This is a genomic window from Agrococcus citreus (assembly GCF_039527715.1).
GTDB lineage: Bacteria > Actinomycetota > Actinomycetes > Actinomycetales > Microbacteriaceae > Agrococcus > Agrococcus citreus.
In genome coordinates this window covers 407075-517604 of the sequence record NZ_BAAAKK010000005.1, presented here as the reverse complement: position 1 = coordinate 517604, position 110530 = coordinate 407075, and the positions used below count along the sequence as shown (strand labels likewise).

Sequence of the window (110530 nt, the reverse complement as noted above, 5' to 3'; positions counted from 1 at the left end):
CGACCGTGATGAGCGGCGCGGTGAAGGTGGGCTCGGCGATCTGCACCGGAAGCTCGCGAGCGACCTGGGTCGCGGCGTCGCGCATCGCGCGTCGCGTCGTGTAGAGCTGCGCCGAGCCCTCGACGACGGTCACGCGCTCAGCCGCGCGCGCCTCGCTCGCGGTGAGCGCGATGGCCTCGGCGGCCCGCTCCTGCTGCCGTGCCGCGCGACGGGTGACCGTCTGCGACTGCAGGGGACGCGCATCGCCCTCCGGTGACGAGCGAAGTGCTCGTCGGGTGGGGTGCGTCACGCTGGAAGCCGTCCTGGGGGTCGAGGTCTCGGGGAGCGCGCAGTGCTCGGGGAGCCTTGCGGCTGCGCCGGGGTCGATGCTCGCACGAACCGGCGCCTCCGGGCAACGGCACGCGGTGGGCACGCCTGCTGCTCGGTACGATCTACAAATATAACGGATTGGTAACAGCGAGGCAAGGGGTCAGACATCTTGGGGCCGCAGGGGCGCCAGCAGCGCGGTCAGCTCGTCGGCGAGCGTCGGGTGCGCGGCGAGCAGGAAGGCCGAGCTCGCGGGCTCGCCCTCCCAGCCTCGGAGCGCGCCGCCCGCCTCCTCGACGAGCAGCGCTCCCGCGGCCATGTCCCATGGCTGCAGCCCTCGCTCGAAGTAGCCGTTCAGGCGCCCGCACGCGACCGAGGCGAGGTCGAGGGCGGCGGATCCGATGCGACGGATGTCGCGCACCGAGCCGATGAGCCCCTGCACCACCGCGGCCTGCCGCTCGCGGCGGCCGGCGTCGTACCCGAAGCCCGTGCCGACGAGCGCCATCGACGCAGGCACCGCATCCGCCACCCGGATCTCATGGCCGTCGAGCCGGGCACCGCCGCCGCGCAGGGCCTCGAACCGCTCCCCCGTCGCGCCGTTGACCACCACGCCCGAGAGGGCCCGCCACGTCGTCGGCTCGGGCTCGCCCTCGACGAGCGCGATCGAGACGGCATACGCCGGGATGTCGTAGAAGTAGTTGACCGTGCCGTCGATGGGGTCGATCACCCAGGTCAGGCCGGAGGTGCCAGCGACGCTCGCGCCCTCCTCGCCGAGGATGCCGTCGTCGGGCCGGGCGGCCAGGAGCCGCTCGACGACGAACCGCTCGACCTCGCGGTCGGCCTCGGTGACGATGTCGACGAGGCTCGACTTGCTCGCGGCGACGTCGACGCCCTCGTGGCGGCGGATGCGCGCGAGCTCTGCGGCTTCCACGGCGATGCCGACGACCAGGTCATGGAGCTCGCGCATGCCTCGAACCTATCGCGGGGCGGTGAGGCGCGGCGCGGGTGCGGGGGCACGCTGTGGGCCATGTATCCTTGACGACGGCCTGCGAAGGCCTCGGCGAGTTACCCAAGCGGCCAAAGGGATCTGACTGTAAATCAGACTGCTCAGCATTCGGGGGTTCGAATCCCTCACTCGCCACCGATCGGAGCCCCGTCCACGGACGGGGCTCTTCGCGTCTCCCGGCGCCCCGGGCTCGCTGCCCGCTCGGCCCCGCAGACCCGAGTTCGGCAGCCGGATCCGAGATCGCGGGTCCGCGTGGCGAACTGGGGTCCGCTTCGCGTGCGGATGGGGTCGGATGCTCCGAGCACCGGTGATCTAGGCTTGCGGCATGGCAGATTCCTCGTTCGATGTGGTCAGCAAGGTCGACAAGATGGAGGCCGAGAACGCGGTCAACCAGGCCCGCAAGGAGGTCGAGCAGCGCTACGACTTCAAGGGGGTCGGCGCCGACGTCTCGTGGAGCGGCGATGCCCTGCTGCTCAAGGCCTCCAGCGAGGAGCGCGTGAAGGCAGTGCTCGACGTCGTCCAGTCGAAGTTCGTGAAGCGCGGCATCGACCTCAAGATGCTCGACGCCGGCAAGCCCTACGCCTCCGGCAAGGAGTTCCGGATCGAGATCAGCCTGAAGGACGGCATCTCGAGCGAGGACGCCAAGAAGGTGACGAAGCTCGTGCGCGAGCAGGGGCCGAAGACCGTCAAGACGCAGATCCAGGGCGATGAGGTGCGCGTCACCTCGAAGAGCCGCGACGACCTGCAGGCCACGATCCAGCTGCTCAAGGGCGCAGACCTCGACATCGACCTCCAGTTCATCAACTTCCGCTGACGCCCCTCTTGTGGAGGTGACGCTGCCCCAGGCGATGGGCGCGCTCTGGATCGCCCTCGACGTCGCGCTGCGCCTGCTCGCCCTGGCCGTCATCCCCTACAACCGTCGGCCCGCGACGGCGATCGCGTGGCTGCTCATCGTCATGATCCAGCCGATCGCCGGATGGATCGTCTTCCTGCTGCTCGGCAACAACCGCGTCTCGCGCGGCCGCCACGCGAAGATGTCGGCGATCCAGGAGCTGATCGGCGAGAGCACCGTCACCATCGACGACGCCCCAGCGCCGACGGAGCGACCGGCCTGGTTGCCGGGCGTCCTCGAGCTCAACCGCTCGCTCGCGTCGATGCCGCACGTCGGTCCGGCGTCGGGCGTCGTCTGGGGCGAGTTCGACGCGCAGCTCGAGGCGATGGCGCGGCGCATCGACGAGGCCGAGCACTGGGTGCACGTCGAGTTCTACCTCATCGTCGCCTCCGAGCGCACCGAGCCGTTCTTCGCGGCGCTCGAGCGCGCGACCGCGCGCGGCGTCACGGTGCGCGTGCTCGTGGACCACCTCACGAGCGTGCGGTATCCGCGCCGCAAGCAGACGCTCGCGCGGCTGGACGCGATGGGCGCGGAGGTGTGCGACATGCTGCCGCTGCGCCCGTGGGCGGGCAAGTGGCAGCGGCCAGACCTCCGCAACCACCGCAAGCTCGTCGTGATCGACGGGCGCGTCGGCTTCACCGGGTCGCTCAACCTCGTCGACCCCTCGTACCTGCTGCGCAGCAACCTGCGGCGCGGGCTGCAGTGGCGCGACACCTGGGTCGAGCTCGTCGGCCCGCCGGTGCGCGCGCTCGACGTGCTCTTCTGGTCGGACTGGTGGGCCGAGACGAACGAGCTCGTCGAGCTCGCGACGACGGCGTCCGAGACCGAGGGCGACCTGCTGATGTCGGCGATCCCCTCCGGACCGGGCTTCGAGGGCGAGATCAACCTGCGGGTCTTCGTCGAGCTCGTGCACGCCGCCGAGGAGCGCATCACGATCGTGAGCCCGTACTTCGTGCCGGACGACGCGATGCGGTACGCGATCACGTCCGCGGCGATGCGCGGGGTCGAGGTGGAGCTGTTCGCGAGCGAGGTCGGCGACCAGTTCTGGACCTACCACGCGCAGCGCTCGTACTACGAGGAGCTGCTGCGGGCCGGCGTGCGGATCACGCTCTTCGCCAAGCCGACCGTGCTGCACTCGAAGTTCATGATCTTCGACGACCGGGTCTCGGTGATCGGCTCGTCGAACATCGACCTGCGCTCGTTCGGGCTCAACTACGAGGTGTCGATGCTCGTCGAGGGGACGTCGATGGTCGCGCAGCTCCACGGGATCGCGGAGGGGTACCGGCGGCAGTCGATCGAGCTCACCCTCGACGACTGGATGGGTCGGCACCGGGTCGCGCAGCTGTTCGACAGCATCGCTCGGCTCACCTCGGCGCTGCAGTAGCCGGCCGCCGACGCGGGCGCCCGCGGCCCTCCGCGGCTCAGCCGAGACTCAGGCGAGCAGCATCGAGAGCCCGACGACGAGCGCGAAGGCGATCACCACGATGCGCAGCAGCCACGACGGCACCCGCCGCGAGAGCCAGCCGCCCGCGAGGCCACCGAGGAGCGAGCCGCCGAGCATGACGGCGACGACGCCCCAGTGGACGAGGGGCGAGAACGCGAGGATGACCGCGCCCGTGCCGTTGATGACGGCCGCGACGACGTTCTTGAGCGCGTTGTGGTGCTGCAGCGAGTCGTGGATGAGCAGGCCGAGCATCGCGAGCATCATCACGCCGATACCGGCACCGAAGTAGCAGCCGTACACGCCGATGCCGACGAACGCGAGCCTCGCGGGCCATCCGCCCGTCGACTCGAGGTCGAAGGCGTCGTCGGCGCTCCGGCCGAGCATCCTCGCGATGAGCGGCTGCGCGGCGAACAGCGCCGCGGCGGCGAGCACGAGCCACGGCACGATCGCGGTGAAGGAGTCGGACGGGGTCAGCAGCAGCAGCACGGCGCCGATCGCGCCGCCGACCGCGGCGAACGGCGCGTTCGCGACGAAGCGGCGGCGCTGGCGACGCAGCTCCGCCCGGTAGCTCCACGCGCCGCCGATCGTGCCGAGCAGCAGCCCGATCGACGACGTCATGTTCGCCGCGAGCGGGCTCATGCCCGCCGCGAGCATCGCCGGGAAGGTGATGAGGGTGCCGCCCCCGGCGGCGGCGTTGATGGCCCCGGCAGCCACCGAGGCGAGCGCGATCAGCAGGTAGCCGGGCAGCTCCACGTCAGCGCTCGTCGCGCGAGACGCCGATCATCTCCTCGCGGTCGACCACCTTCACGCGCGCGCGGCCGTGCGGCGCGCCGAGCGCGATCTCGTGCTGGTCGAGCCGCACCCAGCCTTCGATGTCGGTCCACGCGACACCGCGCTCCGCGAGCAGGGAGGGCACCGCATCCGCGTCGTACGACTCGGGCGCCCACCACGAGTGTTCGTCGCCGAGCAGCTGCTCGATCGTCTCCTTCGCGTCGGACTTCGTGTGCCCGATGAGCCCGACCGGCCCGCGCTTGATCCACCCCGTCGCGTACATGCCCGGCATGGGCCGCGAGCCGTCCTGCACGCGACCGGCGATGTTGGGGATGACGCCGCGACGGTCGTCGAACGGCACATCGGCGAGCGGCGACGAGAAGTAGCCGACCGCGCGGTAGACCGCCTGCACGGGGATCTCGCGGTACTCCCCCGTGCCCTCGAGGCCCTCGGGCGTCGGGCGGGTGCGCTCGATGCGGAGCGCCTCGACGCGGCCCTCGCCGACGACCGCATCCGGGCGCGACCAGAAGTGCAGGTGCAGGCGGCGCGACGCCTGCCCGACCTCGCGCTGCCGCCACTGGTCGAGCACGCGCGAGATGACGAGGATCTGCTTGTTCTGCTTGAGCGTCTCCTCGTCGGGGTCGACGCCGAAGTCGTCGTCGTGGAGGATCATGTCGACGTCGCGCAGCTCGCCGAGCTCGCGCAGCTCGAGCGGCGTGAACTTCACGTGCAGCGGACCGCGACGGCCGAACACGTGCACGTCGGTGACCGGGGATGCCTCGAGGCCCGCGACGACGTTGTCGGGCACCTCGGTCGGCATGAGGTCGGCAGGGTGCTTCACGAGCATGCGGGCGACGTCGAGCGCGACGTTGCCGTTGCCGATCACCGCGATCTCCTTGGCCTCGAGCGGCCACTCGCGCGGCACGTCGGGGTGGCCGTCGTACCAGGAGACGAAGTCGGCGGCGCCGTAGGAGCCGTCGAGATCGACGCCGGGGATCTCGAGCGGCGCGTCCTTGGTGGCACCGGTCGCGAAGATGACGCCGTGGTAGAGCCGCTCGAGGTCGGCGATGGTGATGTCCTCGCCGAAGCGCACGTTGCCGAACAGCCGCACGACGCCCGACTCGAGCACCTCTCGGAGCGCCTGGATGATGCCCTTGATGCGCGGGTGGTCGGGAGCGACGCCGTAGCGGACGAGTCCGTAGGGTGCGGGCAGCTGCTCGAACAGGTCGATGAGCACGTCGCGCCCGGACTCGGCAGCCGACTTCTTCAAGATGTCGGCGGCGTAGATGCCGGCGGGTCCTGCGCCGACGACGGCGATGCGGAGCGGTGCGCTCACGGTTCTCCTCGGTTGCGGGGCGGCCTGGCCGCCGGGGCTTCGCTGACGGGTCAGCAGCGTTCGTCAGTGGTTCAACGGGTGCGCGAGACGACGTGCTCGGCGAACGTCTCGAGCCCGCGCAGGACGGTGCCGCGCGGCAGCGGGGCGAGCGCCTCGAGCGCGCGCTGCTGCCAGCGCTCCGCCTCGGCGATCGTCTCGTCGACGACCGGATGCGCGGCGAGCTCGGCGACGGCGGCCGACAGGTCGGCGTCGTCGCTCGGCGACGTGAGCCGAGCGCGCAGCCGGTTCGAGGCCTCGTCGTCGCGCTTCGCGAGCAGCAGCACAGGCAGCGTCGCCACGCCCGCGCGCACGTCGGTGCCCTGGTCCTTGCCCGTCTCCGGATCGGCCGAGAGGTCGATGACGTCGTCGACGATCTGGAAGGCCACCCCGATGCGCTCGCCGAAGAGCCGCAGCGGCTCGCGGTACGCGGCGTCGGCGCCGCTCACGACCGCCCCGAGCTCGGCCGCGGCCGCGATGAGCGAGCCGGTCTTGTCGGAGAGCACCTGCAGGTAGTGGGCGACGGGGTCGGTCTCGCCCGGACCGAGCGTCTCGTGCAGCTGGCCGAGGCACAGCCGCTCGAAGGTGCGCGCCTGGAGCATCGCGACCTCGCTGCCGAGCGGCGCCGCGATCTGGCCCGCGCGGGCGAAGAGCAGGTCGCCGGCGAGGATCGCGACGGAGTTGCCCCACACGGTGTGCGTCGACGGCACCCCGCGACGGGTCTCCGCCTCGTCCATCACGTCGTCGTGGTACAGGCTCGCGAGGTGCGTGATCTCCACCACCTCGGCGGCCGAGAGCACGTCGTCGTCGATGCCCGAGCCGAGGTGCGCGGTGAGCAGCAGCAGGAGCGGCCGCGCGCGCTTGCCGCCCGCCTCGAGCAGGTATCGCGTCACCGCATCCGCCACCGGGTCGGTCACGCGCAAGTGCTCGTCGAGGCGCAGCTCGAGCGCGTCGAGACCGTGGTCGACGCTGTCGACGACACGCAGGTCTGCGGGCGCCGCGAGGCGCGGCCCCCTGAGCCCGAAGGCCTCAGCGATCGACGCCATCGAGGCCCTGCTCCTCGGCGAGCGCGTGTCGAGCGATGCGCATCGCGCCTGTCTGGTCGGTGGGCTTGCGGCCGCGGTGCAGCGCGACGACGCCCATCGTGAGGTTGCGGTGCGCGACGCGCGTGAACCCGGCGGTGCGGATCCACTGCGACAGCGCCTGCTGGTCGGGCCACGAGCGGATCGACTCGACGAGGTAGCGGTAGGCCTCGGGGTTGGAGCTCGCGGCCTTCGCGACGCCCGGCAGCATCGTGCCGAGGTAGAGCTCGTAGCCCTTGCGCACGACGTTGACCGGCGGGTGCGAGAACTCGCACACGACGAGCCGGCCGCCGGGCTTGAGCACGCGCAGGAACTCGCTGAGCGCCGCGCGCGGGTGCTGCACGTTGCGCAGCCCGAACGAGATGGTCACCGCGTCGAACGAGTCGCCGTCGAACGGCAGCTCCTCGGCCGAGCCGTGCACGAACTCGACGTCGGCGTGCCGCTTGCGGCCCTCCTCGATCATGCCGTGGCTGATGTCGAGGGCTGTGACGAGCGCGCCCGCCTTCGCCATCGGCGCGGAGGATGCTCCGGTGCCGGCTGCGACGTCGAGGATCCGCTCACCAGGCTGCGGGCGCACGGCCCGCTGCATGTGGATGCGCCACAGTCGGTCGTTGCCGCCCGAGAGCAACGAGTTGAGGAGGTCGTAGCGCTTGGCCGTCGCGTCGAACATGCCCGCGACCTCGTCAGGGTCCTTCTGCATGTCTGCTCGGCTCACGTCCTCCATCCTAGGCGTCCCGGCGCGCGGCCCACCCGGCCGCCGTCCAGCCTGCCGCGGCGCCCCCAGCGCGGCGGCGTAGGCTGGCTCCCATGCCGGCCCTGCGGGCGCGCACCGAGCGCGCGGAGCTCGGACGCCTGCTGGAGCACGCCGACCCGCGCGCCCCGCTCGCCGTCCGACGCGGCGCCGACGGCATCGTCGGGCGGGGCGAGGCGCTCAGGCTCGAGTTCCACGGCCGCTCGCGGCTCAGGGATGCGGCGGATGCGTGGCGCGAGGTCGCGCGCGCCGCGCACGTCGAGGACGCAGTCGGGGTGCCGGGCACGGGACTGCTGGCGTTCGGCGCCTTCGCGTTCGACGACGAGTCGGCGTCCACGAGCGTGCTCATCGTGCCGCAGGTCGTCGTCGGCCGACGCGGCGACGACGAGTGGATCACCTGGATCGGCGACACCGGCCGCCTCCACCCCACGGCGATCGACGAGGTGCGGGTCGACCTCACCGACGGCGAGATCGGCGCCGACCGCTACCGCGCCATCATCGCCGCGGCGACCGACCGCATCCGCGCCGGCGACGCCGAGAAGGTCGTCGTCGCGCGCGACCGCGTGGGGCAGCTGCCGCCGGAGGGCGACATCCGCTCGGTCGTGGTCGGGCTGGGCCGCCGATACCCGGATGCGGTGGCCTACGCCGTCGACGGCGTGGTCGGCGCGAGCCCCGAGACGCTCATCGCGGCGCACCGTGGCCACTACTTCTCGCGCGTGCTCGCCGGCACCGCGGCTCGCGGCGCGACCCCGACGCTCGACGCCGAGATCGCCGAGGCGCTCGCGAGCGGCGACAAGGACGTGCGCGAGCACCGCTTCGCCGCCGACTCCGCGATCGAGGTGCTGCGCGAGCTCGCGCCCGACACCCGCGCCTCGGAGCCCTTCCCCCTGCGGCTGCCCAACCTTTGGCACCTCGCGACCGACATCACCGGCACGCTCGGCGACAGCTCGACCCTCGACGTGCTGGCCCTGCTGCACCCGACCGCGGCCGTCGCGGGCACGCCGCGCGCCGAGGCGCTCGCGATCATCCGCGAGCTCGAGGGCGTCGACCGGGGCCGCTACGCCGGACCGGTGGGCTGGATCGACGGCGAGGGCGGGGGCGAGTGGGTCATCGCGCTCCGCGGCGCCGAGATCGACTCGACGGGCCGCATCCGCGCGTTCGCCGGGGCAGGCGTCGTCGCGGGCTCCGACCCGCAGGCCGAGCTCGTCGAGACGGGCGTGAAGCTGCGCCCCATCTCCGACGCGCTCGCCGATCCGCTGCCGTAGCGCTGCTCGTCGGGCTTGCGTCAAGTGCACTTGACATGTAAAACTTCCTTGACAGAGCGGCAGTCGCCGCCACGACGAGAGGGATGAGCATGGCGCAGCACGAGGGATCGACGACCGGCACGACGGATGCGCGACCCAAGTGGGGCCGCTCGCGCTTCGGCGGCTCGGCGCTGCTCATCGCGGTGCCGCTCGGGCTCGTGCTCGCCGCCGCGGCCGGCGCGCTCGCCGGCTGGGCCGCCGGTGCCGCGGGGGCGGAGGTGCTGCTCGTGGCGGCGGTGTTCGCGCTCGCGACCGCGCTCCCGATGATCTCGGCGGTGTGGCTCGCTGTCGTCGACCGCTCGACGCTGCGAGGCGCGCTCGACCGCCCCGAGGAGTCGGTCGAGTCCTCCTGGTTCGACCGCGCATCCCAGGGCGCCTTCACCGACACGCTCACGCTCGCCGGGCTGGGCACCGCGGCGCTGTTCGTCTCCCGTGCGGAGGTGCCGGGCTCGTACACGCTGCTCGCGGTCGTCGTCGTCATGATGGCGAGCTTCGGCATCCGCTACCTCGTCGCCCGCAGGGGCTGAGCCGTGCAGAGCACGCTCGCCGAGCTGCGGCGGGAGCGCGGCTGGTCGCAGCAGCGCCTCGCCGACGAGCTGGGCGTCTCGCGGCAGACGGTGATCTCGATCGAGAAGGGCCGCTTCGACCCGAGCCTGCCGCTCGCCTTCCGCATCGCCGCGGCCTTCGACTGCCGCATCGAGGACGTCTTCACCCCCGACCCGGCCTGACCGGCGTCCCCAGCCGAGGCGATCCGGGCCGCCCGGCACAGGGCGAGGTGATCCGAGGCCGCTCGCCGCGGATCGCCTCGCCCTCCGACGCGACGACCGCTTCCCGGTCTACTTCCCGGTCTTCTTGCCCTTCCTAGCCTTCTTCCGGGCCTTCTTGGCAGCCTTCTTCCCGGCCTTCTTGCCCTTGCCGACCTTCTTCCCGGCCTTCTTGCCGGCCTTCTCCCCCGCCGGCTCGTCCAGCCCCTCGCCCTCCGAGCCACTCACCGCATCCGCCTCGACGACCGCGACATCGCCCGTCGCGATGAGCCGCTCCCGCTCCGTCGCGACGTCGAAGTCGGCGACGGGCCACTGCGGGTCGATGCCCTCGAGCGCTTCGATGAGCAGCTCGTGCACCGCGAGCCGCGCGAACCACTTGCGGTCGGCGGGCACGACGTGCCACGGCGCCGAGGCGCTCGCGGTGCGCTCGATCGCGATCTCGTACGCCTCCATGTAGGCGTCCCACTGCTCGCGCTCGTCGACGTCGCCGCCGCTGTACTTCCAGTGCTTCTCGGGCCGGTCGAGCCGCTCGAGGAGCCGCGCGCCCTGCTCGGCGCGCGAGATGTGCAGCATCACCTTGACGAGCGCGATGCCGCGCTCGGCGACCTGCTGCTCGAACTCGACGATGCGGCCGTAGCGCTCCTCGATGACCTCGGGCTTCGAGAGGCCGCGCACGCGGTGGATCAGCACGTCCTCGTAGTGCGAGCGGTCGAAGACGCCGATCATGCCGGGCTGCGGCAGCGCGCGCTCGATGCGCCAGAGGAAGTCGTGGCGGCGCTCCGCCGGCGTGGGCGCCTTGAACGCCGTGATCCGCACGCCCTGCGGGTCGACCTGCCCGACGACGTGGCGCATGATGCCGCCCTTGCCGGAGGTGTCCATGCCCTGCACCATCAGCAGCACCGAGCGGTCGCCGCCCGCGCGGCTCGCGGCGTAGAGCCGCTCCTGCATCTCGGCGAGCCGGTCGGCGCCGGCCGCGAGCGCCGCGGCTCCCGCGACCTTGTCGCCGACGAAGCCGGGGGTGGATGCGGGATCCACGTCGGCGAGGCGGACGGAGCGGGTGATGCGGAGCGCGTCGGTGATCGCTGTCATGCGCCGAGCGTAGCCCGGTGCCGCGGCGGCCGCCCAGGAGGCCGGTATCCCTCCGCTCAGGTCGCGCCCTGCACCCCGGATGTGCCGTGCACCCCGGGCGAGACGGCCCTGCCGAGCCTGCCGTGGCGCGGCGGCTCGAGCTTGTTCGACATGAGCGCGCTCGCCCACGCGAGCCGCGGGTCGGGGTCGACGATGAGTGTCTTCACGGCGAGCGTCGCGGGCAGCGCGAGGAGCGCGCCGACCGGCCCGAGCGCGAACGCCCACACGAGCAGCGACAGGAACGAGGTCGCGGGTGTGACACCGACCGCGTCGCCCGCGACCTTCGGCTGCACGAGCGACTGCATCACGAAGTTGATGACGCTGAAGAGGATCGCCGTCAGCAGCGCGTTGATGGGGCCGTTCGCGAGCAGGGCCATGAGCGTCGGCGGGATGACGCCGACGACGAAGCCGACGTTGGGGATGTAGTTGGTGACGAAGGCGAACACCGCCCAGACGAGCGCGAGCGGCACGCCGAGCGCCGTGAGCGCGACGAGGTCGAGCGCCGAGACGATGAGGCCGAAGAGCGTCGTGACGACCCAGTAGCGCTGCACGCCCGCCGCGAAGCGGTCGACGCCCCGCACGATCCCCGGGTGCGTGAGCGCGATGCGCTCGACCCGCTCGGGCAGGTGCATCGAGTCCCACGCGAGGAAGAAGACGACGACGGTGAGGGTCGCGAGGAACGCGAGCACCGTGCCGGCGTTCGACAGCACGCTCGTGAGGCCGCTCGCGATCGCGCTGGGGCTGAACGCGCTCTGCAGCTGGTGGAGCGCCTCGTCCTGCGAGATGCCGAACCCCTCGAGCCACGCCATCACGTTGCGGTACAGCGCGTTGAACTCCGGACCGTAGCCCGGCAGCTCCTGCACGAGCGACTGCACCGACCAGTAGATCGACCAGAAGAGCGCTGCGAGGAAGACGTAGACGGTGAGCAGCGCGGCGAGCGCGGCCACGATCTTCGGCGCGCCGAGCCGCAGCAGCCACTGCTGCAGCGGCATGACCGCGATCACGAGGTTGACGCCGAGGAAGATGGGCGCGACGAACGTCGCGACCTGGCTGAGCAGGATGAGCACGCCGATCGTGCCGATGATCGACAGCAGGATGATGAGCGTACGCGGCAGCATCCAGCGACGCTCGACCACCTCGGTCACCGACGGCACGGGAGGCAGCTCGCGCCGCCGCCACGGCCATCGCATCAGGCGTGCCTCGCCCGAGACTGCCGCTCGTCCGCCGCCTCGCGCCCCGTGAACCCGTCCATACCCTCGTTGACACCCAGCGCATCCGCGATCCGGTCGGCGAGCGCGGGCGGGAGCACCTTGATCGCCGGTACGAAGCGCACGAGCGGCGGCAGCGCGAGCAGCGAGCGCCGCGACTCGATGGCGGCGAGGATGCGCGTGGCCACGGTCGCCGACGAGAGGATCGGCAGCAGCGCCGGCACCTTCGTCGTGACGCCCGCGAACATGCCGGTGTCGATGTAGAACGGCGCGACGGTGAGCGTCGAGATGGGTGAGCCCTCCTTGCGCAGCTCGGCGCGCAGCGACTCCATGAACCCGACGGCGGCGAACTTCGAGGCGGCGTAGTCGGTCTGGCCGGCGACGCCGATGAACCCGGCGGCGCTCGCGACCGTGACGATGCGGCCCTTGCCCGCGTCGCGCATCGCGGGCAGCAGCGCGCGGGTGACGAGGATGGGTGCGATCGCGTTGACGCGCATGGTGCGCTCGATCTGCTGCGGCGAGAGCTCGGTGAGCGGCCGGCCGGAGACGACACCGGCGTTGTTCACGAGCACGTCGACGGTGCCGAGCATGAGCGTCTCGGCGGCGGCGAGCTCGATCGCGTCGCTGTCGGCGAGGTCGACGACGACCGCGGTGCCCCGCCCGCCGAGCGCGGTCGCCTCGTGCGCGACGCCGCGCGCCGCGTCGCCGTCTCGATCCCACAGCACGACGTGCGCGCCCTTGCGGGCGGCGCCGAGCGCGACCAGCCGGCCGATGCCGCTGCCGCCCCCGGTGATGACGATCGTCGTCCCCGGCGTGATCGACGCCATGCCGAGCGCGCCACGACGGGCCTCAGAGCGATTGCGCATGCGTCTCCCCTTCCAGCACTGCCTCGATGATGCCGGGTGTCGACTGCGAGAGCGCCCTCCGAAGGCCCGCGCGGTCGACGACCCGCTCGTAGGCCCAACCGTAGGCGGCGGCGAGCTGCTCGAGGTCGACGTCGTGCGGGGTTCGCTGCACGCGGGCGAAGTCGGCGGGATCGGCGCTGCCCGCGACCTCGAGCAGCTCGAAGAGCGAGCCGCCTCGGTCGTTGCCGACGATGATCTGCAGCTGCGGCCGCGGCTCCCCCGGCGGCACGTTCAGCCCGCCGGCGTCGTGCAGCAGGGCGAGGTCGCCGATGAGCAGCCGCGTGATCCCGCCGGCACCCTCGCGCTCGTGCACGATCGCGACTCCGGATGCGGTGCTGACGGTGCCGTCGATGCCCGCGAGACCGCGGTTGGCGCGCGCCGTGACGGCCTTGGGTCCGGCGAAGGCGTCGAGCTCGCGGATGAGCCGGGAGGCGGCGACGACCAGGCGGTCGTGCGGCCAGGTGCGGTCCCAGACGGCCGTGACGAGGTCGCGGCGGGAGATGCGGATGCGCCCCTCGGCGAGCTCGGCCCTCGCGTAGTCGGCGCGCGGCAGCCGCGAGTCGGGCCCGACCTCACGGTCGCGCTCGACCGCGAGCGCCCGGCCGGCCGCGATCCAGCGGTCGACCCATCCGCGGTCGGGCTCGTCGGCCTCGACCACGGCGATCCTGCCCGCGAGCACCGCTCCGGCTCCGGTGCCGCGCACGTTGTCCTGCTCGGCGCGGCCGATCGTCACGACCTCGACGTCGGGGCGACGGATGAGCCCCGTCACCGAACGCGCGAGCGTCGGGTGCCCGACGACGACGACGCGTCGCACCTCGTCGCCGAGCTGCGGGATGACGTCGCGGCCGTGCGGCACGAGCATCGGGCCGAAGCGCGCGCCCGAGGTGGGCTCGGCGATGAGCGGCGCGCCGATCGCCTCGGCGAGGTCGACGGCGGCCGGTCCGGCGTCGGCTCCGGCGATCACGACGGTGCGAGGCGCCGGCTCGAGCGTCGCCGTCGGCATCGGCGGCCGATCGACGCGCGCGACGGCGGGGCCGACCGCGGCGTCGCCGCCCGAGAGCGGCTCGCGGAAGGCGATGTTGAGCTGCACCGGGCCCGGCTCGGTGTGCGCTGCCATCGCCTCGCCCCCGGGCTCGCCCCGCCACCCGAGCGCCGCGCGCACGGCGGCGACCGCGTCGCCCTCGGGGTCGTGGAGCGCATCCGCCGACAGGTCGAGCACGACGCGCGCCGCATCGCCGAAGATGCCGGGCTGGTTGGCCGTCTGGTTCGCGCGGATCCCCTGCAGCTCGCTCGGCCGGTCCGCCGAGATGGCGATGAGCGGCACGTCGCTGTGGTGCGCCTCGAGCATGGCGGGGTGGAGGTTGGCGACGGCCGTGCCGCTCGTGACGACGATCGCGGCGGGCGCGCCGCTCTCGCGCGCCAGCCCGAGCGCGAGGAACGCGGCCGAGCGCTCGTCGATGCGCACGTGCAGCGCGACCGCGCCGTCGCGCGCGAGGCGAGCGGCGGCGAGCGCGATCGCCTGCGAGCGGGAGCCCGGCGAGACGACGATGTCGGCCACTCCGGCTGCCGCGAGCGCGGCGACCAGGCGGTCGGCGTACGGTGCGGCCTGGAGGGCCTCAGGCACGCGCGGCGTCGCCGTCGTCAGGCGCCCGGTGGCCCTGCCCGTCGGTGTCGTCGGCTGGGGGCTCGGGGGCAGAGTCGGGCTCGGGGTCGGGCTCCGGCTGGGTCCCGGGCTTCGTCGGTCGCACGATGTCGACCTCCTCGTCGAGCGCGGCGAGCTGCGCCTCGATCTCGGCGATGCGTCGGTCGGCCTCGTCGTCGCTCACGTCGGGCGAGCGCTTGAACGACGGGTCGTCGTCCGGCGCCATGGGCCTGCCACTCGACACGGGGCCCTTGCCCCAGGCGAGCCAGCCGATCGCGCCGAAGATCGGCACGACGACGATGAGCACGACCCAGAGCACCCGGTTGAGGCGACGGATGCGCCGGTCGTCCGTGACGGTGAGGTCGACGAGCGCGTACACCGTGACCACGAGGGCCAGGACTCCGCCTATGATCAACCACCGCATGCCCCTACCCTACGGGCCTTGGCTATGGGTCGCTCATAGACTTGGTACATGGCTCCCTCGATGCGCTACCTCGTGGTGCGCGCCCTGCTGTTCCTCGTGCCGTTCGCGGTCCTGATGATCGCGCAGGTGCCGTGGCTGCTGTCGCTGCTCGTCTCCATCGCGTTCGCCTTCGCGGCGAGCATCGTCTTCTTCGGCAAGCTCCGCCAGGAGGCGGCCGCCGATCTGCAGCGGATGCGCGAGGGCCGCAAGCGCGACGGCGCGGGCCCCGACGACGGCGACATCGAGGATGCGGCGCTCGACACGGCGGAGCCCTTCGATGGGCGCGAGCCGGCTGGGACCGTCGACGCTCCCGACGCCGCGCTGCCCGCCGACACCCGCGAGCCGGTCGCCGCCGACGGACCCGGTGTTGCGCACGACGCATCGCAGCCCGTCGATGCGCACGAGCCGGACGCGCGCCCCGACCGGGCCGAGCGGTCGGACGGCAGCACGCCCGACGAGCCGCACGCATCCCGCCCCTAGCCCTCACGCAGGGTGGTCACGACACGCCGCCTGTGCGCCGCGGGGTGGTCACGACACGCCGCCTGAGCACGCTCGACGACGGCGTGTCGTGACCACCCCGCGCAGGCGACGGACGCGCTCGCCGGCCCGGAGCCTTCGCCGGCCCGGAGCCTCCGCCGCCCGCCGTCCCGGCGCTCGACTCAGGCGCAGGGCTCCCAGGCGCGCTCGGCCGGCGGCTCGCTGCCGCGCGGGATGGGTGCGCTGCACTGCCAGTCGATGCCCGCCCAGGCAGTGGCGCGCGCACGCACGCCGACCTCGAGCTGCGTCGGCTCGCCCGTGCCGTCTCGCAGCACGCGCAGCGGCACGACGAACTCGACCGCGCTGTCTGGCCCGAGGTCGACCGTCGCCTGATCGCCGAGGCCGAGCAGCGCCCCCGATGGCACCGCGCACGCGCCCGTCGCCTGGCACGCCGTGGCGTGCGAGAGGGCGAGCGCCCTGGCTTCGTCGAGCACGCCGCCAGGCACGCGCCAGCGCGGAGGCTCTCGGGGCTGCGCCGTGCCCGGGTCGCCATCGACCACGACCGTCGCCGCCTCGACGGTCACGATGCCGTGCTCGAACGACTCGGTGCGGTACACGCCGGGGTAGAGCAGCGTGCCCTCCACGAGGTCGACCGATGCGCCGAGCTGCTCGGGCAGGGCACCGAGTCCAGCGCTGTCGAGCACCACGCGCTCCGCGACCGTCGTCGTCAAGCGCCACGAACCGCCGTCGCGCACCGCCTCCAAGCGGCGCTCGACGCGCTGCTCGCCGGCGCGGAACTGGACGACCACGGTCGCCGCATCGCCGTCGACCTCGACGCCCTCGACGCCGAGATCCTGGATGCCGACGGCGGCCACGAGCGCCGCGTCGCCGAGGAGCGGCGCGGGGCCGTCGACCGGGACCATCGCCGTGGCCGCATCGCCTCCGCCCTCGGAGATCGCCCCCAGGTACTCGAGCGCGGCGGCGGTCAGCGCGCCGGCCGCGGCGGCGTCGGCGTCGCGCTGCACCGCCTGGACGATCGCCGCCGTCGAGCCGCCGATGACGACGAGCGCGGCGAGGACCGCGCCGGCGACGCGCCTGCGCCGCTTCGCCGTCCGCGCCGGACGCTCCGCGGAGCTCGCTCGCTCGGGCGGCATCGCGAACTCCGGCATCGGCGTCGGCACGCATCCATCATCGTCCACCGGCGCCGGTCGGGCCCGCGCCGCTCGCTCAGGCGGCGGGCAGGAATCCCCCCGGGCCGCCCCAGATGGCGACCGCGAGGCCGACGCCGTAGAGCAGCGCCGACATGCCGGTGAGGCCGAGCGCGGTGATGAGGTCGCGCGGCGAGCGCGACAGCACCACGATGACCATCGCCGGCCCCGCGAGCAGCAGCACGGCGAAGACGGCGACGCCGTAGGCGAGCGCGTACGAGAAGACCCAGAGGATGCCGAACGGCACGAGCATGAGCAGCACGTAGAGGGCCTTCGACGCGCGGCGGCCGATGAGGGTCGGCAGGCTGCGCTTGCCGGCGGCGCGGTCGGTGTCGATGTCGCGCAGGTTGTTCGTGAGCATGAGCGCCGCCGAGAAGCAGCCGATCGCGATGCCGAGCGCGATCGAGTCCTCGGTGATGCGACCGATGATCGCGTAGGTCGTGCCGATCACGGCGACGGGCCCGAAGAACAGGAACGACATCACCTCGCCGAGCGCGAGGTAGCCGTACGGGCGCTTGCCGCCCGTGTAGGTCCAGGCGGCGACGATGCACACGACGCCGACGAGCAGGAGCCACCAGCGCCCCGACAGCAGCACGACGGCGAGCCCTGCGAGCGCGCCCGCGGCGAGGAAGCCGATCGCGACGTTGCGCACGGCTCGCGGCTCGGCCTTGCCCGCGCCGACCAGGCGACCGGGGCCGACGCGCACCGCATCCGTGCCCTTGACGCCGTCGGAGTAGTCGTTCGCGAAGTTGACGCCGACCTGCATGCACAGGGCGAGCGCGAGGCACGCGAGCGCGATGCCCAAGTGGTAGCCCTCGGCGTTGAACGCCGCCGCCGTGCCGAGCGCCACCGGGGCGACCGCCATGCCGAGCGTGCGGGGGCGTGCGGCGGCGATCCAGTCGCGCCAGGTCGCCGGGCTGGGCGCGCTGCCGTCGAGCTGCGCGCGTCGTGCGGGGTTGCCGGAGCGGGGAGAAGCCATCCCCTCGATGGTACTTCGGCCGCGCGGATGCGACGGATGCGCTGCGCTCGCCGGACCCATTCCACCCACCCGGACCCGGTGCACGAGGTCCCGCTGGGTGGAAGGGGTCCGCGAAGACGGCGGGCCGGCGGGCGGGCCGATCGTCAGCCGAAGATGCCGCGGCGGCGCTCCTGCGTGCGGTTCGCGACGAGCCGGCTCAAGCGCTTGCGGTCCGGCTTGCCGGATGCGGTGGTCGGCATCACCGAGACCGTCACGAGGTGGTTGGGACGAGCCGGCTTGCCGAGCGCGTTCGCGACGGCGGCCCGGATCTCGGCGAGCGATGGCTTGAGCGTCGTCACGACCGCCGGCACCTCGCCCCACTCGGGGTGCGGCGCCGACACCACGACCGCATCGGGCGCGAACGTCTGCACGACGTGCTCGACGGCAGCGAGCGAGACCTTGATGCCCCCCGAGTTGATGACGTCGTCGATGCGGCCGGAGACCTGCAGCGTGCCGCCGAGCAGCGAGCCGGCGTCGCCGGTGCGGTACCACCGGGTGCCCGTGCCGACGGTGATGAACCGCTGCGCGGTGAGCTCGGGATCGTCGTAGCCGTCGGCGAGCTGCGGGCCCGAGATCTCGATCTGGTCGGTGAGGCGCACCTTGACGTCGCGCAGCGGTCGACCGTCCCAGACGCATCCGCCGACCGTCTCGGTCGCGCCGTACGTGCGGGTGATGCGCCAGCCGAGCCGGGCCGCTCGCTCGATGAGCCCGAGCGGGGCACGCTGACCGCCGAGCAGGATGCGGTCGAGCCGTGCGATCGGGCCGATGAACGAGCGGTCGAGCTGCGCGGCGTCGACGAGCCGGGCGAGCTGCGTGGGCACGAGCGAGGTGTACTTGCGGTCGTGCTCGAGGCTCAGCACGGCCTCGCGGAAGGCCTCGGCCGTGAACGCGCCCGCGGTGCGCACGAGCGGCGCCCCCGAGACCGCGTTGCGCCACATGACGTTCTTGCCGGCGATGTACTGCTCGGGCAGCGCGAGCACCCACTGGCCGGCGCCGCCGAGTCGATCGATCGCGGCGGCGGTCGAGGCGGCGATCGCCTCCTCCGAGATGATCACCCGCTTGGGCACGCCGCTCGAACCGCTCGTCTCGACGACGATCGTCATGTGCGCTCCCCTCGCTGCGGTCGTGCTCGTCTCAGTACTGCCACGGGAAGGGCGACCAGTCGGGCTCGCGCTTCTCGAGGAACGCGTCGCGCCCCTCGACGGCCTCGTCGGTGCCGTACGCGAGCCGGGTCGCCTCCCCCGCGAAGATCTGCTGCCCCACGAGGCCGTCGTCGACCGCGTTGAAGGCGAACTTCAGCATCCGGATGGCCGTCGGGCTCTTCGTGAGGATCTCGCGCGCCCAGTCGATCGCGGTCGACTCGAGCTCGGCGTGCGGCACGGCGGCGTTGATCGCGCCCGCCGCGAGCGCGCGCTCGGCGCTGTACTCGCGGGCGAGGAAGAAGACCTCGCGCGCGAACTTCTGCCCCGTCTGCCGCGCCATGTAGGCGGAGCCGTAGCCGGCGTCGAACGAGCCGACATCGGCGTCGGTCTGCTTGAAGCGGCCGTGCTCGGCGCTCGCGATCGTCAGGTCGCACACGACGTGCAGCGAGTGGCCGCCGCCGGCCGCCCAGCCGGGCACGACGGCGATGACGACCTTCGGCATGAAGCGGATGAGCCGCTGCACCTCGAGGATGTGCAGCCGGCCGGAGCGCGCGGGATCGATCGAGCCCGCCGTGTCGCCCTCGGCGTACTTGTAGCCGTCGCGGCCGCGGATGCGCTGGTCGCCGCCCGAGCAGAACGCCCAGCCGCCGTCCTTCGGGCTCGGCCCGTTGCCCGTCAGCAGCACGACGCCGATGCGGCTGTCCTGCCGCGCGGCGTCGAGCGCGCGGTACAGCTCGTCGACCGTGTGCGGGCGGAAGGCGTTGCGCACCTCCGGGCGATCGAACGCGATGCGCGCGATGCGGCCGTCGCGCGAGCGGTGCACGGTGATGTCGTCGTAGCCGGGCTCGGCGTCGGCCCATTCGGCGGGGTCGAAGAGCGGCGAGATGGTCACCTGCCCACCCTAGTCATCGCGCCGCGCGCGTGGTCGGTCAGGGGCACGGCTCGAGCGCGCCGCCGGGCGCTCCGGGCGCCGAGCACAGCCACGCCGCGGGGCTCCCCAGCTCGTCGGCGGTGACGCGGATGCGCATCTCCGTCCAGCGCTCGGACCCCTCGACGACGGCCTCGAGCGGCACGACGAGATCGATCGCGCCGGGATCGTCCATGGCGCCGAGCAGCGTCGCTCCCTCGGGTGCCCGCACGGCCGCGTCGGGCGCGAGGACGCATCCATCCTGCTGCTGGCACGCCGCGGAGGCCGCGAGCGCCACCTGGATGACGCGGTCGTGCACGGCCGGGACGATGCGGGCGCCGGCGACCGCCTCGGTGCGCGTGCCCGGGTCGCCGTCGACCTCGAACGCGTTGCCGCCGATCTCGACGAGCTCGCGAGCGAAGGCGTCGAACCTGTAGACGCCCGGGTAGAGCTGCACCGCGGCGCCAGTCATGAGCGTGCCGGCGATGCTCGCCGTGCCGCCGCCGACCTGATGCATCACCACCGGCTCCGCGAGCGAATCGATGAATCGCCACGCTCCGTCGACCTGCTCGGCCTCGAGCGTGCGCGTGACGGTGCGGTCCGCGACCCGGTAGCGCACCACCACGCGCCCCGCCTGCCCCTCGACGTGCACGAACGGCACGACCGCCCCGCGGATGCGGTCCGCGGACTCGAGCAGCCACCCGGGTGCCCCGCGAGCGCCCGCTGGGGCGGCGAGCGCCGGCAATGGGACGAGCGCTGTCGCCTCGTCGCTCCTGCCCACGGCGATGGCCGCGAGGTAGGCCGAGGCCGTCGCGCGGAGGCGGTCGGCGCGCTCCTGCGCCGCCATCTGCTCTGCGGCGGCGATGCCGCCCGGCACGACCATGCCGACGAGCAGTCCGATCAGCGCGGCGACCAGGAGCTGGCGCCGGCGCTCGCCCGGGCGCGCGAGGCGCGGCAGGCTCGCGGCGGCCGAGGGCTCGACGACAGCCTCGAGCGGCGGCGCAGGATCCGGCGCGCGATCGGCGATCGGTCGATCGGATGCCGCGACGTCGGGCATCACGAAGGCCGGCATGATCGAGCGCTCGCCCCGCGCCTCGCTCGGGCCAGGCACCTCCCACTCCGGCGTCGCCACGGGTCACCGCCACCATCGGCTCAGGCAGCGCAGGGGACCAGGTCGGTGCCGAGCTCGCCCGGCTTGCCGCACAGCCACTCGACCGGCGCACCCCTCTCGTCGAGCACGACGCGCACGCGCACCTCGAACCACTCGGGTCCGCCCTCGACCGCTGCCGCGACCGGCACCGAGAGGTCGATCGACTCCATCGTCGCTCCCATGCCCATCCGCACCACGGCACCGGTCGGCTCGACCCGCGCGTCGGCGGGCACGGCACAGCCCGGCTCCGTCTGGCAGGCCGCGACCGACGCCATCGCGAGCTCGGTCGCGTAGTCGCTGATCTGCGGCACCACCCCGGCCGTGACGTAAGGCACCGTGGGCGTGTGCGGGTCGCCGTCGACGACGAAGACGTCGCCGCCCGAGAGGAAGATGGGCCCCGAGACGATGTCGACCGTGTAGGTGCCCGGGTAGAGCAGCACCGGCGCTCCCCCGCCGAGCGGGACCCCGGCGATCTGCACCCTCGTGATCGGCTCGTAGTAGGCGAGGTCGACGACCTCGGCGAGCGACGTCTGCAGCCGCCATCCGGTGGCGTCGTGCTCGGCCTGCAGGGTGCGGTAGACGTCGCTGCCGCCGACGCGGTAGCGCACCTCCGCCGTGCCGACGGCGCCGTCGACGTGCACGAGCCGCACCTCGTACGCCTCGATCCTGCCCGCGGCCTGCAGCACCGCATCCGGCGCCGCCGCGCCCCGACCGCCGAGCGGCACCGCCTCCGAGGCGAGCTCGGCCCGGCCGTCGGCGATCGCCGTCAGGTAGTCGAGCGCCGCCGCCCGCAGCGTGTCGACTCGAGCCGCCGCGGCGGCGCGCTCCACCGCGTCGAGCGTCGCGGGCACGGCGGCGCCAAGCACCGCGCCGAGCACGCAGGCGATCACCACCTGGCGCCAGCCGAAGCCCGAGCGGGTGCCCGGTCGAGCGTGCACGGGTGCCGAGGGCTGGGCGTCGCGCGACGTCTCGACGCCAGGCTCATCGGCGACCGTCGAGGGTGGGGCGACCACCTCCGACGGCATCTCGAACCGCGGCATCGACGTCGACACGCATCCATTGTCACGCCGTTACGAGGGCGCGAACAGAGGGCAGTTCAGGGCATGCAGGGCTCGAGATCGCTGTGCGGCTCGTCGATCGCTCCGCACTCCCAGCGCAGGGGCGCGTCGGCCCCGTCGGTGATGACGCGCAGCTGCAGCTCCTGTCGCCGACCGCCCGATGCCGCGTCGAGCCCGAGCACCACGACGAGATCGGTCGCGCCGTCAGGGTCGACGCGCAGGATCTCCGGGGCGACGGGCGGGATGGCGACGACCGTGTACTGGCCGATCGGGCACGCGGGCTGCGCCTCGCACGACTCGACGCGCGACGCTGCGACCGCGATCGCCGCGTCGCCGAGCCGCTCCGAGGGTTCGACGGAGGTGTGCAGCTCGGTCGACGACGCAGGGTCGCCGTCGACCTCGAAGCCCTCGCCCCCTGTCCGCAGCATCGGCCCGGAGACCCGATCGACCTCGTAGCGACCCGGGTAGAGCATGACCGCGCGCGACGACGGCAGCTCGACGCCGCCGACGAGCACACCGGTCGACCCGTCAGTGGCATGCACGACGACCGGCTCCGCGAGCGAGGTCGTGAGCCTCCACGCGCCAGCCGCGCGCTCCGCGGAGAGCGTCTGCCGCTCGCGGGCGGAGCCGACCTGGTAGCGCACCTCGACGCTGCCCGCCTGCTCGTCCACCACCACGGAGCTGACCTCGACCGCGGTGATCGGTTCGGCCGCCCGCAGCGCTTGCGCGGGAGCGGGGTCGCCCTCGACCGGCGCGATCGCGGTGGCGAGCGCGGCGTCACCGCCGGCGATCGCGTCGAGGTAGCGCTGGGCGGTGGAGCGCAGGCCGTCGACGCGCTCGACCGCCGCCGTGCGATCCGCCTGCTGCAGCACGGCGGGCACCGAGGAGCCGAGCAGCACGCCGACGAGCGCGGCGATCACGAGCTGCCGCCAGGGCCGGCGCTCGTGCGTCAGCACGATGTCGTCGCGGTCGACGGTCGGGTCGACGGTCGGGTCGACGGTCGGGTCGACGGCAGGGTCGGATGTCGCGGGCTGACGTCCCCGGGCGGGCGGCGCAGCGCGCGTCGAGGGCGGTTCGGTCGCCTCCGGTGGCATGACGAACTCGGGCGTCAGCACGTGCGCCTCCTCGTGCCATCACGGGTTCCGCGGCGACACGCGAGCATCGTCGCGCTGACCGAGGCATCCGACAGGGACGACTTCAGGCGCGGCAGGGCTCCATCGCGCCTGGGAAGCCCTGCTCGCTGATGTCGCCGCACTCCCACCCGACGAGCGCTCCGGCTTCATCGACGACAGCCCGCATGCGCAGCTGGCGGGTCTGTCCCGAGAAGTCGCGGCTGTGCAGCTGCACCATCATGCTGACGGCGCCCCTCGCGTCGACGCTCTCCACCCAGGGCTCGTCCACCATCTCGACATCCGCGCCCGCCTCGATCGCGCACTCGGCGCCCGAATCGCACGCGCGCACGTGCGCGATCGCGACCTCCTCCGCGACATCGGCCATCCCGGGCGCGACGTCCATCGCCGAGTAGACCTCCGTCGGCGTGCTCGGGTCGCCATCGACGTCGAACCGCTCGCCGCCCATCGCGATGAGCGGCGTGGTCGTGCGGTCGGTCCGGTACGTGCCCGGGTAGAGCAGCACGCGACCGGTCGGCGGCAGGTCGACGCCGGCGACCGTGATGCCGCTCGTCCCGTCGAACGAGTGGGCGATCACGGGCTCGGCGAGCGACGTGAGCAGCCGCCACTGCCCGCCCACGTGCTCGGCGTCGAGCGAGCGCGAGATCATGCGCCCGCCGGCCCGGTAGTGCACCTGGACCGTTGCGAGATCGCCCTCGACCTGCGTCAGCCGCACCTCGGGCAGCTCGATCCGCTGCGCCGAGCGGAGCACCGCGTCGGGCGGCGTCTCGGCGTCGGCCTCGACCGGCACCATCGCCGTCGCGGCGTTCGACTCCCCGGCGGCGATCGCATCGAGGTAGGCCATCGTCGTGCTCCGCAGGCTCTCGACCCGCGCATCCGCCGCCGCTCCGTCGACGCCCTGGAACACCGAGGGCAGGCCGGCGCCGACCAGGATGCCGACGAGCGCCGCGGCCGTGAGCTGGCGCCACGGGACCCGCGGTCGCGCGATCGGCTCGTCGGGCTCGGCGGTGAGGTGCGCGGCGGGGTGCCGCTCGGGCTCTGGCGGTCCCGGCGCCGGAGCGGGTGCTGCGAGCTGGCGTGCCGGAGGCTCCGGGGGCATCACGAACTCGGGCGAGGGCGGCACGGGCCCATCCTGGCGCGCCGCGTCGTCGACGGCCAGTGCCGCGCCCGAATCGTTACCGCACTCGGGGCGCGTCAGACCGAGGCGGAGAGCGCGTCCAGGAAGCCCCAGCCGAAGGAGGTCGCGGCGCCGAACAGCACGAGGAAGCCGAGGCCGAGCGCCGCACCGAAGACGCCGGTGCGGCGACCGTCCGGCACCGTCGCGGCGACGCATCCCGCGACGACACCGCCGAGGCCGACGAGCACCACCAGCACGAGCACGACGACGAGCACGGGGAGCTCGCCGGGCTTCGGCGCGAACAGGTGGCTGAACTGCTGGACGAGCGAGAAGACCTGCAGCGCCGCGGCGGCCGCGAGCAGCCAGAGCGAGAGCACCCCGAGGCGTGCGCGGCGGCGGTCGCGGGCGGAGCGCACGGGCGCGGGGCGCGGCGTGCGGGGTTCGGTCAGCAGGTCTTCGAGCATCGCCCGATGCTACGAGCGGCCGCGAGCGGCGAGCGGGAGGCGCGCGCTACTCGAGCAGGCCGAGCGCGAAGCCGATCACGAGGAACACGACGGGGTTGGAGATGACGAGCAGACCGCCGCTGATCGCGGCCATCGTGATGTTCGCGGTGCCGCGCTTGACGGCGGCGGTGATGGCGAACGCGATCGACAGGAGCGTGCAGATGCCCCAGAGCGGCAGCAGCCAGATGACGATGCCGTCGAGGTCGACGAACGCGACGCCGGTCGCGAGCAGCAGCATCGCTCCGCACAGCACGGCGGCGATGAGCGCGAGCGTGCCCCACACGGGGTTGCGGCGGCGGGGCGCGAGTCGCGTGTCGATCACCCAGGGCAGTTCGGTCACGCGTCGATTCTGGCAGGCGTGCGACCATGACGGCGTGGACCTCGCCTTCGAACGGCTCGCCGACCGCATGCACGTCGTCTCCCTGCCGCTCGCGACGCGGTTCCGGGGGGTCGAGGTGCGCGAGATCGCGCTGCTCTCGGGTGCCGCGGGATGGGGCGAGTGGAGCCCCTTCCTGGAGTACCCGCCCGAGGAGGCCGCCCGCTGGCTGCGCGCGGCACTCGAGGACGCCGACCTCGAGCGACCGGCGGTCGTCCGCGACCGGATCCCGGTGAACGCGACCCTGCCGGCGGTCGGCCCCGACGCGGTCGCGGGAGTGCTCGCCCGCTACGACGGCTGCCGCACGGTGAAGGTGAAGGTCGCTGAGCGCGGGCAGACGCTCGCCGACGACGTCGCCCGCGTCGCGGAGGTGCGCGCGCTGCTGCCCGAGGCGCGCATCCGGGTCGACGCCAACGGCGGCTGGAACCTCGACGAGGCCGAGACCGCGGTGCGCGCCCTCGAGCGGTTCGACCTCGAGTACGTCGAGCAGCCGTGCGCGACGGTGCCGGAGCTCGCGGAGCTGCGGCTGCGGCTGCATCGGCTGGCGATCCCGATCGCGGCGGACGAGTCGGTGCGCAAGGCCGAGGACCCGCTGCTCGTCGCGCGCGCCGGAGCGGCGGATGTGCTGGTCGTGAAGGCGCAGCCGCTCGGCGGGGTGCGCGCGGCGCTCGCGATCGTCGCCGAGGCGGGTCTGCCCGCCGTGGTGTCGAGCGCGCTCGACTCGAGCGTCGGCCTGTCGATGGGCGCGGCGCTCGCGGGGGCGCTGCCATCGCTCCCCTTCGACTGCGGGCTCGGCACGGGCGCGCTGCTGGCCGCGGACGTCGTCGCCGATCCGCTCGTCCCCGTCGACGGCTCGATCCCGGTCACGCGCGTCGCGCCGCTCCCCGACCTGCTCGCCCAGCACGCCGCATCCGCCGAGCACACCGACGCCTGGCGCGCCCGCCTGGCCGCCGCCCTCCCCCACCTGTGACTGCTCACCGTCCGGTGAGTGGCGCCTCCCGCGCGTGAGTGGCGCCTCCCGCGTGTGAGTGGCGCCGTCCACGCTTGAGTGGCGCCTCCCGCGCCTGAGTGGCGGCTCCCCAGTGTGAGTGGCGGCTCCCGAGCGTGAGTGGCGCCTCCCGAGCGTGAGTGGCGCCTCCCGGGCGTAAGTGGCGCATCCGGAACCAAGCACGGATGACTGGCCGGTGAGCTGTCGCGCGCCACGGAAATGAGGTAGCGGCGACATCCGTACGACGGAGGCGCCACTCACCTGCCGGAGGCGCCACTCACGTGACAGGCACTGACCGCGCCGGCGGGACCACCCGCGGCGTTGAGGATCAGAGGCCGCTGTAGGCGTGCAGGCCCTTGAAGAAGAGGTTCACGACCGAGTAGTTGAAGAGGATCGCGGCGAAGCCGATGAGCTGGAGCCACGCCGAGCGCGAGCCGCGCCAGCCGCGCGTCGCGCGGGCGTGCACGTAGCCGGCGTAGATGACCCAGATGACGAAGGTCCACACCTCCTTCGTGTCCCAGCCCCAGTAGCGACCCCACGCGTGCTCGGCCCAGACCGCGCCCGCGATGAGCGTGAACGTCCAGCAGATGAAGCCGATGACGCCCACGCGGTAGGCGAGGTCCTCGAGCTGCACGGGCGACGGCAGCGAGCGCAGGAATCCGCTGTCGCGGCGCTCCTTGATGAGCTGCAGGATGCTGAGGCCCGACCCGAGCGCGAAGAATCCGGTCGCGAGCGTGGCGACGAAGACGTGGATGACGAGCCAGTACGACTGCAGCGCGGGCGGCAGCGGCGTCGGCGCGACGTAGAAGTTGACGGTCGCGAGCCCGAGGAACACCGTCGCGAGGCCGGTGATGAAGACGCCGAGGAAGTTCAGGTCGCGCCACAGCCGCGAGAGCACGAAGACGCCGACGATGACCGCGACGCCCGTGAGCGCGAACTCGTACATGTTCGCCCACGGCACGCGGCCGGCGGAGAGGCCGCGGAGCACGTCGCCCGCGACGTGCAGGATCCAGGCGAGCACCGTGAGCACGTAGCCGATGCGGGCGCCGCGCCCGGGCTTCGCGGCGGCAGGCGCGACCGGCGCCGCGGGCGCCGCCGACTCGACGGGCGCACCGGCGCCCACCAGCACGCGCGCCTCGGCCGCGACGGGCTTCGACCCCGAGCGACGAGCCACGTCGACGGCGTACGCGATGAACGCGAACGTGTACACCGCCATCGCGGAGTACACGAGCAGCAGCGAGAAGGAGTCGAGCTCAGCGGGCGTCACGGGTCAATCCTACGCTCGCGCTCGCCGTCGACCGTGGGTGCCGGATCGTCGGCTGCAGCGTCGCCGGGCTCGCCGATCCGCTTCGCCAGGTCGCCGACCGCCCGCTCGAGCGCCGGGTCCTCGCCGCGAGCGAGACCGGCGACCTCGAGCCCCGCGGGCGTCGCCTTCACCCACATGCGGCGTCGCGGGATGAGCAGCGAGCCGAGGAGCGAGAGGAAGAGCACGATCGTGATCCACAGCACGGGCGTCTGCGTGTGGTCGACGTGCACCTCGATGACCCCGTAGCGCCGCACGTCCTCGAACGTGATGGTGCCGAGACCGCCGGGGATGTCGACCGACTGCCCGGGCGCGAGCGTGAGCGGCTCGGTGCCGGAGTCGCCGCCTGCGATCTGCGTCATCTCGTCGGTCTCGAGCGCGTAGACCGATCGCGGGATGCCCGCGTCGAGCCCGAGGTCGCCCGAGAAGGCCTGCAGCGACAGCACCGGGTTCGCGAGGTCCGGGTAGCCCGAGGCGAGCGCACCGGTGTCGAGCGCGACCGCGGTCGGGTAGAAGAAGCCGCGCATGCCGAGCTGCTCGTCGAGCCCGTCGGGCAGCTTGATCACGCCGAGGCTCGTCATGTTGTCGTCCTGCGCGAGGAACGGCGTGTACTGGTCGTAGACGACCTGTCCGGATGCGTCGCGCACCGAGATGCGCGGCGCGTAGCCGTTCGAGATCAGGTAGAGGTCGGCACCGGCGACCGAGAGCGGATGGTTGACCTTGATCTGGCCCTCGCGCTGCGCGCCGCCCTCGGTGACCGACACCGCGGCGGTGAAGTCGAGCGGCGCCCCGACCGCGTTCGGGTTCTCGGTCTCGTAGACGACCTCGAGGTCGTCGAGCGCGACCGCGAACGGCTCGAGCCCGTCGTCGTCGAACCACTGCCCCGCGGTGAACGAGTCGTAGCTCGAGAGCGAGTTCGCGAAGCCGGAGCCCTCGACGAGCAGCCGCTGGCCCGAGTAGCCGAAGCCCGAGCCGAGACCCACGACGAGCAGCAGCGCGAGCAGCGAGATGTGGAAGATGAGGTTGCCGGTCTCGCGCAGGTAGCCGCGCTCGGCCGAGACGGAGTCGCCGTAGCGCGTCGTCCGGTAGCCGAGGCGGCGCAGCACGCGATCGGCGCGGTCGAGGTCGGATGCGCCACCCTGCACCGTCTGGAACCCGACGAGCCGCGACAGCCGCGAGGGCGTGCGCGGAGGGAGGGCGCGCATCGCCTTCCAGTGGTGCGCGAGGCGCGGCACGACGCATCCGACGAGCGACGTGAACAGCAGGATGTAGATGGCCGAGAACCACGGGCTCGAGTAGACGTCGTGGAGCGAGAGCGCGTCGTACAGCCAGATGAGCTCCGGGTTGTCGGCGCGCACCTGCAGGACGCCGTTCGGGTCGGAGGACCGCTGCGGCACGAGGCTGCCGGGGATGGCGGCGACAGCGAGGAGCAGCAGCAGCACGATGGCGGTGCGCATCGACGTCAGCTGGCGCCACATGAAGCGCAGCCAGCCGCGCACCCCGAGCTTCGGGTCGCCGGACTGCCGGGCGGGCGCCTCGGGGGCGTCGATGTGGTCGCCCGGGCGCAGCGGGTCAGATGATCGTGACAACGGAGGCGATCCATCCTTGAAGCGATTGCATGATGGCGTTCCACACCCCGGTCACCATCAGCACGCCGATGGCGATGAGCATCGCGCCGCCAGCGATGTTGACGGCGCGGATGTGCCGGCGCAGCCACGCGACGGCGCCGCCGGCCCAGCCGAGGCCGAGCGCGATGAGCAGGAACGGGATGCCGAGCCCCAGCGCGTACGCGAGGCCGAGGATGGCCCCCTGCCACGCGGAGCCGGTGGTGACGGTGAGCGCGCTGATGGCCGCGAGCGTCGGGCCGGAGCACGGGGTCCAGCCGAGCGCGAAGACGACGCCCACGACGGGTGCGGCCCAGAGCCCGCCCGCCTTGACCTGCTGCGGCTTCCAGACCCGCTGCAGGAACGAGAACTGGCCGACGAACACGAGGCCGAGGACGATGAGCGCGACGCCCAGCACCCGCACGATCGTGTCGCTGTGCTGCAGCAGGAACGAGCTGATGCCGCCGACGATCGCGGTGCCGAGCACGAACACGAGGGTGAAGCCGGCGATGAAGAGCGCGACGCCCGCGACGAGCCGACCGCGGCCGCGCTGGCCGTCGCCGACGAGCGAGCCGACGAGGCCGAGGTAGCCGGGCACGAGCGGCAGGATGCACGGGCTCGCGAACGACACGAGCCCGGCGAGCAGCGCGATCGGCACCGACACGAGCAGCTGACCGCTCAGCACCGCGCCCGCAGGATCGAAGGCAGCGGCACCCAAGGCGGCAGCCTCGAAGGCGGGTGCGACGAGCGCGAGGGCGGCACTCACCGCTCGAGCTCCTCCCGCAGCAGCGTCGAGAGGATGCTCGAGTCGGTCACCGCGCCCGAGACGCGGGCGGCGACGCGGCCGTCGGCGTCGAGGATGAGCGTGGTCGGCACAGCGTTCGGCGCGACGATGCCGGTGAAGGCGAGCTGCCCCGCGGCCGTCTCGTCGTCGAGGATCGACGGGTACTCGACGCCGAACTGCTCCTCGAAGGCGGCGGCCTGCGCGGCGCCGTCGCGCACGTTGATGCCGAGGAAGTCGACGCGGTCGCCGAGCTCGGCGTGCAGCTCGGCGAGCACCGGCGCCTCGATGCGGCACGGCGGGCAGGCCGCGTACCAGAAGTTCACGAGCGTGACGCCGTCGAGCTCGGCGGAGTCGAACTCGCCGCCGTCCACGAGCGGCCCGCTGAAGGGCTGCGGCTCGCCGCGCTCCTCGACCGGGAACTCGGTGACGAAGCCGTCACCGGCGATGTAGCCCGCGTCGCCGACCTGGCCGGCCACGCCGTCGGCCGACGCGCAGCCCGCGAGCGCGAGCGCAGCGAGCGCGATGCCGGCCACGCGCATCCGCCGGCGCTTCACACCGCTCCCGCGTCGATCGCCGACTCGGCGGCGGCCGGCTCGACGTAGTCGACCTCGACGAACCGGCCCTCAACGCGCGCGAAGCTCGTGATGGACGAGAGCTGGCAGCGCCGCGAGCGGGGGTCGTGCCACAGCGGCTTGCGCGCGAGCTCGAGGTGCGCCATCCAGATGGGCGACTGGTGGCTCACGAAGACGATGTCGCCGTCGTCGTCCGACTCGGCGAGCTCGTCCCAGGCGTCCTCCATCGCGGCGATCACGCGCTGCGCGATCGCGCGGTACGGCTCGCCCCACGACGGGCGGAAGGGATTGCGCAGCAGCGGCCACGCGGAGGGGTGGCGCAGCGCGCCGCTCGCCTCGAACGTCTTGCCCTCGAACTGGTTCGTGGGCTCGATGATGCGGCGCTCGGTGCGGATCTCGAGACCGAAGGCCTCCGCCCACGGCTGCGCCGACTGCTGGGCGCGCTCGAGCGGGCTCGCCGCGAGGCGCACGACGTTGCGGGCGCTCTCGCCCTCGGCGAGCCGAGCGGCCGCCATGGCTGCCATCCGGTGGCCGCGCTCCGAGAGCACGAACCCCGGCATGCGGCCGTAGAGCACGCGATCGGGGTTGTCGACCTCGCCGTGGCGCACGAGATGGAGGCGGCGGGCGGGCATGGCTCCATGGTACCGGCGCTCGCTATCAGCCCACTACGGGCGCTCGACCCTAGGCTCGCGCCCATGCAGGTGAAGGCGTGCCTCAACGGCGCTCGCGACGTCTCGAGCCATCCGCGCCTGTCGGCCGATCCCGCGCTGCTCGCGCGCGAGGCCGCCGCCGCGGTCGCCGCCGGCGCCTTCGCCGTGCACGTGCACCCGAAGGACGCCGCCGGTCGCGACAGCCTCGCGGCCGACGTCGTCGACCGCTGCCTGCGCGCGATGCGCGCTGCGGTCGACGCGCCGGTCGGCATCACGACCGGCGCCTGGACAGGCGACGCCGCCACGCGCCTGGCCGCGATCCGCGGCTGGCGCGAGCTGCCCGACTTCGCCTCCGTCAACGCGCATGAGCCGGGCGCCGAGCGGGTCGCGGCACTGCTGCTCGAGCGCGGCGTCGCGGTCGAGGCGGGCATCTGGGAGGAGGCGGCGCTCCGGCGATGGATGCGGTGGCCGGACCGCTCCGCGTGCCTGCGCGTGCTCGTCGAGATCCAGGACGACGACGCCGGCGCCGTGGAGGCGCTCGCTCGAGTGCTCGTGGACGGCGCCCGCGCGGCGGAGCCGTCGATGCCGGTGCTGCTGCACGGCGAGGAGCGCGCCACGTGGCCCGCGATCGACCTCGCGATCGCGTGGCAGCTCCCGACGCGCGCCGGGCTCGAGGACACGCTCACGCTCCCCGACGGCTCGGTCGCGGCCGACAGCGCGGCGCTCGTCCGGGCCGTGCTCGAGCGCGAGCGCCGCGCGCCGCGGTGACGGCACGGGATGATGGTGCGGTGCCCCTCCTCGTCCCCGTCGCGATCGCGCTCGTCATCGCGCTGACGGCATCCCTCATGTGGGTATGGGCGCGCTACCTCGCGCACCGCGCGTACGCGACGCCGGTCGCGCTCGTCGTCGGCGTGCTCGCGGCCGTCGGCATCGCGCTGCTCGTCGCCTCCGACGGGCCGGACGCGCAGATCCCCGCGGCGGCCGGATGGGCTGTGCTGGCCGCATCCGCCCTCGCGCTCGTGGGCGGCTGGGTCGCGCTCGCGACGGTGGCGCCCGCCGCGACGCAGCGACCGCGGCGCTGACGACCAGGCGCCGAGGCGGCGTCGCGACGCCATCGGGGCACCCGCCCACCGGCCCGCCCGGTAGGATCGGCGCGTGACTCGCACCCTGATCAAAGACCTCGCATCGCTCCCCGACGGCCCCGTGAAGGTGCAGGGCTGGGTCGAGACCGTGCGCGATCAGAAGCGCGTGCAGTTCGTCATCCTGCGCGACGAGACGGGCTCCGCGCAGCTCGTCAACCCCGTGAACGAGGAGACGGCCGAGACTGCCGCCACCATCTCCGGCCTCATGCACGGCTCGTTCGTGACCGTCGAGGGCGACCTGAAGGCAGACGAGCGCGTGAAGCTCGGCGGGCTCGAGGTCAAGGTGCGCTCGCTCACCGTCGAGTCGGTCGCGAAGGACAGCCCCATCGCCGACGACTCGTCGATCGACAAGCGCCTCGACTGGCGCTTCCTCGACCTGCGCCGCCCGGAGGCGCAGCTCATCTTCCGCGTGCAGACGACGATCGAGCACGCGATGCGCCAGCACTGGATCGACGAGGGCTTCATCGAGCTCCACACGCCGAAGCTCATGGCGACCGCCTCCGAGTCGCGCGCCGAGCTCTTCGAGGTGCCCTACTTCGAGACGACCGCCTACCTCGCGCAGTCGCCGCAGCTGTTCAAGCAGATGGCGCAGTCGGCCGGCTTCGGCAAGATCTTCGAGATCGGCCCGGCCTTCCGCGCCGACCCCTCGTTCACGAGCCGCCACGCGACCGAGTTCACGTCGATCGACAGCGAGATCTCGTGGATCGACAGCCACGAGGACGTCATGCAGCTGCACGAGACGCTGCTCGCGAAGGCGCTCACGGCCGTCGTCGAGCGCCACGGCGCCGAGATCGAGCAGCACTTCGGCATCACGCTCGAGGCGCCCGCGCTGCCGTTCCCGCGCATCCCGCACGCCGAGGTCAAGGCGATCGTCGAGGCTCGCGGCCACTCGATCGAGCGCGAGGACGGCGACCTCGACCCCGAGGCGGAGCGCCAGATCTCGGCGCACGTCAAGGAGACGACCGGTCACGACTTCGTCTTCGTCACCGACTACCCGTCGAGCGTGCGGCCGTTCTACCACCTGCGCCCCGAGGGCGACGGCTCGATCACGAACTCGTACGACCTGATCTACAACGGCGTCGAGATCTCCACGGGCGCGCAGCGCGAGCACCGGGTCGACGTGCTCGAGGCGCAGATCGTCGAGAAGGGCATGAACCCGGCCGAGCTCGAGGAGTACCTCGACTTCTTCCGCTACGGCACGCCGCCGCACGGCGGCTTCGGCATGGGCCTCGCCCGCGTGGCGATGCTCATGCTCGGGCTCGGCTCGATCCGCGAGTCGACGTACCTCTTCCGCGGGCCGACGCGCCTCACGCCGTAGGGCATCCGCCCAGCACCGCGTTCGCGTCCGAGTCGACCTCGACTCGGACGCGACCGCTCAACCCCTGAGGGCGAGGCGGGCGCGGATGCGGTCGGTCAGCTTCGCCGCGTCGACGCGCCACGCGGAGTGCTGGCGGCCGTCGATGAGCACGACCGGGATGTCGTCGTGCCAGCGCGCCTCGAGCGCGGGGTCGTCGAGGATCGAGCGCTCGGTGAGCGTCGCATCCGGGAACGACGCGACGACGCGCTCGACGATCGGGCGCGCCTCGTCGCAGAGGTGGCAGCCGGGCTTGCCGATCAGCGTGATCTCGACCATGCGCCAAGCCTAGACATGCGAGAGCCGGGAGCCCGCAGCTGCAGGTCCCGGCTCACGGACAACCGACTTACTTGCGGTTGCGACGCTGGTGGCGCGTCTTGCGAAGCAGCTTGCGGTGCTTCTTCTTCGACATGCGCTTGCGACGCTTCTTCACCACAGAACCCATAGAGGTTCCTCACTTCCGATCGGGATTGCTCATCGATCTGCGCGATCGTTGACCAGCGCAGGGAAAACGCTCCTGGCATTCTAGCGGAATCCTGCCGACCGCCGCGTGCGAGCCTTCGCGGGGGTCAGTCGAGGCGCGCGTCGTCGCTGTCGCGGGCGCTGCGCCCGTCGGCGGACTCGTCGTCGCGACGCTTCTTCACGCGTGCGTCGTCGAACCGCTGCGAGGCTCGCGCCTGCAGCTCGTGCAGCCGCTCCTGCACGTCGTGGATGCGGTCGCGCGCCTCCTGGACGCGCTCCTGCACGTCGTGCACGCTCTCGGCGGCGCGACGCCCGAGGGATGCGCCGACAGGCGCCGGATGCTCGACCCGGCCGGCGACGCGCGCGAGCGCCTGCTCGGCGGCGACGCGCGCCTGCTCGGCGGCGATGCGCGCCTGGTCTGCGGCGGCGCGCAGCGGCGCCTGCACGTTCGCGCCGGCCCACGCGGCGAACGCCGCGGCGCCGAGCGTCGACTCGTCCTGGTCGCCGTCGGCGAAGATGAACGGCATGAGCCAGTCGTCGATCTGGTCGAAGGGCGTCAGCACGATCGCGTAGTGACGGTGCTGGCCGTCCTCGCGCACGGTCACCAGGCCGGCGTCGCGGAGCGTGCGGAGGTGCTTCGACACCGTCGGCTGCGGCACGCCGAGCGCGTCGACGATCTGGCTCACGCTCGCCTCGCCCGTCGTCCCGCGACGCTCGAGCAGCACGCTGAGGATGTCGCGTCGCGTGCTGTCCGCGATGACGCTGAAGATGTCGGCCATGCGCAAAGCATGCCAGCGCGCCGCAGGGCGAGCCAAACCGCAGCCCGCGCCGGCGACCGGGTCGGCCTCCGCCGAGACTTCCCGCCAACAGGACTACAGTGGGCGCGTTCTGCGCGGCGGAGCTCTCGAGCCACCCGCGCCCCACTCGTGAGAGGCTCAGCCCGTGGCGCAGCAGCGGACGTCGCGCGAGACGACGTTCCTCGGCCGCACGCGCGACGGCCTCGACCGGTTCGCGAGCGCCTCCCCCGCCCGCTTCGCGATCATGGTCTTCGCCGCCATGAACCTGCTCTTCATGCTGCTGCTCATGACCCCGTGGGCGACCGCGACCGGCGAGCCGACCTCACCGGTCGACGCCTTCTTCCAAGCGGTGAGCGTCGTCTGCGTGACGGGCCTCACGGTCGTCGACATGGCGACCCACTGGAGCCCGTTCGGCAACGCGGTCGTGCTGCTGGGCGTGCAGGTGGGCGGCATCGGCGTGCTCACGCTCGCGTCGATCCTCGGCATGACGGTCGCCCGTCGGCTGGGCCTGCGGCAGAAGCTCATGGCCGCCGGCGACTCGAACCCGTCGCGCGTGCGCCGCGGCGTCGTGAAGGAGTCGCAGGCGATCCGCCTCGGCGAGGTCGGCGGGCTGCTGCGCATCGTCGCGCTCTCGGTGCTCGTGTTCGAGGCGGCGCTCATCGTGCTGCTGTACCCGCGCATCCTGCTCGAGGGCAAGAACCCGCTCGAGGCGCTCTACGAGGCGACCTACTGGTCGTTCATGGCCTTCACGAACTCCGGCTTCATCCCCACGCCCGAGGGCCTCGACCCCTACGCCACCGACCCGTGGTTCCTCATCGTGCTCATGCTCGGCGTCTTCACGGGATCGCTCGGCTTCCCCGTCTACTTCGTGCTGCTGCGGCACCTCGGCAGCCCGCGCCAGTGGTCGCTCCACGTGAAGCTCACGATCTCGGTCTCGCTCATCCTCTTCCTGCTCGGCGGGCTCGTCTTCCTCGTGCTCGAGTGGGGCAACGCCGACTCATGGGGCACCGACGACTTCGGGCAGCAGCTCCTGCACGCCTTCTTCCTGTCGTCGATGGCGCGGTCGGGCGGCTTCGCCGTGGAGGACCTCGGCCTGCTGCACAACTCGAGCCTGCTCGTCACCGACATGCTCATGTTCGTGGGCGGCGGCTCGGCCTCGACCGCCGGCGGCATCAAGGTGACGACCCTCGCGATCCTCTTCCTCGCCGCCGTCGCCGAGGCGCGCGGTCGCAAGTCGATGGAGGCGTTCGGCCGCCGCATCCCCTCGGACGTGCTGCGGCTCGCCGTCTCGGTGACGCTCTGGAGCGCGACGATCGTCGCGGGCGTCACGATCGTGCTGCTCGAGATCACCGGGGCGCCGATGTCGTTCGTGCTCTTCGACGTCATCAGCGCGTTCGCGACCGTGGGGCTCTCGACGGGCTTCACGAACGCTGGCCTCGAGGACCCGGCCAAGATCATCCTCGCCGTCACCATGTTCGTCGGCCGCATCGGTAGTGTGACGCTCGCCGCCGCGCTGGCGGCGAGCCAGACGACGCAGCTGTTCACCCGCCCAGAGGAGAGGCCGATCGTTGGTTGACAGGATCCCGCACGACGCCCCGGTGCTCGTGATCGGCCTCGGCCGCTTCGGCGCCGCGACCGCCGGCCAGCTCGCGCGCCTCGACCGCGAGGTGCTCGCGATCGACGGCGACATCAACCTCGTGCAGAAGTGGTCCGAGCGGCTCACCCACACCGTGCAGGCGGATGCGCGCTCGATCGACGCGCTCAAGCAGGTCGGTGCGCAGGACTTCGCGATCGCCGTCTGCGCGGTCGGCTCGTCGATCGAGGCGTCGGTGCTCATCGTCGCGAACCTGGTCGACCTCGGCATCCCGCAGATCTGGGCGAAGGCGATCAGCCAGTCGCACGGCAAGATCCTCAGCCGCATCGGCGCGAACCACGTCATCTACCCCGAGGCGGAGGCCGGCGAGCGCGTGGCGCACCTCGTCTCGGGACGGATGCTCGACTACATCCAGTTCGACGACCAGTTCGCGATCGTGAAGATGTACCCGCCGAAGCACATCCGGGGCGTCACGCTCGCGGAGTCGAAGATCCGCTCGAAGTACCACCTGACGGTGGTGGGCGTGAAGAGCCCCGGCGGCGAGTTCACCTACGCCACGCCCGAGACGATCGTCTCGAACCACGACCTCATCATCGTCTCCGGCAACCAGAACGACATCGAGCGCTTCGCGGGCCTCGGTGCGTGAGCCGATGGCGCTCGACGACGCGAAGCGCTGCCCGTGCGGCACGGGCCTGCCCTTCGGCGAGTGCTGCGCGCCGATCCAGCGCCGTGAGCGCGAGGCGGCGACGCCCGAGGCGCTCATGCGCTCGCGCTTCACGGCCTTCGCGACGGGCGACGTCGATTGGCTGCTCGCATCGTGGCACCCCACCACCCGGCCGCGATCCCTCGAGCTCGACCCCGGCATCCGCTGGCTGCGCCTCGACATCGTGGGCTCGAGCGGCGGCCCGTTCGACCGCGAGGGCACCGTCTCGTTCGATGCGCACTGGGTCGCCGATGGCGAGCGGGGCGTCATGCGCGAGCTCAGCCGCTTCCGGCGCGACCAGGGCTGGCAGTACGTCGACGGCGACAGCGTCTGACCCGTCAGCGCGCGGCGAGCTCCTCGGCGCGCGCGAGCGCCGCTGCCGTGGCACGGTCGAAGACCTCGCCGAGGCGAGCCTCGTGCAGCACCGCGACGGCGCGCTCGGTCGTGCCCTTCGGGCTCGTGACGCGCCGACGCAGCTCGGCCGGCCGAGTGGTCATCGGCACGGAGTCGTCGGCCGCGAGCAGCTCGCTCGCGCCGCGGAACGTGCCCTGCACCATCGTCGCCGCCTGCTCGGCCGTGAAGCCCATCCGCTCGGCCGTCGCGGTGAGCTCCTCGATGAGCAGGAACACGTAGGCCGGGCCCGAGCCCGAGATGGTCGAGAGCGCGTCGATCTGCGACTCCTCGAGCACGATGACGTCGCCGACCGCCTCGAACATGCGGGCGACGAGCGCGACGTCGTCGCTCGACGCGCGGCTGCCGCCCGCGACACCGGTGACGCCGAGCCTGACGTGCGAGGGGGTGTTGGGCATCGCCCGCACGACGGCGACGGATGCTGGCAGCACGGCCTCGATCGACGCCGTCGTCGTGCCCGCCGCGATCGAGACGACCACCGCATCCGATGCCAGGTGCGGGGCGATCTCGCGAGCGAGGTCGACGATGCCCGCCGGCTTCACGCCGAGCACGACGAGCCGCGCGCCGTCGACGGCGCGCGCGTTCCCGTCGGGCTCGTCGGCGAGCGCGATCGACTCGACGCCGTCGAGCTGGATCGCCGCCGCCTTCTCGGCCGTGCGGTTCGTGACGGCGATGCGCTCGGCCCCGTGACGGGCGAGACCGGTGAGGATCGCACCGCCCATCGAGCCGACACCGAGCATCGCGATGGGAGGGAGCGCAGTCATGCGGCCAGGGTAGCCGCCGGGCTCGGCCCGGCCGCCCATCCCGCTTGTAGACTCCCGCTCGTGAGCGCATCCCACGGTACGAAGGCAGTCGTCGCAGCGTTCCTCGCGAACACCGGCATCGCCATCACGAAGTTCATCGCCTGGTTCTTCTCGGGCTCGGCGTCGATGCTCGCCGAGGCGATCCACTCGGTCGCCGACGCCGGCAACCAGCTGCTGCTGCTCCTGGGCGGCAGGCTCGCGAAGCGGCAGGCGACGGCGGAGCACCCGTTCGGCTACGGCCGCGAGCGGTACGTCTGGGCGTTCATCGTGGCGCTCGTGCTGTTCTCCGTCGGCGGGCTGTTCTCGATCTTCGAGGGCATCGACAAGATCCAGCACCCGCACGAGCTCGACGTCATCTGGCTGCCGCTGCTGGTGCTCGGCATCGCGATCGTGCTCGAGAGCTTCTCGTTCCGCACGGCCATCAAGGAGTCCAACAAGGTGCGCGGCACGTCGGGCTGGTGGAAGTTCATCCGCACCTCGAAGAGCCCGGAGCTGCCCGTCGTCCTGCTCGAGGACCTCGCCGCGCTCGTCGGCCTCGTGCTCGCGTTCATCGCCGTCGGCCTCTCCGCGCTGACCGGCAACCCGCTCTTCGACGCGATCGGCACGCTCTGCATCGGCGTGCTGCTCATCGGCGTCGCCGCGATCCTCGCGGTCGAGATGAAGTCGTTGCTCATCGGCGAGGGTGCGAGCCGCGACGACAACGCGAAGATCGCGGCCGTGCTGAACGCCAACAAGGGCGTCGAGTCGGTCATCCACATGAAGACGCTCTACCTCGGTCCGGACGAGCTGATGGTCGCCGCGAAGGTCGCCTTCCCGCCGCAGTCCGACATCGAGCACGTGTCGCGCACGATCAACGACCTCGAGGCGGACCTGCGCAAGCAGGTGCCGCACGCGCGCGTCATCTACATCGAGCCGGACCTCTACGTCGACCAGCCCGAGATCGCTCCCTCGACCGACCACATCGTGATCCAGTCGGGCAACTGACCGTGACCGATCGCAACATGTAGGCTGTCTGCATGGACCTCCTGCACTCCCTGCTCCTGACCGCCCACCTCGTGGGCCTGTCGATGCTCGTCGGCACGTTCATCATCCAGATGCGCGCGCGCTCGGGCTACAACTTCACGGTGCTGCTGATCGGTGCATCCATCCAGCTCGTGTCGGGCGTCTCGCTCTACGGCCTGGCGATGGCCGGCGACGGCGACGTCAACCACATGAAGCTCGGCATCAAGGCGCTCGTGGCGATCGTCGTGTTCGTCGCCGCGCTCGTCGGGTTCCTGCGCCAGCGCGCGATCCGCACCGAGAAGTCCCGCCTGACGGCGGGCGGCGCCGTCTCGGTCGGCAACCTCGAGGTCGAGCGCAAGCTCGGCCCGTTCTTCCACACCGCCGGCGGGCTCGCGGTCGTGAACCTGCTCATCGCCGTCTTCTGGCGCTGACCTCCGGCTGACCTCCCGGCCTCAGCGGCGGGAGGCGAAGAACGATCGCAGCTGGGACTCGGCCTCGGCGGCGAGCACGCCGGCGACGACCTCGACGCGGTGCGGCAGGCGTCGCTCGCGCAGCACGTCGAGCACGCTCCCCGCCGCCCCGGCCTTCTCGTCCCAGGCGCCGAACACGACGCGGTCCACGCGGCTCGCGAGGATCGCCCCCGCGCACATGACGCACGGCTCGAGCGTCACGACGAGCGCGCATCCGTCGAGCCGCCATGATCCCAGCCGCGTCGCCGCCTCGCGCAGCGCGACGACCTCGGCGTGCGCCGTCGGATCGTGGCGCAGCTCGCGCTCGTTGCGACCGGTGCCGATGACGGTGCCGGATGCGTCGACCACGATCGCGCCGACCGGCACGTCGGCCGTCGCGGTCGCCGACGCCGCCTCGTCGAGCGCGAGCCGCATGAGCGCCTCGTCGCGTGCTGCAGGCAGCATCCGCCCTCCCGATCGGGCGCTCGTGCCGGCGCCCACTACCCTGAACCCTATGCGTGTCCACGTCGCCGACCACCCGCTCATCACCCACAAGCTGACCGTGCTGCGGGACGAGCGCACGCCCTCCCCCACCTTCCGCTCGCTCGTCGAGGAGCTCATGACGCTGCTCGCCTACGAGGCGACGCGCAACGTGCGCGTGACGCCGAAGGAGATCACCACGCCGGTGACGACGACGGTGGGCGTCGAGATCGCCGAGCCGCGGCCGCTCGTCGTGCCGATCCTGCGCGCGGGCCTCGGGATGCTCGAGGGGATGACGACGCTCGTGCCGACCGCCGAGGTCGGGTTCCTCGGCATGGCGCGGAACGAGGAGACGCTCGAGCCGTACACCTACGCGGAGCGGCTGCCCGAGGACCTCTCGGATCGCCAGTGCTTCGTGCTCGACCCGATGCTCGCCACCGGCGGCTCGCTCTCGGCCGCGATGCGGTTCCTGTTCGACCGCGGCGCGGTCGACGTGACCGCGATCTGCCTGCTCGGCACGCCGGAGGGGCTGGCTCGCCTCGAGCGCGACATGGACGGCCACGACGTGACCATCGTGCTGGGCGCGCTCGACGAGCGCCTCGACGAGCGCGGCTTCATCGTGCCCGGACTCGGCGACGCGGGCGACCGCCTCTACGGCACGGTCGGCGACTGAGCCGACCCGCCGCTCGCGGCACCCGGGCGTCACACTTCGTCACAAACGCGGGCGGCGCTGTTTGACATCGCGCGATCCAAGCCGCGATACTGACGGCATGACCACCACCACTGCCCTCCCGACCGTCTTCGCGGCCGAGCGGACGACCGGCATGATGATGCCGATGGTGGCCATGCGTCGAATGTGTGCTTGAGCGAAGCTCGCACCGTCCGATCGCTCCAGCAGGTGGAGCTGACGCGCTCACGCGTCGCCTGCCTCGGGCCTGAGCAGCCCTAGGGCGATCCCCGAACCCCCGCGGTTCGCACTCGACTCCCGACACCGTGCAGCGCCACGCTCGTGGCCCCGCGCATCGGTGTCTGACGCACCGCGTCGACGGCTCTCATCGCCCTTCCCGCTTCCAGCGGAGGGGCAGCCGCCGACCGCACGCCGGAAGGCCCATGACGATGACCATCACCGCTCTCCCCACCCGCACCCGCCGCCCGTCGCTCGAGTCGCCGCGCACCCTCGGCTCCTCGGCGCTCGCCCCGAAGCGGGCGCTCGCGCCGCAGCCGAATCCGGTCCGGCCGGCAGCCGTCCGGCCCGTCCCCGACGGCACCGAGGCGCGCGGCTTCGTGCTCTACGTCGGCCTCGGCGAGGACGCCGCGGCCGCCGACCACATCGAGCTCGCCCGCCTCGTCGGCGAGCTGCGCGCCCTCACGTCGCGCCTCGCGCCGAGCGCCGAGACGCACGCCGCGGTCGCGCTCGCCCCGACGGGCGCCGGCGGACGCGACGTCGACGTCGTGCGCCGCGCGCTCCAGGACCCGGCGGTGCAGCAGCCGGTCGCCGAGACCGACCCGGGCATCGTCATCGACCTGACGCGCAAGCGCGTGGCGATCGGCGACGAGATCGCCGCGCTCACGTATCGGGAGTTCGAGCTGCTGCAGCACATCGTGCTGCGCGAAGGCTCGACCGTCGACCGCTGCGCGATCATCGACGCGCTGTGGGCGGCCGATGACGAGAACCGGCCCAACGAGCGCACGATCGACGTGCACGTGCGACGCCTCCGCTCCAAGCTCGGCGACTACGCCGAGATCATCCGCACCGTGCGCGGCGCGGGCTACCGCTTCGACCGGCACGCCGACGTCACCGTGCTCGCGAGCGGCCCGAGCCCCGACCGCTTCTAGCGACGCAAGAGGGCCGGTCGGGTTCTCCCGACCGGCCCCAGTCCCTTGCACCAAGCGAGGCGTTCGCCTTCGCTTCCGCCGACCGCCACAGCACTACGATCAACGTGCGGACAACGTATAACGGATCGGTAACGAGCGGCCCTAGAGAATCATGTGAGAACACTGTGGCTGGCGGCTCGATGAGCCGCTCAGCCGCGCAGGTGCTCCGCCAGGTAGCGCGACGCCGCGCGTCGGAACGTGCCCGACACGGGCGCGTTGACGTGGTTCCGCCCGGGGATCTCCTCGAACCGCCCGTCGACGAGCAGCGGCAGCAGCTCGCGCGTATCGCTCGCCCGGCGGTCCTTGTCGCCGGTCATGAGCAGCGTCGGCGCCGACGGCGGCGCGAGCTCGGGGTCGAAGAGGGTGTGCGAGACCTCGCCGGCGAGCGTCACGAGCGTCGCCGGGTCGTGCTCGGGGAAGATGCCGGCGAGCTCGACGACGAACGACTCCATCTCGCCCGGTTCGGCCTCGCTCCGCAGCGCCCGGTGCGCGAGATCGACGTCGAACCGCTGGAACGGATCGCCGGCGGGCAGCCCGCCGAGCACGAGCGCGCGGAACGCGTGCTGGCGGGTGCCGGCGTGACGCCACAGCAGCCGCGCGCCCATCGAGTAGCCGATCGCACCGGGCGCCTCCGGCAGCGCGAGCTGCTCGAGCACCGCGTCGACGTCGTCGAGGAAGTGCGGCACGGTATAGCCGACCGACGGCCGGTCGCTGTCGCCGTGACCACGCAGGTCCATCGCGATGCCGCGCAGCCCCTCCGCCGCGAGCGCGTCTCCCCAGCGCGTGTCGATCCAGTTGCGCTGCGCGTTCGACGAGAAGCCGTGGATGAGCAGCACGGGTGAGCCGTCGGGATCCCCGAGCTCGTGCAGGGCGATCCGGACCCCGTCCGGGGCCATCGCGAAGACGGTCATGGTGCTCCTCCTGCTGCGCGGCCGGGCGCGCTCGCCCGACATAGGCTACGCATGTGCCACGTTCCGTCCTGTTCATCAAGCACATCGAGTACGAGACGGGCGGTCACGCGACCACGCTCCTGTCGCACCTGCCCACGCGCGAGGCGGTGTTCCCCTCGGCGCTCCCGGCGCTCGACGACCTCGCGGGCGTCGTCATCACCGGCGGCACCATGAGCGCCGCCGACGAGGCGGCGCATCCGTCGCTCGCGCGCACCGCCGACCTCGCGCTGCGTGCGATCGACGCGGAGATCCCCGTGCTCGGGCTGTGCCTCGGCCACCAGATCCTCGGCCGCGCGCTCGGCGGCGAGCATCGGGAGCGCGCGGTCGACGAGGTCGGCATCATCGACATCGACGTGCTCGAGCCCGACCCGTGGCTCGGCGGCCACGTGGGCTCCGTCGGCGCGATGCGCTGGAACAACGACGTCGTCTCGCTGCCGCCGGGCGCGACGCTGCTCGCGCGCAGCGCGACGGTCGCCAACGAGGCGTTCCGCTTCGGCTCCGCCGTGGGGATGCAGTTCCACCTCGAGGCAGATGATCGCGTCATGCGGCTCTGGGACTCGGTCGCGTCGCCGACCCTCTCGCAGCTGCGGAGCGTGGATGCGGTGGCCGAGTGGCGCGCGCACCTCGCGACCGACGAGACGCTCCTCGGGGTCGTCGAGCGGGGCTTCGGCGCCTTCGCGGAGGCGTGCGCGCAGCGCCTCTGAGCGCACGCCGATCGAGCGAGCGGCGGGGCAGCGCCTCTGCCTGCGGGCGGCGCTCTGCTATCAAGGGGCATGGCCGTCGCGTCGAGCGCCCAGGAGCGCGCATCCGCCTCAGATCCTCTCGCGGACGGCCGCGCTCGCGCCGCCCGGCTGGGGCTCGCGCTCGGCGGGGGCGCGTGGGCGCTCGTCTCGCTGCCGCTCGTCGCCGCGGAGTGGTCGTGGCCGTGGGTCGCGCAGCTCAGCCGCCTGGAGCCGTGGAGCGCGATGCGCGCGTCGGTCGCGGAGCCCTACGTCGTGTTCGGCGCGCTCGCGGGCGTCTCGTTCCTCGCGATCGGGCTCGCGCTGCTGCCGGAGCTCCTCCGTGCCGGCTGGGGCGGCCTCGTCCTGCTGACGGCGGTGCTCGCAGGATCGGTCGTGAGCCCGCTCAGCTACCTCGGCACCGCCGAGTCGTCGCCCCTGCACGGGCTCTGGGGCGCGGAGGGCCCGCTGCTCGTGCTCGTCGGCCTCGCCGGCGTGGCGGCCGCGGTCACCGCGCGGGGCTGGCCGCGAGCGCTGCGCGCGCTGCTCGCCGCGACGCTCCTCGTCCTCGTCGCCGGCACGCTCGCGCTCGGCTACTACCCGCACGGGCCGCTCGTCGCGCTCGCGCTCGAGGCAGCGGTCGTCGTCCTGGCCGCACCCCGACGCGCGGACGGTGCGCCCGAGCGGGCGCGACCTGCTGCGGCCGTGAGCTAGAGGACGGGCCGCAGACGACCGACCGGCACGTCGGCGCTCAGCTGCACGAGGCCGAGCGGCTCGGTGAGCCGGTCGAGCGTGCCGAGCGGGATCGCGCCGACGCGCTCGAGCAGCGCGAGCGCGACGGGCGCGCCCGCGCGGCGCGCACCGTCGGCCGTCTTCACGACCGCGGTCGTGCCGTCGGGGGCGACCATGGCCTGCGTGCCCTCCGCGCCGAACTTCGTCGCGCATCCGGTCTCGGCGATGACGACGGCATCGGGCCTCCGGGCGCCGTCGATGAGGGTCGGGTGCGCGCGCATCGCGTCGCCGACCGCCCTGCTGCCGCCGATGCCGTCGGGGCCGAGCCGTCGGAACGCGCGGGCGAGCCCGACGGCCGAGGTGGGGAAGACCAGCGCGCCGCAGCCGTCGTGCGCCATCGCGACGATGGGCTCGCCGGCGGCGGTCGCGACGCCGTCGCGGAGCACGGCGGTCAGCTGGTGGTCGTCGGCCCAGTAGTCGGCGGGCGCGCGGAGCGCACGGGCGGCCGCCGCGAGCGCGATGTGCTTGCCCACGCACATGTGGGCGAACCGGCGGCGCGTGCCGTCCGGCGCCTTCATCGGCGGGCAGTGGAGGGCGTCCTCGTCGACGCCGAGCCGCTCGGCCATCGCCTGCGCGGTGTCGAGGTGCTCCTGGTCTGCCCAGTGGCTCGCGCTCGCGAGCGCGGCGTGGGCAGGCTCGAGCTCGACGAGGCCCGCGTCGAGCAGCGCTGCCGCGAAGAGCGGCTTGAGGGCACTGCGCGCGAGGAACGGCGCGTCGACGTCGCCATGCGCCTCGATCACGGTGCCGCCGGGATCGATCACGACCGCGACGCCGCGATGCTCGGACTCGGTGAAGCCGTCGCGCTCGACGACGGCGAGGAGCTCGGTGGAAGGCACCGGACCACGGTAGCCGCACTGGCTGGATCAGCGGCCCGCTGACCGCGCCGCCTCGATGTCGAGCAGCCGCCGCTTCGCCTCGATGCCCCCGACGTACTGCCCGAGTGCGCCGTCGCTGCGGACGACGCGATGGCACGGGATGGCGATCGGCAGCGGGTTGCGGCGGCACGCCGTGCCGACCGCGCGCACCGCTCGCGGCGAGCCCGCGGCGGCGGCGACCTCGGCGTAGCTGCGCGTCTCGCCGTAGGGGATCTCGCGCAGCCGCTCGACGACGCTGCGGCCGAAGCCGCGCGCGAGCACGAGGTCGAGCGGGCCGTCGAAGGCGCGCGCCCGGCCGGCGATGAGGTCGTCGAGCCGGTGCGCGGCCGCGTCGAGGCGCCGCGGCGCCTCGAGCACGCGGGGGCTGATCGTCGTCGCGAGCCGCTCGAGCGTCGCGTCGGGATCGGCGCCGTCGAAGGTGACCGACACGAGTCCGGCGGGCGTCGCGGCGAGCAGCAGCGTGCCGACGTCGGTGTCGAGCGAGCGGTAGGCGATGTCGAGCAGGCCCTCCTCCGCCGCGCGCTCCGCGAGGCGCGCGCGCAGCACGTCGAGCGGCGGCTCCGGGAGCACGCCCGGCAGGTCGAGGTCAGGCATCGGCCCCTCCGAGCAGCTCGCGCAGTCGACGCACGCCGTCGGACGACGCGCGACGCGCCGCATCCACCGACGAGCCGAGCGTCGCGGCGACCTCCGGGAACGGCAGCCCGCCGAGGTGATGCAGCACGACGGCCGCGCGCTGCCGGGGCGGCAGCAGGGCGAGCGCACGAGCGAGGTCGAGGTCGCGCTCGGCGGCGGGCGCGGGCCGGTCGGGCACGTCGCCGACGACGAGCCGCGATCGCCGCCGCAGCACGTCGATCGCCTTGCGGTGCGCGATCGTCACGAGCCAGCCCTCGATGCTCGTGTGGTGCGCGAGGCGCGGATACGCCTCGAGGGCCGCGAGGAACGTCTCGCTCCACGCATCGTCGGCGTCGACCTCGTCGAGCAGCGCCCGGCAGACGCGCCAGACCCGAGCACCGTGGGCGGCGACGATCGTCTCGAACGGCGCACGGGTCACGCGACCGAATCTAGCCCGGTGCCCGCGAGCCCGGCGCCCCCGAGGCCGATGCCACCGAGCCCCGCACCCCGCTCGTGGTCGAGCAGGAGACGCTTGCGCTCGACGCCGCCGGCGTAGCCGACGAGCTTGCCCGTCGACCCGACCACGCGATGGCAGGGCACGACGATCGAGATCGGGTTGCGGCTGTTCGCGAGCCCGACGGCGCGCACTGCCGTCGGCTGCCCGAGCGACGCGGCGATCCAGCCGTACGTGCGCGTCTCGCCGAAGGGGATCGTGCGCAGCACCTGCCACACGCGCTGCTGGAAGGCGCTCCCCGCGGGATCGAGCGGGAGCTCGAACGCCGTGCGCTCCCCCGCCCAGTACTCGCCGAGCTGCTGCGCCGCATCGGCGAACGCGGCATCGTCGCGCGCGCCGAACGCCGCCTCGTCGGGAGCCGGGCGGTGATCGGGCATGAAGACGCCCGTGATGCCCCGCTCGCCTCGCACGAGCGTGAGCGGGCCGATGGGGCTGTCGATGATCGTGTGGGTCATGGCCGCATTCCTCTCATACCCTGCCAACGCTCCGGGGCCCCGGTTTGTGAGCCTGTGGATGGTGGGCGGCCCCGCCGCCGTAGGCTCGGAGCATGGAGATCGCCCTCGTCCGCCACGGCCAGACCGACTTCAACCGCGACGGGAAGCTGCAGGGCACGAGCGACATCCCCTTGAACGAGACGGGGATCGCGCAGGCGCACACCGCCGCCCGGCTGCTCGCCGACGGGCCGGCCGACGGCGCCCGGTGGGATGCGGTCGTCTCGTCGACGCTCGAGCGCGCGATGGTGACGGCCGACATCATCGCCGCCACCCTCGAGCTCGAGGTGGGCGGTCGGTACGCGAGCCTCATCGAGCGCGCCTACGGCGAGGCCGAGGGGCTGACGAAGGAGCAGGCGCTCGAGCGCTTCGGCACCGAGTGGCCGGGCGAGGAGGACTTCGACGACCTGCAGCGCCGCGCCGTCGCGGCCGTCGACGAGGTCGCCGAGCGCAACCCCGTCGACGCGCTCGTGATCGTCACGCACGGCACGTTCATCCGCGCCTTCGCCGACCACGTCGCAGGTCTCGAGACGCGCACGCCCGACAACGCCCACTCGGTGCGGTTCACCGGTTCCCCGGGCGCCTGGCGCGTCGTCGACGGGCTGGTGCTCGCGTGAGCCTCGACGCGCTGCGGGCGGCGCTCCCCGCGCACGTGCTCGTCACCGACCCCGCAGCGCTCGACGTGGCACGCGCCGACAAGTCGGGCCACCGCTCGAGCGCCGCGCCGCTCGCGATCGTCGAGGCCGAGGACGCCTCGCACGTGCAGGCGGCGCTCCGCTGGGCGAGCGAGCACGGCGTGCCGGTCGTGCCGCGTGCCGCAGGCACCGGCCTCGCGGGCGGCGCGATCGCGGGCGACGGCGAGCTCGTCGTCTCGGTCGACCGGATGCGCCGACTGCTCGACGTGTCGGTCGTGGACCAGTCGTGCCGGGTCGAGCCGGGCATCCGGAACGCCGAGCTCAACGACCTGCTCGCGACCCACGGCCTGTGGTGGCCGCCTGACCCCGCGAGCCGCGCGATCTCGACGGTCGGCGGCAACATCGCGACGAACGCGGGCGGCCTGCTGTGCGCGAAGTACGGGGTGACGCGCGAGTGGGTGCTCGCGCTCGACGTCGTGCTCGCCGACGGCAGCCTCATCTCGACCGGGCACCGCACCGTCAAGGGCGTCACGGGCCTCGACCTCACCGCGCTCCTGATCGGCTCGGAGGGCACGCTCGGCATCGTCGTGGGCGCGACCCTCAAGCTGCGCCCGCTGCCCGTCGGCGGCATCTGGACGGTCGGCGCGTTCTTCGACGACGAGGCGTCGGCCGCCGCAGCCTGCACCGCGGTGACGGCCGCGCGCATCCGCCCCGCCATCATGGAGCTCGTCGGCCGCGACGCGGTGACGATGCTCGCCGCCCACTCGGGGCAGCCGATGGTCGGCGCGTTCGTGCTCGTGCAGACCGACGAGCTCGGTGCGGCCGCGACGTCGGAGGTGGTGGCCGAGATCCTCGCCGCGCACGGCGGGCGGGTCGAGCGCACCGACGACGCGGCGCGGTCGGATGTGCTCGTGCAGGTGCGCAGGCAGGTGCACTTCGCGCTCGAGTCGTTCGGCACCGTGCTCGTGGAGGACGTCTCGGTGCCCAGGTCGCGGATGGCCGACATGTTCCGCGCGTGCGACGCCGCCGCGGCCCGCCACGGCGTGCGGCTCGCGACCACGGCGCACGCGGGCGACGGCAACCTGCATCCGACGTTCGTCTTCGACGGCGCGGAGCCGAGCGAGGCGATCTGGGCGTGCGCGAACGAGGTGTTCGAGGCGGCGATCGCCATGGGCGGCACGCTCACGGGCGAGCACGGCGTCGGCATCCTCAAGCGCCGCTGGCTCGTCGACGAGCTCGGCGAGCGGCAGCTCGCGCTGCAGCACGCGGTGAAGGCCGCCTTCGACCCGGCAGGCATCCTCAACCCCGGCAAGGCCATCTAGCCAGTCGGCGTCCGGAGCGCGGGTGGTCAGGACACGCCGTGCGCGGCTACCGCCGCACGGCGTGTCGTGACCACCCGCCGCACCGGCCGGGGTTCGTCAGCGGACGGCGACCAGGTCGCAGACGAAGATGAGCGTCTCGTTGGGGCCGATCGCGCCGCCGGCGCCCTGGGCGCCGTACGCGAGGTGGGGCGGGATGACGAGCTTGCGACGACCGCCGACGCGCATGCCCTCGATGCCCTGCTCCCAGCCCTTGATGACCATGCCGACGCCGAGCGGGAACTCGAGCGGCGCACCGCGGTTGTAGGAGGCGTCGAACTCCTCGCCGGTGGCGTGCGTCACGCCGACGTAGTGGACGCTGACCTGCTTGCCGGTCACCGCCTCCTCTCCGTCGCCGACCGTGATGTCGGTGATCTCGAGCTCGGTGGGGGCGGGACCCTCGGGGGCGTCGATCTGGGGCTTCTCAGTCATGCGTCGATCATCCCACGCCCGGCGGGGAGCGGTCTCAGTGCTCGTCCTCGTCGGCCTGCAGGCCGATCTCCTCGCGGTCGATGATGCGCTGGGCGACGGCCACCGTCGCGGAGTCGAAGCGGCCCGAGCGCCGCACGCGGTCGAGCCAGACGCGCTCCGCCTCGATCGCGATGTGGCGCAGCCGGGAGATCTGCGCGACGTCGGTCGTCGGGTCGTCGGGGTCGACCTCGGCGACGTGCGCCGCCCACGCGCGCCGAGCCAGCATCCGCTCGCTCGCGATGTCGACGACCGCCTCGTCGATGCCGTGCGCCTGCGCCTCTCGGCGCATGGCCTCGACGCCGGTGTCGATCGCCTCGCCGACGATCGACTCGAGCTCCATGCGGCGCCGCTCGGACCTGTCGCGCCCCAGCCCCAGCGCGCGCACGAGCAGCGCGAGCGTGCCGCCCTGCACGAGCAGCGTGACGATCGCGACGACGAAGGCGGCGAGCACGAGCTCCGCACGCATGGGCGTCTCGGCGGGCAGGGTCTGCACCGCCGCGACCGTGACGACCCCGCGCATCCCCGCCCAGCCGATGGCGAGCGTGTCGCGCCAGCCGAGCTTCTGGTCGCGGAAGGCGCTCAGGTCGTGACCGCGCACGACGTGGACGTGCTGGAGCCGGGCGCCGCGCTTCGTCGTCGTGTCGATGCCCTGCAGCCGCTCGCCGAGCCTGTCGTGCTCGCGCCGCAGCCGCCACGCGTGGTGGCGCAGCCACGCGAGCAGCGGCGGCAGCGCGGCGAGCCGCACCGCGAGCAGCACCGCGCACAGCAGCAGGCCGACGCCGATGACGCCCACGAGGTGTCGCTCGCCCTCGTCGACCGCCGCCATGACGGACGGCAGCTGCATGCCCATGGTGAGGAACACGCCGTTCTCGACGATCACCGAGAAGGTGCTCCAGGTGGCCGACTCCTGCGCGCGACGCGTGGCACGGATGCGCACCTGGCTGCGGTTGCCGATCACGAGGCCGGTCACGACGACCGCGACGATGCCCGAGCCGCGCAGCGACTCGGCGGCGAGGAACGAGACGAACGGCGTCGCGAGCGAGATCGCGGTGTCGATGGCGCGATCGCCGGCGAACTGGCGGATGCGCACGGTCGCGTAGCCCACGACGGCGCCGATGACGAGCGCGACCACAACGGCGAGGGCGAAGTCGCCGACGAGCATCCCGCCCTCGACGTCCGAGCTCCCGGGGCGCTCGATCGCCGCGACGGCGGTGCTCAGCAGCACGAGCGCTGTCGCGTCGTTGAGCAGCCCCTCGCCCTCGAGGATCGTGACGACCCGGGGCGGGAGGCCGAGCCGCTTGCCGAGCGCGGTGGCCGCCACCGCGTCCGGCGGTGCGACGACGGCGCCGAGGGCGAGTGCGACGGCGAAGCCGATCACCGGCCAGAGCGACTGCAGCACGAGCGCGACGACGAGCGCGCTGACGGCGACGAGCACGACCGAGAGGTAGCCGATGACGCGCAGGTTGCGGCGGAAGTCGACCGCCGGCACCTTGAGCGCGGCCGTGTAGAGCAGCGGCGGCAGGATGATCGTGAGGAACACCTCGGGCGGCACCTCGATGTCGGGCGCACCCGGCACGAGCGCGATGCCGGCGCCGAGCACGACGAGCAGCAGCGGGGCCGCGACGCCGATGCGGTTCGCGATCGTGGCGACCGCGCCGATGAGCAGGATGCCGATGACGACCACGAGGGTCACCTCGCTCGCCATGTCGTGCATGCAGGAAGGGTATCGGCGCGGTGGTCCGCATCCTGGCGCTCGCGAGGGATCGGCCGTGCGCCGCCGCCAGGTCAATGTGGCTCTGGCCACCCATAGCCGCCCGCCGTAGCCTGGGCGGAGTGGACGCGACCGCGGCCGCGACGACCTGGAGGAGGACCCCCTATGGCCATCACCTCGAACGCGAGCACCAGCTGGACGGGTGGACTCGGCAGCGGTTCCGGCACCACCACGCTCGGCACCGGATCGACCTTCGACCTCACCTGGAAGGCGCGCGCCGAGGAGGGCGGCGCCACGACGCCCGAGGAGTTCATCGCCGCAGCGCACGCCTCGTGCTACGCGATGGCGCTCTCGCACACGCTCGAGGAGGCCGGCCACGCGCCGGAGTCGCTCAACACCGCGGCGAAGGTATCCTTCGTGGCGGGCAAGGGCATCACGACGAGCGTCCTGACCGTCACCGGTGTCGTGCCGGGGATCGATCAGGCCCAGTTCACCGAGTATGCCGAGCAGGCCAAGGCCGGCTGCCCGGTGTCGCAGGCGCTCGCCGGCGTCAACATCCAGTTGGAGTCGGCGACGCTGGCTTCCTGAAGATCTGCTCAGGCCGAACTTTGCAGTAGCGGAAATGATGATTGTCGCGTATACAAAGAACCAGACAATCTTTCCGTCCAACCTCAGTCTCTAGAAGGAGCGCCATGAAGTTCAACAAGCCCAGCCGCCGCGGTGACGACTTCATCATCATGGGTGGAGACGACTTCATCATCATGGGTGATGACTTCATCATCATGGGTGGCGACGACTTCTAAGCAGTCTTCGCCCGCGGCCGCGGTGCCGACTCCTCGAGTCGGCACCGCGGCCGTTCTGCGTGCGACGGAGGGACGTCAGGCGGCGTGCCGCCCGGCGCGCTCGGCGCCGGCGACCGACGAGGTGCCCAGGTCGCTCCTGCTGAGCGGCGCCCGCGCTTCGAGCGCGGCGACCCAGGCGTCGGTGCTCGCGACCGCGGCGAAGTTCGACGCGAGCAGCGTGAGGAGCGTCGTGTGCAGGGTCTCCGCGTCGACGAAGCCGGCGTCGTTGGCGAGGTCGATCGCGCCCGTCGCGTCGGCCAGCACCTCGGTCGTGAAGCCGAGGCCCTCCCCCTCGACGGCGGTGGCGAGCACGCAGTTGTTGGTCATGAAGCCGATGAGCGTGACGGTGTCGACCTGCTGGGCGCGCAGCCATCCCGCCACGTCGGTCTGGGCGTAGACCGAGCCGTGCTGCTTCACGACGGACTTCCAGTCGTCGCGCATCCGCTCGGCGACCTCGGCCGACAGTGCGAAGCCGCGCGTCTCGGGGTCGAAGATCGGCGAGCCGACGCCGCCGGTGTGCTGCACCACGATGACGGGGATGCGCGCGGCCGTGGCAGCGTCGATGGCCCGCGCGATCCTCGGCAGCGACTCCTCGCGCGGAGGGAAGCGGATCTCGAGCGGGCCGGCGGCGTAGTCGTGCTGCACGTCGATGATGACGAGGGCGCGGCGGGGAGCGTCCATGGGGTCCTCCTGAGCGTCGGAGCTGCGCGGATCGCGCGGCACCTCAAGCGTCCCGCGATCGCGACACGACGCGGCACCGCGCAGGAACACGCGCGGCGAGGACGCCGGGACACCAAGAAGGCCACCTGCTCTCGCAGATGGCCTTCTACTGTCTCAACACAGTGCGCGCCCGGAGGGATTCGAACCCCCAACCTTCTGATCCGTAGTCAGATGCTCTATCCGTTGAGCTACGGGCGCAATGGCCGAACGGCCAGGGATCAGTCTATACGATCCCTGGCCGTCAGCGCGAATCGAGCGCGTCACGCCGCGAGGGCGTCACGCGACGAGGCTCACAGGGGGCGAATGTTCGCAGCCTGCGGGCCCTTGTTGCCCTCGACGATTTCGAACTCGACTGCCTGAGCCTCTTCGAGGGTCTTGAAGCCGTTGGACACGATCTGGCTGTAGTGAGCGAACAGATCCTTGCCGCCGTCGTCCGGAGCGATGAAGCCGAAGCCCTTGCCGGAGTCGAACCACTTGACGGTGCCGGTTGCCATAATTCCTTCAATCCTGCTGTGCGGCCTGAGCCGCGTTGAAAAGCGCAGAACAAGAATCGTCCTGCGCCACGACCAACCCTAGCGGGTCTGCGGCCCTCCTCGCTGAGAAACTTTCCTCGCGGTGCACGCGAGGAGCTCCCGAGACGAAGAACGCCCCTTCGTGGCGAGACGAAGGGGCGAACGTGGAGACGGAGGGATTCGAACCCTCGGTCCCCTATTGGGGACTCCACCTTAGCAGGGTGGTGCACTAGGCCGGACTATGCGACGTCTCCGCTGCGACCTGCAGGCAGGCCGACGGCAACTCTACCAAACGCGCGAGCCCTCCTCGGACGGGCTCAGCTGCCGAAGGGCACGACGCACGACTCCTGCGACGCATCCTGGCCGACGACGCCGTCGAGCCCGTCGGTCGGGGTGGGGGTCGGCGTCTCGGTCGCGCCGGGCGTCTCGGTCGCGGCGGGCGTCTCGGTCGGTGCGGGGGTGCCGGTCGGCGCCGGCGTCTCGTCCGTCGAGCCGACGCCGAGCGAGTCCTCGCCGAGCTCGATCGGCAGGTCGAGGCGGATGCGTCGCATCAGCTCGGTCGCGCGCGCCTCGTCCGGCACGACGCGCGCTCCCGACGGCACGTTCGGGTAGAGCACGAACTGCATGGTCTCGAGCGGGATGTCGGCAAGCACGCGCGCCATGGAGACCATCGTGCCCACGTCGCCGAGGCCGGACGACAGCGTCATGTTCTCGATCGCGACCTGCGCGATCGAGTAGAGCTTCGTGACGTCGGTGAGCACCGCATCCGACTGGAGGGTGCGCACGAGCGCCGAGAGGAACACCTGCTGCGACGAGATGCGCGCGAGGTCGGAGCCATCGCCGACACCGTGGCGGGAGCGGAGGAACGCGAGCGCCTGCGCGCCCTCGAGGTCGTGCGTGCCCGCCTCTTCGATGACGAGGCCCGTGTAGGGGTCGTCGATGGGCCCCGCGAAGCACACCGGCACGCCGCCGACGGCGGTCGACATGCTGATGACCCCCTGGAACGTGATCATCGCGGCGTAGGGCACCTCCATGCCCGTCAGGTCGGAGACCGTCTCGGCGACGCACGAGAGCCCGCCGCGCCCGAGCGCCTGGTTGAACTGCACGTTGTTGGCCGCTGGCACGGTGTCGCCGGTCTCCGGGTCCTCGCAGGCCGGGAAGTCGACCAGGAGGTCGCGCGGGAACGAGACGACACGCGCGAGCTGGTGGTCGTCGCTCACGTGCAGCAGCATCGTGACGTCGTTGAGGCTGCCGCCGTCGTAGGCCGACTCGCCGAATTCCTCACCCTGTCCCTCCCGCTGGTCGGAGCCGACGAGCAGGATGTTGAACCCGCCCTCGTAGGGGGCGAAGCCCGCTTGCGCGGGCGGCACGTCGGCGGCGAGGTCGACCGTCTCGATGCTCGTCGTGAACCGCAGGATCGAGAAGCCCACGACGCCGACGAGCGCGACGAGCACGACGGCCATGCCGAGCGCGATCCAGCGGAAGACGTGCGCGACCCCCGAGTGGCGGCGCAGCCTGCCGTGGCGCGGCGACATCGCCGACGTGTCGACGACGCTGCCGGTGCGCTCGGTTGCCATGCTTCTCCTTCTGACGCGGAGGGCGTGGGATTCGAACCCACGAGGCATCGCTGCCCACCGGTTTTCAAGACCGGCTCCATCGGCCGCTCGGACAGCCCTCCCGAACCTCGACCGCGGGGTCGCGCGGCAGGCCTGCGCACGATTCTAGGGCGAGATCGGATGCCCCGAGTCCGTCAGGAGCGAACCAGCAGCCCCTCGAGCACGAGCGCGAGCCCGTCCTCGTCGACCGCGCCGGTCACCTCGCTCGCCGCGTCCTTCACCTCGTCGGGCGCCTGACCCATCGCGACCGCGCGACCGCCGCCCTCGACGACCCACTCGAACATGTCGATGTCGTTGCGGCCGTCGCCGACCACGAGCATGCGGCTGCGCGGGATCTCGAGCTGCTCGGCGACGAGCTCGAGCCCGGTCGCCTTGTTGACGCCGTCGGGCGCGATGTCGAGCCACGACGAGTAGCCGATCGCGTACGAGACCTTGTGCAGGCCGAGCGACTCGACGATCTCGAGGAACTCCTCGACCTCGTGGTCGGGGCTCATGACGACGACGCGCATCGCCGGCTTCGCGAGCAGGCCCTCGAACGGCACCATCTCGGCGTCGTCGAGGTTCCAGTCGACCATGCCGTTCGTGTAGCGGCGGTAGCCGTCGGCGTCCTCCACCATGAACGACCCGGTCGGCAGCACCGCGGCGATCGCGGTCAGCGCGGCAGAGGGGTCGAACGTCTCGACGTGCACCGCCTCGTACGCGTCGCCGCGGCGCTCGAGCACGAGCGCGCCGTTCGCCGCCACGAGGTGGCTCGGCTCGATGCCGAGTCGCACCGCCGTCGACTCGGTGGTGGCCTGCGAGCGACCGGTCGCGAGCACGACGACGTGACCGGTGTCGACGACCGCGCGCACCGCATCCAGCACGCGCGGCGAGAGCGAGTCGTCCTCGTGGACGATGGTGCCGTCGATGTCGAGGCCGATGAGCAGCGGCTCCATCAGACGGGCTCGATCGTCGAGATGCCGCCGAGGTAGGGCTGCAGGGCCGCGGGCACGCGCACGGAGCCGTCGGGCTGCTGGTGCGTCTCGAGGATCGCGACGAGCCAGCGGGTGGTCGCGGCGGTGCCGTTGAGGGTCGCGACCGGCGCCGTCCTTCCCGACTCCGTGCGGTAGCGGGTGCCGAGCCGGCGCGACTGGAACGTGGTGCAGTTCGAGGTCGACGTGAGCTCGCGGTACTGCTGCTGCGACGGGATCCACGCCTCGATGTCGAACTTGCGCGCCGCCGAGGAGCCGAGGTCGCCGGCCGCGACGTCGATGACGCGGTAGTCGAGCTCGCACGCCTGCAGCATGCGCTCCTGCAGGGCGCGCATCCGCTCGTGCTCGGCCTCGGCGTCGTCGGGCTGCACGTACGAGAACATCTCGAGCTTGTTGAACTGGTGCACGCGCAGGATGCCGCGGGTGTCGCGGCCGGCGGAGCCCGCCTCGCGCCGGTAGCACGTCGACCACCCCGCGTAGCGGAGCGGCTGCGCGAGGTCGACGATCTCGTCGGCGTGGAAGCCGGCGAGCGCGACCTCGCTCGTGCCCGTCAGGTAGAGGTCGTCGGCGGGCAGGTGGTAGACCTCGTCGGCGTGCTCGCCGAGGAAGCCCGTGCCGCGCATGATCTCGGGCCGCACGAGCGTGGGCGTCATGAGCGGGGTGAAGCCGTCGGCGAGCACCTGGTCGAGGCCCATGAGCATGATCGCGAGCTCGAGCCGCATGCCGATGCCGGTGAGGTAGTAGAAGCGGCTGCCCGAGACCTTGGCGCCGCGAACGATGTCGAACGCCTTCAGGCGCTCGCCGAGCTCGACGTGGTCGCGCGCCTCGAAGTCGAAGGAGCGCTCCTCGCCGTGCGTCGCGAGCGTGACGAAGTTCGCCTCCTCGCCCGCCGGCACATCCGGGTGCACGATGTTGCCGAGCTTCGAGACGGCCGCGTCGAAGGCGGCCTCCGCCTCGGTCGCGCGCGCCTGCGCGTCCTTCACGCCGGCCGCGAGCGCCTTGCCCTGCTCGATGAGCGCCGGTCGCTCGTCCTTCGCCGCGGCGCCGACGAGCTTGCCGTGCGCATTCTGCTCCGCGCGCAGCCGCTCGAACTCGGTGATGGCGGCGCGGCGCGCGCTCTCGGCGGCGAGGGCGTCGTCGACGAGGCCCACGGGGTCGCCGCGGCGCTCCTGGCTGGCCTTGACGAGGTCGGGCTGCTCGCGCAGCAGCTGGGGATCGATCACTCCCCCAGTCTACGAGCGCGGCGCTGGATGCCCTGCCCGCGAGGAGCGGGTGCTCCGAGGGTTGTCCGACGGAAGCGGCAGTACAGTGCGAGCATGCGCGCTGGCATCGTCTACAACCCCGTCAAGATGGATCGCGACGCGCTCGCGCCCCAGATCGAGTCGGCGCAGCCGCTCGACTGGTCCGAGCCGTTCTGGATCGAGACCGACGCGGACGACGCCGGCGAGGCGGCCGTGCGCGCGGCGCTCGACGCGGGCATCGACCTGCTGATCGTCGCGGGCGGCGACGGCACGGTGCGCATCGCCGCCGATGCGGCGACCGGCGCGCACGTGCCGCTCGCGATCATCCCGGCGGGCACGGGCAACCTGCTGGCGCGCAACCTCGGGATCGACGTCACGAGCCTGCGGAACGCGGTGCGCACCGCGTTCGAGGGCGCCGACCGCGAGGTCGACCTCGGCGAGCTCGAGATCGAGGCGCCCGACGGCACTCGCTCGAAGCACGCGTTCGCGGTCATGGTCGGCTTCGGCCTCGATGCCGAGATGATCGACAAGACCGACGAGGGCCTCAAGAAGAAGGTGGGCTGGCTCGCCTACGTCGACGCCGCCGGTCGCGTGATCTCGTCGCTCGACACGGTGCGCGTGCACGTGCGGCTCGACGGCGGCCGCACGGTGCGATCGACGGTCAACACCATGGTGATCGGCAACTGCGGCACCGTCACGAACGGCATCATCCTGCTGCCCGACGCGGCGATCGACGACGGGATGCTCGACATCGCGCTCGTGCGGCCGCGCGGCATCCGCGGCTGGGCGCAGCTCGCGGGCTACGTGGCCCGCAACAACATGCTCGTGACGAAGCTGCTGCGCCGCAGGGGCCACCTCGGCCGGCAGCGCAGCGGTCCGGCGCTCGGCTACGGCCAGGCGAAGGAGACGCATGCACGGCTCGAGGAGCCGCGCGCCGTGCAGGTGGACGGCGATGTCGTGGGCGAGGCGGTCGCGCTGCGAGCCGTCGTCCGCGAGGACGCGCTCGTGGTGCGCGTGCCGCGCGAGCACGCGCGCGACGCCGGCCCGGCCATCTGACCCGCGCCCGCATCCGGGCATGGCTGCGGCTCGCGCGAGTCGGTCGACTCGGCCGAGTCCTACCGCCCGCTCCCCAGCGAGTCGAGCAGCGCGATGCTGGCCCCCACGACCTGGTCCTGCGCGGCTGCCCTGCTGACCGTCGGCGTGCCGTCCCCGGGCTGATCGCCGTAGTCGCCGAAGAACGCGTGGATGCCGCCCTCCACTTGCGTGATCGCGGTGTCGGGTGGCAGGTCCGCCCGGCTCGCGGCGAGGTCATCCGGGGTCGCGAGACCGTCGAGGGTGCCAGACACCGAGGCGGCGCGCAGATCATCGCGGTCGGCCAGCGAGTCGGGCGGATACGACGCCCAGAGCAGGAGCCCGCCCACCTCTTCGGGGTGCGCCGCGGCGTACGACGACGCTGCGACGCCGCCGAGACTGTGCCCGCCCACGGCCCACGCGCTGATCTCGGGGTGGTCGTCGATGATCCCGCTCGGCGCGTCGATGGCGGTGAAGGCGATGTCGAGCGGCTGCTTCACGATGACGACGAGGTAGCCGGCCCGGCTGACGCGCGTCAGCAGCGGCACGTACGCGCGGGCGTCGACCCGCGCGCCCGGCTGGAAGACGAGCCCGGCACGCGGCGCGACGCCGGTCGGCAGGAGTGTGATGACGGTCGTCGACGACGTCACTCGCACGTCGGCCGTGCCGCTCATCGCATCCAGTGCCACCGGTGCGGCTGAGAACGGTCGGAGCCACAGCAGCGAGCCGACCACCGCGAGCGTCGCCAGCACGGCGCAGGTGCCGGCGAGCGCGCGCCGCCACGCCGCCCGCGGTGGTCGAACACGCCTCCACGTCGAGGTCGCCGAGAGGAGCAGCAGCGTGCCGACGACGGCTGCCGCGGTGACGAGCACCGCATACGCGGGATGGTCGGAGAGCAGCACGCCCGCGCTGGAGACCCAGATCCATGCGGCGGAGGCGAGCAGCACGAGGCCGAGCGCGAATCGCAGCCAGGGGCGCCGGTCGGCGATCGTGCGTTGCCGCGCATCAGGCGGGCGCGTGCCACCGTCGCGCGGAGCGCTCGCCGTCACGACGTCGGCTCACCCGCGATGAGGCCGCGCACCCAGTCGCGCGCATCCTCGAACGAGCGGTCGGAGTAGCGGCGCTCGACGTGGATGCGCTGCCCGTCGGCGCGCGGGTACGAGCCCAGGAACGTCACCGACGGGCTGAACCGCTTGAGGCCGAGCAGCGCATCCGCCACTCGCTCGTCGCGGATGTGGCCGTCGGCGTCCATGACGAAGCGGTAGCGGCCGAGCCGATCGCCGATCGGTCGCGACTGGATGAGCGACAGGTTGACACCGCGGGTCGCGAACTGCTCGAGCATGTCGAGCAGCACGCCGGGCTCGTCGCTCGGCAGCTCGACGACGAGGCTCGTCTTGTCGGCGCCGGTCGGCTCCCCCGGTGCGCCCGCGCGGCCGACGAACAGGAACCGGGTCACCGCATCCGCATTGTCGCCGATCCGGTCGGCCAGCACGTCGAGCCCGTCGACCCACTGCCCGATCGTGGGCGTCGAGAGCGCCGCCTGCGCGGTGCCGCTGCCGAGGTCGGCGGCGGCCGTCACGTTCGACGCGGCGGGGAGGTGCGCGCGACCGGGCAGCTCGCGCTGCAACCAGCCGGAGCACTGTGCCCACGCGACCGGGTGGGCTGCGATGACGCGGATGTCGTCGAGCCGGGTGCCGGCGGGCGCGACGAGCGAGAAGTTCACGCTCACGACGTGCTCGGAGATGATGCGGATGCCCGGGGTCGCGGCGAGCGCGTCCTGCGCGGCCGTGACGCCGCCCTCGATCGAGTTCTCGATCGCGATCATCGCGGCGTCGGATCGGCCCTCCGACACGGCCGTGAGCGCCTCGGCGACGTTCGCGACCGGTACGCGCTCGGTGAGCTCGAGGCCGGGCACCTGCTCGAGCGCCGCCTCGGTGAACGTGCCGCGGGGACCGAGGAACGTGACGACGCGAGGCTGGAGCATGCGCCCAGCCTAGGGTCGGCGGCCGCCGCCGGTCGGCTCCCGCCTCCTGCGCCGTCAGGCGGCGGCGAGGGCGCGCACCGCGGCGACGGTGCGCTCGATGTCGTCGGGGGTCGTCGCCCAGGACGACATCGAGCAGCGCAGCGCCGCTCTCCCCCGCCACTCGGCTCCGGTGAAGACCGCCGTGCCCTCAGCGAGGATCGCGGCGCCGAGCGCGCGGGTCGCCTCGTCGCCGCCGAGCCGCAGCATCACCTGCGTGTAGTCGACGTCGTTGATGACCTCGACGCCCGGGATGGCGCGCAGGCCCTCGGCCATCGCGACCGCGTTCGCGTGCAGCCGGTCGAGCAGCGTTGCGACGCCCGAGCGGCCCAGGCTGCGCAGCGCCGCCCACGCCGGCACGCCGCGCGCGCGGCGGGAGAGCTCGGGCGTGACGTCCCACGGGTCGAGGCCCGAGTAGACGAGGTAGTCGCCGCCGGTGCGGAACGCGGCGATCGAATCGGCGGGATCGCGCACGATCGCCATGCCGCAGTCGTACGGCACGTTGAGCGTCTTGTGCGCATCCGTCGCCCAGGAGTCGGCCTGCTCCATGCCGACCGTGAGCGGTCGCAGCGACTCGGATGCCGCGGCCCAGAGGCCGAAGGCGCCGTCGACGTGCACCCACGCGCCGTTGCGATGAGCGATCGGGATGAGCGCGGCGAAGTCGTCGAACGCGCCGGTGTGCACCTCGCCCGCCTGCAGGCACACGATGAGCGGGCCCTCCCCGCGCTCGAGCGTGCGCTCGAGGGCGACCGGGAGCATCCGCCCCTGGTCGTCGGCGTCGACGACGGTGATCTCGGCGCGACCGACACCGAGGAAGCGCGCCGCCCGGTCGATCGAGCCGTGCCGGTCGGCGCCCACGACGAAGCGCACGGCAGGCGAGGAGCGCAGTCCGCGCTCTGCGAGGTCCCAGCCAGCGCGGGCGAGCACCGCGTGCCTGGCAGCGGCGAGGCACGTGAAGTTCGCCACCTGTCCGCCGGTGACGAAGCCGACGCTCGCCGAGTCGGGCAGCCGGAAGAGCTCGAGCATCCACCGGCCGGCGACGCGCTCGAGCGCGACCGTCGTGGGCGTGAGCATCGCCGAGCCGGAGTTCTGGTCCCACGCCGAGACGAGCCAGTCGGCCGCGAGCGCCGCAGGCAGCGTGCCGCCGATCACGAACCCGAAGAAGCGGCCACCCGGGATCGCCACGAGACCGGGATCGGCGCCGGCGGCGAGCTGCTCGATGACCGAGGCCGGATCGTCGCCCTCCTCCGGCAGCGGTCCGCCGAAGACGCCGAGCATGTCGTCGAGGCTCGCGCGCGGCCAGACCGGACGCTCGTCGAGCGTGCGCAGGAACTCCACCGCGCCGCGGTGCGCGGCGTCGAGCGCTCGGCTCCGGTCGTCCACGGCCGTCAGTGTTGCACCGCGTCGGGGCGGCGGCAATGGGTCGATCGGTGCGCCCGGCGCCGACCTGCGAGCCGGCATCGCGGTCGTGGAGGCGCCGGTGCTTGGATGGAGCCATGACCCGAGCCGGCACCGTCGCCCAGCCCCAGGACCTCATCGATGTCTTCGCGCTCGAGCGCGCCTACTTCGAGCTGCACCCCGACGTGTCGAACCCCGATCAGGCGGTCGCGTTCGGCACGAGCGGCCACCGCGGCAGCGCCTTCGACACCGCGTTCAACGAGGACCACATCCTCGCGATCACGCAGGCGATCTGCGAGTACCGCGCCGACCAGGGCATCACGGGTCCGCTCTTCATCGGCCGCGACACGCACGCCCTCTCGCTGCCGGCAGAGCGCACGGCGCTCGAGGTGCTCGTCGGCAACGGCGTGCGGGTGATGGCGGATGCTCGCGGCTCGGTGACGCCGACGCCGGCGGTGTCGCGGGCGATCCTCGCGTACAACGCCGAGGCATCCGCCGACGGGGAACCACGCAGCGACCAGGCCGACGGCATCGTCGTCACCCCCTCGCACAACCCGCCGCGCGACGGCGGCTTCAAGTACAACCCGCCGCACGGCGGGCCGGCCGACTCCGACGCGACCGGCTGGATCGCGAAGCGCGCGAACGAGCTCATCGCCGGCGGGCTGCGGGGCGTGCAGCGCGCCGATGTCACGGGCGGCAGCGACTCGCGCGTCGAGCTCTACGACTTCCGCGAGGCCTACGTCGCCGCGCTCGGCAGCGTGATCGACTTCGCCTCGATCAAGGCGTCGGGCATCCGCATCGGCGCCGACCCGCTCGGCGGCGCGGCGGTCGACTACTACGGCGCGATCGCCGAGCGGTACGGCATCGACCTCACCGTCACGAACCCCGCGGTCGACCCCACCTGGGCGTTCATGACGCTCGACTGGGACGAGAAGATCCGGATGGACTGCTCGAGCCCGAGCGCGATGGCCTCGGTGCTCGCGCGGCGCGACGAGTTCGACATCCTCACCGGCAACGACGCCGACGCCGACCGCCACGGGATCGTCACGCCCGACGGCGGCCTCATGAACCCCAACCACTTCCTCGCGGTCGCGATCGAGTACCTCTACGCGCACCGGCCGCAGTGGCGCGCTGACGCGGCGATCGGCAAGACGCTCGTGTCGTCGTCGATGATCGACCGGGTGGCGGATGCGCTCGGCCGGCGACTGTGGGAGGTGCCGGTGGGCTTCAAGTGGTTCGTGCCCGGGCTCGTCGACGGCTCCGTCGGCTTCGGCGGCGAGGAGAGCGCGGGCGCGTCGTTCCTGCAGGCGGACGGCACGGTGTGGACGACCGACAAGGACGGCATCCTGCTGTGCCTGCTCGCGTCGGAGATCCGTGCCGTGACCGGCAAGAGCCCGTCGCAGCTGTACGCCGAGCTCACCGCGCGCTTCGGCGCTCCCGTCTACGAGCGCGTGGATGCGCCGGCGACGCGCGAGCAGAAGGCTCGGCTCGGCAAGCTGTCGGGCGATGCCGTCACGGCCACCGAGCTCGCGGGCGACCCGATCGTGGCGAAGCTCACCGAGGCGCCCGGCAACGGCGCGGCGATCGGCGGGCTCAAGGTCGTGACCGAGCGCGCCTGGTTCGCGGCACGGCCGTCGGGCACCGAGGACGTCTACAAGATCTACGCCGAGTCGTTCGCGGGCGAGGAGCACCTGCGTCGGGTGCAGGCGGAGGCGAAGGCAATCGTCGACGCGGCGCTCGAGGCGTAGCGCTCGAGTGGCGCCTCCCGCGCCTGAGTGGCGCCTCCCGCGCCTGAGTGGCGGCCCCCGCGCCTGAATGGCGGCCCCCGCACCTGAATGGCGGCCCCCGCACCTGAATGGCGGCCCCCGCACCTGAATGGCGGCCCCCGCTCCTGAATGGCGCCTGCGGCGCCTGAGTGGCGCAGTCCGCGCCTCAGCGGTGAGGGCGCCAGTGAGCAGTGGATCCGCCCGACCGGCGGCTCGGACGGCGGGCGAAGGCTCGGGTCAAGGCCGCCACTCAGCGAGCAGGAGCGCCACTCAGGCGCCGGAGCCGCCACTCACACGCCGGAGCCGCCACTCACACGCCGGAGGCGCCACTCAGGGGCTTGGGGTCAGGGGGCGAAGGAGTCCGTCACGATGCGCACGTCGGGGCCGAGCACATCGGTCACGAGCGCGACGCCCGACTCGACGGAGAGGTCGTTGCGCCACGCAGAGCGGGTGATCGGCTCTGCCGCGTCGACGAGCGGATGCAGCTGCAGGTTGCGACGGTGGCTCCAGTCCTGCGACACGAACTGCTGCGGCGTCAGGTCGAAGTGCATGTACAGCGGCACGGCAGCAGGGTCGACGACCTCGACCTCGCCGCCGGGCATGCCGACGAGGTCGAACTGCGCGACCGCGCTCACGACCCGCGGGATCGCCATCTGCGTCGTGAGCGCGTTGCCGATCGAGTAGTAGACGAAGGCGCGCGAGCCGTCGGCGCGCTCGAGCCACTCCGCCTCCTGCAGCACGTGCGGGTGCGTGCCGATGATGACCTCCGCGCCGAGGTCGGCGAGCCGCTGCGACTGCTCGCGCTGCCGGGCGTTCACGACCGCCGAGTACTCGTCGCCCCAGTGCACGGCGACGATCGTCGCGTCGGCGACCTCCTCAGCCTCGGCGAGCTGCTGCTCGACGAGCGGGTCGTCGAGCCACGTGACGACGTAGTCGTTCGTCGGGGTGTTGGAGAGGTCGACGAAGTTGAGGAACGCGACCGTCAGGCCGTTCACCTCGGTCGTCGCGACCTCCGCCTGCTCCTCCGGCGAGCGGAAGGCGCCGGAGATCAGCAGCGGATCCATCTCGTCCCACACGGCTCGTGTGCGATCGACGCCCTCCTGGCCGCGATCGAAGGTGTGGTTGTTGCCGAGCCCGATGGTGTTGCAGCCGGCGGCGTCGAGCCCCTGCGCGAACTCGATCGGCGCATTGAAGGCCGGGAAGTACGTCAGGCCCAGCTCGACGCCCGCCGACGGCGCCTCCTGGTTGCAGTAGACGAGGTCGCTCTCGGCCCAGATCGGTCGCGCGGCGTCGAAGAACTGGCCGTAGTCGTAGCTGCCGTCGGGCTGCGCCGCATCCGCGGTGACCGAGTCGTGCGGCAGCATGTCGCCCATCGCCGAGACCGAGACGGTGCTCGGCTCGGGCGTCGGCGTCGGCGTCGCGGATGCCGTCGGCTCGGTCGCCGGGTCGCTCGCGCTGGGTGCCGGCTCGAGCGCGCCCTGCGTGCAGCCGGTCAGCAGCAGCACGGCCGTCGCGGCCGCGAGCACCGTCGAGCGCATCAGCTGGCGCCGAGCGCCGCGTAGACGACCAGGATCACGACGATCGCGACGAGCGCGAGCGCCCAGTCGGCGCCGGTCGTCGGGCCGCGGCGACCGGCCGAGCCGTGCGAGCCCGATGACGACCACGACGAGCCGCTCGAGTGCGAGCCGCCCGACGAGCCTCCGCCGAAGAAGCCGCCGCCACCCGAGCGCGATCCGCCGCCCGAGAAGTTCCGCGCGCCGCCGCCGAAGCTGCCGCCACCGCCCCTGAAGCCGCCGCCACCCGAAACCGATGCTTTGCCCATGCAGGCAGGGTACGACGCGAGGATGCGGATCGGCCCGCCCGCGCGGCCGTCAGCCCTGGCTGATCGCGAAGAAGATGTAGAGCGCGATGAGCACCGCGACCACGATCACCGCGGCCATCGAGTCGCCGCTCGTGCTGCCGCTGCCGTCCGAGCCGCCCGATCGGCGCCGCGACGAGCTCGAGCCGGAGCCCCAGCTCCACGAGCTGCCGGAGCGCGAGCCAGAGGAGCGGCCGAAGCTGCCACCGCCGCTGGAGCGCGACCCGCCGCCGGAGAATCGCCGCGAGGAGCCTCCGAAGCTGCCGCCCCCGCTCCTCCTGCCGCCGCCGCTGCTGCGCTTGGACCCACCCGCTCGTGCCTTCGCCATGCCTGCAGGGTACGACGCGCCGACGGGGATCAGCCGATCACGGGTCGACGAGCGTCACCGCCGGGCCGAGCACCGCCGCGATCGCGGCGCGCTGCTCCTCGACGGTCGTCTCCCACGCCGAGCGCGTGAGCGGCTCGGCGGCATCCTCGAGCAGGTAGAGGTGCGGGTTCGACCTGGTCGCGAGGTTGCCCGCCCTGCGGTCGGCGACGCTCCAGTCGAAGTGCATGTAGATCGGGATCGCGCGCGGATCGCGGATCTCGACCTCCCCGTCCTCCGCGACGATGTCGAACTGCCCGATCGCGCTGAAGACCCGCGGCACGTCGACCTGCGACGAGAGCGCGTTGCCGAGCGAGTACCAGACGAGCGTGCGCCCGCCATCGTGCTCGATCCACTCGACCGGCTCGAGCACGTGCGGATGCGTGCCGATGATCACGTCGGCGCCGAGCGACGCGAGCCACTCGGCAGTGCTGCGCTGCGACGGGTGCACGGTCGGCGCGTACTCCACGCCCCAGTGCGCCGCCACGATCACGACGTCGGCCTGCGCGGTCGCGCTCGCCATGAGCGCCTCGACGGTCGATCGGTCGGACAGCATCGTGAGGCTCGTGGCGGGGCCCGCGATGTTCGTGAGCGCCGTCGCCGAGACGAACGCGATGCGGAGCCCCAAGACCTCGGCGATCGCGGGCTGCAGCTGCTCCTCGGCCGAGCGCGCGGTGCCGTGCCAGATGACGGGGAGCCCGTCGAGCACGTCGAGCGTGCCCTCGAGGCCCGCGACGCCGGCGTCGAGCGCGTGGTTGTTGGCGGTGCTGAACGCGTCGCAGCCGGATGCGGCGAGGTCGCGGGCGAACGCGGACGGCGCGTTGAACGCGGGGTAGGCGCGCACGCCGAGCGCGTCGCCCGCGACGGGCGCCTCGAGGTTGCACGTGACGAGACCGCTCGAGGCGAGCACCGGCTCGATGTCGCTGAAGTACTGCGCGAAGTCCCAGTCGTCGCCCGCGCGGGCGCCGTCGAGGATCGTCTGGTGCGGCAGCATGTCGCCGAGCGCCGAGACCCGCACGACGGTCTCGCTGCTCGTCGGTGCCGGCGAGGTCGCGCTCGGTGCCGGTGCCGGCGTGGATGCGGCCGGCGTCGATGCGGGTGTCGCGGTCGGCGCGGGCTGCGGCGCCCCGCACGCCGCGAGCGCCGCGACCGCGATCGCGGCGAGCGCCGCTGCACGCACCCTCACGGCGCCGGCTCCGCGTATCCCGGCGCCGGCTCGAGGCCGAAGTGCTCCTCGAGCGTCGCCGTGCCGGACTCGTGCATCGCCGTCGACACCTCGGCGCCCACGAAGCGCAGGTGCCAGGGCTCCCACGCGTATCCGGTCACGGCATCCGACCCCTCCGGGTAGCGCACGACGAAGCCGTGCTCCCACGCGTTGGCCGCGATCCAGCGCCCGGCGACCGTCTCGCCGAAGCAGCGGGCGAGCCGGCACTCGAGCGCGGTCGACATCACGTCGATCGCGAGTCCGGTCTGGTGCTCGGAGTGGCCGGGCCGGGCACTCGTCGTGTCGGCGGCCGCTTGCCCGAAGCGGGCGATCGCGTCCTGGTAGTACTGGGCCTGCAGCGCGGAGGAGCGGTAGGAGGAGGTCACGTAGGTGCCCTCGCCGATCGCCGCGCGCATCGCCGCATCGAGCTCGCGCAGCGCCGCGTCGAGCTCGGGGCGCACGAGCTCGCCGCCCTCCTGACCGGTCGAGACGGCGACCAGCTCGGGCGCGAAGTCGGGCGGATCCATCGGCCGCAGCTTGTTGACGACGACCTGCAGGCTGCTCGCGGTCGCGACGTCCCACTGCGGCGTCGGCGCGGGCGTCTCCGACGCCTCCGGAAAGCTCGTCTCCGGCGCGGCGGACGACGCGTCGGGCGAGGCTGCGGGCGCGGATGCGGTGGGCGATGCGGGCGGGACCGACGGCTCCGGCGTCGCGACGGGCGCGCATCCGCTCACGAGCAGCACGGCCGCGAGCACCGCCATCACCTTTCGCACGTGAACCATCGTCGCACGGTCATCGCCCGCCAGAGGCGGCATGACGGCCGAGGGTGTGGCGTCCGACGATTCCATTCGCTAGACTAACGATCTCTCACGAACGAAGGATCCCTCCATGCCGCAGCGCGACCCGCGCTCCGTCGAGCCCACTGAGCCCGACGCCCCCTTGATGTCCCGCCGCCAGATCATGCTCGTGCTCGTCGGCCTCATGATGGCGATGTTCCTCTCGTCGCTGTCGCAGACCGTCGTCGGCACGTCGATGCGCACGATCGCCGACGACCTGCACGGCCTCGACCTGCAGGTGTGGGTCGTGACCGCGTTCCTCATCGTCTCGACGATCGTCACGCCCATCTACGGCAAGCTCAGCGACATCTTCGGTCGCCGGCCGCTCTTCATCATCGCCATCGTGCTGTTCCTCGTCGGCTCGATCGCGTGCTCGTTCGCGCAGGACATGGTGCAGCTCGCCGCCTTCCGCGCGCTGCAGGGCCTCGGCGCCGGCGGCCTCATGTCGTTGCCGCTCACGATCATGGGCGACGTGCTCAGCCCCCGCGAGCGTGCGAAGTACCAGGGCTACTTCCTCGCGGTCTTCGGCATCTCGTCGATCATCGGCCCGCTCATCGGCGGGCTGTTCGCCGGCACGGAGCAGATCCTGTTCCTCGACGGCTGGCGCTGGGTCTTCCTCTTCAACCTGCCGATCGGTGCCGCGGCGCTGTGGATGGTGTGGCACTACCTGCACCTGCCCGCGCACCACGAGCGCGTGCGCATCGACTGGTGGGGCGCCGCGCTGCTGGTCATGGGTGTCGTGCCGCTGCTGCTCGTCGGCGAGCAGGGCCGCGAGTGGGGCTGGGGCTCCATCACCTCGATCGCCTGCTACGGGATCGGCGCCGTCGGCATCGCGCTGTTCATCTGGGTCGAGTCGCGCATGGGCGACGCCGCGCTCATCCCGCTCAAGCTGTTCCGCAACCGCACGTTCTCGATGGCCACGCTGCTCGGCGTCTTCACCGGCTTCGGCATGTTCGCGGGCATGATGATGATCCCGTTCGTGCTGCAGATCGTGCACGGCATGAACCCGACCGAGGCGGGGCTCTCGACGCTGCCGATGATCCTCGGCCTCATGATCGCCTCGATCGGCTCGGGCCAGGTGATCGCGCGCACCGGCCGGTACGGGTTCTTCCCCGTCATCGGCCTCGCGGTCATGGCGATCGCCTACGGCGTGCTCGTCACCCTGCAGTACGACAGCCCGCTCTGGGTGCTGCTCGTGGGCCAGCTGCTGCTCGGCCTCGGGCTCGGCCAGCTCATGCAGACGCTCACGATCGCCTCGCAGAACTCGGTCGAGCCCAAGGACATGGGCGTCGCGACGAGCTCGTCGACGTTCTTCCGCCAGCTCGGCGGCACCGCCGGTGTCGCGGTCGTCTTCTCGATGCTCTTCTCGCGCCTGCCGGAGACGCTGCAGACCTCGTTCGGCCGGCAGGACCTGCGCGCCGACCTCGACGCCGCGCTCCAGGACCCGGCCGTGCTGGCCGATCCCGGCAACGAGCGCATCCTCGGCATCCTCCAGAACCCGTCGCAGATCGGCGGCGCCCTCAACGAGGACTCGTCGTTCCTGAACACCGCCGACCCACGGCTCACCGCGCCGTTCCTCGACGGCTTCTCGAACGCCACCTCCGGCCCGTTCTGGGTGGCGCTCGCGGTCGTCGGCATCGCGCTCGTGCTCGCGTTCTTCTTCAAGGCGCCGCCGCTGCGCCAGAAGTCGGCGATGGAGGAGGCCATGCAGGCGCGCGCCGAGCGGGCGCAGCTCGAGGCGGATGCGTCGGCACCGGGTTCGGTCGGGCCTCCCGTCACGACGTCGTCGAACCCGGTCATCCGCCCGGGTGGCGGGGATCCCGGAGCGCCCTGACGGCACTCCCAGGTTGTCCCCCTACGGTCGTTCGAGGGAGCACACAGCTCCCGATGATCAAGGAGGTTCGCATGGGACTCGACGACAAGATCTCGAACGCCGCCAAGGACGCCGTCGGCAAGGCCAAGGAAGGCCTCGGCGACGCCACCGACAACGAGCGCCTGGAGGCGGAGGGCCACAAGGACCAGACCGTCGCCAACGCGAAGCAGGCCGGGGAGCACGTCAAGGACGCCGGAGACGACGTCCGCGACACCTTCCGCTGACTCGCAGCGCGAGAGAGGGGCGGGGCGCTCGGCGCCCCGCCCCTCTTGCGTGCCCGGTCAGTAGTTGAGGCTGCCGAGCTCGGCCGCGGCGGCCTCGATGCCGAAGTCGCGCGCCTGCGTCTGGATCTTCTGCGCCCGCGCGAGTCGCGGCAGGTCGCTGCCGTCGGTGATCTTGCCGCCCGACTCCTCGAACGCGCGCACGAAGCCGTGGGCCCATGCGACGTCCTCGGGGCTCGGCGCGAGGCCCGCGTTGATCGTCGGGGCCTGCGTGTGCGTGAGGCACAGCTTGCCCGACATGCCCATCTCCTTCGAGAGCCTCGTGCCCTCGGCGAGCGCGTCGGCCGAGAGCGTCGGCCCGTCGATGGGCGCGGGGAGCCGCGCGGCGCGCGAGTTGATCACGAGCTGCGAGCGCGCGTAGGCGAGCGCCACCGGGTCCTCCCCGGTCGCGGTGTCGCGCTTGAAGTCGCCGGTGCCGAACGCGATCCGGAAGGTCGACGGCGCGCTGGCGATCTGCTCGACGTGCAGCACGCCGCGGGCGGTCTCGACCAGAGCGAGGATGCGCATCCCCTCGGGCAGGCGGTCGGCGGTGTCGTTCACGTGGCTCGCCGACTCGGTCTTCGCGAGCATCACGCCCTCGAGACCGGGGACGTCCCGGAGCGCGGCGCAATCGGTGCTCCAGAACTCGCTCGCGGCGTCGTTGATGCGCACCCACGCTCGGTGGCCGCTCGAGAGCCACGCGACCGTGTCGGCGCGCGCCTGCACCTTGTCCTTCGCAGCGACGGCGTCCTCGATGTCGATGATGATCGCATCCGCCTCGCTCTCCTGCGCGATCTCGAAGAGCTCGGGGCGGGAGGCCGGCACGAGCAGCCAGGAGCGGGCGATCACGGGCGAGATGTCGGGGCGAGGCACGTGCTCCAGCCTATCGAAGCCCATCGCACCCCCAGCGGCGCGGGCTACGCTCGCGGCATGGCCTCCGCGATGATGTTGACGCCGCTCGTGCTGCTGATGCTGCTCGCGGGCGTGCTCGCGATCGCCGGCGGGATCGTGCTGCTCGTGCTCGGCTCGAAGCGCCGCGACGACTCGACCTCGCGCCCGCTGCTCGCATTCGGCGTGACCGCGCTCGTGATCGGCACCGCGCTCGCCGTGCCGGCCGGGCTGACGCTCGCGATCGCGGCCTCCGGATCCTGACCGCACGAGTCGCGGTTCGCGCTCAGCGCGCGAGCACGTGGTGGCGGCCGCGCGGCAGCACGAGCGGTGTGCCCGAGACCGGATCGGTCATGACGAGCGCGTCGAGGCCGAACACGTCGGCGACGAGCTGCTCGGTGACGACCTCGACCGGTGAGCCGACCGCCACGACGGCACCGTGCCGCATCGCGACCATGTGGTCGGCGTAGCGGGCCGCGAGGTTGAGGTCGTGCAGCACGAGGGCGATCGTCGTGCCGGAGCGCCGGTTGAGGTCGGTGAGCAGGTCGAGCACCTCGACCTGGTGGGCGAGGTCGAGGAACGTCGTCGGCTCGTCGAGCAGCAGCAGATCGGTGCGCTGCGCGAGCGCCATCGCGATCCACGCGCGCTGCCGCTGGCCGCCCGAGAGCGCATCGACGTCGCGCTCGGCGAGCTCCGCGACTCCGGCGGCATCGAGCGCCTCGGCGACCGCCTCGGTGTCGGCGGTGCTCCAGCCGCCGAGCGCCCGCCGGTGCGGGTGCCGGCCGAAGCCGACGAGCTCGGCGACCGACAGCCCCTCGGGGGCGACGGGCGACTGCGGCAGCAGGCCGAGCCGGCGCGCGAGGGCCTTGCCCGGCATCCGCGCGATCGGCTCGCCGTCGAGCAGCACGGGGCCGCCGGAGGGCGCGATGACCCGGGCGAGCGCCTTGAGCATCGTCGACTTGCCGCTCGCGTTCGCCCCGACGATGACGGTGATGCGGCCGTCCGGGATCTCGAGGTCGACGCCCTCGAGCACGGGTCTCGAGCCGTAGCCGACGGTGATGTCGCGGGCGGCGAGCGCGGTGGTGGAGGTCATGATGCGGCTCCCTTGCGTTGGATGCGCACGAGCTGGAACAGGAGGAAGGGCACGCCCACGATGCCCGTGACGACGCCGACGGGGAAGCGGGTGTCGAAGGCGAGCTGGCCGACGAGGTCGGCGGCGAGCACGAGCGACGCACCGACGAAGCCCGCCGCGACGAGCCTGCCGCGGCCCGCGATCGCGCCGGAGATGGGGCCGGCGAGGAAGGCGACGAACGCGATCGGCCCGGTGGTCGCGGTCGCGCACGCCGTGAGCGCGACCGCGGCGATCGCGAGCGCCCCGCGCTTGACGCCGACGCGCTCGCCGAGCGCGAGGGCCGTCTCGTTGCCGAGCTCGAGCACGCGCAGCGACCGGGCGAGCCAGAGCACGAGCGGCAGCAGCACGAGCACCGCGATCCCCACGAGCCTGACCTCCTCCCACCTCGGTGTCGAGAGGCTCCCGGTGAGCCACCGCATCGCGGCGGGCACGTCGTAGGGGTCGGAGCGCAGCAGCACCCAGAAGACGAACGCGTCGAGCGCGGCACCGACGCCGATGCCGATGAGCACGAAGCGAGCGCCGGCGGCACCGCCGCCGCGCGCGAGCAGCGTCACGAGTGCCGCGGTCGCGACACCGGCGACGAGCGCCGCCACCGTCACCCCGACGCCGTCGAGGCGCAGGACCAGGAGCGCGAACACCGCGGCGGCGCTCGAGCCGGCCGTGATCCCGATGAAGTCGGGGCTCGCGAGCGGGTTCCGGAACATGGTCTGGAAGGTCGCGCCCGCGACGCCGAACGCGAAGCCCGCGGCGAGGCCGGTGAGGGCGCGCGGCAGGCGCTGCATGCCGACGTCGAACGAGGCACCCGGCACCTGCTGGCCGAGCACCACCCGCAGCACGTCGTCGATCGGCACGAAGGCGCGGCCGAGCATGAGCGATGTCGCGAGCAGCGCGAGCGTGACGACGCCGAGCACCGCGGTCGCGATGACCGTGCGCCGCTGTCGTGCCCGCCTGCCGCGCTCGACCGCGAGCACCGTCGGGCGGGATGCGGCGCGGGCCGCGACCGGCGCGCTCACTGGCGCCCGCGCATCCGCATGGCGACGAGCACGAGCACCGGCGCTCCCACGATGGCGGTGACGATGCCCGACTCGAGCTCGGCGGGCCGGGCGACGACGCGGCCGACGAGGTCGGCCGCGACGAGCAGCGTGGCACCGCCGAGCATCGACAGCGGCAGCAGCCAGCGCTGGCTCGAGCCGACGAGGATGCGCAGCACGTGGGGCACGGCGAGCCCCACGAAGGCGATGGGGCCGGCGGCGGCGTGCGCGGCGCCGCCGAGCGCGATGCCCGCGCCGGCGCCGAGCACGCGGACGCCGGTCGCCGAGACGCCCAGGCCGCGCGCGACGTCGTCGCCGAGCGCGAGCACGTCGAGCAGCGGTGCCACGACGAGGCCCACGAGCGCGGCGATGCCGATCACCGGCGCGACCGTGAGCATGACGTCCCACTGGGCCCGCGAGACGTCTCCGACCTGCCAGAACCGGAACTCCTCCATCGCCTGCAGGCGCGGCAGCAGCACGGCGCTGACGAGCGACGAGAGCGCGGCCGTCGTCGCAGCGCCGGCGAGCGCGAGCCGCACCGGCGTCGCGCCGCCGGTGCCGACGCCGCCGATGGCGAAGACGAGCACCGCGGTGAGCGCGGCGCCGATGAGGGCGAGCACGAGGAAGTGCTGGCCGGTCGAGGCACCGAAGAAGGCGATGCCGCAGACGACCGCGAGGGATGCGCCGGTGTTGACGCCGAGGATGCCCGGCTCGGCGAGCGGGTTGCGCGTGACGGCCTGGAGGAGGGCGCCGGAGAGCCCGAGCGCGGCGCCCGCCATGACGGCGAGCACGGTGCGCGGGATCCGCTCGCGCACCGCGATCGAGCCGATGTCGCTCAGCTGCGGGTCGAGCAGCGCCGCGAGCGCGTCGGCGAGCGCGACCTCGCGCGAGCCGAAGACGAGCGAGCCCGCGCACGCGAGCGCGAGCAGCACGACGAGCGCGATGGCCGCGAGCACGCGAGCGCGGGCGCGACCCGTGGGCCGCGCCCGGCGCGTCGGTGCGGTCCGGGTCACCCGACCTTCGCCGCGGCCTCGGCGATCTGGGCTGCGTAGTCGTCGAGCGCCCACGGGAGCGACAGCGCCGTCGGCGGCGAGACGGCTGCCGCCTGGGGCGTCGCGTCGGGCAGCAGCACGACCGAGCCGCGCGCGATCGCGGGGATCGTGCTCAGCAGCGGGTCGGCCTGCATCGCCGTCAGCAGCGCCTCGTCGCCGTAGGCGAAGAGCACGTCGACGTCGGCGAAGGTGTCGGCCTGCTCGGCGCTCACCTGCCCGTAGAAGCCGTCGACGGTCTCCGAGAGCTCGACGACGCTCGGCGCGGTCTCGAGCCCGAGCTCCTCGAGGAACGCCTGGCGCGCGTCGTCGGGCGCGTAGTAGCCGATCGTGCCGAGGTCGGCGGCGGTGATGAACGTGAACATCGAGGTCTTCCCCTCGAGCTCGGGGTGCGCGGCCGCGGCGTCGGCAATCTGCTGGTCGAGGTCGGCGAGCAGCGCATCCGCGTCGTCGCTGCGCCCGAGCGCCTCACCGGTGATGCGGATGGTGTCGCGCCACGGCGTGGCCCACGCCGCCTCGGGGAACGCCACGGTCGGCGCGATGCTCGAGAGCGTCTCGTAGTCCTCCTGCGTGATGCCGGAGTAGGGCGCGAGGATCAGCTCGGGCTCGGCCGCGTTGATGGCCTCGAAGTCGATGCCGTCGGTCTCGTCCCAGAGCGCGGGCGGCTCGGCGCCCAGCTCGTCGATGCGCTCCTCGGTCCAGCGGTACATGCCCGACTCCTCGGAGCCCCACACGATGCGCGGCATGATGACCGGGACGACGTCGAGGGCGAGCAGCGCGTCCTCGGTGGATGCGCCGACGGTCGCGACGCGCTCGACGCCCGCGGGCACCTCGGTCTCTCCGAAGGCGTGCTCGATGACGATGGGCTCGCCGGCGGCGCCCGACTCGGCGGGAGCCTCGGCGGTCGACGAGCAGGCGGCGAGCGCGAGCGCGGCGAGGGCGGCGGGCAGGGCGAGCGCGTTCGTGCGGCGCATGGAGGACTCCTCAACAGGTAAGTAAGGCAAGCCTAACTCACCGCGCACCGCCCGCGCCGACGGATGTCGTGCAGCGCGCTGCTCGCTCGCCGCTCTGCAGCCCGCGTGGTTCACTGAACGCGTGCCAGCGCCCCTCGTCGTGACCCTCGCCGTCCTCGCCGCCGCCATCGTGCTCGCCGCCGTTGGCGTCGTGATGAGCTCGAAGGGCACCGGCTCGGTGCCGAAGGTGGGCGGTTGGCTCGCGATCATCAGCGGCCTCGTCGCGGCGTGCTTCGCGGTGACGCTCGTCGTCATGCTCATCGCCGCCTCGATGGACGACGTGCCCGGCCTCTGGTAGCGCCGGGTTCAGTCGCGGCCGCGCAGGCGGTCGATCTCGCGACGCTCCCTGCTCGACGGGCGGCCGGCGCCGCGCGGACGATGCGGCACCTGGGCGGCCTCGATCGCGGTCGGCCGCGCGGGCGAGCGGTCCTCGTACGCCTCGACGGCGATGGCGGCGCCGACGCGCTTGGGCAGCAGCTGCCGCACGCCCACGACCCGATCGAACCCCGAGACCCGCACCCGCACCTCGTCGCCGATGCGCACGGGCTGCGACGCCTTCGCCGCCTGGCCGTTGAGCTTCACGTGCCCGCCGCGGCACGCGGCCGTCGCAGCCGCTCGGGTCTTGAGCAGCCGCACCGCCCAGATCCAGACGTCGAGCCGCACGGATCCGGGGGCGCTCACGATGCCGCCAGCACCTCGAGCACCGCGTCGCCGTAGCGCTCGAGCTTCGCCTCGCCCACGCCCGAGATGGTCGACAGCTCGACCATCGTCGCGGGGCGGCGCTCAGCGATCGCCGCGAGCGTCTTGTCGTTGAAGACGACGTACGCGGGCACCGCCTGCTCCTTCGCGGTCGCCGCGCGCCAGGCGCGCAGGGACTGGAAGCGCGACTGCTGCACGTCGTCGAGCTGCAGCGTGCTCTCGGAGCGCCGCTGCGCCTTCGCGGGCGCCTTCGCCTCGTGCCGCAGGCGCACCTCGCGCTCGCCCGCCAGCACCGCCGCCGACGCATCCGTGATCGCGATCACGCCGTACTCGCCCTGCACCTTGAGCAGTCCCTGCGCGAGCAGCTGCCGCACGATGCCGCGCCACTGCGCGGCGGGCAGGTCGCTGCCGATGCCGTAGGTCGCCAGCCGGTCGTGGCCCTGGGTGCGGATGCGCTCGGTGTCGGCGCCGACGAGGATGTCGACGAGGTGGCCGGCGCCGAATGCCTGGCGGCGCTCGCGCTGCAGGCGCACGATCGTCGAGAGCAGCTTCTGCGCGGGCACGGTGCCGTCGTACGACTCGGGCGGCGTCAAGCACGTGTCGCAGTTGCCGCACGGCGTGCTCTGCTCGCCGAAGTAGGCGAGCAGCTGCTGCCGGCGGCACTCGACGGTCTCGCAGAGCGCGAGCATCGCGTCGAGGTGCAGCGTCTGGTTGCGCTTGCGCTGGGCGTCGCCCTCGCCGTCGGCGATCATCCTCCGCTGCTGCACGACGTCCTGCAGCCCGTACGCGAGCCACGCGGTCGACGGCTCGCCGTCGCGGCCGGCGCGGCCGGTCTCCTGGTAGTAGCCCTCGACCGACTTCGGCAGGTCGAGGTGCGCGACGAACCGCACGTCGGGCTTGTCGATGCCCATCCCGAAGGCGATCGTCGCGACCATCACGACCCCGTCCTCGCGCAGGAAGCGCTGCTGGTTGGCCGCGCGGAGACGCGCGTCGAGGCCCGCGTGGTACGGCAGCGCGTCGATGCCCTGCGCCTGCAGCCATGCCGCGGTGCCCTCGACCGACTTGCGGGAGAGGCAGTAGACGATGCCCGCGGCGCCCGGGTGCTCGTCGCGGATGATGCGGAGCAGCTGCGCCTTCGCGTCCTGCTTCGGGGCGATGCGGTACTGGATGTTGGGGCGGTCGAAGCTCGAGACGTAGACGCGCGCGTCGTGCAGGCCGAGCCGCTCGATCATCTCGGCGCGCGTCTCGGCGGTGGCGGTCGCGGTGAGCGCGACGCGCGGCACGTCGGGCCAGCGCTCCCCCAGCACCTGCAGCTGCAGGTAGTCGGGCCGGAAGTCGTGGCCCCACTGGCTCACGCAGTGCGCCTCGTCGATCGCGAACAGCGCGATCGGGGCCGCGTCGAGCAGGCCCTGCGCGACGGGCAGCCGCTCGGGCGCGAGGTAGAGCATGTCGAGCTCGCCGGCCAGCAGCCGCTGCTCGACCGCTCGCCGCTCGTCGATCGACTGCGTGGAGTTCAGGTAGGCGGCGCGCACGCCGAGCTGCTCGAGCGCGTCGACCTGGTCGTGCATGAGGGCGATGAGCGGGCTGATGACGACGCCCGTGCCCTCGCGCACGAGCGACGGGATCTGGTAGCAGAGGCTCTTGCCGCCGCCGGTGGGCATGAGCACCACGGTGTCGCGCCCGGCGACGATGTCATCGATGATCTGGGCCTGCTCGCCGCGGAACGCGTCGTAGCCCCAGACCCGCGTGAGCGCCTCGAGCGGCGTCGCCGCCTTCGCGGTCGCGGCGATGCCGGGAGCGCGCGCCGGGGAGGGGCGCGACGACGCGCGAGCCACGCGCGAGCCGCGGCGCTCGGCGGTGCGGGTCGCGCCGGAACCGGCGCCCGCGATCGGCGCGTCGGCATCCGACGGCGGCACCCAGCCGTCGTCGGGCGCACCGCCCTGCCAGGCGTCCCAGGGCTCGGGCGCGTCGTCGTCGCTGGGCGGAGCCCACTCGTCGTGCTGCGCGTCCGTCACGCGTCCCCCTTCGCGGCCGTCGACCATCCAGCCTAGGCGGCACCGCCCACGCGCCATGCCGAGGCGGGCATCCTTGGGGACGCCGCCGCGATCCCGCTCACCGCCGCGCGCGCTCCGCCGCGAGCGTGAGCATCGGCGCCAGCCGCGCGGCGTCGTCCATGGCGGGTTCAGCGCCTGCGCGCGAGCCACTCCTCGAAGGTGACCTTGCCCTTGCGCTGCTCGGTGAGGTTGGCGCCGCTGCGCAGGTAGTCGAGCATCGTCGGCGGGAAGGGCCCGTTGACGATGAGGCCGCGCGCACCCGTCGCGCCCTGCCATGCCTTCGCGAGCTCGCGCGAGACCCGCACCTGCGGACCGGCGACGTCGATCACCTGCTCGCCCGACGGGGCCATCACCTCGTCGGCGACGAGCTCGGCGACCTCGCCGACGTCGACCGGCTGCAGCCGACCGCCGAGGAACACCGGGATCGCGCCCACTGCGGCGCCGGCCTCGAAGAAGTCGACCGACCACTCGTGGAACTGCGCGGCGCGCACGATCGCGACCTGCATCGACGAGCCGAGGTACGTCAGCTCCTGCTCCCGCTTCCTGCGGTGGTACTGCAGCCGGGAGCGCTCGACGCCGAGGATCGACAGCAGCACGGCCCGCTCGATGCCGGCGCGCTCGGCGGCCGCGACCACGTTGCGGGCGCCGATCGTGAAGGGCTTGAGATCGAGCGGATTGCGGGAGTTGCACGCGTCGACGATCGCGTCGGCATCCTCGAGCGCGGCCTCGAGGCCCTCGCCGGAGACGATGTCGGCCTTGGCACCGGGGGCGCCCGCGACGGCCTTCCCGGAGCGCGACAGCGGCACGGCCTGCGCTCCTCGCCGACCGAGCGCTCGCACGATCGCCGCACCCGCATTCCCGGACCCACCGACCACGACGACGCGCATGCCCTCACGCTACGCCAGCGCCCGCACAACGCAAGTCCGCCCGTCCGCTCAGACGACGGACGGCCCGGACCACGAGGGTCCGGGCCGTCTGGGACGCGGCGGGCGTGCGTCCTGCATCCGGGGCTGGGGGTGCGGATGCGATGCGCGGTGCGCTCGGAGCGCGCTACTCCGAGGCGGCCACCGCGAGCTCGGGCTCGACGCCCGCCGACACCGGCGGGACGGTGAGCGAGTCGAGCACGTCGGACATCGGGCGCACGGGGATCATCGGCGCCTTGATCTCGGCCCGCTGCAGCAGCTCCTGCATGCGCTTGCGGCGCGCGGGGGCGATCACGGTGACGACGCGACCGTTGCTCCCCGCACGGCCCGTGCGGCCCGAGCGGTGCAGGTAGGTTTTGTACTCGTCCGGCGGGTCGGCCTGCACGACGAGCGCCACATCGTCGATGTGGATGCCTCGAGCAGCGACGTCGGTCGCGACGAGCACGTCGATCTTGCCGCGGCGCAGCTTCTCGAGCGCTCGGTTGCGCTGCGACTGGTTGAGGTCGCCGTGCAGGCTCGCCGAGTCGATGCCCGCGTCGCTGAACTGCTCCGCGAGCCGGTCGGCGTAGGCGCGGGTGCGCGTGAAGACGATGATGCGGCCCGGGTTGCGGACGATCTGCTCGAGCACCGCATCCTTGTCGAAGCGGTCGGCGACGAGCACCTGGTGCTCGATCGTCGACGTCGCCTGGTCCTCGCCGGCGACCTCGTGCACGGCCGGCGTCGGCAGGAACTCGCGCACGATCGTCGCGACCTCCGAGTCGAGCGTGGCCGAGAAGAGCAGCTTCTGGCTGCCGTGCCGCGTGCCGCGCAGGATGCGCTGCACGGGCTCGAGGAAGCCGAGCTCGCACATGTGGTCGGCCTCGTCGACCACCGCGATCTCGACGGCGCCGAGGTTGAGGCGACCCTGCTCGATGAGGTCCTCGATGCGACCCGGCGTGCCGATCACGATGTCGACGCCGCGGCGGAGCGACTCGACCTGGCGGTCCTGCTTCACGCCGCCGACGATGACGGTGGTGAACACGCCCACGGCGCGGCCGAGGGTCATGATCGTGTGGTTGATCTGCTGCGCGAGCTCGCGCGTCGGCGCGAGGATGATGGCGCGCGGCTTGCGGCCGATCTCGCGGCGCTCCGGGCGGTTGCGCGTGAGCAGCTCGGTGATCGGAGCACCGAACGCGATCGTCTTGCCGGAGCCGGTGCGGCCGCGGCCCAGCACGTCGCGGCCCGCGAGCACGTCGGGGATCGTGGCGGCCTGGATCGGGAACGGAGCGGGTGCGCCGAGCGTCTTCAGCGCGGCCGCGATGCCGGTGCCGAGGCCCAGATCGGTGAAGCTGACGCCCTCGACGTCCTCAGCGCGGATCGACGTCGCCTCGAGGCGGTCGAGCACGACGTCCTGCTTCGGGGCGAAGGGCTTGGAGTCGGCCGAGGGGTAGTAGGTGCTGTCGCGGCGCGGACGCTCGTCGAAGCGTCGGTCGCCACCGCGGTCGTCGCGAGCCGGACGGCGGTCGCTCGAGGAGCGGTCGTCGCGAGCGGGGCGGCGGTCGCCGAAGCGGCGGTCGCCACCGCGGTCGTCGCGCGCCGGACGGCGGTCGCCGAAGGTGCGGTCGTCGCGAGCGGGACGACGGTCGTCGAAGGTGCGGTCGTCGCGAGCGGGACGGCGGTCGTCGAAGCGACGCTCGCCACCACGGTCGTCGCGCGCCGGACGGCGGTCGCCGAAGGTGCGGTCATCGCGAGCCGGACGACGGTCGTCGAAGCGACGCTCGCCACCACGGTCGTCACGAGCCGGACGACGGTCACCGAACGTGCGGTCGTCACGAGCCGGACGGCGGTCGTCGAAGCGGCGGTCGCCGCCGCGGTCGTCGCGAGCGGGACGGCGGTCGTCGAAGCGGCGGTCGCCGCCGCGGTCGTCGCGAGCGTCGGAACCTGCGCGGCCTCGGCCGTGCTGCTCGTCGCGAGCGCGGTCGAAGGAACGGGGACGCTCTCCGCGGTGCACGCGGTCGTCGCGCTGGTGGTCGCGACCGCCCTGCGCGCTGCCTCGAGTGCGGAACGCGGGGCCGCGACGGTCGTCGCGGTTCCGCTCCTCCGGCGGGGTCCAGTTGGGTCGGCGCGAGGCGCCGTCCGTCGGCCGGCCGGGGCCGGACTGCCCGCGGCGCTCGCGGTCGTCGCGGCTCCATCGGCCCTTCGAGGGCTGCTCATCGCGGTGCCCGCGGTGGCCCGGGCTGCGGGTGCCGGGACGGCTCGTCTGTCGGTCGGTCGGTCGCTGCGCGCCGTGCGGGCGCTGTTCGTTGCGTGCCATCGCTCATCTCGGATTGCGCGCGAGAAGATAGCTCGCGCGGGTCGTGCCGCAGTCATCGCGGCCTCATCGTGATCAACCGCGAGGGTGCTCGCGGGAACTCCGGCCGCGGCGACACTCCATGTGGCGCACAAGTACGCGCCTGTCCCGAGCCGACCTAGCCACCTTACGGCAATCTGTGCGCGAGCGACAGGGGCAAACGGGCGCTCAGCCGGGCAGGTCCTGCGCGCGAGCACCGGCGCGCATCACCGACGACGTCCACTGCCTGCCGTCGAACCAGCGCGCATCCGACCGTCGATACGGGTCCGGGTACCACCCGGGCTGCGCCTGACCAGCACCTGCCGCAGGCAGGCCCACCCGCTCGGGCGCGCCGTCGTGCGGGGAGGCACCGGGGCGCTCCTGCGCCGCGCCCTGTGCGGCCGCCTGCGCCCGCTGCTGCTCGGCCCAGGCCTCGTACGCCCGGACCTGCGCCTGCTGCGCCTCTCGCTCGAGCCGATCGAACTCCGCGGGGGTGGGGATGGGCGGCGGCTGCCGATCGCCCGGCACGAGCGGCCGGCCGTACACGTCGAGCTCGACCGGCGGCGCCTGCCGCTGCCCGAAGGACGGCGGCTGCTGCGGCGGCTGGCCCTGCTGCGGCTGCCCCTGCGGCCGCGGCGGCTGCGCGGGGCTCGCCTGCGACGGCGAGTAGGAGCGCGGGGACGGCGCATCCGCCGACGGGCGGACGGGGTCGACGCGCGCTCCCTGCTCGTGCCCGAACGACGACGGCCCCGAGGGCACGGATGCGGTCGAGCCAGGAGTGGGACCGACCGGTTGCTGCGCCGCCGGGCTCACGACGCGGAGGTTGGCCTGCGCGCGCTGGCGGCCCTCGCTCAGGTTCGGGGTCGGCACCGAGGAGACGGCGGGTGCCGTGAGGGTGCGGGCGTCGCGGGCGGCGTAGTAGTGCATCGACGAATCCGCCGGCCACTGCCCGTCGATGCGCAGGTGCGACGTGCCGCCGGCCTGCAGCGGCGGCACGAACGTCAGCCGCGTACCGGTCGCCGCGGGCGCGCGCACGGTGATCGTCGCGCCCTCCACGAGCCCCGAGGTGCGGGTGACGAACACAGTCACCGGCAGGTCACCGGCGGGCACGTGCAGGGTGATGTCGCCCCAGTCGAGCGGCACGCGCAGTCCGCCGATGTCGAGCGTCGGGGGCTGGCGGTAGGCGTCGAGGCGGCCGTCCTGGCTCGCGCAGTGGACGATGAGGAAGCTCGGCACCGACATCCCCCTTCCCGATGATCGACGGGCAGCACCCATTCAACCAACGCCCGGCCAGACGTCGGCTGTGAGTGCGCGGTCAGCGGGCTCCGGCCTCCGCGAGCTCGCCTCGACGCTCGGCGCGCGTGCCGCTGCCCGAGCGGACGCGGCGGCGCTCGATCGCGCCCTCGACCACGAGGTAGAGCACGGGCAGCACGATGAGCGTCAGCAGCGTCGACGAGATGAGCCCGCCGATGACGACGATCGCGAGCGGCTGCGAGATGAACCCGCCCTGACCGGTGAGCCCCGCCGCCATGGGGATGAGCGCGAAGATCGTCGCCGCAGCGGTCATGAGGATCGGCCGCAGGCGCCGCTCGGCACCCTCAACGAGCGCCTCGCGCACGCTCAGCCCGCGGTCGCGGTACTGGTTGACGAGGTCGATGAGCACGATCGCGTTCGTCACCACGATGCCCACGAGCATGAGCACGCCGACCATCGACGCGACGCCGAGCGGCACGCCGGTGATGAGCTGCATCGCGATCGCGCCCGTCGCCGCGAACGGCACCGACACGAGCAGCAGGAACGGCTGCAGCAGGCTCTTGAACGTCGCGACCATGACGACGTAGACGAGCAGCACGGCGATGAGCGCCGCGATGCCGAGCTGCGTGAACGCATCCGTGATCTGCGTCGCGACGCCGCCGACCTCGGCGCTCGCGCCGTCGGCGAGCTCGAGGTCGCCGAGCGCCGACTGCACACCGCCGGAGACGCCGCCGACATCCGTCGCGCTCGGCGTCACCGTGACGGTCGCCGTGCGCGCGCCGTCGCTCGTCGAGATCGACACCGGGCCCTCGATCTGCGTCACCTCGGCGACGTCGGAGAGCGGCAGCGGACCGGTGGGCGTCGGCAGCTCGAGCGCTCGCAGCTCGTCGAGCGTCGTCGCGGGTGCGATCGCGTCGAGCCAGATGCGCACGAGCGAGCCGTCGAGCTGGATCTCGCCGACGGGCGTCGGTTGCATCGCCTGCGCGACGAGGCCCGAGACCGCAGCCTCGCTCAGGCCGATGCTCGCCGCGAGCTCGCGGTCGACCGCGACCTGCACGAGCGGCTGCGCACCCTCGAGCGAGTCGGTCACCTGCGCGACGCCGTCGAGGCCCGCGACCGCGTCGACGACGGATGCCGTGGCGGCCTCGAGCGCGTCGGGCGTCGGCGCCTGCACGTCGATCTCGATGTCGCTGCCGCCGAGGCCCGCCGACTGGCCGACGGTGACGTCGCCCTCGGCGCCCTCGGCGCTCTCGAGGATGCGCTCGCGGAGGGCCGGCATGTCGGTGCCCTCTGCCGCGATGACGCCGTAGCTGATGGCACCGCCGCCACCGCCGCCCGTGAAGGCCGCGAACGATCCGGCGCCGCTCGAGACGGTCGCCGACACCGTCTCGACGCCCTCGAGCTGCTCGATCTCGGCCGTGAGCGATTCGGCCGCGGCGAGCTGCGCGTCGAGCGACGCGCCGGGCTCGAGCGCCTGCGAGACCTGGACGGTCGTCTGGCCGTCGTCGCCGAGGAAGTTCGTCGCGATGAGCGGCAGCGCCGCCACGCTCGCCCCGAGCACGACGACCGCGCCGACGAGCACGAGCCACGGGCGCCGGAGCGTCGCGAGCAGCAGCGGGCGGTAGCCGCGCCGCAAGCGGTCGGGGCGCTCGGCCTCGTCGGCGGGCTCTGCCTCGACCGCCTGGCTCGCGAGCGCGGGCTGCGCGTCGCCGGTCGCGCGGCGCCGGCCGAGCAGCGAGCGTCGCGTGGGGCGCTCGTCGGCGGCGANGCGGCGGCGCGCGCCGCTGCGGCCTCCTCGGCCTCGACGGCCTGCTTCGGGCGCTTCAGCAGCCACGAGGCGAGCACGGGCACGATCGTGAGCGCGACGACGAGCGACGACAGCAGGGCGATCGTGACGGTGAGCGCGAAGGGCCGGAACAGCTCGCCGGTGATGTCGCTCACGAAGGCGAGCGGCAGGAAGACGATGACGGTCGTGATCGTCGACGCGGTGATCGCGCCCGCGACCTCGCGCACCGCATCCAGGATCGCCTTCGACCTGGACGGCTGGAACACGAGGTGCCGCTTGATGTTCTCGATCACGACGATCGAGTCGTCGACGACGCGGCCGATCGAGAGCGTGAGGGCGCCGAGCGTGAGCACGTTGAGCGAGTAGCCGGCGGCCCACATGCCGATGAAGGTCATGAGCACCGAGACCGGGATCGACACGGCGGTGACGATCGTCGACCGGAGCGACCACAGGAAGATGAGGATGACGAGGATGGCGAAGACGAGGCCGAGCACGCCCTCGACCGCGAGCGCCTCGACCGAGTGCTCGATGTAGGGGGCCTGGTCGAGCACGGTCGTGAAGGTGACGTCGTCGCCGAGCTCCGACTGCAGCGTCGGCAGCAGCTCCTGCACCGCGTGCGACACGTCGACCGTGTTCGACGCCTGCGTCTTCGTGATCGAGAGGATGATCGCCGGCTCGCCGTCGACGAGCGCGATCGACGAGACGGGATCCTGCTCGAGCGCGACCTCGGCCATGTCGCCGATCGTCACCGTCTCGGTCGCGGGCGGCGCGTTCGCCGGGTTCGCGGGGTCGGGCTCGGCGGCCTGCTCGCGGCTGAGCGGCAGGCTCTCGACATCCTCGACCGAGCCGAGCCGCTCGCCGATCTGCACGCTGAGCGTCTGGTCGCCGTCGTCGACCGTGCCGCCGGGCAGCAGCTGGCCGTGCTCGTCGAGCGCCTGGGTGATGTCGGCGCGAGAGAAGCCCTCGGCCGCGAGCGCCGCGTCGTCGGGCGTGATCGTGATGCGCTGGCCCGGCGCGCCCTGCAGCTCGACGGCGCGCACGCCGTCGGTGCGCTCGAGCTGCGGCACCGCGATGGTCTCGATGCGGTCGACGAGCGCCGACTGGTCGCCGGGCGACGAGATGGCGACGCGCAGCACGGGGAAGTCGGCGATCGAGCCGGTGAGCACCGTGGGCTCGGCGTTCTCGGGCAGCTGGGAGAGGATGCGGTTGACCGCCTGCTGCACGCGCTGCTCGGTGGTCGGGATGTTGATGCCGTACGTGAACTCGGCGAAGACGACGCTCGAGCTCGTCGATGACGTGCCCGACGTGCCCTCGAGTCCCGGCACCGCTTGGATGGCGCGCTCGATGGGGCCCGTGACGTCCTCGCTCATGATCTCGGGGCTCGCGCCCGGCAGCGTCGTCGTGACGACGACGGCCGGCAGCTCGAGCTCGGGGGTCAGCTCGGTCTTGAGGCTGGTGAGGGCGACCCCGCCGAAGATGGCGATGCAGAGCGTCGCGAGGACGATGAGCGCGCGGTTCTTGAGGCTGGCGAGCGAGAGCAGATGCACTCAGCGATCCTTGCACCCGCGGCTGTGGGGCGGATATGGGGCTGACCCCCGCATCCGCCCCGCAGCCTGCTGATCGACCGCTGTCGCTATCGCTGCCGCTTCGCGGCGAACGCGCGCATGGCGTCGCGCACGTACTCGGCGCCGGCGGTGCCGCCGTAGTTGGCGGCGAACCGCTCGTCGGCGACGTACATGTCGCCGAGGCCCGCGAACATGTCGACGTCGGGCTCGGACGTCTGCCAGCCGGCACCGACCCAGCGGTAGTGGCGCTCGACGAGCGCCTGCACCCGCTCGGACTCGACGTCCTCCCCCGCGTCGCGCGCGGACGCGTAGCCCGCCGCGATGTCGAGGTGCTCCTGCTGGAAGCCGCGCTTGTCGTCATCCGACATGCGCTTCCACCAGTCCTGACCCTGCTTCCAGGCGTCAGCACCCCACCGCTCGGTCACCTCCTGCTCGTACTGGCTCTGGTCGAACCCGTCGAGCGCTTCCTCTGCCGTCATGGCGGCTCCCTCCTCTCGTGCCCGCAGCGTCTGCTCGACGGCGCGGATCTGCCTGCGGATGCGGTCGGCCTCGCGCTCGAGGTCGGCGAGGTGCGCTCCGAGCGCCTCCTCGTCGGTCGCGCGCTCGAGGCTGTCGGCGATCGCGGGGATGCCGACGCCCAGCCCGCGCAGCAGCAGGATGCGCTGCAGGCGCGAGAGGGACGCCTCGTCGTACCAGCGCATCCCGCTCGCGTCGGTGCGGGCAGGAGCGAGGATGCCGACGGCGTCGTAGTGCCGCAGGGTGCGGCTCGAGACGCCGGCGAGCTTCGCGATGCGCTGGATCGACCACTCCATGTCGACGACGCTAGAGGTTGACGCAGCGTCAATGTCAAGCGTTCCCGCTCGTCGGGCAGGACTGCTCGGGGCCGCCTACGCTGGCTCCGTGCCCCTCGCCCGCTCCGTGCTCGCCGTCGCAGTGGGCGGTGCCCTCGGCACCGCGGCGCGTGCGCTGCTCGAGGCGGCGATCGCCGACTGGTGGGCGCTCTTCGCCGTGAACGCGCTCGGCTCCGCGCTGCTGGGCCTCTCGGTGGCGGCCCTCGCCGGCGCGCCCGACTGGGTGCGGCACGGCATCGGCGCAGGGCTCCTCGGCGGCTTCACGACGTTCAGCGCGGTCGCCGTCGCGAGCGTCTCCGCGAGCGGTGCGAGCGGCGGGTGGCCGACCCTCGTGCCCGCGCTGCCCGGGATCGCCCTCGCCGTCGGGATGCTCCTCGCGAGCATGCTCGCCGCGTGGGCGGGGCTCGCCCTCGGCCGCCGGCTCGCCGCGAAGCGTGCCGCATGACGCCGCTCGAGCTGCTGGGCATCGCCCTCGCGGGCGGCGCGGGCGCCGTCGTCCGCTTCCTCACGGGCGCGCTCGCGCGCGAGCGGCCGGTGCGCGCGACGATCGCGGTCAACCTCGTCGCGAGCCTCCTCGCGGGGTTGCTGACGAGCGCGCTCGTGCACGACAGCGCCTGGCGGGCGATCCTCGTCACCGGCTTCTGCGGCGGGCTCTCCACCTACTCCGCGTTCGCCGTGCACGGGGTCGAGCAGCTCGAGCGCCGCCGCGGCGGCCACGCGCTGGCGACGATCGCCGTCACGGTCGTCGGCGGCGCGATCGCGGCATCCGTCGGACTGCTGCTCGGCGCCACCATCGTGCCCGCGATGCCCGCGTGAGATGACGGGCCTCATCCCCCGCTCGTGGCCGCCGCACATCCGCCCCAAGGGCTCGGTGCTATCATGAAGGTTGGACTTATCACAGGAGTTCTCAACCGTTCGTCGGCGCAGGCCGGCGCAGTTCGCAAGGGGGTCCAGCATGGGTCGTGGTCGCCAGAAGGCCAAGCACACGAAGCTGGCTCGAGAGCTGAAGTCGTTCAGCCCCAACATCAACTACAACGTCCTCGCGCAGGAGCTCGGCAGCGTCCCCGAGAACGACGAGCTCGTCGACAAGTGGGCCGACTACGCCGAGTACAAGCCCGACGACGACGAGTACGTCGACGACGTGCAGCAGGGCCGCAGCGCCTGAGCCTCTGAGCCGCGCCATCGGTGCGGCTCGACGCGCTTGAACCGGAGGAGTCGACCGTGACGTCGCACGCCATCACGAACGGCCGGCTCCAGGAGCCGGTCGAGGTCGGCAGCCACGCCACCGCGACCGCCCCGGTCTTCGAGTCGCTCTCGGTGCTCGACATGTTCAAGATCGGCATCGGCCCGTCGTCGTCGCACACCATCGGTCCGATGCGCGCTGCGCTCGACTTCGTCGCGCAAGCGGATGCGTCGGGTCGCTTCGACGACATCGCGCGGCTGCGCGTCGACCTGCTCGGGTCGCTCGGCGCCACGGGCTCCGGGCACGGCACCGACACGGCGATCATGCTCGGGCTCTCGGGCCTCGCGCCCGACACCGTCGAGACGCCGCAGATCACCGCGACGCTCGAGCAGATCCGCGCGTCGGGCGAGCTGCAGCTCGGCGGTCGGCGCACGGTGCCGTTCGACGAGTCGAAGGTCTTCATCTTCCGGCCGCTCACGGTGCGCCGCGAGCACCCGAACGCGCTGCGCATCACGGCGTACGACGCGGCCGACACCGAGATCGCCACGGCGGGCTACTACTCCATCGGCGGCGGCTTCGTCATGCGGCACGACGAGGGCGACGTGCTCTCGCCCGTGCCCGAGCCGGCGACGCAGGCGCACCCCGTGCGGTACCCGTTCAGCCACGGCGACGAGCTCGTGGCTCGGTGCCGCGAGACGGGCCTGTCGGTCGCCGAGCTCATGCTCGAGAACGAGACGGCCTGGCGCTCCCGCGACGAGACGATCGCGCGGCTCGAGCGCATCTGGGAGGTCATGCAGGAGTGCGTCGCGCACGGCATCGAGACCGACGGGATCCTGCCGGGCGGGCTCGACGTCAAGCGGCGCTCCAAGGACTGGCACGACAAGCTGCTCGCGCGCGACGCGGCGCCCAAGACCGGCAGACCCGACCTGCTCGAGGGCATGGAGTGGGTGAACCTCTACGCGCTCGCCGTGAACGAGGAGAACGCGGCGGGCGCGCGGGTCGTCACCGCGCCGACGAACGGCGCCGCGGGGATCATCCCGGCGGTCATGCACTACGCCGACCGGTTCGCGAACTGCGTCGACGATGAGGTGTCGTGGCAGGTGCGCTTCCTGCTGGTCGCGGGCGCAATCGGCATCATCATCAAGTCGAACGCGTCGATCTCGGGCGCCGAGGTCGGCTGCCAGGGCGAGGTGGGCTCCGCGTGCGCGATGGCCGCCGCCGGGTTCGCCGCCGTGCTGGGGGCGACGCCCGAGCAGATCGAGAACGCCGCCGAGATCGGCATCGAGCACAATCTCGGCCTCACGTGCGACCCGATCAAGGGGCTCGTGCAGATCCCGTGCATCGAGCGCAACGCGATGGCGAGCGTGAAGGCGATCAACGCGGCGCGCATGGCGCAGCAGGGCGACGGCACGCACTACGTGAGCCTCGACACCGCCGTCGAGACGATGCGCCGCACCGGCGCCGACATGAGCGACAAGTACAAGGAGACATCGCTCGGCGGGCTCGCCGTGGCGTTCATCGAGTGCTGATCGCCGCATCCGCTGCCGCGCACGATGAAGGGCCCGCCGATCGGCGGGCCCCGCGTCGTCGAGCGATGGGTCAGGAACCGGTGGTCGCGTAGGGCGCGACCGCGGCGAAGATGATGCCGAACAGCACGACGGGCCAGAAGATGAAGGCCCAGATGAAGCCGAGCACCGAGGTCACGAGGCCCCAGATCGCCATCGTCTTGCCCGCGGGCTCCTTCGCGAGGCCGATGCCCGAGAGCACGGCGCCCGCGATCGCGTTGATCCAGATCGGGATGATGATGCTGGAGATGCCGAGGATGAGCCCCCACATCGAGAGCTTCTTCGAGGTCGAGGCCGGGGCGCCGCTGTAGGTCGCGCCGTAGCTCGGCTGGTATGCCTGGTAGCCGCCCTGGGCGGGCTGCTCGGGAGGGGTGTAGGTCATGGGGTGGTTCCTCGGGTGACGAAGTCTGGAGCGGACGCGGTTCGCGCCCGCCCAAGCCTACGGCCGGACAACGGTCGCTCGACACTGGTAGTTCGGAGCGTCAGGCCGATCCCATGGCGAAGAGCATCGCCCCGAGCACGCCGAGGAGCGGCAGCAGGTAGACGAGCAGCACCCAGAGCAGGCCGATCGCCGATCCGATGAGGCCGATGATCGCCATCACCCTCCCCGCCGGCTCGCGGCGCAGGGCGATGAAGCCGAAGACGATGCCGATGATCGGCACCACCACCAGCGTCCATGCGAACAGGAAGGAGCAGGCGCCGAGCACGAGCGCGGTGATCGAGAGGCCGCGCTGCGGCTGCGGCGCGTAGGCGTAGACCGGCGCGTGATAGACGGGGATCCCGTACGGCAGGACGCTCGACGCCTGCGCGGCGGCCGGGTGGATGAGCGGCGCGTCCCGCGCGGCGAGCGCGGGTGGCGCGAATCGAGCGCCGGGAACCTGCGCCGCGGAGCCGGGCTGCTGCGGCGGACCGTACTGCGGAGCGCCGAACTGCGGCGCGCCGTACCGCGGCGCCCCATGCTGCGGTGACCCGTACTGCGGTGCCCCATACTGCGGTGCCCCATACCGAGGGGCACCGTGCTGCGAGGCCGCGGAGCGAGGCCGCTGCGCGTCGCTCGCCGGGCGCTCCCGCGACGGCTCGCCCTCGTCCGCGACGGGCGGCGACTGCTCGGCGACCGGCCCGGAGTCGCGGCGTCGGAAGCGGTCTGCGTCTGGCTGCATCTCGTACCTCCCGGGGTCGTCGCTGTCGCGTGCCTTGGTCGAACCACGGGCCACCGTACGCCGCCCGGGTCCGAATCTCCTGGACGTCTCCAGGTCAGCGGTAGGCGCCTGCCAGGCGCACGGCGCCGCCGTCGACGCCCTTCGCGCCCTGCACCCATCCGGCATCGGCGCCTGCCGCGGCCGGCGCCTGCTCGACGCGCCCCACCGTCGAGGCGGGGATCCCGGCCGCCTCGCTCGCGGCGACGACCGCCGCGACGTCGGCCTCGTCGACCACCACGAGCATCCCGAGCCCGAGGTTCCAGGTGCCCTCCGCCTGCTCGAGCGGGAAGCCGCCGAGCTGCGCGAGCGCGCCGAAGACGGCCGGCACCTGCCAGCTGCTGCGGTCGATCTCGACCGCGAGGCGCTGCGGCAGCACGCGCGCCAGGTTCGCGGCGATGCCGCCGCCGGTGACGTGCGAGATCGAGCGCACGCCCAGGCCCCGCTCGAGCATCCCGAGCAGCGGCAGCGTGTACAGGCGCGTCGGCTCGAGCAGCGCCTCGGCGGCCACACCGCCGAGCTCGTCGACGCGATCGGTGAGCCCGATCCCGCGCTCGGCGAGGATGTGCCGCACGAGCGAGAAGCCGTTCGAGTGGAGCCCCGACGACGCCATGGCGACCACGTGGTCGCCCGCACGCACGCGCTCGGCCCCCAGCACCGCATCCGCCTCGACGATGCCGACCGCGGCGCCCGCGATGTCGTAGTCGTCGGGCGCCATCACGCCGGGGTGCTCGGCCGTCTCGCCGCCGACGAGCGCCGTGCCGGTGGCCTCGCACGCCTCGGCGATGCCGCGCACGATGTCGGCGATGCGCTCGGGGACGACCCGGCCGCACGCGATGTAGTCGGTCATGAACAGCGGCTTGGCGCCCACGACGACGATGTCGTCGACGACCATGCCGACGAGGTCCTGCCCGATCGTGTCGTGCTTGTCGATCGCCTGCGCGAGCGCGATCTTCGTGCCGACGCCGTCGGTGGAGGTGGCGAGCAGCGGCTTCGCGTACGAGCCTGCGGCCGAGAGGTCGAACAGGCCCGCGAATCCGCCGACACCGCCGAGCACGCCGGGGCCGTGGGTGCGCGAGACCGCAGCCTTCATGAGCTCCACCGCGCGGTCGCCCGCCTCGGTGTCGACGCCGGCGGACGCATACGGATCGGTCATGCCCCCCAGGCTACCGAGCCGCGCACCCCCAGGATCTCAACCGCTCGGGGAGCGGGTGGTTGGATGGGAGCGGCACACCCACCACCGTCGACGGAGACACCCATGCATGCACTCGTGACCCGAGGCAAGCCAGGGCTCGAGCTGATCGAGCTGCCCGAGCCAGAGACGCCCGCCGGGCACGTGAAGGTGCGCGTGCTGCGCGCCGGCATCTGCGGCACCGACCTCCACATCGACGCATGGGATGCGTGGGCCGAGTCGGCCGTGACGCCCGGCGTCACCGTGGGGCACGAGTTCTGCGGCGAGATCGTCGAGGTCGGCGAGGGCGTGACCGACTTCTCGGTCGGCCAGATCATGTCGGGCGAGGGCCACGTCGTCTGCGGTCACTGCCGCAACTGCCGCGCGGGCCGCCGGCACCTCTGCATCCGCACCTCGAACCTGGGCGTGCAGCGCGACGGCTGCTTCGCCGAGCTCGTCGTGCTGCCGGCGTCGAACGTGTGGGTGCACCCCGGCGCGACCCGCGAGACCGTCACTCCCGCGCAGCTCGACGTCTTCGGCATCTACGACCCGTTCGGCAACGCCGTCCACACGGCGCTCAAGTTCCCGGTCATCGGCGAGGACGTGCTCGTCACGGGCGCCGGCCCCATCGGGCTCATGGCGGCGATGGTGGCCCGGCACGCCGGCGCGCGACACATCGTCGTCACCGACATCGCGGAGCCGCGGCTCGAGCTCGCCCGCAGCCTCGGCTTCCGCGCGCTCGACCCGCAGCAGGCATCCGTCGACGGCGTCTCGCCGATCGCCGCCGTGCAGCGCGAGCTCGGCATGCAGGAGGGCTTCGACGTCGCACTCGAGATGTCGGGCTCCCCCACCGCGCTCGTCGGCACCATCGAGAACCTCAACTTCGGCGGCCGCATCGCGATGCTGGGGCTGCCGTCGCGGCCGATCGAGGTCGACTTCGGCAAGGTCGTCTCGCACATGCTCACGATCCAGGGCATCTACGGCCGGGAGATGTTCGAGACCTGGTACGCGATGGCCGCGATGGCGCAGACCGGCCTGGACGTCGCCCCCGTCATCACCGACCGCTTCGCCTTCGCCGACTGGCAGTCCGCGTTCGACCGCGCCCGCTCGGGCGCCTCCGGCAAGGTCATCCTCGACTTCACCGGCACCGAAGCCCACCTCGACACCCAGGGAGCCTGACCCGTGTTCTCCGCCCGCGCATCCATCACCGCAGAGCTCGCCGACATCGAGGCCGCCGGCCTCACGAAGCGCGAGCGGCCGCTCGACTCGCCGCAGTCGGCGACCGTCGTCGCGAGCGGCGCCGAGGTGCTCAACTTCTGCGCCAACAACTACCTGGGCCTCGCCGACCACCCCCGCGTCGTCGAGGCGGCGAAGGCCGCGCTCGACGACTGGGGCTTCGGGATGGCGTCGGTGCGGTTCATCTGCGGCACGCAGACCCAGCACCTCGAGCTCGAGTCGCGGCTCGCGACGTTCCTCGGGCAGGAGGCGGCGATCCTCTACTCGTCGTGCTTCGACGCCAACGGCGGGCTGTTCGAGACGATCCTGACGGCCGAGGACGCGGTGATCTCCGACGCGCTCAACCACGCCTCGATCATCGACGGCATCCGACTGTCGAAGGCGGCCCGCTACCGCTACGCCAACCGCGACATGGTCGAGCTCGAGACTCGGCTGCAGGAGGCAGCGGGCGCGCGACGGCGGCTCATCGTCACCGACGGCGTCTTCTCGATGGACGGCTACCTCGCACCGCTCGAGGCGATCTGCGACCTCGCCGAGCGCTACGACGCGATGGTGATGGTCGACGACTCGCACGCGGTCGGCTTCACCGGCCCGACCGGCGCCGGCACGCCGGAGCTCGCCGGGGTGCAGGACCGGATCGACATCATCTCGGGCACGCTCGGCAAGGCGCTCGGCGGCGCCTCGGGCGGCTACATCGCGGCGCGCGCCGAGATCGTCGACCTGCTGCGCCAGCGCTCGCGCCCCTACCTCTTCTCGAACGCGCTCGCCCCGTCGGTCGTGGCCGGCTCGATCGCGGCGCTCGACCTCGTCGAGGGTGCGGGCGAGCTGCGCGAGCGGCTGCAGCGCAACACGGTGCGCTTCCGCGAGGGCATGGAGGCCGCGGGCTTCGAGCTGCTGCCCGGCGAGCACCCGATCATCGCCGTGATGTTCCACGACGCCCGGCTCGCGGGCCAGATAGCGGATGCGATGCTCGAGGAGGGCGTCTACGTCACCGCCTTCTCGTTCCCCGTCGTACCCAAGGGCGAGGCGCGCATCCGCGTGCAGCTCTCGGCCGCCCACTCCGACGACGACGTCGATCGCGCGGTCGCGGCGTTCGCCGCGGCGCGCGACCGCGTCGCGGCCTGACGGCGCCCCGACCGCAACGGGACCCCTCCCACCGAACCGGACCCGGTGCACCAGGTCCGGTTCGGTGGAAGGGGTCCCGCCGGCGAGTGATGCCTAGAAGACCGGCTTGCCGCCCGTGACGCCGAGCACGGTGCCCGAGACGTAGCTCGCCTCGTCGCTCGCGAGGTAGACGAACGCCGTCGCGACCTCGATCGGCTGGCCGGGGCGACCGAGCGGCGCGTTCATGCCGAAGTCCTTCACCGAGGGCTTCGTCGAGGGCTGCAGCGGCGTCCAGATGGGGCCAGGGGCGACGGCATTCACGCGGATGCCGCGCTCACCGACCTGCGCGGCGAGGTTGACCGTGAAGTTGTTGATCGCGGCCTTCGTCGACGCGTAGTCGAGCAGCGTCTCGGACGGGTCGAACGCCTGGATCGACGAGCAGTTGATGATGCTCGCGCCCTCCCCCATGTGCGGCAGCACGGCGCGGGTGAGGTTGAACATGGCGAAGATGTTCGTCTCGAACGTCTGGCGCAGCTGCTCGTCGGTGATGTCGGCGAGCGAGTCCTGCGCCATCTGGTAGCCGGCGTTGTTCACGAGGATGTCGATGCCGCCGAGCCCCTCGACCGCCTGCCGCGCGAGCTCGCGGTTGGCCTCGTCGGTGCGCTGGTCGGTGGGGACGAGCACAGCCTTGCGACCGGCCGCCTCGATCTGGCGCTTCGTCTCGTCGGCGTCCTCCTGCTCCTGCGGCAGGTAGGCGATCGCGACGTCGGCGCCCTCCTTCGCGAAGGCGATGGCCGTCGCGCGGCCGATGCCGGAGTCGCCGCCGGTGACGAGGGCGCGCTTGCCCTCGAGCCGACCGCGGCCGACGTAGCTCGTCTCGCCGTGGTCGGGCACGGGCTGCAGCTTGTCGGTCCAGCCGGGCCATTCCTGGGTCTGCTCGGGCAGGTTCTTGATGGATTCGGTGTCGACGCTCATGTACCCCATCGTGCATCCGGTTGCTGGACGTGCCGTGGATGCCCCCCCCGGACGCGGGCGGGCACGCCCGGCTCGGTAGGCTGGGATCCTCCCCTCCGCGACAGAAGGAGCTCGCCTGTGTGCGGCATCGTCGGCATCGTCTCCGACTCGAGCGTCAACCAGCAGGTGTACGACGCACTCGCGCTCCTCCAGCACCGCGGGCAGGACTCCACGGGCATCGCGACCGCCGAGGCCCGCTCGATCCACGTGAAGAAGGCCAAGGGCCAGGTGCGCGAGGCGTTCCGCACCCGCGACATGCGCGCCCTGCTCGGCACCATCGGCCTCGGGCACGTGCGCTACGCGACGCGCGGCGAGGCGGCGAACGAGCTCGAGGCGCAGCCGTTCTACGTGAACGCGCCATACGGCATCGTGCTCGTGCACAACGGCAACCTGACGAACACGCGCGAGCTCGAGCGCGAGCTCGCGACCGTCGACCACCGGCACGTCAACACGGGCAGCGACACCGAGATGCTCGTCAACGTGCTCGGCTCCGAGCTGCAGACGCTCGTCAAGGGCGGCGACCTCGACGCCGACCGGCTCTTCACCGCCGTCCGGCGCGTGCACGAGCGGGTGGAGGGCTCCTACGGCGTGATCGCGCTCATCGCGGGCCACGGCCTGCTCGCCTTCCGCGACCCGTTCGGCATCCGCCCGCTCGTGCTCGGCTCGCGGCTCGCCGAGAGCGGCCGCACCGAGTGGATGGTCGCGAGCGAGTCGGTCGCGCTCACGGGCTCCGGCTTCACGATCGAGCGCGACGTCGCGCCGGGCGAGGCCGTCTTCATCACGCCCGACGGCGAGATCGCGATGGCGCAGACGCACGACTCCCCCGTGCTGCTGCCGTGCTCGTTCGAGTACGTCTACCTCGCCCGCCCCGACTCGGTCATGAACGGCATCAACGTCTACGAGTCGCGCCTGCGGATGGGCGAGCGGCTCGCCGACACCATCGAGCGCTACACGCCCTCGGGATCGATCGACGTCGTCATGCCCATCCCCGACTCGTCGCGACCCGCGGCGATGGAGGTCGCCCGCCGGCTCGGCATCGAGTACCGCGAGGGGTTCTACAAGAACCGCTACGTCGGCCGCACCTTCATCATGCCGGGGCAGCAGGAGCGCAAGAAGTCGGTGAAGCAGAAGCTCAACGCGCTCGAGAGCGAGTTCCGCGGCAAGAACGTGCTCGTCGTCGACGACTCGATCGTGCGCGGCACCACGAGCCGCGAGATCGTCGAGATGATGCGCTCGGTCGGCACGAACTCCGTCACCTTCACGTCGGCCGCACCGCCCGTGCGCTACCCGCACGTCTACGGCATCAACATGCCGTCGCGCTCCGAGCTCATCGCCTCCGGCCGCTCCATCCCGCAGGTGAACGAGGCGCTGCGCAGCGACTTCCTCGTCTACCAGGAGGTCGACGACCTGCAGCGCGCGATCCTCGACGGCTCCGACATCCAGGGCCTCGACATGTCGTGCTTCACGGGCGAGTACGTCACCGGCACCGTCACCGAGGAGTACCTCGACTGGGTGGAGCGCACGCAGCTCAGCTGACCGGCGGGCCCTGCTGGTCGAGCCGACCCGGGCGCGCAGGGCGCTGACTCCCCTGCTGGTCGACCAGCGGCGGGGCGCTGCGCGGCTCAGCCAGCGGAACGCTGCGCGACCCGCTCCCGCGGGGCGGGCGCCCAGGCGCCGAGACCGGCGACGAGGCAGGCGATGGATGCGCCGAGCACGACGTCGGGCAGCGGCACGGCCGCGAGCAGCAGGCCCGCGACGAGTGCGCCGAGCGAGCCCGCGAAGAGCAGCGCGGCCACGCCCTTCGGCGGGATCGCGACCCCCGAGCGCCGCGCGAGCTCGGTGAGCGCGACCGCCGCGGCGAGCGCGACGCCGAGCACGGCACCCGCGATGAGGTCGAGCGCCCCGGGCCTCGCGATCGGCGCGACGAGCGCGGCAGCGCCGCCGAGGGAGGCGAGCAGCGCACCGCCCCTCCTGATGCCCGCTCCGCTGACGAGCCCGGCGAGCGGCGGCCCGACGAGCCCGCCGATCGCGAGCGTGAGCGCGGCGGGACCGGCTGCCTGCGACTCGGCGGCGCCGAGCGCCGAGAGCGCGGGGCGCAGCGCGACGAGCGCGACAGCGCCGGCGACCGCGAGCGCCAGCAGCGGCACGAGTCGCGCGGCAGGCCGCACGAGCTCTGGCGCCGGCTCTCGCGGCGCGGTCCGCGCCGTCGCCTGTCCGGCGGCGAGCAGCAGCGAGACGAGCAGGAGCACGGCGATCGCCACGAGCACCACGAGCGGCGACAGCCGCAGCGCTGTGGCGCCGGCNNNGCCGCGGCGCTGTGGCGCCGGCGACGGCAGCCGCGCCGAGCGCGAGGGCGAGCAGGGTCGGCGCGAGGCGGACGAGCGGCGCGAGCGCGGGATCGGCGGCGGCCGCGGCTGCGGTCGCGCGCGCGTGCCCCGCGGCGGCGGCGGCGAGCCAGGGCACGAGCGGCCAGACCTGGAGCGAGCCGAACTGCCACCACGCGATCGCGCAGACCACCACGGCGATCGCCGCGAGGGTGAGCGCGGTGACGCCCATGCGCGGCACGGCACGGGCGGGCAGGAGCAGGACGATCGCCGCGGCGACCGCGGCGACCGCTGCCCCCAGCGCGAGCGACGACGGCGGGATGGGCTGCTGGGCGATCAGCGTCGCCGCTGCACCCCAGCCGACCCACGCGACGGCGTGCGCCGACCCGAGCCGCGCGCGCCGAGCCGGCACGTCAAGCCTCGCCGGGACGGTCGTCCTCGGGTGCTGCACTCGGCGCCGACTCGTCGGCGACCGGCTGCTCGGCTGGCTCGAGCCGGTCGAAGACGGCGTCGTCGGCGTCCGCGGCCGGCTCGTCCGACGCATCCGCGCCGCGTGTCTCGACGCGCTCGGCGAGCACGGTGCGCGAGCCCTTCACGAGCGAACGGTCGACGATGAGCGCCACGATCCCGCCCAGCACCGCGCCGACGACGACGCCGATGACGATCATGAGGCCGATGACCGGCGTGGTGTCGACCGGCCGACCGGCCTCGTCGAGACCCGGGGTCGAGATGGCCGAGAGGATCCACGCCACGACGACGCCGATGATCGCGCCGATGCCCATGAAGACGCCGTACTTCGGCGAGCGCCGCACGGTGACGCGCAGCTCCTCGCGCGTCTCGGCGCGCTGCGCTCCGCCGTCGGGCTGCGAGGTGTCGGGCGTGGCGTCCATGGCATCCAGCATCCCACGCCGCTCGCGGCCGCTCCCGCGCCGGGTCGGTGCGCCGAGGGAGCCGATAGGTTGCCAGCAGCAGCGGCGGACGACGCGCGGGACGCCGGAGCGACGACAGGAGCACGGACCATGATGGACTCCCCCGTCCCACCGACGTCCCATCCGCGAGCAGCGCTCGACGCGACCGACTGGGCGCTCGTCGATGCGAGCGACGCCGCCGCCACGCTCGAGGTCGACAGCGCGACCGGCCTCTCGGCCGCGGAGGCGACCGCGCGCCGCGAGCGCTTCGGCGCCAACGAGCTCGACGCGGCGCCCCCCGAGCCCGCCTGGCGGCGCATCCTGCGGCAGTTCGCCGACCCGCTCATCTACCTGCTGCTGGGCGCCGTGGTCATCTCGGCGATCGCCTGGCTCTTCGAGGGCGCCCGCGGGGTGCCGATCGATGCGATCGTCATCATCGCGATCGTCATCGCGAACGCGATCCTCGGCTACGTGCAGGAGGCGAAGGCGGCGGATGCCGTAGCCGCGCTGCAGGGCATGGCTGCGGTGAGCGCGACCGTGGTGCGCGACGGCCGCTCCGAGCAGGTGCCGGCGGCTGACCTCGTGCCGGGCGACATCCTCGCGCTCGCCGAGGGCGACTCGGTCGGGGCGGATGCGCGGCTGCTGTCGTCGTCGTCGCTGCAGATCGCCGAGGCGTCGCTCACCGGCGAGTCGGTGCCGGTGACGAAGTCGGCGACGACCCTGCCGGAGGCCGTGCCACTGGGCGACCGCGCGAACATGGTGTTCAAGGGCACCGCGGTGACGCAGGGCGTGGGACGCGCGGTGGTCACCGCCACCGGGATGCAGACCGAGATGGGCCACATCGCCACGATGCTGGCGCAGACGGAGCAGGAGCCGACGCCGCTGCAGAAGGAGATCGCGGGCGTCAGCCGCACCCTCGGCATCGCAGTGATCGTCATCGCGGTCGTCGTGATGGGCGCGATCGGGTTCACGAGCGGCATCGGGTCGCTGCAGGATGCGGTCGACGTGCTCCTCGTCGGCGTCTCGCTCGCCGTCGCGGCGGTGCCCGAGGGGCTGCCGGCGATCCTCTCGGTCGTCCTCTCGATCGGCGTGCAGGCCATGAGCCGGCAGGGCGCGATCGTCAAGCACCTCTCGTCGGTCGAGACGCTCGGCTCCGCCTCGGTGATCTGCTCCGACAAGACGGGCACCCTCACGCGCAACGAGATGACGATGCTGCGCGTGCACACCGGCTCGGGGGTCGCCGACATCACGGGCGTCGGCTATGCGCCCGACGGCGACGTGCTCGTCGACGGCAGCCCGCTGCTCGAGAGCGATCCCGGGCTCGATCTGCGCGCCGAGGACATCGTCGTGCTCTCGGGCGGCACGCTCGCGTCGGATGCCGAGGTGCGGCAGGACGCGGACGGCAGCTGGGTCGTCGTGGGCGACCCGACCGAGGCCGCGTTCGTCGTCGCCGAGCGGAAGGCCGGCCTCACCGAGCGCCGCGAGCAGCGCTTCACCCGCGTCGGCGAGGTGCCGTTCACGTCGGAGCGCAAGATGATGTCGGTGATCGTCGAGGACGCCGAGCACCCGCTCGACGGCACCGGGCGGGGGCGGCCCGTGCTGGTCGCGAAGGGCGCCCCGGACGTGCTGCTGCAGCACTGCACGCGCGTGCGCTCGGGCATGGAGGTCACCGACCTCACCGACGACGATCGACGCCGGGTGCAGGCGTCGGTCGACTCGATGTCGGCGCAGGCGCTCCGCACCCTCGCGGTCGCGTACCGTCCGCTCGAGACCGACGAGCACGCATCCGCCACCGACGCCGCGGGCGACTTCGACCCCGAGGCCGGGCTCGCGCTCGAGGAGGGACTGATCTTCGTCGGCACCGTCGGCATCATCGACCCGCCCCGATCCGAGGCCGCGACGGCGATCGCCGCGGCGCACCGGGCCGGCATCCGAGTCGTGATGATCACGGGCGATCATCCCTCGACCGCGCTGCGCATCGCGCAGGAGCTGGGCATCGCCGCTGCAGGTGACCGGGCGATCGCCGGTCCCGAGCTCGACGCGATGGACGCCGATGCGCTGCGGGCTGCGGCACGGGACGTCTCGGTCTTCGCGCGCGTCGCGCCCGAGCACAAGCTGCAGATCATCGACGCGCTGCAGGCCGACGGGCAGGTCGTCTCGATGACCGGCGACGGCGTGAACGACGCGCCGGCGCTCAAGAAGGCCGACATCGGCGTCGCCATGGGCATCACCGGCACCGAGGTCTCGAAGGAGGCCGCGGCGATGATCCTCACCGACGACAACTTCGCGACCATCGTCGCGGCGGTGCGGCAGGGCCGCGTGATCTTCGGCAACATCCGCAAGTTCCTGCGCTACCTGCTCTCGTCGAACATGGGCGAGGTGCTGACGATGTTCTTCGGCGTCATGCTCGCGGGCTACCTCGGCCTCACCGGCCACGGCGAGTCGATCGTCGTGCCGCTGCTCGCGACGCAGATCCTCTGGATCAACCTCATCACCGACTCCGGTCCCGCGCTCGCCATGGGCGTCGACGCCGAGACGGAGGACGTCATGGCACGCCCGCCGCGGCGCGCGGACGAGCGCGTCATCGACGGGCAGATGTGGTCGGGCATCATCGCGATCGGGGCGGTGATGGCGATCGTGACGCTGCTCGCGATCGACATCTTCCTGCCCGGCGGGCTCATCGAGGGCTCGGAGGACGTCGAGACCGCGCGCACCGCGGCGTTCACCACGCTCGTGCTCGCGCAGCTGTTCAACGCGCTGAACTCCCGCTCGGAGCGCGTCTCCGCGTTCCACCGGCTGTTCAGCAACCGTTGGCTGTGGGCCGCGCTCGCCTTCGGCGTCGTCACGCAGGTGCTCGTCGTGCACGTGCCGCTCCTGCAGACCGCGTTCGGCACTGCGCCGCTCGCGCCTGGGCAGTGGCTCGTGTGCGTCGCGCTCGCGTCGGTCGTGCTGTGGTTCGACGAGCTGCGGAAGGTGGGCATCCGCGCGCTCGAGCGCCGGCGCTGAGCGGTGCCACGCGCATCGACGCTGGGCCCGCGACCATCCGGCTAGTGTCGGGTGTTGGCTCCTTAGCCCCGTACTCCCACGCACACACAACGAGGTGAAGCATGTCGAATGCCCCTGCCAGGTCGAAGCAGACCGGCGCCCCGCTGGCACGCGCGATGCGCCCGGTCAACAACGTCGTCGAGCGCTGGATCCCGTCAGCGCTCGTCTTCGCCATCATCCTCACGCTCATCGTCGCGCTCCTCGCGCTGACGGTGACGCAGACCAACCCGGTCGACCTCGTGAAGGGCTGGGGCGACGGCCTCTCGGGCCTGCTCGCCTTCATGACGCAGATGGCGCTCATCCTGCTGCTCGGCCACATGCTCGCCAACACGCGACCCGTGCGCAAGCTGCTGACGAGGCTCTCGGCCGTGCCGCAGACGGCGCTGCAGGCGTACCTGTTCGTCTTCGTCGTCGCAGCCGTCGCGTCGCTCATCACCTGGGGCCTCGGCCTCGTCGTCGGCGGCCTGCTCGCTCGTGAGGTCGCGGCCTCCGGCAAGGAGCGCGGGCTGCAGCTGCACTTCCCGATGCTCGTCGCGGCCGGGTTCTCGGGCTTCGTCGTCTGGCACATGGGCTACTCGGGCTCCGGCCCGCTCACCGCCGCGACGCCCGACTCGTTCATCGCCGAGCACCTCGGCGGCCAGGTCATCCCCGTCACCGAGACGACCTTCGCCCTCCCGAACCTCATCGGCGCCGTCGCGACGATCGTCGCGGTCGCCGTCGCGCTCTCGCTCGTCGCGCCGCGCGGCAGCGACCGGATCGTCGCGCTGCAGATCGACGCGCGCGAGCAGCTCGTCGAGCACGAGGAGGAGATCGTCACCCCCGCCGACCGCATCGACGCGAGCCGCATCGTCACGCTCATCGTCGGCGCCGCGCTCGCCGCCTACCTCGTGGTGCACTTCGTGCAGGGCGGCACGATCACGCTCGACATCGTCAACTGGTCGTTCCTCGCGCTCATCTTCCTGCTCGTGCGCAGCCCGTTCGAGATCATCCGCCTCACGAAGGAGGCGGCGTCGAACGTCGGCGAGATCCTGCTGCAGTTCCCGCTCTACGCCGGCATCCTCGGCATGATGACCGCATCCGGCCTCATCGCGGTGTTCTCGGATGCGTTCGTGGCGATCGCGACGCCGCAGACGTTCGGCGTGCTCGCGCTGCTGTCGGCCGGGCTCGTCAACTTCTTCGTGCCCTCGGGCGGCGGCCAGTTCGCGGTGCAGGCGCCGATCCTGCTCGACGCGGCCGAGCGCCTCGGCGTCGACCCGGCCATCCCGATCATGGCGGTCGCGTACGGCGACCAGTGGACGAACATGATCCAGCCCTTCTGGGCGCTGCCGCTGCTCGCGATCGCCGGGCTCAAGATGCGCGACATCCTCGGCTACACGACGGTGACGCTCATCGCCTCCGGCATCGTCTTCGCCGCGGTGCTCCTCATCTGGTCGCTCTAGCCCGACCGCCGCTGCTCCGTCGAACGTCCCTGAACTCCGGGATCCCATCCCGGAAACCCCGAGTTCAGGGAAGCTCGACACTCGTGCGGGGCGGGGCCGGCGCCGCGGTCAGTGGCGGCGGGCGAGGAGCGAGTTCAGGCGCAGCGACGTCTTCGACAGCGACGACGTCGTGAGCGACGAGCGCGTCAGCGATGAGCCCTGGCGACGGACGTGCTCGGCATCGGCGCGATCCAGGCGCCCGATGAGCCTCGTGATGTCGTCGGACGGCTTGGGCAGCTGCCGCTGCTGGACGCGGGCGGCCTCCTCGAAGGCCGCCTGCCGAACCCGCTGCGCGGCCTGGGTGCCGGCATCGCCCACCTGGACCGCCTGCTGGACGCGGCCGTCGACCTGCCGGCGCAGCTCCTCGATGCGGCTCAGCCGGTCGGAGCCGGGCGCGCCCTGACCCCGAGACTGCTGCGCCGGCTGCGGCTGCGGCTGGCGCTGCTGCGGCTGGGCCTGCGGTTGGCGCTGCGGCTGCGGCTGGCGCTGCGGCTGCTGCTGGCGCTGCTGCGGAGGGCGCTGCTGCTGCGGCACCTGCTGACCGGAGCGACGCGCACGCTCGGCCTCGACGTCGCGGCCGAGCGACTCGATGCGCTCGAACCAGCCCTGCTGCGAGCCCTGCAGGTGCTCGGCCTGCGCGCGCGCCTCGCCGTACCGCTGCCCGGCCTCCTGGCGCACCTGCTGCACGCCGCCACGGACCTGCTGCACGCCACCGCGCAGCTGCGCCTGCGCGCGCTGCGTCGCGCCGCGACCGAGGGAGCGGAGCGCACCGAAGCCGCCGCGCAGCATGAGGAAGCCGACGAAGGTGGCGCCGCCCGCGATGAGCAGCGGCATGAGCGCCGTGTCGAGCGCCCCCTCGATGCCGATGACGAGCGCGGTCTGGGCGACCCAGCCGATCCACTGGAAGAGCGCCGGGACGCCGTTGAGCAGCAGGATGACGCCGATCACCGTCACGACGAGCGGACCGATGAACCCCTGCGGGCGGACGACCTGGGCCATGTGCTCAGTATGGGGCTCGATGCTGTGTTCGGGCACCGGCACGTCGGCGGCGCGGCGGGCTACTCGACGCGAGGCCGACGGGCGCGCACGAGCGGCAGCCAGGGCGACACGTCGGCGCGCACGCCGGAGGCGCGCACGACGCCGCGAGCCATCGCATCCGCCCACGACTCCGCACCCGTCGCGAGCGCGAGCCAGGTCGCGGCGTCGGTCTCGATGACGTTGGGCGGCGTGCCGCGCGTGTGGCCGGGACCCTCGACGGCCTGCACCGCGCCGAAGGGCGGCACCCGCACCTCGACGCTCCTGCCCGGCGCCCGCTCGGCCAGGCACTGGAGCGTGTAGCGCACGGCGAGCGCCCGGTCGGGTCGGCTCGCCTCCTCCGCGAGCGCGGCGGTCACCGCGGCCATGCCGTCGACGTCGGGGATGCGCTTCGCCACCTCGCAAGGCTACGTCGTCGCACCCACGACCACCGCGCGCCGGGCGGGCCGGGTCGCCCTGAACCACCCCAACCCGAGCAGCACGAGCAGCGCGACGTCGACGACGTCGCCCCCGTAGTACATGACCTGCGACCCGATCTGCGCGTCGAGCGCATCCACCCCGGCCGGAGGGTACGCGTAGAGCCGCTTCGCGAGCATCGAGTGCACCGCGATGAACGCGACGAGCACCGTGGCGCGCACGCGGAGGGATGCGCGGTGCGGGTCGGGATCGACGCCCACGAGCGAGGCGGTGAAGACGCAGCCCGCGAGCAGGATGTGCAGGTACACGGCCGCATGCACGAGCGCCGAGCCGTGCATGAGCGCGAACAGCTCCGTCCCGTAGAGCAGCCACAGCCCGCCGGCGTTGAGCACGCCCGCGGTGATCGGATGCGTCACCCACCGCACGACGCGGGAGCGCAGCAGCCGCGAGAGGGCGCGGGCGTCGTCGACCGCGAGCGAGCGGAGCGCGAGCGTCACCGGTGCGCCGAGCACGAGCAGGAGCGGCGCGAGCATGCCGAGCAGCAGGTGCCCGACCATGTGCGCGGTGAAGCTCTCGTGCGCCGCGCGAGCGACGGGGCCGATGGCGATCGCTGCGCACGCGACTCCCGCGAACCAGCTGAGCGCCCGCCGCACGGGCCACGGGCTGCGGCGGCGCGACGCCCACAGCCCGAGGGCGTACAGCGCGGCGGCAGCGGCGAGCGCCGCGAGCCCCGCTCCCTCGACGAGCGCCCACGCGTCGAGGCCCGGCGTCGCTGCGCCGTGCCCGTGGCCGACGAGCGCGAGCGGGCTCACGTCGATCGACGCGAGCGCCACAGGACGGCGAGGCCGATGAGCAGCGCGACCACCGCCGCGCCGATCCACGCGAGGTCGTACGGCAGCAGGCCGACGTCGTAGCGCACCTGGTGGATGCCCAGCAGCTTGTGGAAGACGACGGCGTCGAGCAGCTGGAACGCGCCCAGCCCGACGAGCACGGCACCCCACCAACGGGACCACCGGACGCCATCGCGACGGCGGGCATCCGCGAGCAGGAACAGCCCGGCGACCGTCATGCCCCACGCGACGGCGTGGAAGATGCCGTCCGCGGCGAGCGCGACCTCGAGCGTCGAGAGGTCGTAGAAGTGGTGCCACTGCAGCAGCAGGTGGAAGACCATGAGGTCGACCACCGACGCGGCGACGCCGGCTCCGAACAGGAGCCCTGACCACAGCAGACGGCGTTCGGTGCGCACCGCGGGAGCGGACGCGACGCTCGTGCTCGTCATGGTGGGCCTCTCCGCGATCCAGGTGTCCCCCATTCTGCGCACACCGCCTCGGGCGCACAATCAGCCGATCCCCGGCGATCCGCCTCGGCGGGAGCCACCCGGCCCACCCCCAGCCGATGCAGGGCGCACCCCGGACGCGGCCCGGGCGTCGCGGTTCGTACAATAGGCGGGTGCGGATCCTTGTTCTCGGCAGCGGCGCGCGCGAGCACGCCATCATTGCGGCACTCCTGGCGGAGGGCGGCCACGAGATCACGGCCGCGCCAGGCAACGCCGGCATCGCGGCAGACGTCGAGGCGGTGCGCATCGACATCAAGCAGCCCGACCTCGTCGCCGACTTCGCCGTCGACGGCGGCTTCGAGCTCGTCGTGATCGGCCCGGAGGCGCCGCTCGTCGCGGGCGTGGCGGACGCGCTGCGCGCGGTGGGCGTGCCGGCATTCGGCCCGACGAAGGCCGCAGCCCGGATCGAGGGCTCGAAGTCGTTCGCGAAGGACGTCATGGCTCGCGCGGGCGTGCCCACCGGCACCGACTCGATCGCGCGGTCGCTCGACGACGTGCGCGCCGCGCTCGACGCATCCGCTCCCCCGTGGGTGCTGAAGGCCGACGGCCTCGCCGCCGGCAAGGGCGTCATCGTCACCGACGACCGCGCCGCCGCCGAGGCGCACGCCGAGGCGTTCCTGCCCGACGGCCCGCTGCTCATCGAGGAGTACCTCGCGGGCCCCGAGGTGAGCCTGTTCGTCATCACCGACGGCGTGCACGCCGTGCCGCTCGCGCCCGCCCAGGACTTCAAGCGCCTCGGCGACGGCGACGCCGGCCCCAACACCGGCGGCATGGGCGCCTACTCGCCGCTGCCCTGGCTCGCCGAGCGCTACGGCAGCGAGGAGGCGTTCGTCGACGAGGTCGTGCAGACCGTCGCGCTGCCCACCATCGCGGCGATGGCCGACGCGGGCACGCCGTTCGTCGGGCTCCTCTACTGCGGCCTCATCGTCACCGACGGCGGCGTGAAGGTCATCGAGTTCAACGCGCGCTTCGGCGACCCCGAGACGCAGGTCGTGCTGCCGCGCATCGAGTCGGGGCTCGCCGACGTGCTGCTCGCGGCCGCGAACGGCTCGCTCGAGTCGGCGCCGCCGCTCGTGTGGAGCGACGCCGCGGCGGTCGCCGTCGTGCTCGCGAGCGAGGGCTACCCGGGCGACCCCATCACCGGTCGCCCCGTCACGGGGGTCGACGAGGCGATGCGGCTCGAGGGCGTGCAGGTGCTGCACGCCGCGACCGGCGCGGGCGAGCACGGGCTGACCGCGACGGGCGGCCGCGTGCTCAACGTGGTCGGCACGGGCGCCTCGATCGCCGAGGCGCGCGAGCGCGCCTACGCGGGCCTCTCGCGCATCCGCCTCGAGGGCGGGCAGGCGCGCACCGACATCGCCGCGCGGGCGTGAGCGCGCCGGCCGAGGCCTCCGAGCGCGAGACGCTCGCCGCGGCCGGGTGGGACCTCGCCTACAGCGGCAAGGTGCGCGACCTCTACGTGCGCGAGGGGCTCGACCTGCAGCTCGCACCCGAGGTGCTCATGGTGGCCTCCGACCGGGTCTCGGCCTTCGACCACGTGCTCGAGCCCGCGATCCCGGGCAAGGGCGAGCTGCTCACGACCCTCACGCGCTGGTGGATCGACCGGCTCGGGCTGCCGTCGCAGCTGGCGCCCGAGGCGGATGCGCGCACGCCCGACATCGTGCGCGGTCGCGGGATGCTCGTGCGCACCCTCGACATGCTGCCCGTCGAGTGCGTCGTGCGCGGCCGCGTCACCGGCTCGGGGCTCAAGGAGTACCAGCAGGTCGGTGCCATCTCGGGCGTCGAGCTGCCAGCCGGTCTCGTCGACGGCGACGCGCTGCCGCAGCCGATCTACACGCCGGCCTGGAAGGCCCCGCAGGGCGAGCACGACGAGAACATCTCGTTCGAGCGCACCGTCGAGCTCGTCGGCGCGGAGGATGCGGCCGCGATCCGCGAGCTGTCGCTGCGGGTGTTCGAGGAGGGCGCCGCGATCGCCGCCGAGGCGGGACTCGTGCTCGCCGACACGAAGCTCGAGTTCGGCCGCGACCGCATCACGGGCGAGCTCGTGCTCGCGGATGAGGTGCTCACCTCCGACTCGTCGCGGTACTGGGACGCCGCGCCGCTCGCCGAGGGCCGCGTCGAGTCGTTCGACAAGCAGATCGTGCGCAACTGGCTGACCGAGCACTGGGACGGCGAGGGCGAGCCGCCCGCGCTCCCGGCGGAGATCGTCGAGCGGACGGCTGAGCGCTACCGCGAGCTGCTCGCACGGCTGACGGGTGCCGTCGCCCCTGCCGCGGGCTGAGCCGCCACCGCAGGTAGAGGGCGAGGCGCTCGAATGGGGCGCGCTTTCGAGCCGATCGGCCTGCATCTGGCGTGCGAACGGTCGGTTTCGACACGCTCAGCGCGCTGCGCGCGCGGAGCGGCTCAACCAGCGGAGACTCACACCTCGGGGGCGTCCCAGGTGTTGCAGGCGCCGACGCCGTCGTTGTAGCCGGTCGCGAGCCAGCGCATCCGCTGCTCGCTCGACCCGTGCGTCCAGCCCTCGGGGTTCACGCCGCCGCCGCCCATCTGCTGCAGCGCGTCGTCGCCGATCGTGTGCGCGGCGTTGAGCGCGTCGTTCATCTCCTGCTGCGTGGGAGCGATGAGCACGGGCGCGCCGCCGTCGTCGTCGGTGGTCTGCGAAGCGCCCGCGATCCACGCGCCGGCGTAGCAGTCGGCCTGCAGCTCGCTGCGCACGGCCGACGACTGCGGGCCGGTGTCGCCCTGCTGCACGCGGTCGAGCTGGCCCGTGACGTTCTGGATGTGGTGGCCCCACTCGTGCGCGAGCACGTACAGCTGCGCGAGCGAGCCGCCCGATGCGCCGAACTGGTCGCGCATCTGCTGGAAGAACGTGGTGTCGATGTAGATGCGCTGGTCGGGCGGGCAGTAGAACGGGCCGACCGCGCTGGTGGCCGAGCCGCAGCCGGTCTCGACCTGGCGGTCGAAGAGCTGCACGGAGGGGTCGGCGTACTGGATGCTGTTGGCGTTCGCCGTCTCGGTCCAGAAGCGCGACATCGAGTCGGCGCCGCCCTCCATCCGGCAGGTGACGTTGCCGGGGTCGTTCGCGTCGTCGCCCGAGCAGCCGGTGACCTCCTCGCCCTGCTGCGACTGCGACTGCGGGTCGATCGGCGCGCTCGGCGCGAGGCCCGTCAGGTCGACGCCGAAGAACATCGAGACGAGCACGAGGATGACGGTGAGGATGCCGCCGCCGCCGACCGCGATCGCGCCGCCGCCACCGCGGCCACCGCCCCCGCGGCTCACCGTGCTGGTGTCGAAGTTCGCGTCGCCCCTGAACGTCATGGACAGACAATAGCCCGCCGCGATCCGCGACCGCCCGGGAGCCGAGCGGACGCGCCCCGTGCGGCACCCGGCGCATCCGTAGGATGGAGTCGCACCCCACGCACCGCACTCGCCTACCAAGGGAGCGACCCATGGCCCTCATCGTCGTCGACGTCATGCCGAAGGCGGAGATCCTCGATCCGCAGGGCAAGGCGGTCACTCGCGCGCTCGCCCGGCTCGGCCACGGGGCGGTGGGCGACGTGCGCGTCGGCAAGCGCTTCGAGCTGCGCGTCGACGGACCGGTCACCGAAGCGCTGCTCGCGCAGGTGCGCGAGGTCGCCGACGACGTGCTCGCGAACACCGTGATCGAGGACGTCGTGGGCGTGCGCGTGATCGAGGAGGCCGCCCAGTGAGGGTCGGCGTCATCACCTTCCCCGGCACGCTCGACGACCGGGACGCGCAGCGCGCGGTGCGGCTCGCGGGCCACGAGGCCGTCGCGCTGTGGCACGGCGAGCACGACCTGCACGGCGTCGACGCGCTCGTGCTGCCGGGCGGCTTCTCCTACGGCGACTACCTTCGGTCGGGTGCGATCGCAGCTCGCTCGCCGATCATGACCGAGGTCGTCGAGGCGGCCGAGCGCGGCATGCCCGTCCTCGGCATCTGCAACGGCTTCCAGATGCTCACGGAGGCGCGGCTGCTGCCGGGCGGGCTCGTGCGCAACCAGTCGGGCCTGTTCGTGAACCGCGACCAGACGCTGCGCGTCGAGCGCACCTCGACGGCATGGACGAGCCGGTTCGCCGAGGGCCAGGAGATCGTCATCCCGCTGAAGAACGGCGAGGGCCGCTTCGTCGCGACGCCGGAGGAGGTCGCGCGGATCGAGGGCGAGGGCCTCGTCGCCTTCCGCTACGTCGGCGACGACCCGAACGGCTCCGTCGACGCGATCGCGGGGCTCTCGAACGCCGCCGGCAACGTCGTCGGCCTCATGCCGCATCCGGAGCACGCGGTCGAGCTGGGCTTCGGCCCGACCACCACGCGCATGAAGGCGGGTCTCGACGGGCTCGATATCTTCAAGTCGGCGCTGGAGCGCATCGCGGCCTGACGCGACGGCATGGGCAGTTCTGCCCGAGGAGTTCTGCAGACTCCGCAGATAGTGTCGAGCAGCACCCCCGGACGCCGTTCCGGGCCGCTCCCCGACCGAAAGCGAACCCTGCTCCATGCCGAAGACCCGCACGCCCGCCCTGCTCCTGACCGTCGCCGTGACCGCGCTCGGCCTCACCTCCTGCATGATGCCGACCTCGGCGCCCGCATCGGAGCCCGCGGCCGTCGAGGAGACGCAGCCCGCCGAGACCACCGAGGCAGCGCCCGCTGAGACCGAGGAGGCGGCCGCACCCGCTGCCGCCGGTGACCTCACCCCTCCCGGCACGGAGCTCGCGATCGGCGAGCCCGCGACGGTGACGTTCAGCTCGGGCACGACGGTGACCGACGCGCCGCTCACCGTGACGGTGACGGGCGTCGAGGAGGGCTCGATCGCCGACTACGAGGCCGCCGGCCTCGACCAGGACTTCCTCGACCAGCTCGCGGGCTACCGCACGTACTACGTGACGGTCGAGGCGACGAAGGCCGACCCGGCGGGCGTCGAGCTCGCCTACACCGCCCTCTACAGCGACATGGGCGCGCTCGACTCGAACGGCCAGCGCATGCAGACCGTGAGCCTCATCGGCGACTTCGCGCCGTGCAACACCGAGTCGTTCCCGAGCGAGATCGACGAGGGCGCCACCGTCACGACGTGCTACGTCGTCGCCGGCACCGAGGCGGTCGAGTTCGGATCCGCGACCTACGAGCCGTACGAGGGCGACTACAGCCCGTCGGACGGCGAGCCGATCCGCTGGTC

Annotated in this window: 116 protein-coding genes, 4 tRNA genes and 3 pseudogenes (1 of these 123 only partly in view); 43 read left to right on the top strand and 80 right to left on the bottom strand. The window is 72.8% G+C overall.

The features are described 5' to 3' along the window. Both ABD106_RS11395 and ABD106_RS11390 read right to left on the bottom strand, forming a co-directional pair. Positions 1-289, bottom strand: the 5' portion of a protein-coding gene (locus ABD106_RS11395; protein WP_343920435.1) for a M23 family metallopeptidase. The gene continues 893 nt to the left of window position 1, outside the view; the window shows 289 of its 1182 coding nt (coding positions 1-289); its start codon is at positions 287-289; the stop codon falls past the left edge of the window. Positions 290-469: 180 nt separating this feature from the next. Beyond that, entirely contained in the window at positions 470-1273 is an 804-nt protein-coding gene (locus tag ABD106_RS11390) for an inositol monophosphatase family protein (RefSeq protein ID WP_343920433.1), read from the bottom strand. 92 nt (positions 1274-1365) lie between these two features. Here ABD106_RS11390 and ABD106_RS11385 point away from each other — a divergent pair. The 3 genes from ABD106_RS11385 to ABD106_RS11375 all read left to right on the top strand — a co-directional run bounded on the left by ABD106_RS11385 (position 1366) and on the right by ABD106_RS11375 (position 3588). Beyond that, positions 1366-1447, top strand: a tRNA-Tyr gene (locus tag ABD106_RS11385). Between the two features lie 190 nt (positions 1448-1637). Then, positions 1638-2126, top strand: coding sequence for a YajQ family cyclic di-GMP-binding protein (locus ABD106_RS11380; RefSeq protein ID WP_343920431.1), 489 nt, complete (start codon positions 1638-1640; stop codon positions 2124-2126). A gap of 16 nt (positions 2127-2142) precedes the next feature. Continuing rightward, entirely contained in the window at positions 2143-3588 is a 1446-nt protein-coding gene (locus tag ABD106_RS11375; RefSeq protein WP_343920429.1) for a phospholipase D-like domain-containing protein, read from the top strand. A gap of 48 nt (positions 3589-3636) precedes the next feature. Here ABD106_RS11375 and ABD106_RS11370 read toward each other — a convergent pair whose 3' ends face one another. The 4 genes from ABD106_RS11370 to ABD106_RS11355 all read right to left on the bottom strand — a co-directional run bounded on the left by ABD106_RS11370 (position 3637) and on the right by ABD106_RS11355 (position 7597). After that, on the bottom strand, positions 3637-4401 hold the full coding sequence (locus tag ABD106_RS11370; RefSeq protein ID WP_343920427.1) for a sulfite exporter TauE/SafE family protein: 765 nt from the start codon (positions 4399-4401) through the stop codon (positions 3637-3639). 1 nt (position 4402) lies between these two features. Next, complete coding sequence (locus ABD106_RS11365; RefSeq protein WP_343920425.1) at positions 4403-5755, bottom strand: FAD-dependent oxidoreductase; 1353 nt, start codon at positions 5753-5755, stop codon at positions 4403-4405. 71 nt (positions 5756-5826) lie between these two features. Continuing rightward, positions 5827-6837: a polyprenyl synthetase family protein gene (locus ABD106_RS11360; protein WP_343920423.1), complete on the bottom strand. Its 1011-nt coding sequence runs from the start codon at positions 6835-6837 to the stop codon at positions 5827-5829. Continuing rightward, positions 6821-7597 (bottom strand): class I SAM-dependent methyltransferase, encoded by a 777-nt coding sequence (locus ABD106_RS11355; protein WP_343920421.1) that lies wholly within the window; start codon positions 7595-7597, stop codon positions 6821-6823. Before ABD106_RS11355 ends, ABD106_RS11360 begins: the two co-directional genes overlap by 17 nt. Before the next feature lie 83 nt (positions 7598-7680). On the opposite strand from ABD106_RS11355, the gene ABD106_RS11350 reads away from it, so the two are divergent. The 3 genes from ABD106_RS11350 (at position 7681) to ABD106_RS11340 (ending at position 9656) form a co-directional block, all read left to right on the top strand. Then, positions 7681-8889, top strand: coding sequence for an isochorismate synthase (locus ABD106_RS11350; RefSeq protein ID WP_343920419.1), 1209 nt, complete (start codon positions 7681-7683; stop codon positions 8887-8889). A gap of 89 nt (positions 8890-8978) precedes the next feature. Further along, positions 8979-9455, top strand: coding sequence for a hypothetical protein (locus ABD106_RS11345; protein WP_343920417.1), 477 nt, complete (start codon positions 8979-8981; stop codon positions 9453-9455). Positions 9456-9458: 3 nt separating this feature from the next. Continuing rightward, the gene (locus tag ABD106_RS11340; protein ID WP_343920415.1) at positions 9459-9656 is read left to right on the top strand and encodes a helix-turn-helix transcriptional regulator; all 198 of its coding nucleotides are present in this window, start codon (positions 9459-9461) and stop codon (positions 9654-9656) included. Between the two features lie 294 nt (positions 9657-9950). On the opposite strand, the pseudogene ABD106_RS11335 reads toward ABD106_RS11340, so the two are convergent. The 5 genes and pseudogenes from ABD106_RS11335 to ABD106_RS11315 form a co-directional block, all read right to left on the bottom strand. Next, positions 9951-10781: pseudogene (locus ABD106_RS11335) on the bottom strand (PPK2 family polyphosphate kinase); the annotation flags it as partial. A gap of 56 nt (positions 10782-10837) precedes the next feature. Beyond that, a complete protein-coding gene (locus ABD106_RS11330) occupies positions 10838-12010 on the bottom strand; it encodes an AI-2E family transporter (protein WP_343920413.1) in 1173 nt (390 codons plus the stop codon). Next, a complete protein-coding gene (locus tag ABD106_RS11325; protein ID WP_343920411.1) occupies positions 12010-12894 on the bottom strand; it encodes an SDR family oxidoreductase in 885 nt (294 codons plus the stop codon). The genes ABD106_RS11330 and ABD106_RS11325 overlap by 1 nt, the downstream gene beginning before the upstream one ends. Further along, on the bottom strand, positions 12878-14557 hold the full coding sequence (gene menD / locus ABD106_RS11320) for a 2-succinyl-5-enolpyruvyl-6-hydroxy-3-cyclohexene-1-carboxylic-acid synthase (protein ID WP_343920409.1): 1680 nt from the start codon (positions 14555-14557) through the stop codon (positions 12878-12880). Before menD ends, ABD106_RS11325 begins: the two co-directional genes overlap by 17 nt. Continuing rightward, the gene (locus ABD106_RS11315; protein WP_343920407.1) at positions 14550-14999 is read right to left on the bottom strand and encodes a PLDc N-terminal domain-containing protein; all 450 of its coding nucleotides are present in this window, start codon (positions 14997-14999) and stop codon (positions 14550-14552) included. Before ABD106_RS11315 ends, menD begins: the two co-directional genes overlap by 8 nt. A 48-nt stretch (positions 15000-15047) precedes the next feature. Here ABD106_RS11315 and ABD106_RS11310 point away from each other — a divergent pair, with 48 nt between their 5' ends. Next, positions 15048-15518, top strand: a complete 471-nt coding sequence (locus tag ABD106_RS11310) for a DUF4229 domain-containing protein (protein WP_343920405.1) — start codon at positions 15048-15050, stop codon at positions 15516-15518. Between the two features lie 179 nt (positions 15519-15697). Here ABD106_RS11310 and ABD106_RS11305 read toward each other — a convergent pair whose 3' ends face one another. The 11 genes and pseudogenes from ABD106_RS11305 to ABD106_RS11255 form a co-directional block, all read right to left on the bottom strand. Beyond that, a complete protein-coding gene (locus ABD106_RS11305; RefSeq protein ID WP_343920403.1) occupies positions 15698-16696 on the bottom strand; it encodes a hypothetical protein in 999 nt (332 codons plus the stop codon). Positions 16697-16742: 46 nt separating this feature from the next. After that, on the bottom strand, positions 16743-17702 hold the full coding sequence (locus tag ABD106_RS11300) for a 1,4-dihydroxy-2-naphthoate polyprenyltransferase (protein WP_343920401.1): 960 nt from the start codon (positions 17700-17702) through the stop codon (positions 16743-16745). A 143-nt stretch (positions 17703-17845) separates the two neighbouring features. After that, on the bottom strand, positions 17846-18082 hold the full coding sequence (locus ABD106_RS11295; protein WP_343921060.1) for an AMP-binding enzyme: 237 nt from the start codon (positions 18080-18082) through the stop codon (positions 17846-17848). 288 nt (positions 18083-18370) lie between these two features. Continuing rightward, positions 18371-18856 (bottom strand): annotated as a pseudogene (locus tag ABD106_RS11290) (AMP-binding protein); the annotation flags it as partial. A gap of 19 nt (positions 18857-18875) precedes the next feature. After that, positions 18876-19775 carry a 1,4-dihydroxy-2-naphthoyl-CoA synthase gene (locus ABD106_RS11285; protein ID WP_343920399.1) on the bottom strand — a complete coding sequence of 300 codons (900 nt, stop codon included), beginning with the start codon at positions 19773-19775 and terminating at the stop codon, positions 18876-18878. A 37-nt stretch (positions 19776-19812) separates the two neighbouring features. After that, positions 19813-20922, bottom strand: coding sequence for a hypothetical protein (locus ABD106_RS11280; RefSeq protein WP_343920397.1), 1110 nt, complete (start codon positions 20920-20922; stop codon positions 19813-19815). A 20-nt stretch (positions 20923-20942) separates the two neighbouring features. Beyond that, positions 20943-21992 carry a hypothetical protein gene (locus ABD106_RS11275; RefSeq protein WP_343920395.1) on the bottom strand — a complete coding sequence of 350 codons (1050 nt, stop codon included), beginning with the start codon at positions 21990-21992 and terminating at the stop codon, positions 20943-20945. A 44-nt stretch (positions 21993-22036) separates the two neighbouring features. Continuing rightward, on the bottom strand, positions 22037-23113 hold the full coding sequence (locus ABD106_RS11270) for a hypothetical protein (protein ID WP_343920393.1): 1077 nt from the start codon (positions 23111-23113) through the stop codon (positions 22037-22039). 82 nt (positions 23114-23195) lie between these two features. Continuing rightward, positions 23196-24251, bottom strand: a complete 1056-nt coding sequence (locus tag ABD106_RS11265) for a hypothetical protein (protein ID WP_343920391.1) — start codon at positions 24249-24251, stop codon at positions 23196-23198. A 71-nt stretch (positions 24252-24322) separates the two neighbouring features. Next, the gene (locus tag ABD106_RS11260; RefSeq protein WP_343920389.1) at positions 24323-24709 is read right to left on the bottom strand and encodes a hypothetical protein; all 387 of its coding nucleotides are present in this window, start codon (positions 24707-24709) and stop codon (positions 24323-24325) included. Between the two features lie 46 nt (positions 24710-24755). After that, entirely contained in the window at positions 24756-25088 is a 333-nt protein-coding gene (locus tag ABD106_RS11255) for a hypothetical protein (RefSeq protein WP_343920387.1), read from the bottom strand. A gap of 34 nt (positions 25089-25122) precedes the next feature. On the opposite strand from ABD106_RS11255, the gene ABD106_RS11250 reads away from it, so the two are divergent. Then, positions 25123-26094, top strand: coding sequence for an o-succinylbenzoate synthase (locus ABD106_RS11250; RefSeq protein WP_343920385.1), 972 nt, complete (start codon positions 25123-25125; stop codon positions 26092-26094). A gap of 346 nt (positions 26095-26440) precedes the next feature. Here ABD106_RS11250 and ccsB read toward each other — a convergent pair whose 3' ends face one another. Genes ccsB through ABD106_RS11225 form a run of 5 tightly spaced genes read right to left on the bottom strand, consistent with a single transcriptional unit; the run spans position 26441 to position 31007 of the window. After that, entirely contained in the window at positions 26441-27328 is an 888-nt protein-coding gene (ccsB, locus tag ABD106_RS11245; RefSeq protein WP_343921058.1) for a c-type cytochrome biogenesis protein CcsB, read from the bottom strand. Between the two features lie 47 nt (positions 27329-27375). Next, positions 27376-29004 (bottom strand): cytochrome c biogenesis protein ResB, encoded by a 1629-nt coding sequence (gene resB / locus ABD106_RS11240; protein WP_343920383.1) that lies wholly within the window; start codon positions 29002-29004, stop codon positions 27376-27378. Next, the gene (locus ABD106_RS11235) at positions 28988-29737 is read right to left on the bottom strand and encodes a cytochrome c biogenesis CcdA family protein (protein ID WP_425545754.1); all 750 of its coding nucleotides are present in this window, start codon (positions 29735-29737) and stop codon (positions 28988-28990) included. The genes resB and ABD106_RS11235 overlap by 17 nt, the downstream gene beginning before the upstream one ends. A 44-nt stretch (positions 29738-29781) precedes the next feature. Continuing rightward, complete coding sequence (locus ABD106_RS11230) at positions 29782-30342, bottom strand: TlpA family protein disulfide reductase (protein ID WP_343920381.1); 561 nt, start codon at positions 30340-30342, stop codon at positions 29782-29784. Between the two features lie 11 nt (positions 30343-30353). Continuing rightward, the gene (locus ABD106_RS11225; RefSeq protein WP_343920379.1) at positions 30354-31007 is read right to left on the bottom strand and encodes a histidine phosphatase family protein; all 654 of its coding nucleotides are present in this window, start codon (positions 31005-31007) and stop codon (positions 30354-30356) included. Between the two features lie 63 nt (positions 31008-31070). Between ABD106_RS11225 and ABD106_RS11220 the strand changes: the two genes are divergently transcribed. The 3 genes from ABD106_RS11220 (at position 31071) to aspS (ending at position 33485) form a co-directional block, all read left to right on the top strand. Beyond that, complete coding sequence (locus ABD106_RS11220; protein ID WP_343920377.1) at positions 31071-31793, top strand: 3-keto-5-aminohexanoate cleavage protein; 723 nt, start codon at positions 31071-31073, stop codon at positions 31791-31793. Between the two features lie 20 nt (positions 31794-31813). Continuing rightward, positions 31814-32107 carry a hypothetical protein gene (locus ABD106_RS11215; RefSeq protein WP_343920375.1) on the top strand — a complete coding sequence of 98 codons (294 nt, stop codon included), beginning with the start codon at positions 31814-31816 and terminating at the stop codon, positions 32105-32107. Between the two features lie 85 nt (positions 32108-32192). Beyond that, positions 32193-33485, top strand: coding sequence for an aspartate--tRNA(Asn) ligase (gene aspS, locus ABD106_RS11210; protein WP_343921054.1), 1293 nt, complete (start codon positions 32193-32195; stop codon positions 33483-33485). A 57-nt stretch (positions 33486-33542) separates the two neighbouring features. Here aspS and ABD106_RS11205 read toward each other — a convergent pair whose 3' ends face one another. From ABD106_RS11205 to ABD106_RS11195, 3 genes are all read right to left on the bottom strand, one after another. Next, positions 33543-33800, bottom strand: a complete 258-nt coding sequence (locus ABD106_RS11205; protein WP_343920373.1) for a glutaredoxin family protein — start codon at positions 33798-33800, stop codon at positions 33543-33545. A 67-nt stretch (positions 33801-33867) separates the two neighbouring features. Next, on the bottom strand, positions 33868-33966 hold the full coding sequence (locus tag ABD106_RS11200; RefSeq protein ID WP_092916513.1) for a 30S ribosomal protein bS22: 99 nt from the start codon (positions 33964-33966) through the stop codon (positions 33868-33870). A 124-nt stretch (positions 33967-34090) separates the two neighbouring features. Next, positions 34091-34762: an ArsR/SmtB family transcription factor gene (locus ABD106_RS11195; RefSeq protein WP_343920370.1), complete on the bottom strand. Its 672-nt coding sequence runs from the start codon at positions 34760-34762 to the stop codon at positions 34091-34093. A gap of 163 nt (positions 34763-34925) precedes the next feature. Here ABD106_RS11195 and ABD106_RS11190 point away from each other — a divergent pair, with 163 nt between their 5' ends. The 3 genes from ABD106_RS11190 to ABD106_RS11180 are packed head-to-tail and all read left to right on the top strand — an operon-like array spanning position 34926 to position 37411. Then, entirely contained in the window at positions 34926-36356 is a 1431-nt protein-coding gene (locus tag ABD106_RS11190; protein ID WP_343920369.1) for a TrkH family potassium uptake protein, read from the top strand. Further along, positions 36349-37020 (top strand): potassium channel family protein, encoded by a 672-nt coding sequence (locus tag ABD106_RS11185; RefSeq protein WP_343920368.1) that lies wholly within the window; start codon positions 36349-36351, stop codon positions 37018-37020. The genes ABD106_RS11190 and ABD106_RS11185 overlap by 8 nt, the downstream gene beginning before the upstream one ends. 4 nt (positions 37021-37024) lie before the next feature. Beyond that, the gene (locus ABD106_RS11180; protein WP_343920367.1) at positions 37025-37411 is read left to right on the top strand and encodes a YchJ family protein; all 387 of its coding nucleotides are present in this window, start codon (positions 37025-37027) and stop codon (positions 37409-37411) included. 4 nt (positions 37412-37415) lie between these two features. Here ABD106_RS11180 and proC read toward each other — a convergent pair whose 3' ends face one another. After that, on the bottom strand, positions 37416-38252 hold the full coding sequence (gene proC / locus ABD106_RS11175) for a pyrroline-5-carboxylate reductase (protein ID WP_343920366.1): 837 nt from the start codon (positions 38250-38252) through the stop codon (positions 37416-37418). 60 nt (positions 38253-38312) lie between these two features. Between proC and ABD106_RS11170 the strand changes: the two genes are divergently transcribed. Together ABD106_RS11170 and ABD106_RS11165 are read left to right on the top strand one after the other, a co-directional pair. After that, positions 38313-39275 (top strand): cation diffusion facilitator family transporter, encoded by a 963-nt coding sequence (locus tag ABD106_RS11170; RefSeq protein WP_343920365.1) that lies wholly within the window; start codon positions 38313-38315, stop codon positions 39273-39275. 32 nt (positions 39276-39307) lie between these two features. Further along, the gene (locus ABD106_RS11165; RefSeq protein ID WP_343920364.1) at positions 39308-39724 is read left to right on the top strand and encodes a hypothetical protein; all 417 of its coding nucleotides are present in this window, start codon (positions 39308-39310) and stop codon (positions 39722-39724) included. 21 nt (positions 39725-39745) lie between these two features. On the opposite strand, the gene tadA is transcribed toward ABD106_RS11165, so the two are convergent. Further along, the gene (gene tadA, locus ABD106_RS11160; RefSeq protein WP_343920363.1) at positions 39746-40207 is read right to left on the bottom strand and encodes a tRNA adenosine(34) deaminase TadA; all 462 of its coding nucleotides are present in this window, start codon (positions 40205-40207) and stop codon (positions 39746-39748) included. A gap of 49 nt (positions 40208-40256) precedes the next feature. Between tadA and upp the strand changes: the two genes are divergently transcribed. Next, positions 40257-40895 carry a uracil phosphoribosyltransferase gene (upp, locus tag ABD106_RS11155; protein ID WP_343920362.1) on the top strand — a complete coding sequence of 213 codons (639 nt, stop codon included), beginning with the start codon at positions 40257-40259 and terminating at the stop codon, positions 40893-40895. Positions 40896-40934: 39 nt separating this feature from the next. Here the strand turns inward: upp and ABD106_RS11150 are convergent, their stop codons facing one another. Next, entirely contained in the window at positions 40935-41069 is a 135-nt protein-coding gene (locus ABD106_RS11150; RefSeq protein WP_343920361.1) for a hypothetical protein, read from the bottom strand. A gap of 269 nt (positions 41070-41338) precedes the next feature. On the opposite strand from ABD106_RS11150, the gene ABD106_RS11145 reads away from it, so the two are divergent. Continuing rightward, on the top strand, positions 41339-42058 hold the full coding sequence (locus ABD106_RS11145) for a winged helix-turn-helix domain-containing protein (protein ID WP_343920360.1): 720 nt from the start codon (positions 41339-41341) through the stop codon (positions 42056-42058). 188 nt (positions 42059-42246) lie between these two features. Here ABD106_RS11145 and ABD106_RS11140 read toward each other — a convergent pair whose 3' ends face one another. Then, positions 42247-43008, bottom strand: coding sequence for an alpha/beta fold hydrolase (locus ABD106_RS11140; RefSeq protein WP_343920358.1), 762 nt, complete (start codon positions 43006-43008; stop codon positions 42247-42249). A 53-nt stretch (positions 43009-43061) separates the two neighbouring features. On the opposite strand from ABD106_RS11140, the gene ABD106_RS11135 reads away from it, so the two are divergent. Both ABD106_RS11135 and ABD106_RS11130 read left to right on the top strand, forming a co-directional pair. After that, positions 43062-43751: a type 1 glutamine amidotransferase gene (locus ABD106_RS11135; RefSeq protein ID WP_343920356.1), complete on the top strand. Its 690-nt coding sequence runs from the start codon at positions 43062-43064 to the stop codon at positions 43749-43751. Between the two features lie 69 nt (positions 43752-43820). After that, on the top strand, positions 43821-44480 hold the full coding sequence (locus ABD106_RS11130; protein ID WP_343920354.1) for a hypothetical protein: 660 nt from the start codon (positions 43821-43823) through the stop codon (positions 44478-44480). On the opposite strand, the gene ABD106_RS11125 is transcribed toward ABD106_RS11130, so the two are convergent. From ABD106_RS11125 to ABD106_RS11110, 4 genes are read right to left on the bottom strand one after another with little or no spacing between them, the layout of a single operon-like run. Next, a complete protein-coding gene (locus tag ABD106_RS11125; RefSeq protein WP_343920352.1) occupies positions 44477-45394 on the bottom strand; it encodes an asparaginase in 918 nt (305 codons plus the stop codon). The two genes, ABD106_RS11130 and ABD106_RS11125, sit on opposite strands and share 4 nt — an antisense overlap. A gap of 27 nt (positions 45395-45421) precedes the next feature. Continuing rightward, positions 45422-46027 carry a methylated-DNA--[protein]-cysteine S-methyltransferase gene (locus tag ABD106_RS11120; protein ID WP_343920350.1) on the bottom strand — a complete coding sequence of 202 codons (606 nt, stop codon included), beginning with the start codon at positions 46025-46027 and terminating at the stop codon, positions 45422-45424. Beyond that, positions 46020-46484: an RNA polymerase sigma factor gene (locus tag ABD106_RS11115; RefSeq protein WP_343920347.1), complete on the bottom strand. Its 465-nt coding sequence runs from the start codon at positions 46482-46484 to the stop codon at positions 46020-46022. Before ABD106_RS11115 ends, ABD106_RS11120 begins: the two co-directional genes overlap by 8 nt. Beyond that, the gene (locus ABD106_RS11110; RefSeq protein WP_343920345.1) at positions 46481-47014 is read right to left on the bottom strand and encodes a methylated-DNA--[protein]-cysteine S-methyltransferase; all 534 of its coding nucleotides are present in this window, start codon (positions 47012-47014) and stop codon (positions 46481-46483) included. Before ABD106_RS11110 ends, ABD106_RS11115 begins: the two co-directional genes overlap by 4 nt. A gap of 92 nt (positions 47015-47106) precedes the next feature. Here ABD106_RS11110 and ABD106_RS11105 point away from each other — a divergent pair, with 92 nt between their 5' ends. Both ABD106_RS11105 and ABD106_RS11100 read left to right on the top strand, forming a co-directional pair. After that, a complete protein-coding gene (locus tag ABD106_RS11105) occupies positions 47107-47667 on the top strand; it encodes a histidine phosphatase family protein (RefSeq protein ID WP_343920343.1) in 561 nt (186 codons plus the stop codon). Beyond that, positions 47664-49007 (top strand): FAD-binding oxidoreductase, encoded by a 1344-nt coding sequence (locus tag ABD106_RS11100; RefSeq protein WP_343920341.1) that lies wholly within the window; start codon positions 47664-47666, stop codon positions 49005-49007. The genes ABD106_RS11105 and ABD106_RS11100 overlap by 4 nt, the downstream gene beginning before the upstream one ends. Positions 49008-49103: 96 nt before the next feature. On the opposite strand, the gene ABD106_RS11095 is transcribed toward ABD106_RS11100, so the two are convergent. Beyond that, positions 49104-49475, bottom strand: coding sequence for an FKBP-type peptidyl-prolyl cis-trans isomerase (locus ABD106_RS11095; RefSeq protein ID WP_343920339.1), 372 nt, complete (start codon positions 49473-49475; stop codon positions 49104-49106). A gap of 34 nt (positions 49476-49509) precedes the next feature. Next, positions 49510-51228, bottom strand: a complete 1719-nt coding sequence (locus ABD106_RS11090; protein ID WP_343920337.1) for a cation:proton antiporter — start codon at positions 51226-51228, stop codon at positions 49510-49512. 162 nt (positions 51229-51390) lie between these two features. Between ABD106_RS11090 and ABD106_RS11085 the strand changes: the two genes are divergently transcribed. Further along, a complete protein-coding gene (locus tag ABD106_RS11085) occupies positions 51391-51813 on the top strand; it encodes an OsmC family peroxiredoxin (RefSeq protein ID WP_343920335.1) in 423 nt (140 codons plus the stop codon). A gap of 290 nt (positions 51814-52103) precedes the next feature. On the opposite strand, the gene ABD106_RS11080 is transcribed toward ABD106_RS11085, so the two are convergent. From ABD106_RS11080 to serS, 8 genes are all read right to left on the bottom strand, one after another. Continuing rightward, positions 52104-52748 (bottom strand): isochorismatase family protein, encoded by a 645-nt coding sequence (locus ABD106_RS11080; protein WP_343920333.1) that lies wholly within the window; start codon positions 52746-52748, stop codon positions 52104-52106. Between the two features lie 164 nt (positions 52749-52912). Next, positions 52913-52985 (bottom strand) — tRNA-Arg (locus ABD106_RS11075). Between the two features lie 92 nt (positions 52986-53077). Then, the gene (locus ABD106_RS11070) at positions 53078-53281 is read right to left on the bottom strand and encodes a cold-shock protein (protein ID WP_343920331.1); all 204 of its coding nucleotides are present in this window, start codon (positions 53279-53281) and stop codon (positions 53078-53080) included. Between the two features lie 183 nt (positions 53282-53464). Continuing rightward, a tRNA-Ser gene (locus ABD106_RS11065) sits at positions 53465-53553 on the bottom strand. A 63-nt stretch (positions 53554-53616) separates the two neighbouring features. After that, complete coding sequence (locus ABD106_RS11060; protein WP_343920329.1) at positions 53617-54876, bottom strand: LCP family protein; 1260 nt, start codon at positions 54874-54876, stop codon at positions 53617-53619. A 16-nt stretch (positions 54877-54892) separates the two neighbouring features. Continuing rightward, positions 54893-54977, bottom strand: a tRNA-Ser gene (locus ABD106_RS11055). Between the two features lie 72 nt (positions 54978-55049). Next, positions 55050-55850 carry an HAD family hydrolase gene (locus tag ABD106_RS11050; RefSeq protein ID WP_343920327.1) on the bottom strand — a complete coding sequence of 267 codons (801 nt, stop codon included), beginning with the start codon at positions 55848-55850 and terminating at the stop codon, positions 55050-55052. Continuing rightward, complete coding sequence (serS, locus tag ABD106_RS11045) at positions 55850-57109, bottom strand: serine--tRNA ligase (protein WP_343920325.1); 1260 nt, start codon at positions 57107-57109, stop codon at positions 55850-55852. Before serS ends, ABD106_RS11050 begins: the two co-directional genes overlap by 1 nt. A 93-nt stretch (positions 57110-57202) precedes the next feature. Here serS and ABD106_RS11040 point away from each other — a divergent pair, with 93 nt between their 5' ends. Then, positions 57203-58183 carry a diacylglycerol/lipid kinase family protein gene (locus tag ABD106_RS11040; protein ID WP_343920323.1) on the top strand — a complete coding sequence of 327 codons (981 nt, stop codon included), beginning with the start codon at positions 57203-57205 and terminating at the stop codon, positions 58181-58183. Between the two features lie 59 nt (positions 58184-58242). On the opposite strand, the gene ABD106_RS11035 is transcribed toward ABD106_RS11040, so the two are convergent. From ABD106_RS11035 to ABD106_RS11025, 3 genes are read right to left on the bottom strand one after another with little or no spacing between them, the layout of a single operon-like run. Beyond that, the gene (locus ABD106_RS11035; protein ID WP_343920321.1) at positions 58243-59247 is read right to left on the bottom strand and encodes an alpha/beta hydrolase; all 1005 of its coding nucleotides are present in this window, start codon (positions 59245-59247) and stop codon (positions 58243-58245) included. Then, entirely contained in the window at positions 59244-60182 is a 939-nt protein-coding gene (gene pheA / locus ABD106_RS11030) for a prephenate dehydratase (protein ID WP_343920319.1), read from the bottom strand. The genes ABD106_RS11035 and pheA overlap by 4 nt, the downstream gene beginning before the upstream one ends. A gap of 54 nt (positions 60183-60236) precedes the next feature. Next, positions 60237-61601 carry a pyridoxal phosphate-dependent decarboxylase family protein gene (locus ABD106_RS11025; protein ID WP_343920317.1) on the bottom strand — a complete coding sequence of 455 codons (1365 nt, stop codon included), beginning with the start codon at positions 61599-61601 and terminating at the stop codon, positions 60237-60239. A 113-nt stretch (positions 61602-61714) separates the two neighbouring features. Between ABD106_RS11025 and pgm the strand changes: the two genes are divergently transcribed. Then, positions 61715-63364: a phosphoglucomutase (alpha-D-glucose-1,6-bisphosphate-dependent) gene (gene pgm / locus ABD106_RS11020; RefSeq protein WP_343920315.1), complete on the top strand. Its 1650-nt coding sequence runs from the start codon at positions 61715-61717 to the stop codon at positions 63362-63364. A 362-nt stretch (positions 63365-63726) separates the two neighbouring features. On the opposite strand, the gene ABD106_RS11015 is transcribed toward pgm, so the two are convergent. The 5 genes from ABD106_RS11015 to ABD106_RS10995 are packed head-to-tail and all read right to left on the bottom strand — an operon-like array spanning position 63727 to position 67590. Next, positions 63727-64920: a CapA family protein gene (locus ABD106_RS11015; RefSeq protein WP_343920313.1), complete on the bottom strand. Its 1194-nt coding sequence runs from the start codon at positions 64918-64920 to the stop codon at positions 63727-63729. After that, positions 64920-65204, bottom strand: coding sequence for a hypothetical protein (locus ABD106_RS11010; RefSeq protein WP_343920311.1), 285 nt, complete (start codon positions 65202-65204; stop codon positions 64920-64922). Before ABD106_RS11010 ends, ABD106_RS11015 begins: the two co-directional genes overlap by 1 nt. A gap of 49 nt (positions 65205-65253) precedes the next feature. Further along, complete coding sequence (locus tag ABD106_RS11005) at positions 65254-65568, bottom strand: hypothetical protein (protein ID WP_343920309.1); 315 nt, start codon at positions 65566-65568, stop codon at positions 65254-65256. 37 nt (positions 65569-65605) lie between these two features. Further along, a complete protein-coding gene (locus ABD106_RS11000; RefSeq protein ID WP_343920307.1) occupies positions 65606-66790 on the bottom strand; it encodes a CapA family protein in 1185 nt (394 codons plus the stop codon). Beyond that, on the bottom strand, positions 66787-67590 hold the full coding sequence (locus ABD106_RS10995; RefSeq protein WP_343920305.1) for a M15 family metallopeptidase: 804 nt from the start codon (positions 67588-67590) through the stop codon (positions 66787-66789). The genes ABD106_RS11000 and ABD106_RS10995 overlap by 4 nt, the downstream gene beginning before the upstream one ends. A 106-nt stretch (positions 67591-67696) precedes the next feature. On the opposite strand from ABD106_RS10995, the gene ABD106_RS10990 reads away from it, so the two are divergent. After that, entirely contained in the window at positions 67697-69478 is a 1782-nt protein-coding gene (locus tag ABD106_RS10990) for an MDR family MFS transporter (RefSeq protein WP_343920303.1), read from the top strand. 71 nt (positions 69479-69549) lie between these two features. Beyond that, complete coding sequence (locus tag ABD106_RS10985; protein ID WP_343920301.1) at positions 69550-69741, top strand: CsbD family protein; 192 nt, start codon at positions 69550-69552, stop codon at positions 69739-69741. A 57-nt stretch (positions 69742-69798) separates the two neighbouring features. Here the strand turns inward: ABD106_RS10985 and ABD106_RS10980 are convergent, their stop codons facing one another. Further along, the gene (locus tag ABD106_RS10980; RefSeq protein ID WP_425545742.1) at positions 69799-70674 is read right to left on the bottom strand and encodes an HpcH/HpaI aldolase/citrate lyase family protein; all 876 of its coding nucleotides are present in this window, start codon (positions 70672-70674) and stop codon (positions 69799-69801) included. Between the two features lie 33 nt (positions 70675-70707). On the opposite strand from ABD106_RS10980, the gene ABD106_RS10975 reads away from it, so the two are divergent. Further along, complete coding sequence (locus ABD106_RS10975; protein WP_343920297.1) at positions 70708-70929, top strand: hypothetical protein; 222 nt, start codon at positions 70708-70710, stop codon at positions 70927-70929. A gap of 22 nt (positions 70930-70951) precedes the next feature. On the opposite strand, the gene ABD106_RS10970 is transcribed toward ABD106_RS10975, so the two are convergent. The 4 genes from ABD106_RS10970 to ABD106_RS10955 are packed head-to-tail and all read right to left on the bottom strand — an operon-like array spanning position 70952 to position 74851. Then, complete coding sequence (locus ABD106_RS10970) at positions 70952-71758, bottom strand: ABC transporter ATP-binding protein (RefSeq protein WP_343920295.1); 807 nt, start codon at positions 71756-71758, stop codon at positions 70952-70954. Next, positions 71755-72810, bottom strand: a complete 1056-nt coding sequence (locus tag ABD106_RS10965) for a FecCD family ABC transporter permease (protein WP_343920293.1) — start codon at positions 72808-72810, stop codon at positions 71755-71757. Before ABD106_RS10965 ends, ABD106_RS10970 begins: the two co-directional genes overlap by 4 nt. Further along, entirely contained in the window at positions 72807-73841 is a 1035-nt protein-coding gene (locus ABD106_RS10960) for a FecCD family ABC transporter permease (RefSeq protein WP_343920291.1), read from the bottom strand. The genes ABD106_RS10965 and ABD106_RS10960 overlap by 4 nt, the downstream gene beginning before the upstream one ends. After that, positions 73838-74851, bottom strand: coding sequence for an ABC transporter substrate-binding protein (locus ABD106_RS10955; protein ID WP_343920289.1), 1014 nt, complete (start codon positions 74849-74851; stop codon positions 73838-73840). Before ABD106_RS10955 ends, ABD106_RS10960 begins: the two co-directional genes overlap by 4 nt. Positions 74852-74972: 121 nt before the next feature. Here ABD106_RS10955 and ABD106_RS10950 point away from each other — a divergent pair, with 121 nt between their 5' ends. Further along, positions 74973-75188, top strand: a complete 216-nt coding sequence (locus ABD106_RS10950; RefSeq protein ID WP_343920287.1) for a hypothetical protein — start codon at positions 74973-74975, stop codon at positions 75186-75188. Between the two features lie 8 nt (positions 75189-75196). Here the strand turns inward: ABD106_RS10950 and ABD106_RS10945 are convergent, their stop codons facing one another. The 8 genes and pseudogenes from ABD106_RS10945 to ABD106_RS10910 form a co-directional block, all read right to left on the bottom strand. Then, entirely contained in the window at positions 75197-75571 is a 375-nt protein-coding gene (locus ABD106_RS10945; protein WP_343920285.1) for an RNA-binding S4 domain-containing protein, read from the bottom strand. Beyond that, the gene (gene recQ / locus ABD106_RS10940) at positions 75568-77604 is read right to left on the bottom strand and encodes a DNA helicase RecQ (protein WP_425545741.1); all 2037 of its coding nucleotides are present in this window, start codon (positions 77602-77604) and stop codon (positions 75568-75570) included. Before recQ ends, ABD106_RS10945 begins: the two co-directional genes overlap by 4 nt. Positions 77605-77771: 167 nt before the next feature. Further along, complete coding sequence (locus ABD106_RS10935) at positions 77772-78530, bottom strand: SDR family oxidoreductase (RefSeq protein WP_343920284.1); 759 nt, start codon at positions 78528-78530, stop codon at positions 77772-77774. Between the two features lie 163 nt (positions 78531-78693). Continuing rightward, a complete protein-coding gene (locus tag ABD106_RS10930; protein ID WP_343920282.1) occupies positions 78694-80859 on the bottom strand; it encodes a DEAD/DEAH box helicase in 2166 nt (721 codons plus the stop codon). Between the two features lie 204 nt (positions 80860-81063). Continuing rightward, entirely contained in the window at positions 81064-82110 is a 1047-nt protein-coding gene (locus tag ABD106_RS10925; RefSeq protein WP_343920280.1) for a DUF2510 domain-containing protein, read from the bottom strand. A 79-nt stretch (positions 82111-82189) separates the two neighbouring features. Beyond that, positions 82190-83962 (bottom strand): efflux RND transporter permease subunit, encoded by a 1773-nt coding sequence (locus ABD106_RS10920; protein ID WP_343920278.1) that lies wholly within the window; start codon positions 83960-83962, stop codon positions 82190-82192. A gap of 32 nt (positions 83963-83994) precedes the next feature. Next, a pseudogene (locus ABD106_RS10915) lies at positions 83995-85461 on the bottom strand (efflux RND transporter permease subunit); the annotation flags it as partial. Positions 85462-85547: 86 nt separating this feature from the next. Next, entirely contained in the window at positions 85548-86291 is a 744-nt protein-coding gene (locus ABD106_RS10910) for a MerR family transcriptional regulator (RefSeq protein WP_343920276.1), read from the bottom strand. Between the two features lie 88 nt (positions 86292-86379). Here ABD106_RS10910 and ABD106_RS10905 point away from each other — a divergent pair, with 88 nt between their 5' ends. The 4 genes from ABD106_RS10905 (at position 86380) to ABD106_RS10890 (ending at position 89042) form a co-directional block, all read left to right on the top strand. Further along, complete coding sequence (locus tag ABD106_RS10905) at positions 86380-86775, top strand: fluoride efflux transporter FluC (protein ID WP_343920274.1); 396 nt, start codon at positions 86380-86382, stop codon at positions 86773-86775. After that, the gene (locus ABD106_RS10900) at positions 86772-87146 is read left to right on the top strand and encodes a fluoride efflux transporter FluC (RefSeq protein WP_343920272.1); all 375 of its coding nucleotides are present in this window, start codon (positions 86772-86774) and stop codon (positions 87144-87146) included. The genes ABD106_RS10905 and ABD106_RS10900 overlap by 4 nt, the downstream gene beginning before the upstream one ends. 139 nt (positions 87147-87285) lie before the next feature. Further along, complete coding sequence (locus ABD106_RS10895; protein WP_343920270.1) at positions 87286-87495, top strand: DUF3073 domain-containing protein; 210 nt, start codon at positions 87286-87288, stop codon at positions 87493-87495. Positions 87496-87656: 161 nt separating this feature from the next. After that, positions 87657-89042 (top strand): L-serine ammonia-lyase, encoded by a 1386-nt coding sequence (locus tag ABD106_RS10890; protein ID WP_343921050.1) that lies wholly within the window; start codon positions 87657-87659, stop codon positions 89040-89042. Between the two features lie 70 nt (positions 89043-89112). Here the strand turns inward: ABD106_RS10890 and ABD106_RS10885 are convergent, their stop codons facing one another. The 3 genes from ABD106_RS10885 to purM form a co-directional block, all read right to left on the bottom strand. Further along, the gene (locus ABD106_RS10885; RefSeq protein ID WP_343920268.1) at positions 89113-89460 is read right to left on the bottom strand and encodes a hypothetical protein; all 348 of its coding nucleotides are present in this window, start codon (positions 89458-89460) and stop codon (positions 89113-89115) included. Positions 89461-89560: 100 nt separating this feature from the next. Next, positions 89561-90238 (bottom strand): DUF4190 domain-containing protein, encoded by a 678-nt coding sequence (locus tag ABD106_RS10880; protein ID WP_343920266.1) that lies wholly within the window; start codon positions 90236-90238, stop codon positions 89561-89563. A gap of 94 nt (positions 90239-90332) precedes the next feature. After that, positions 90333-91430, bottom strand: coding sequence for a phosphoribosylformylglycinamidine cyclo-ligase (gene purM / locus ABD106_RS10875; protein WP_343920264.1), 1098 nt, complete (start codon positions 91428-91430; stop codon positions 90333-90335). Between the two features lie 102 nt (positions 91431-91532). On the opposite strand from purM, the gene tdh reads away from it, so the two are divergent. After that, positions 91533-92624 carry an L-threonine 3-dehydrogenase gene (tdh, locus tag ABD106_RS10870; RefSeq protein WP_343920262.1) on the top strand — a complete coding sequence of 364 codons (1092 nt, stop codon included), beginning with the start codon at positions 91533-91535 and terminating at the stop codon, positions 92622-92624. 3 nt (positions 92625-92627) lie between these two features. Beyond that, positions 92628-93806 (top strand): glycine C-acetyltransferase, encoded by a 1179-nt coding sequence (locus ABD106_RS10865; RefSeq protein WP_343920260.1) that lies wholly within the window; start codon positions 92628-92630, stop codon positions 93804-93806. A 93-nt stretch (positions 93807-93899) separates the two neighbouring features. Here the strand turns inward: ABD106_RS10865 and ABD106_RS10860 are convergent, their stop codons facing one another. Next, the gene (locus tag ABD106_RS10860) at positions 93900-94760 is read right to left on the bottom strand and encodes an SDR family oxidoreductase (protein WP_343920258.1); all 861 of its coding nucleotides are present in this window, start codon (positions 94758-94760) and stop codon (positions 93900-93902) included. Positions 94761-94877: 117 nt separating this feature from the next. Between ABD106_RS10860 and purF the strand changes: the two genes are divergently transcribed. Further along, entirely contained in the window at positions 94878-96335 is a 1458-nt protein-coding gene (purF, locus tag ABD106_RS10855) for an amidophosphoribosyltransferase (RefSeq protein WP_343920256.1), read from the top strand. A gap of 86 nt (positions 96336-96421) precedes the next feature. Here the strand turns inward: purF and ABD106_RS10850 are convergent, their stop codons facing one another. Together ABD106_RS10850 and ABD106_RS10845 are read right to left on the bottom strand one after the other, a co-directional pair. After that, on the bottom strand, positions 96422-97066 hold the full coding sequence (locus ABD106_RS10850; protein WP_343920254.1) for a hypothetical protein: 645 nt from the start codon (positions 97064-97066) through the stop codon (positions 96422-96424). A gap of 470 nt (positions 97067-97536) precedes the next feature. Then, positions 97537-98013 carry a hypothetical protein gene (locus ABD106_RS10845; protein ID WP_343920252.1) on the bottom strand — a complete coding sequence of 159 codons (477 nt, stop codon included), beginning with the start codon at positions 98011-98013 and terminating at the stop codon, positions 97537-97539. Positions 98014-98142: 129 nt separating this feature from the next. On the opposite strand from ABD106_RS10845, the gene ABD106_RS10840 reads away from it, so the two are divergent. Together ABD106_RS10840 and ABD106_RS10835 are read left to right on the top strand one after the other, a co-directional pair. After that, positions 98143-101037 carry a cation-translocating P-type ATPase gene (locus ABD106_RS10840; protein ID WP_343920250.1) on the top strand — a complete coding sequence of 965 codons (2895 nt, stop codon included), beginning with the start codon at positions 98143-98145 and terminating at the stop codon, positions 101035-101037. Between the two features lie 101 nt (positions 101038-101138). Further along, positions 101139-102515: a short-chain fatty acid transporter gene (locus ABD106_RS10835; RefSeq protein WP_343920248.1), complete on the top strand. Its 1377-nt coding sequence runs from the start codon at positions 101139-101141 to the stop codon at positions 102513-102515. A 108-nt stretch (positions 102516-102623) separates the two neighbouring features. Here the strand turns inward: ABD106_RS10835 and ABD106_RS10830 are convergent, their stop codons facing one another. Genes ABD106_RS10830 through ABD106_RS10815 form a run of 4 tightly spaced genes read right to left on the bottom strand, consistent with a single transcriptional unit; the run spans position 102624 to position 105285 of the window. Beyond that, positions 102624-103553: a hypothetical protein gene (locus tag ABD106_RS10830; RefSeq protein WP_343920246.1), complete on the bottom strand. Its 930-nt coding sequence runs from the start codon at positions 103551-103553 to the stop codon at positions 102624-102626. Between the two features lie 59 nt (positions 103554-103612). Then, entirely contained in the window at positions 103613-103987 is a 375-nt protein-coding gene (locus ABD106_RS10825) for a sterol carrier family protein (protein ID WP_343920244.1), read from the bottom strand. 9 nt (positions 103988-103996) lie between these two features. Beyond that, positions 103997-104818 carry a cytochrome c oxidase assembly protein gene (locus ABD106_RS10820; protein WP_343920242.1) on the bottom strand — a complete coding sequence of 274 codons (822 nt, stop codon included), beginning with the start codon at positions 104816-104818 and terminating at the stop codon, positions 103997-103999. Next, the gene (locus ABD106_RS10815) at positions 104815-105285 is read right to left on the bottom strand and encodes a DUF2243 domain-containing protein (protein WP_343920240.1); all 471 of its coding nucleotides are present in this window, start codon (positions 105283-105285) and stop codon (positions 104815-104817) included. Before ABD106_RS10815 ends, ABD106_RS10820 begins: the two co-directional genes overlap by 4 nt. Before the next feature lie 170 nt (positions 105286-105455). Between ABD106_RS10815 and purD the strand changes: the two genes are divergently transcribed. Next, a complete protein-coding gene (purD, locus tag ABD106_RS10810; protein ID WP_343920238.1) occupies positions 105456-106715 on the top strand; it encodes a phosphoribosylamine--glycine ligase in 1260 nt (419 codons plus the stop codon). Further along, positions 106712-107623 (top strand): phosphoribosylaminoimidazolesuccinocarboxamide synthase, encoded by a 912-nt coding sequence (locus ABD106_RS10805; RefSeq protein ID WP_343920236.1) that lies wholly within the window; start codon positions 106712-106714, stop codon positions 107621-107623. The genes purD and ABD106_RS10805 overlap by 4 nt, the downstream gene beginning before the upstream one ends. Before the next feature lie 137 nt (positions 107624-107760). On the opposite strand, the gene ypfJ is transcribed toward ABD106_RS10805, so the two are convergent. Continuing rightward, the gene (ypfJ, locus tag ABD106_RS10800) at positions 107761-108660 is read right to left on the bottom strand and encodes a KPN_02809 family neutral zinc metallopeptidase (protein ID WP_343920234.1); all 900 of its coding nucleotides are present in this window, start codon (positions 108658-108660) and stop codon (positions 107761-107763) included. 131 nt (positions 108661-108791) lie between these two features. On the opposite strand from ypfJ, the gene purS reads away from it, so the two are divergent. From purS to ABD106_RS10785, 3 genes are all read left to right on the top strand, one after another. Continuing rightward, on the top strand, positions 108792-109052 hold the full coding sequence (gene purS / locus ABD106_RS10795; RefSeq protein ID WP_343920232.1) for a phosphoribosylformylglycinamidine synthase subunit PurS: 261 nt from the start codon (positions 108792-108794) through the stop codon (positions 109050-109052). Beyond that, on the top strand, positions 109049-109738 hold the full coding sequence (gene purQ / locus ABD106_RS10790) for a phosphoribosylformylglycinamidine synthase subunit PurQ (protein ID WP_343920230.1): 690 nt from the start codon (positions 109049-109051) through the stop codon (positions 109736-109738). Before purS ends, purQ begins: the two co-directional genes overlap by 4 nt. Before the next feature lie 115 nt (positions 109739-109853). Next, positions 109854-110530 (top strand): hypothetical protein (locus tag ABD106_RS10785; protein WP_343920228.1); only part of this gene is annotated, 677 nt, incomplete at its 3' end.

What these genes read in the sequence shown, in the direction of transcription:
- ABD106_RS11390 (WP_343920433.1), bottom strand. Translation starts at nt 1,273, where the DNA reads ATGCGCGAGCTCCATGACCTGGTCGTCGGCATCGCCGTGGAAGCCGCA.
- ABD106_RS11380 (WP_343920431.1), top strand. Translation starts at nt 1,638, where the DNA reads ATGGCAGATTCCTCGTTCGATGTGGTCAGCAAGGTCGACAAGATGGAG.
- ABD106_RS11360 (WP_343920423.1), bottom strand. Translation starts at nt 6,837, where the DNA reads ATGGCGTCGATCGCTGAGGCCTTCGGGCTCAGGGGGCCGCGCCTCGCG.
- ABD106_RS11355 (WP_343920421.1), bottom strand. Translation starts at nt 7,597, where the DNA reads ATGGAGGACGTGAGCCGAGCAGACATGCAGAAGGACCCTGACGAGGTC.
- ABD106_RS11350 (WP_343920419.1), top strand. Translation starts at nt 7,681, where the DNA reads ATGCCGGCCCTGCGGGCGCGCACCGAGCGCGCGGAGCTCGGACGCCTG.
- ABD106_RS11345 (WP_343920417.1), top strand. Translation starts at nt 8,979, where the DNA reads ATGGCGCAGCACGAGGGATCGACGACCGGCACGACGGATGCGCGACCC.
- ABD106_RS11330 (WP_343920413.1), bottom strand. Translation starts at nt 12,010, where the DNA reads ATGCGATGGCCGTGGCGGCGGCGCGAGCTGCCTCCCGTGCCGTCGGTG.
- ABD106_RS11325 (WP_343920411.1), bottom strand. Translation starts at nt 12,894, where the DNA reads ATGCGCAATCGCTCTGAGGCCCGTCGTGGCGCGCTCGGCATGGCGTCG.
- ABD106_RS11315 (WP_343920407.1), bottom strand. Translation starts at nt 14,999, where the DNA reads ATGCGGTGGTTGATCATAGGCGGAGTCCTGGCCCTCGTGGTCACGGTG.
- ABD106_RS11310 (WP_343920405.1), top strand. Translation starts at nt 15,048, where the DNA reads ATGGCTCCCTCGATGCGCTACCTCGTGGTGCGCGCCCTGCTGTTCCTC.
- ABD106_RS11300 (WP_343920401.1), bottom strand. Translation starts at nt 17,702, where the DNA reads ATGGCTTCTCCCCGCTCCGGCAACCCCGCACGACGCGCGCAGCTCGAC.
- ABD106_RS11260 (WP_343920389.1), bottom strand. Translation starts at nt 24,709, where the DNA reads ATGCTCGAAGACCTGCTGACCGAACCCCGCACGCCGCGCCCCGCGCCC.
- ccsB (WP_343921058.1), bottom strand. Translation starts at nt 27,328, where the DNA reads ATGGCGGTGTACACGTTCGCGTTCATCGCGTACGCCGTCGACGTGGCT.
- ABD106_RS11230 (WP_343920381.1), bottom strand. Translation starts at nt 30,342, where the DNA reads ATGCGCGTGGCCGGCATCGCGCTCGCTGCGCTCGCGCTCGCGGGCTGC.
- ABD106_RS11225 (WP_343920379.1), bottom strand. Translation starts at nt 31,007, where the DNA reads ATGCCCGCCCGCCGCCTCCATCTCGTGCGCCACGGCGAGGTCGACAAC.
- ABD106_RS11220 (WP_343920377.1), top strand. Translation starts at nt 31,071, where the DNA reads ATGCAGGTGAAGGCGTGCCTCAACGGCGCTCGCGACGTCTCGAGCCAT.
- ABD106_RS11205 (WP_343920373.1), bottom strand. Translation starts at nt 33,800, where the DNA reads ATGGTCGAGATCACGCTGATCGGCAAGCCCGGCTGCCACCTCTGCGAC.
- ABD106_RS11200 (WP_092916513.1), bottom strand. Translation starts at nt 33,966, where the DNA reads ATGGGTTCTGTGGTGAAGAAGCGTCGCAAGCGCATGTCGAAGAAGAAG.
- ABD106_RS11195 (WP_343920370.1), bottom strand. Translation starts at nt 34,762, where the DNA reads ATGGCCGACATCTTCAGCGTCATCGCGGACAGCACGCGACGCGACATC.
- ABD106_RS11180 (WP_343920367.1), top strand. Translation starts at nt 37,025, where the DNA reads ATGGCGCTCGACGACGCGAAGCGCTGCCCGTGCGGCACGGGCCTGCCC.
- proC (WP_343920366.1), bottom strand. Translation starts at nt 38,252, where the DNA reads ATGACTGCGCTCCCTCCCATCGCGATGCTCGGTGTCGGCTCGATGGGC.
- ABD106_RS11165 (WP_343920364.1), top strand. Translation starts at nt 39,308, where the DNA reads ATGGACCTCCTGCACTCCCTGCTCCTGACCGCCCACCTCGTGGGCCTG.
- tadA (WP_343920363.1), bottom strand. Translation starts at nt 40,207, where the DNA reads ATGCTGCCTGCAGCACGCGACGAGGCGCTCATGCGGCTCGCGCTCGAC.
- upp (WP_343920362.1), top strand. Translation starts at nt 40,257, where the DNA reads ATGCGTGTCCACGTCGCCGACCACCCGCTCATCACCCACAAGCTGACC.
- ABD106_RS11150 (WP_343920361.1), bottom strand. Translation starts at nt 41,069, where the DNA reads ATGGCCACCATCGGCATCATCATGCCGGTCGTCCGCTCGGCCGCGAAG.
- ABD106_RS11145 (WP_343920360.1), top strand. Translation starts at nt 41,339, where the DNA reads ATGACCATCACCGCTCTCCCCACCCGCACCCGCCGCCCGTCGCTCGAG.
- ABD106_RS11140 (WP_343920358.1), bottom strand. Translation starts at nt 43,008, where the DNA reads ATGACCGTCTTCGCGATGGCCCCGGACGGGGTCCGGATCGCCCTGCAC.
- ABD106_RS11130 (WP_343920354.1), top strand. Translation starts at nt 43,821, where the DNA reads ATGGCCGTCGCGTCGAGCGCCCAGGAGCGCGCATCCGCCTCAGATCCT.
- ABD106_RS11120 (WP_343920350.1), bottom strand. Translation starts at nt 46,027, where the DNA reads ATGCCTGACCTCGACCTGCCGGGCGTGCTCCCGGAGCCGCCGCTCGAC.
- ABD106_RS11110 (WP_343920345.1), bottom strand. Translation starts at nt 47,014, where the DNA reads ATGACCCACACGATCATCGACAGCCCCATCGGCCCGCTCACGCTCGTG.
- ABD106_RS11105 (WP_343920343.1), top strand. Translation starts at nt 47,107, where the DNA reads ATGGAGATCGCCCTCGTCCGCCACGGCCAGACCGACTTCAACCGCGAC.
- ABD106_RS11095 (WP_343920339.1), bottom strand. Translation starts at nt 49,475, where the DNA reads ATGACTGAGAAGCCCCAGATCGACGCCCCCGAGGGTCCCGCCCCCACC.
- ABD106_RS11090 (WP_343920337.1), bottom strand. Translation starts at nt 51,228, where the DNA reads ATGCACGACATGGCGAGCGAGGTGACCCTCGTGGTCGTCATCGGCATC.
- ABD106_RS11085 (WP_343920335.1), top strand. Translation starts at nt 51,391, where the DNA reads ATGGCCATCACCTCGAACGCGAGCACCAGCTGGACGGGTGGACTCGGC.
- ABD106_RS11080 (WP_343920333.1), bottom strand. Translation starts at nt 52,748, where the DNA reads ATGGACGCTCCCCGCCGCGCCCTCGTCATCATCGACGTGCAGCACGAC.
- ABD106_RS11070 (WP_343920331.1), bottom strand. Translation starts at nt 53,281, where the DNA reads ATGGCAACCGGCACCGTCAAGTGGTTCGACTCCGGCAAGGGCTTCGGC.
- ABD106_RS11060 (WP_343920329.1), bottom strand. Translation starts at nt 54,876, where the DNA reads ATGGCAACCGAGCGCACCGGCAGCGTCGTCGACACGTCGGCGATGTCG.
- ABD106_RS11050 (WP_343920327.1), bottom strand. Translation starts at nt 55,850, where the DNA reads ATGGAGCCGCTGCTCATCGGCCTCGACATCGACGGCACCATCGTCCAC.
- ABD106_RS11040 (WP_343920323.1), top strand. Translation starts at nt 57,203, where the DNA reads ATGCGCGCTGGCATCGTCTACAACCCCGTCAAGATGGATCGCGACGCG.
- pheA (WP_343920319.1), bottom strand. Translation starts at nt 60,182, where the DNA reads ATGCTCCAGCCTCGCGTCGTCACGTTCCTCGGTCCCCGCGGCACGTTC.
- pgm (WP_343920315.1), top strand. Translation starts at nt 61,715, where the DNA reads ATGACCCGAGCCGGCACCGTCGCCCAGCCCCAGGACCTCATCGATGTC.
- ABD106_RS11015 (WP_343920313.1), bottom strand. Translation starts at nt 64,920, where the DNA reads ATGCGCTCGACGGTGCTCGCGGCCGCGACGGCCGTGCTGCTGCTGACC.
- ABD106_RS11010 (WP_343920311.1), bottom strand. Translation starts at nt 65,204, where the DNA reads ATGGGCAAAGCATCGGTTTCGGGTGGCGGCGGCTTCAGGGGCGGTGGC.
- ABD106_RS11005 (WP_343920309.1), bottom strand. Translation starts at nt 65,568, where the DNA reads ATGGCGAAGGCACGAGCGGGTGGGTCCAAGCGCAGCAGCGGCGGCGGC.
- ABD106_RS10995 (WP_343920305.1), bottom strand. Translation starts at nt 67,590, where the DNA reads ATGGTTCACGTGCGAAAGGTGATGGCGGTGCTCGCGGCCGTGCTGCTC.
- ABD106_RS10990 (WP_343920303.1), top strand. Translation starts at nt 67,697, where the DNA reads ATGCCGCAGCGCGACCCGCGCTCCGTCGAGCCCACTGAGCCCGACGCC.
- ABD106_RS10985 (WP_343920301.1), top strand. Translation starts at nt 69,550, where the DNA reads ATGGGACTCGACGACAAGATCTCGAACGCCGCCAAGGACGCCGTCGGC.
- ABD106_RS10980 (WP_425545742.1), bottom strand. Translation starts at nt 70,674, where the DNA reads ATGGGCTTCGATAGGCTGGAGCACGTGCCTCGCCCCGACATCTCGCCC.
- ABD106_RS10975 (WP_343920297.1), top strand. Translation starts at nt 70,708, where the DNA reads ATGGCCTCCGCGATGATGTTGACGCCGCTCGTGCTGCTGATGCTGCTC.
- ABD106_RS10970 (WP_343920295.1), bottom strand. Translation starts at nt 71,758, where the DNA reads ATGACCTCCACCACCGCGCTCGCCGCCCGCGACATCACCGTCGGCTAC.
- ABD106_RS10955 (WP_343920289.1), bottom strand. Translation starts at nt 74,851, where the DNA reads ATGCGCCGCACGAACGCGCTCGCCCTGCCCGCCGCCCTCGCCGCGCTC.
- ABD106_RS10935 (WP_343920284.1), bottom strand. Translation starts at nt 78,530, where the DNA reads ATGCGCGTCGTCGTGGTCGGTGGGTCCGGGAATGCGGGTGCGGCGATC.
- ABD106_RS10930 (WP_343920282.1), bottom strand. Translation starts at nt 80,859, where the DNA reads ATGGCACGCAACGAACAGCGCCCGCACGGCGCGCAGCGACCGACCGAC.
- ABD106_RS10910 (WP_343920276.1), bottom strand. Translation starts at nt 86,291, where the DNA reads ATGGAGTGGTCGATCCAGCGCATCGCGAAGCTCGCCGGCGTCTCGAGC.
- ABD106_RS10900 (WP_343920272.1), top strand. Translation starts at nt 86,772, where the DNA reads ATGACGCCGCTCGAGCTGCTGGGCATCGCCCTCGCGGGCGGCGCGGGC.
- ABD106_RS10895 (WP_343920270.1), top strand. Translation starts at nt 87,286, where the DNA reads ATGGGTCGTGGTCGCCAGAAGGCCAAGCACACGAAGCTGGCTCGAGAG.
- ABD106_RS10890 (WP_343921050.1), top strand. Translation starts at nt 87,657, where the DNA reads ATGTTCAAGATCGGCATCGGCCCGTCGTCGTCGCACACCATCGGTCCG.
- ABD106_RS10885 (WP_343920268.1), bottom strand. Translation starts at nt 89,460, where the DNA reads ATGACCTACACCCCTCCCGAGCAGCCCGCCCAGGGCGGCTACCAGGCA.
- ABD106_RS10880 (WP_343920266.1), bottom strand. Translation starts at nt 90,238, where the DNA reads ATGCAGCCAGACGCAGACCGCTTCCGACGCCGCGACTCCGGGCCGGTC.
- purM (WP_343920264.1), bottom strand. Translation starts at nt 91,430, where the DNA reads ATGACCGATCCGTATGCGTCCGCCGGCGTCGACACCGAGGCGGGCGAC.
- tdh (WP_343920262.1), top strand. Translation starts at nt 91,533, where the DNA reads ATGCATGCACTCGTGACCCGAGGCAAGCCAGGGCTCGAGCTGATCGAG.
- ABD106_RS10860 (WP_343920258.1), bottom strand. Translation starts at nt 94,760, where the DNA reads ATGAGCGTCGACACCGAATCCATCAAGAACCTGCCCGAGCAGACCCAG.
- ABD106_RS10845 (WP_343920252.1), bottom strand. Translation starts at nt 98,013, where the DNA reads ATGGACGCCACGCCCGACACCTCGCAGCCCGACGGCGGAGCGCAGCGC.
- ABD106_RS10840 (WP_343920250.1), top strand. Translation starts at nt 98,143, where the DNA reads ATGATGGACTCCCCCGTCCCACCGACGTCCCATCCGCGAGCAGCGCTC.
- ABD106_RS10835 (WP_343920248.1), top strand. Translation starts at nt 101,139, where the DNA reads ATGTCGAATGCCCCTGCCAGGTCGAAGCAGACCGGCGCCCCGCTGGCA.
- ABD106_RS10830 (WP_343920246.1), bottom strand. Translation starts at nt 103,553, where the DNA reads ATGGCCCAGGTCGTCCGCCCGCAGGGGTTCATCGGTCCGCTCGTCGTG.
- ABD106_RS10815 (WP_343920240.1), bottom strand. Translation starts at nt 105,285, where the DNA reads ATGACGAGCACGAGCGTCGCGTCCGCTCCCGCGGTGCGCACCGAACGC.
- ypfJ (WP_343920234.1), bottom strand. Translation starts at nt 108,660, where the DNA reads ATGACGTTCAGGGGCGACGCGAACTTCGACACCAGCACGGTGAGCCGC.
- purS (WP_343920232.1), top strand. Translation starts at nt 108,792, where the DNA reads ATGGCCCTCATCGTCGTCGACGTCATGCCGAAGGCGGAGATCCTCGAT.